92 protein-coding genes, 1 tRNA gene, 1 pseudogene and 2 riboswitches (1 of these 96 running past the window's edge) are annotated in these 115343 nt (G+C 68.1%); of the genes and pseudogenes, 41 read left to right on the top strand and 53 right to left on the bottom strand.

All coding sequences use genetic code 11. From position 1 onward, the window contains the following. Positions 1–112, top strand: the 3' portion of a protein-coding gene (locus AC1DNG_RS09220; protein ID WP_018774572.1) for an RNA-binding S4 domain-containing protein. It extends 125 nt beyond the left edge of the window; 112 of the gene's 237 nt are visible here — the last part of the coding sequence; its start codon lies off the left edge, out of view; its stop codon occupies positions 110–112. Positions 113–159: 47 nt separating this feature from the next. On the opposite strand, the gene AC1DNG_RS09215 is transcribed toward AC1DNG_RS09220, so the two are convergent. After that, entirely contained in the window at positions 160–816 is a 657-nt protein-coding gene (locus tag AC1DNG_RS09215) for an alpha/beta hydrolase (RefSeq protein WP_476871577.1), read from the bottom strand. Positions 817–910: 94 nt separating this feature from the next. Between AC1DNG_RS09215 and AC1DNG_RS09210 the strand changes: the two genes are divergently transcribed. Together AC1DNG_RS09210 and AC1DNG_RS09205 are read left to right on the top strand one after the other, a co-directional pair. Continuing rightward, on the top strand, positions 911–1783 hold the full coding sequence (locus tag AC1DNG_RS09210) for an SGNH/GDSL hydrolase family protein (protein WP_476887233.1): 873 nt from the start codon (positions 911–913) through the stop codon (positions 1781–1783). 113 nt (positions 1784–1896) lie between these two features. Then, positions 1897–2523, top strand: a complete 627-nt coding sequence (locus AC1DNG_RS09205) for a hypothetical protein (RefSeq protein WP_476859214.1) — start codon at positions 1897–1899, stop codon at positions 2521–2523. Here AC1DNG_RS09205 and AC1DNG_RS09200 read toward each other — a convergent pair. From AC1DNG_RS09200 to mmsB, 3 genes are all read right to left on the bottom strand, one after another. After that, positions 2520–3086 (bottom strand): isochorismatase family protein, encoded by a 567-nt coding sequence (locus AC1DNG_RS09200; protein WP_476887201.1) that lies wholly within the window; start codon positions 3084–3086, stop codon positions 2520–2522. The genes AC1DNG_RS09205 and AC1DNG_RS09200 overlap by 4 nt on opposite strands. Positions 3087–3221: 135 nt before the next feature. Next, entirely contained in the window at positions 3222–4706 is a 1485-nt protein-coding gene (locus tag AC1DNG_RS09195) for a CoA-acylating methylmalonate-semialdehyde dehydrogenase (RefSeq protein WP_476887200.1), read from the bottom strand. Positions 4707–4759: 53 nt separating this feature from the next. After that, positions 4760–5662 carry a 3-hydroxyisobutyrate dehydrogenase gene (gene mmsB / locus AC1DNG_RS09190; RefSeq protein WP_243179644.1) on the bottom strand — a complete coding sequence of 301 codons (903 nt, stop codon included), beginning with the start codon at positions 5660–5662 and terminating at the stop codon, positions 4760–4762. A 201-nt stretch (positions 5663–5863) separates the two neighbouring features. Between mmsB and AC1DNG_RS09185 the strand changes: the two genes are divergently transcribed. Continuing rightward, on the top strand, positions 5864–6763 hold the full coding sequence (locus AC1DNG_RS09185; protein ID WP_223914225.1) for a LysR family transcriptional regulator: 900 nt from the start codon (positions 5864–5866) through the stop codon (positions 6761–6763). Between the two features lie 140 nt (positions 6764–6903). Here AC1DNG_RS09185 and AC1DNG_RS09180 read toward each other — a convergent pair whose 3' ends face one another. The 3 genes from AC1DNG_RS09180 to AC1DNG_RS09170 all read right to left on the bottom strand — a co-directional run bounded on the left by AC1DNG_RS09180 (position 6904) and on the right by AC1DNG_RS09170 (position 11219). Further along, a complete protein-coding gene (locus tag AC1DNG_RS09180) occupies positions 6904–8286 on the bottom strand; it encodes an MFS transporter (RefSeq protein ID WP_476849373.1) in 1383 nt (460 codons plus the stop codon). A 166-nt stretch (positions 8287–8452) separates the two neighbouring features. Then, positions 8453–9592 (bottom strand): homoserine O-acetyltransferase MetX, encoded by a 1140-nt coding sequence (metX, locus tag AC1DNG_RS09175; protein WP_476872751.1) that lies wholly within the window; start codon positions 9590–9592, stop codon positions 8453–8455. 11 nt (positions 9593–9603) lie between these two features. Continuing rightward, a riboswitch (SAM riboswitch) is annotated at positions 9604–9719 on the bottom strand. A 183-nt stretch (positions 9720–9902) separates the two neighbouring features. Continuing rightward, a complete protein-coding gene (locus AC1DNG_RS09170) occupies positions 9903–11219 on the bottom strand; it encodes a bifunctional o-acetylhomoserine/o-acetylserine sulfhydrylase (RefSeq protein ID WP_476887199.1) in 1317 nt (438 codons plus the stop codon). Between the two features lie 61 nt (positions 11220–11280). Beyond that, positions 11281–11396, bottom strand: a riboswitch (SAM riboswitch). 169 nt (positions 11397–11565) lie between these two features. On the opposite strand from AC1DNG_RS09170, the gene AC1DNG_RS09165 reads away from it, so the two are divergent. Continuing rightward, positions 11566–12204: a VOC family protein gene (locus AC1DNG_RS09165; RefSeq protein ID WP_223914077.1), complete on the top strand. Its 639-nt coding sequence runs from the start codon at positions 11566–11568 to the stop codon at positions 12202–12204. A gap of 174 nt (positions 12205–12378) precedes the next feature. Here AC1DNG_RS09165 and AC1DNG_RS09160 read toward each other — a convergent pair whose 3' ends face one another. Continuing rightward, positions 12379–13146: a CPBP family intramembrane glutamic endopeptidase gene (locus AC1DNG_RS09160; RefSeq protein ID WP_476872749.1), complete on the bottom strand. Its 768-nt coding sequence runs from the start codon at positions 13144–13146 to the stop codon at positions 12379–12381. A 100-nt stretch (positions 13147–13246) separates the two neighbouring features. On the opposite strand from AC1DNG_RS09160, the gene AC1DNG_RS09155 reads away from it, so the two are divergent. After that, the gene (locus tag AC1DNG_RS09155) at positions 13247–13927 is read left to right on the top strand and encodes a histidine phosphatase family protein (RefSeq protein ID WP_028278302.1); all 681 of its coding nucleotides are present in this window, start codon (positions 13247–13249) and stop codon (positions 13925–13927) included. 47 nt (positions 13928–13974) lie between these two features. On the opposite strand, the gene AC1DNG_RS09150 is transcribed toward AC1DNG_RS09155, so the two are convergent. The 4 genes from AC1DNG_RS09150 to tdh form a co-directional block, all read right to left on the bottom strand. Continuing rightward, positions 13975–15207 carry an amidohydrolase family protein gene (locus AC1DNG_RS09150; protein WP_476871581.1) on the bottom strand — a complete coding sequence of 411 codons (1233 nt, stop codon included), beginning with the start codon at positions 15205–15207 and terminating at the stop codon, positions 13975–13977. 11 nt (positions 15208–15218) lie between these two features. After that, positions 15219–16355 (bottom strand): NAD(P)/FAD-dependent oxidoreductase, encoded by a 1137-nt coding sequence (locus AC1DNG_RS09145; RefSeq protein WP_230008567.1) that lies wholly within the window; start codon positions 16353–16355, stop codon positions 15219–15221. 763 nt (positions 16356–17118) lie between these two features. Further along, positions 17119–18330, bottom strand: a complete 1212-nt coding sequence (locus AC1DNG_RS09140; protein WP_476887198.1) for a glycine C-acetyltransferase — start codon at positions 18328–18330, stop codon at positions 17119–17121. Between the two features lie 97 nt (positions 18331–18427). Continuing rightward, positions 18428–19474 carry an L-threonine 3-dehydrogenase gene (tdh, locus tag AC1DNG_RS09135; RefSeq protein WP_223914081.1) on the bottom strand — a complete coding sequence of 349 codons (1047 nt, stop codon included), beginning with the start codon at positions 19472–19474 and terminating at the stop codon, positions 18428–18430. 180 nt (positions 19475–19654) lie between these two features. Here tdh and AC1DNG_RS09130 point away from each other — a divergent pair, with 180 nt between their 5' ends. Next, positions 19655–20563: a LysR family transcriptional regulator gene (locus AC1DNG_RS09130; protein ID WP_476887197.1), complete on the top strand. Its 909-nt coding sequence runs from the start codon at positions 19655–19657 to the stop codon at positions 20561–20563. A 3-nt stretch (positions 20564–20566) separates the two neighbouring features. Here the strand turns inward: AC1DNG_RS09130 and gatB are convergent, their stop codons facing one another. The 4 genes from gatB to AC1DNG_RS09110 all read right to left on the bottom strand — a co-directional run bounded on the left by gatB (position 20567) and on the right by AC1DNG_RS09110 (position 25596). Continuing rightward, a complete protein-coding gene (gatB, locus tag AC1DNG_RS09125) occupies positions 20567–22072 on the bottom strand; it encodes an Asp-tRNA(Asn)/Glu-tRNA(Gln) amidotransferase subunit GatB (RefSeq protein ID WP_476849365.1) in 1506 nt (501 codons plus the stop codon). Continuing rightward, positions 22072–23637: an Asp-tRNA(Asn)/Glu-tRNA(Gln) amidotransferase subunit GatA gene (gene gatA, locus AC1DNG_RS09120; RefSeq protein WP_476887196.1), complete on the bottom strand. Its 1566-nt coding sequence runs from the start codon at positions 23635–23637 to the stop codon at positions 22072–22074. The genes gatB and gatA overlap by 1 nt, the downstream gene beginning before the upstream one ends. 4 nt (positions 23638–23641) lie before the next feature. Next, the gene (gene gatC / locus AC1DNG_RS09115) at positions 23642–23938 is read right to left on the bottom strand and encodes an Asp-tRNA(Asn)/Glu-tRNA(Gln) amidotransferase subunit GatC (protein WP_026537696.1); all 297 of its coding nucleotides are present in this window, start codon (positions 23936–23938) and stop codon (positions 23642–23644) included. Positions 23939–24114: 176 nt separating this feature from the next. Beyond that, positions 24115–25596, bottom strand: a complete 1482-nt coding sequence (locus AC1DNG_RS09110) for a CitMHS family transporter (protein ID WP_476887195.1) — start codon at positions 25594–25596, stop codon at positions 24115–24117. A 169-nt stretch (positions 25597–25765) separates the two neighbouring features. On the opposite strand from AC1DNG_RS09110, the gene AC1DNG_RS09105 reads away from it, so the two are divergent. Beyond that, entirely contained in the window at positions 25766–27520 is a 1755-nt protein-coding gene (locus AC1DNG_RS09105; RefSeq protein ID WP_476887194.1) for a sensor histidine kinase, read from the top strand. Next, a complete protein-coding gene (locus AC1DNG_RS09100) occupies positions 27513–28184 on the top strand; it encodes a response regulator (protein WP_476849361.1) in 672 nt (223 codons plus the stop codon). Before AC1DNG_RS09105 ends, AC1DNG_RS09100 begins: the two co-directional genes overlap by 8 nt. 28 nt (positions 28185–28212) lie before the next feature. On the opposite strand, the gene AC1DNG_RS09095 is transcribed toward AC1DNG_RS09100, so the two are convergent. The 11 genes from AC1DNG_RS09095 to AC1DNG_RS09045 all read right to left on the bottom strand — a co-directional run bounded on the left by AC1DNG_RS09095 (position 28213) and on the right by AC1DNG_RS09045 (position 40397). Further along, a complete protein-coding gene (locus AC1DNG_RS09095; RefSeq protein WP_476849360.1) occupies positions 28213–29928 on the bottom strand; it encodes a SulP family inorganic anion transporter in 1716 nt (571 codons plus the stop codon). 82 nt (positions 29929–30010) lie between these two features. Then, positions 30011–30394, bottom strand: coding sequence for a RidA family protein (locus AC1DNG_RS09090; protein ID WP_476849359.1), 384 nt, complete (start codon positions 30392–30394; stop codon positions 30011–30013). A 114-nt stretch (positions 30395–30508) separates the two neighbouring features. Further along, a complete protein-coding gene (locus tag AC1DNG_RS09085) occupies positions 30509–31012 on the bottom strand; it encodes a GNAT family N-acetyltransferase (RefSeq protein WP_028278313.1) in 504 nt (167 codons plus the stop codon). Between the two features lie 112 nt (positions 31013–31124). Beyond that, positions 31125–31961 (bottom strand): inositol monophosphatase family protein, encoded by an 837-nt coding sequence (locus tag AC1DNG_RS09080; RefSeq protein WP_476887193.1) that lies wholly within the window; start codon positions 31959–31961, stop codon positions 31125–31127. Continuing rightward, on the bottom strand, positions 31958–34216 hold the full coding sequence (gene ligA, locus AC1DNG_RS09075; RefSeq protein WP_476887192.1) for an NAD-dependent DNA ligase LigA: 2259 nt from the start codon (positions 34214–34216) through the stop codon (positions 31958–31960). The genes AC1DNG_RS09080 and ligA overlap by 4 nt, the downstream gene beginning before the upstream one ends. Before the next feature lie 132 nt (positions 34217–34348). Then, a complete protein-coding gene (locus AC1DNG_RS09070; protein ID WP_476887191.1) occupies positions 34349–35530 on the bottom strand; it encodes an MFS transporter in 1182 nt (393 codons plus the stop codon). Positions 35531–35583: 53 nt separating this feature from the next. After that, entirely contained in the window at positions 35584–36372 is a 789-nt protein-coding gene (locus AC1DNG_RS09065) for a PP2C family protein-serine/threonine phosphatase (RefSeq protein WP_476887190.1), read from the bottom strand. A 154-nt stretch (positions 36373–36526) separates the two neighbouring features. Then, a complete protein-coding gene (locus AC1DNG_RS09060; RefSeq protein ID WP_476887189.1) occupies positions 36527–37801 on the bottom strand; it encodes an adenylate/guanylate cyclase domain-containing protein in 1275 nt (424 codons plus the stop codon). Further along, entirely contained in the window at positions 37791–38390 is a 600-nt protein-coding gene (locus AC1DNG_RS09055; RefSeq protein WP_476887188.1) for a PH domain-containing protein, read from the bottom strand. The genes AC1DNG_RS09060 and AC1DNG_RS09055 overlap by 11 nt, the downstream gene beginning before the upstream one ends. Beyond that, positions 38383–39321 carry a biotin--[acetyl-CoA-carboxylase] ligase gene (locus AC1DNG_RS09050; RefSeq protein ID WP_476887187.1) on the bottom strand — a complete coding sequence of 313 codons (939 nt, stop codon included), beginning with the start codon at positions 39319–39321 and terminating at the stop codon, positions 38383–38385. Before AC1DNG_RS09050 ends, AC1DNG_RS09055 begins: the two co-directional genes overlap by 8 nt. A 185-nt stretch (positions 39322–39506) precedes the next feature. Beyond that, on the bottom strand, positions 39507–40397 hold the full coding sequence (locus AC1DNG_RS09045; protein WP_476859097.1) for an SDR family oxidoreductase: 891 nt from the start codon (positions 40395–40397) through the stop codon (positions 39507–39509). 204 nt (positions 40398–40601) lie between these two features. Here AC1DNG_RS09045 and AC1DNG_RS09040 point away from each other — a divergent pair, with 204 nt between their 5' ends. The 5 genes from AC1DNG_RS09040 to AC1DNG_RS09020 all read left to right on the top strand — a co-directional run bounded on the left by AC1DNG_RS09040 (position 40602) and on the right by AC1DNG_RS09020 (position 48129). Next, on the top strand, positions 40602–42185 hold the full coding sequence (locus AC1DNG_RS09040; RefSeq protein ID WP_079551557.1) for an acyl-CoA carboxylase subunit beta: 1584 nt from the start codon (positions 40602–40604) through the stop codon (positions 42183–42185). A gap of 77 nt (positions 42186–42262) precedes the next feature. Then, positions 42263–42496 carry an acyl-CoA carboxylase subunit epsilon gene (locus tag AC1DNG_RS09035; RefSeq protein ID WP_459385969.1) on the top strand — a complete coding sequence of 78 codons (234 nt, stop codon included), beginning with the start codon at positions 42263–42265 and terminating at the stop codon, positions 42494–42496. 120 nt (positions 42497–42616) lie between these two features. Next, positions 42617–44317 (top strand): DUF885 domain-containing protein, encoded by a 1701-nt coding sequence (locus AC1DNG_RS09030; protein WP_476887186.1) that lies wholly within the window; start codon positions 42617–42619, stop codon positions 44315–44317. Between the two features lie 543 nt (positions 44318–44860). Beyond that, a complete protein-coding gene (locus AC1DNG_RS09025) occupies positions 44861–46417 on the top strand; it encodes a glycoside hydrolase family 71 protein (RefSeq protein WP_476887185.1) in 1557 nt (518 codons plus the stop codon). 257 nt (positions 46418–46674) lie between these two features. After that, positions 46675–48129, top strand: coding sequence for a dicarboxylate/amino acid:cation symporter (locus AC1DNG_RS09020; RefSeq protein ID WP_476887184.1), 1455 nt, complete (start codon positions 46675–46677; stop codon positions 48127–48129). A 120-nt stretch (positions 48130–48249) separates the two neighbouring features. On the opposite strand, the gene AC1DNG_RS09015 is transcribed toward AC1DNG_RS09020, so the two are convergent. Then, positions 48250–48804 (bottom strand): hypothetical protein, encoded by a 555-nt coding sequence (locus AC1DNG_RS09015; protein ID WP_476887183.1) that lies wholly within the window; start codon positions 48802–48804, stop codon positions 48250–48252. 205 nt (positions 48805–49009) lie between these two features. Here AC1DNG_RS09015 and AC1DNG_RS09010 point away from each other — a divergent pair, with 205 nt between their 5' ends. The 3 genes from AC1DNG_RS09010 to AC1DNG_RS09000 all read left to right on the top strand — a co-directional run bounded on the left by AC1DNG_RS09010 (position 49010) and on the right by AC1DNG_RS09000 (position 52730). Further along, a complete protein-coding gene (locus AC1DNG_RS09010; protein WP_476856510.1) occupies positions 49010–49408 on the top strand; it encodes a YbjQ family protein in 399 nt (132 codons plus the stop codon). A gap of 72 nt (positions 49409–49480) precedes the next feature. Continuing rightward, positions 49481–50182, top strand: coding sequence for a TetR/AcrR family transcriptional regulator (locus tag AC1DNG_RS09005; RefSeq protein ID WP_476887182.1), 702 nt, complete (start codon positions 49481–49483; stop codon positions 50180–50182). Position 50183: 1 nt separating this feature from the next. After that, entirely contained in the window at positions 50184–52730 is a 2547-nt protein-coding gene (locus AC1DNG_RS09000) for an MMPL family transporter (RefSeq protein WP_476887181.1), read from the top strand. A 145-nt stretch (positions 52731–52875) separates the two neighbouring features. On the opposite strand, the pseudogene AC1DNG_RS08995 reads toward AC1DNG_RS09000, so the two are convergent. From AC1DNG_RS08995 to AC1DNG_RS08980, 4 genes and pseudogenes are all read right to left on the bottom strand, one after another. Next, positions 52876–53609, bottom strand: a pseudogene (locus AC1DNG_RS08995) (hypothetical protein); the annotation flags it as partial. A gap of 82 nt (positions 53610–53691) precedes the next feature. After that, positions 53692–54531: a hypothetical protein gene (locus AC1DNG_RS08990; RefSeq protein ID WP_476887180.1), complete on the bottom strand. Its 840-nt coding sequence runs from the start codon at positions 54529–54531 to the stop codon at positions 53692–53694. A gap of 111 nt (positions 54532–54642) precedes the next feature. Further along, positions 54643–55383, bottom strand: a complete 741-nt coding sequence (locus AC1DNG_RS08985) for a cytochrome b N-terminal domain-containing protein (protein ID WP_476887179.1) — start codon at positions 55381–55383, stop codon at positions 54643–54645. After that, positions 55380–55547 (bottom strand): hypothetical protein, encoded by a 168-nt coding sequence (locus AC1DNG_RS08980; RefSeq protein ID WP_223914108.1) that lies wholly within the window; start codon positions 55545–55547, stop codon positions 55380–55382. The genes AC1DNG_RS08985 and AC1DNG_RS08980 overlap by 4 nt, the downstream gene beginning before the upstream one ends. 134 nt (positions 55548–55681) lie before the next feature. Between AC1DNG_RS08980 and AC1DNG_RS08975 the strand changes: the two genes are divergently transcribed. The 3 genes from AC1DNG_RS08975 (at position 55682) to AC1DNG_RS08965 (ending at position 59234) form a co-directional block, all read left to right on the top strand. After that, positions 55682–56398, top strand: a complete 717-nt coding sequence (locus AC1DNG_RS08975; RefSeq protein ID WP_476859104.1) for a Maf family protein — start codon at positions 55682–55684, stop codon at positions 56396–56398. Between the two features lie 147 nt (positions 56399–56545). Beyond that, positions 56546–58399: an ATP-binding protein gene (locus tag AC1DNG_RS08970; protein WP_028278340.1), complete on the top strand. Its 1854-nt coding sequence runs from the start codon at positions 56546–56548 to the stop codon at positions 58397–58399. A gap of 103 nt (positions 58400–58502) precedes the next feature. Then, positions 58503–59234 carry a glutamine amidotransferase gene (locus tag AC1DNG_RS08965; protein WP_476887178.1) on the top strand — a complete coding sequence of 244 codons (732 nt, stop codon included), beginning with the start codon at positions 58503–58505 and terminating at the stop codon, positions 59232–59234. Between the two features lie 74 nt (positions 59235–59308). Here the strand turns inward: AC1DNG_RS08965 and AC1DNG_RS08960 are convergent, their stop codons facing one another. Continuing rightward, a complete protein-coding gene (locus AC1DNG_RS08960) occupies positions 59309–60721 on the bottom strand; it encodes an MFS transporter (protein ID WP_476887177.1) in 1413 nt (470 codons plus the stop codon). 319 nt (positions 60722–61040) lie between these two features. Here AC1DNG_RS08960 and AC1DNG_RS08955 point away from each other — a divergent pair, with 319 nt between their 5' ends. From AC1DNG_RS08955 to AC1DNG_RS08940, 4 genes are all read left to right on the top strand, one after another. Further along, on the top strand, positions 61041–62432 hold the full coding sequence (locus tag AC1DNG_RS08955; RefSeq protein ID WP_476887232.1) for an MFS transporter: 1392 nt from the start codon (positions 61041–61043) through the stop codon (positions 62430–62432). A 1-nt stretch (position 62433) separates the two neighbouring features. Further along, complete coding sequence (locus AC1DNG_RS08950) at positions 62434–64725, top strand: molybdopterin oxidoreductase family protein (protein WP_476887176.1); 2292 nt, start codon at positions 62434–62436, stop codon at positions 64723–64725. Then, entirely contained in the window at positions 64722–66281 is a 1560-nt protein-coding gene (locus AC1DNG_RS08945) for an FAD-dependent oxidoreductase (protein WP_230007967.1), read from the top strand. Before AC1DNG_RS08950 ends, AC1DNG_RS08945 begins: the two co-directional genes overlap by 4 nt. 91 nt (positions 66282–66372) lie before the next feature. Then, a complete protein-coding gene (locus AC1DNG_RS08940; protein WP_476849024.1) occupies positions 66373–67086 on the top strand; it encodes a hypothetical protein in 714 nt (237 codons plus the stop codon). A gap of 305 nt (positions 67087–67391) precedes the next feature. Here the strand turns inward: AC1DNG_RS08940 and AC1DNG_RS08935 are convergent, their stop codons facing one another. Next, on the bottom strand, positions 67392–67745 hold the full coding sequence (locus AC1DNG_RS08935; RefSeq protein WP_476849025.1) for a hypothetical protein: 354 nt from the start codon (positions 67743–67745) through the stop codon (positions 67392–67394). Between the two features lie 606 nt (positions 67746–68351). Between AC1DNG_RS08935 and AC1DNG_RS08930 the strand changes: the two genes are divergently transcribed. The 3 genes from AC1DNG_RS08930 to AC1DNG_RS08920 all read left to right on the top strand — a co-directional run bounded on the left by AC1DNG_RS08930 (position 68352) and on the right by AC1DNG_RS08920 (position 70318). After that, positions 68352–68573: a hypothetical protein gene (locus AC1DNG_RS08930; RefSeq protein ID WP_230009052.1), complete on the top strand. Its 222-nt coding sequence runs from the start codon at positions 68352–68354 to the stop codon at positions 68571–68573. Positions 68574–68910: 337 nt separating this feature from the next. Further along, positions 68911–69549, top strand: coding sequence for a hypothetical protein (locus AC1DNG_RS08925; RefSeq protein WP_476887175.1), 639 nt, complete (start codon positions 68911–68913; stop codon positions 69547–69549). A 76-nt stretch (positions 69550–69625) separates the two neighbouring features. After that, entirely contained in the window at positions 69626–70318 is a 693-nt protein-coding gene (locus AC1DNG_RS08920; protein WP_476887174.1) for a hypothetical protein, read from the top strand. A 16-nt stretch (positions 70319–70334) separates the two neighbouring features. On the opposite strand, the gene AC1DNG_RS08915 is transcribed toward AC1DNG_RS08920, so the two are convergent. Beyond that, on the bottom strand, positions 70335–70880 hold the full coding sequence (locus tag AC1DNG_RS08915; RefSeq protein WP_476887173.1) for a flavodoxin domain-containing protein: 546 nt from the start codon (positions 70878–70880) through the stop codon (positions 70335–70337). A gap of 188 nt (positions 70881–71068) precedes the next feature. On the opposite strand from AC1DNG_RS08915, the gene AC1DNG_RS08910 reads away from it, so the two are divergent. Further along, the gene (locus AC1DNG_RS08910) at positions 71069–72526 is read left to right on the top strand and encodes a benzaldehyde dehydrogenase (protein ID WP_476887172.1); all 1458 of its coding nucleotides are present in this window, start codon (positions 71069–71071) and stop codon (positions 72524–72526) included. A 448-nt stretch (positions 72527–72974) separates the two neighbouring features. Here AC1DNG_RS08910 and AC1DNG_RS08905 read toward each other — a convergent pair whose 3' ends face one another. From AC1DNG_RS08905 to AC1DNG_RS08895, 3 genes are all read right to left on the bottom strand, one after another. Further along, positions 72975–73448, bottom strand: a complete 474-nt coding sequence (locus AC1DNG_RS08905) for a DUF805 domain-containing protein (protein ID WP_476856537.1) — start codon at positions 73446–73448, stop codon at positions 72975–72977. A 174-nt stretch (positions 73449–73622) separates the two neighbouring features. After that, positions 73623–74348 carry a hypothetical protein gene (locus AC1DNG_RS08900; RefSeq protein ID WP_476887171.1) on the bottom strand — a complete coding sequence of 242 codons (726 nt, stop codon included), beginning with the start codon at positions 74346–74348 and terminating at the stop codon, positions 73623–73625. A 53-nt stretch (positions 74349–74401) separates the two neighbouring features. Further along, positions 74402–75817, bottom strand: a complete 1416-nt coding sequence (locus tag AC1DNG_RS08895; RefSeq protein ID WP_028278354.1) for an NAD(P)H-quinone dehydrogenase — start codon at positions 75815–75817, stop codon at positions 74402–74404. Between the two features lie 108 nt (positions 75818–75925). Between AC1DNG_RS08895 and AC1DNG_RS08890 the strand changes: the two genes are divergently transcribed. Then, positions 75926–76744 carry a purine-nucleoside phosphorylase gene (locus tag AC1DNG_RS08890; protein ID WP_476872724.1) on the top strand — a complete coding sequence of 273 codons (819 nt, stop codon included), beginning with the start codon at positions 75926–75928 and terminating at the stop codon, positions 76742–76744. A gap of 50 nt (positions 76745–76794) precedes the next feature. Here AC1DNG_RS08890 and AC1DNG_RS08885 read toward each other — a convergent pair whose 3' ends face one another. Then, positions 76795–77274 (bottom strand): RrF2 family transcriptional regulator, encoded by a 480-nt coding sequence (locus tag AC1DNG_RS08885; RefSeq protein WP_028278356.1) that lies wholly within the window; start codon positions 77272–77274, stop codon positions 76795–76797. A 127-nt stretch (positions 77275–77401) separates the two neighbouring features. Between AC1DNG_RS08885 and AC1DNG_RS08880 the strand changes: the two genes are divergently transcribed. After that, positions 77402–79141, top strand: a complete 1740-nt coding sequence (locus tag AC1DNG_RS08880) for a phospho-sugar mutase (RefSeq protein ID WP_476887170.1) — start codon at positions 77402–77404, stop codon at positions 79139–79141. Here AC1DNG_RS08880 and nirD read toward each other — a convergent pair. Further along, positions 79138–79518 carry a nitrite reductase small subunit NirD gene (gene nirD / locus AC1DNG_RS08875; RefSeq protein WP_476887169.1) on the bottom strand — a complete coding sequence of 127 codons (381 nt, stop codon included), beginning with the start codon at positions 79516–79518 and terminating at the stop codon, positions 79138–79140. The genes AC1DNG_RS08880 and nirD overlap by 4 nt on opposite strands. Before the next feature lie 256 nt (positions 79519–79774). Between nirD and nirB the strand changes: the two genes are divergently transcribed. The 6 genes from nirB to AC1DNG_RS08845 all read left to right on the top strand — a co-directional run bounded on the left by nirB (position 79775) and on the right by AC1DNG_RS08845 (position 87045). Next, a complete protein-coding gene (nirB, locus tag AC1DNG_RS08870; protein ID WP_476887168.1) occupies positions 79775–82483 on the top strand; it encodes a nitrite reductase large subunit NirB in 2709 nt (902 codons plus the stop codon). A 2-nt stretch (positions 82484–82485) separates the two neighbouring features. Beyond that, positions 82486–83520, top strand: a complete 1035-nt coding sequence (cobA, locus tag AC1DNG_RS08865; protein WP_476887167.1) for a uroporphyrinogen-III C-methyltransferase — start codon at positions 82486–82488, stop codon at positions 83518–83520. An 8-nt stretch (positions 83521–83528) separates the two neighbouring features. Further along, positions 83529–84767, top strand: a complete 1239-nt coding sequence (locus tag AC1DNG_RS08860; RefSeq protein ID WP_476887166.1) for a uroporphyrinogen-III synthase — start codon at positions 83529–83531, stop codon at positions 84765–84767. 242 nt (positions 84768–85009) lie between these two features. After that, on the top strand, positions 85010–85909 hold the full coding sequence (locus tag AC1DNG_RS08855) for an FAD-dependent oxidoreductase (RefSeq protein ID WP_476887165.1): 900 nt from the start codon (positions 85010–85012) through the stop codon (positions 85907–85909). Between the two features lie 160 nt (positions 85910–86069). Next, the gene (gene deoC, locus AC1DNG_RS08850) at positions 86070–86768 is read left to right on the top strand and encodes a deoxyribose-phosphate aldolase (RefSeq protein ID WP_028278361.1); all 699 of its coding nucleotides are present in this window, start codon (positions 86070–86072) and stop codon (positions 86766–86768) included. Positions 86769–86820: 52 nt separating this feature from the next. Beyond that, the gene (locus AC1DNG_RS08845) at positions 86821–87045 is read left to right on the top strand and encodes a hypothetical protein (protein WP_230010712.1); all 225 of its coding nucleotides are present in this window, start codon (positions 86821–86823) and stop codon (positions 87043–87045) included. Positions 87046–87116: 71 nt separating this feature from the next. On the opposite strand, the gene AC1DNG_RS08840 is transcribed toward AC1DNG_RS08845, so the two are convergent. Then, positions 87117–87947, bottom strand: a complete 831-nt coding sequence (locus AC1DNG_RS08840; protein ID WP_018774647.1) for a metal-dependent hydrolase — start codon at positions 87945–87947, stop codon at positions 87117–87119. A 4-nt stretch (positions 87948–87951) separates the two neighbouring features. Then, positions 87952–91623 carry a transcription-repair coupling factor gene (gene mfd / locus AC1DNG_RS08835; protein ID WP_476887164.1) on the bottom strand — a complete coding sequence of 1224 codons (3672 nt, stop codon included), beginning with the start codon at positions 91621–91623 and terminating at the stop codon, positions 87952–87954. A gap of 247 nt (positions 91624–91870) precedes the next feature. Between mfd and AC1DNG_RS08830 the strand changes: the two genes are divergently transcribed. From AC1DNG_RS08830 to AC1DNG_RS08810, 5 genes are all read left to right on the top strand, one after another. Beyond that, complete coding sequence (locus AC1DNG_RS08830) at positions 91871–93436, top strand: SDR family oxidoreductase (RefSeq protein WP_476887163.1); 1566 nt, start codon at positions 91871–91873, stop codon at positions 93434–93436. Positions 93437–93484: 48 nt separating this feature from the next. Further along, positions 93485–93982: a DUF2505 domain-containing protein gene (locus AC1DNG_RS08825; protein ID WP_223914131.1), complete on the top strand. Its 498-nt coding sequence runs from the start codon at positions 93485–93487 to the stop codon at positions 93980–93982. A 4-nt stretch (positions 93983–93986) separates the two neighbouring features. Continuing rightward, on the top strand, positions 93987–94208 hold the full coding sequence (locus tag AC1DNG_RS08820) for an SCO4848 family membrane protein (protein ID WP_018774651.1): 222 nt from the start codon (positions 93987–93989) through the stop codon (positions 94206–94208). Between the two features lie 95 nt (positions 94209–94303). Next, the gene (locus tag AC1DNG_RS08815; RefSeq protein ID WP_230009621.1) at positions 94304–94747 is read left to right on the top strand and encodes a VanZ family protein; all 444 of its coding nucleotides are present in this window, start codon (positions 94304–94306) and stop codon (positions 94745–94747) included. A 29-nt stretch (positions 94748–94776) separates the two neighbouring features. Further along, complete coding sequence (locus AC1DNG_RS08810; RefSeq protein WP_476856545.1) at positions 94777–96090, top strand: UDP-glucose dehydrogenase family protein; 1314 nt, start codon at positions 94777–94779, stop codon at positions 96088–96090. A gap of 10 nt (positions 96091–96100) precedes the next feature. Here AC1DNG_RS08810 and sufU read toward each other — a convergent pair whose 3' ends face one another. The 11 genes from sufU to AC1DNG_RS08755 form a co-directional block, all read right to left on the bottom strand. Continuing rightward, positions 96101–96556, bottom strand: a complete 456-nt coding sequence (gene sufU / locus AC1DNG_RS08805; RefSeq protein WP_230009833.1) for a Fe-S cluster assembly sulfur transfer protein SufU — start codon at positions 96554–96556, stop codon at positions 96101–96103. A gap of 11 nt (positions 96557–96567) precedes the next feature. Then, positions 96568–97875, bottom strand: a complete 1308-nt coding sequence (locus AC1DNG_RS08800) for an aminotransferase class V-fold PLP-dependent enzyme (RefSeq protein WP_476859123.1) — start codon at positions 97873–97875, stop codon at positions 96568–96570. 1179 nt (positions 97876–99054) lie between these two features. Beyond that, on the bottom strand, positions 99055–101778 hold the full coding sequence (locus AC1DNG_RS08795; protein WP_476887162.1) for a helix-turn-helix transcriptional regulator: 2724 nt from the start codon (positions 101776–101778) through the stop codon (positions 99055–99057). A 71-nt stretch (positions 101779–101849) separates the two neighbouring features. After that, positions 101850–104591, bottom strand: a complete 2742-nt coding sequence (locus AC1DNG_RS08790; protein WP_476859125.1) for a LuxR C-terminal-related transcriptional regulator — start codon at positions 104589–104591, stop codon at positions 101850–101852. Between the two features lie 284 nt (positions 104592–104875). Then, a complete protein-coding gene (locus AC1DNG_RS08785; protein ID WP_476887161.1) occupies positions 104876–107614 on the bottom strand; it encodes a LuxR C-terminal-related transcriptional regulator in 2739 nt (912 codons plus the stop codon). Then, positions 107592–110336 (bottom strand): helix-turn-helix transcriptional regulator, encoded by a 2745-nt coding sequence (locus AC1DNG_RS08780; protein ID WP_476856549.1) that lies wholly within the window; start codon positions 110334–110336, stop codon positions 107592–107594. The genes AC1DNG_RS08785 and AC1DNG_RS08780 overlap by 23 nt, the downstream gene beginning before the upstream one ends. A 238-nt stretch (positions 110337–110574) precedes the next feature. Beyond that, entirely contained in the window at positions 110575–111162 is a 588-nt protein-coding gene (gene pth, locus AC1DNG_RS08775) for an aminoacyl-tRNA hydrolase (RefSeq protein WP_223914139.1), read from the bottom strand. 179 nt (positions 111163–111341) lie between these two features. Beyond that, entirely contained in the window at positions 111342–111941 is a 600-nt protein-coding gene (locus AC1DNG_RS08770) for a 50S ribosomal protein L25/general stress protein Ctc (protein ID WP_028276489.1), read from the bottom strand. Positions 111942–112218: 277 nt separating this feature from the next. Next, positions 112219–113199 (bottom strand): ribose-phosphate diphosphokinase, encoded by a 981-nt coding sequence (locus AC1DNG_RS08765; protein ID WP_018774662.1) that lies wholly within the window; start codon positions 113197–113199, stop codon positions 112219–112221. Between the two features lie 5 nt (positions 113200–113204). Beyond that, positions 113205–114731: a bifunctional UDP-N-acetylglucosamine diphosphorylase/glucosamine-1-phosphate N-acetyltransferase GlmU gene (glmU, locus tag AC1DNG_RS08760; protein WP_476887160.1), complete on the bottom strand. Its 1527-nt coding sequence runs from the start codon at positions 114729–114731 to the stop codon at positions 113205–113207. Between the two features lie 43 nt (positions 114732–114774). Then, a tRNA-Gln gene (locus tag AC1DNG_RS08755) sits at positions 114775–114846 on the bottom strand. Positions 114847–115343: the final 497 nt, after the last annotated feature.

The raw sequence follows: 115343 nt of genomic DNA, 5'->3' as shown, positions 1-115343 counted from the left end.
GGTGAAGGTCAACGGCGAAATCGACGAGCGCCGCGGCCGCCAACTGCACGACGGCGACACCGTCACCGTGAACGGCCGGACCGTGCGGATCAGCGCGCCCCCGGCCGCTTAGCCGCCCGCCCGGCGCCCGCTTCCCTGGCGCACACGTCCCCGGCGCGCCTACTTCTTGGCGTTGAGCACCACGTGCGTGAGGAACTCCGAGACGTGGCCGATCTCCTGCTGGTTGATGCCGTGCCACATGCCCGTGTAGAGGACCTTGGTGAGCAACACGTGCTTGCGCACCCAGCCGACCGTGTAGTCGATCTTGTCCTCGGTGATCACGGGGTCCTGCTGGTCCCGCCCCCAGAACAGCGGCACAGTGCCGTCCAGTTCGCCGTCGCGGAAGCTGGGGTCATCGCCGGCGTCGACGACAAAACCTGACAGCCCGACGACGGCGGCAAAGTCCGCCGGCCGCTGCCGCAGCAGCGTGGTGGCCATGGCCATGCCCATCGAGAACCCCAACAGCGTCACCGACGGGTGGTTGGCTTTGACGCCGTCGAGCCAGTCCTGAACGTAGCCTGCGGCGACCTTGACGGCGTCGAGCGAGTAGTCAATGGACCCTGTCAGCGGGAACCAGGTGAAGCCCGGTCCCATGGCGATCGGGGCGCGCAACGAGGCCACCGCGAATTCCTGCGGCAGCATCCCGGCCAGGCTGAGCAGATCCTGTTCGTTGGCGCCGTAGCCGTGCAACAGGACAAGAAGCGGCTTGCCGGCCCGTTCCTGCTCCGGCTGGGACCATTGGACGACAGGGGCGGGGAAGGCGTCAGCGTGAGTCATGGAACTATTCTTACAGTTACCCGGCGGTAACAAATTACGGTGGCGCAGCTAAACGGGAACAGTGCAGGATTAGGGGGTGAGCAAAACCGATCCCATGGAAAATTCACCGGACACCCCAGCCGAGACCACCGTTGACACCGTGACCCACCCGTGGACCCGGTATGTGGCGATGGGCGACTCATTCACGGAGGGCATCGGCGACCCGGAACCGGCCAGTCCGGGCGGCCATCGGGGCTGGGCGGACCGCGTGGCCGAGGAACTCAGCCGTGGGCACAACGACTTCGCCTACGCGAACCTGGCCGTCCGCGGCCGGCTCCTGCGGCAGATCGTGGACCAGCAAATGGCTCACTGCCTGTCCCTCAAACCGGACCTCATCACGCTCTCCGCAGGCGGAAACGACCTCATCCGCCCGGGCGGCGATCCGGACGTGCTCGCCGAAAAGCTGGATTCGGTGGTGCAGATCCTGAGCCTGGCCGGCGCCACCGTCGTCCTGTTCAACGGCCCGGATACCGGCTCCACAGTGCTGGGCCGGATCCGCAGCAAGGTGGCCATTTACAACGAGAACCTGCGCACGATCGCCGCGCGCCACGACGCCGTGATCGCGGACATGTGGTCGCTGCGCCAGCTCAATGACCCGCAGATGTGGAATGTCGACCGGCTGCATTTCTCACCGCTGGGCCACCACACGATCGCGGCCATGGTGCTGGACTCGCTGAACGTCGAGCACACGCTCCAGCCCCTCTCCCCCAAACCGCTGCCGCAGCGCAGTTGGCGCGAGGCGCGCAGCGGGGACCTGGTGTGGGCCAGGGAGTATTTTGTCCCCTGGGTGGTCCGCCGGCTGCGGCACCGCTCCTCCGGCGACGGCATGACGGCCAAGCGGCCGCTGGCAGGCCCGGTGTTCGGTCCCGGCGTTCCGCTTGGTTCTGGCGAAGGCCCGCCCGGCGCCGAGGACGCTGTCCGGTCCTGAGGCTTCGGGCCTGAGCCTGCGGGGCATAAGCTGGAGGGACACTTCTCCGGCCCTACAGATGAGCCCGCAGATGAGAAGGCCCAGCAGCTGAAAGGCCCAGTACCGTGAGCAGTATGTTCTTCTGGATCATCGTGTTGTCCTTCCTGGTTCCCGTGGCGATGCGCCTCTACCGCAGGTCTGCCCGCGGCCGGAACCAGGGCACTCCGGGACAATTCGGCCGGTTCCCGGGCAGCCAGAACAACCCCGGCCAGGGCAACCAGCCGCGTGATGGCTACACCCAGCAGGACTACTTCGGCGGCTTTGGCCAGCTGGGCGCCCCGAAGCAGTCGGGTCCGGCCAACGAGCCGTATCCCAACCCGCAATACCCCAGCCCGGAGTACCCCAGCGCGGAGTACCCGAACCCGCAGAACCCCAGTCCCCGGTTTCCGGACCAGCCGTTCCCGAACCAGCCGTACCCCGGCCAGCAGTACCCGAACCCGGTCGGCTACCAGTCCCCCGTCCCCTACGAGGACAGCCCCGAGTACCTGAACAACCCGCCGCAACCGCAACGGCCGCAGGCATCGCAAACTCCCCCGGCGCCGGGCGCGGGACAGGCGCAGGCGCCGCAGTCTCCGCCGCCGCCGTCGGCCGGGCAGGGCTACCGGGCCCGCAAGCTGGCCGAGCTCGACCAGCAGTACACCGACGGCAAGCTGTCCATGGAGGACTACATGGCCCAGCGCGCGGAAATCATGAAGGGCTAGGACCCTGCTGGGCCGGCGAACTCGACGTCGGCCGCGTTGACGGTTCCCGCCGTCCGCCCCGGCGCCTTGTGGTACTGCCAGTACAGATTGGTGTGCGCGACCACCAGAGCCGGCGGCGGGGCGCCGTACTCGGTCAGGTCCTCGGTGGTGTGGGCGTCGGCGACCAGCGTGACGTCGTAGCCGCGGGTGATCGCGCCGTGCAGGGTCGAGCGGATGCACTCGTCGGTCTGCGCACCGGCCAGGAAGAAGCGCCCGATGCCGCGCCCGGCCAGCACGGATTCGAGGTCGGTGGCCTCGAAGGCGTCGCTGTACTCCTTGGCCACGAGCGGCTCCGAACTGCGGCGCGCGAGCTCCGGCACGTACTGCCACCCGTCGCTGCCGCGCGGGAGTTCCTCACCGCTGTGCTGCACCCAGACGACGTCCACCCCGCCGTCGCGGGCCTTGTCCACGAGCGCGGCGATTGTTGCGACGACGTCGTCGCGGCGGTATGCCTCGGCGACGACGCCGATCTGCATATCGACGACGAGCAATGCCGTGTTGGGACGGTTGACGAGCGTGGTCACAATGCCTCCTGCATTCCCGGTGTCTGCCCACTCTAATCCCGAGGCAGCAAACAACGCGGGGTCACTTGCGGCCCATGATCCGGTGCCGGATGGGCGATAAGTGACCCCGCGTTGCCTTTGTTGGGGGTTGCGGCGTCAGTCGACCTGGGGGAAGCCGAGGTCGATCACCGAGGTGGACGGGTCCGGCCAGCGGGTGGTGACCACCTTGCCGCGGGTGTAGAAGCGGATGCTTTCCGGGCCGTACATGTGGGTGTCGCCGAACAGCGAATTCTTCCAGCCGCCGAAGGAGAAGGTGCCCACCGGCACCGGGATGGGCACGTTGACGCCCACCATGCCGGCCTCGACGTCGAACTCGAACTGGCGGGCGGCGCCGCCGTCGCGGGTGAAGATGGCCACGCCGTTGCCGAACTCGTTGTCGTTGACCAGCTTCACGGCGTCGGCGTAGGTCTCGACGCGGACCACGGAGAGTACGGGCCCGAAGATCTCGTCGTCGTAGACCTTCATTCCGGGCTTGACGTGGTCGATCAGGCTGACGCCGATGAAGAAGCCGTTGGAGTCGAATTCGTGTTCGCGGCCGTCCACCACCACGGTGGCGCCCTCGTTGGCCGCGCCGGCAACGTAGGAGGCCACTTTGTCGCGGTGCTCGGCCGTGATGAGCGGACCCATCTGGGAGGCCGGGTCCGTGCCCGGGCCGATCGTGAGGGCTGACATGCGGGTGGTGATCGCCTCCACGAGGTCGTCGGCGATGCTGCCGACCGCGACGAGGACGCTGACTGCCATGCAGCGCTCCCCGGCGGAGCCGTAGGCGGCCGAGACGGCGGCGTCCGCGGCCATGTTGAGGTCCGCGTCCGGCAGGACCACCATGTGGTTCTTCGCGCCGCCCAGGGCCTGGACGCGCTTGCCGTGATCAGCGGCGCGCTTGTAGATGGACTTCGCGATCGGCGTCGAGCCGACAAAGCTGATGGCCTTGACCGCCGGGTGTTCCAGCAGGACGTCCACGGCTTCCTTGTCGCCGTGGACGACGTTGAGCACCCCTGCCGGCAGCCCGGCCTCAGCGAAGACCTGGGCGATGAAGATGGCGGAGGACGGGTCCTTCTCGCTCGGCTTGAGCAGCACGGTGTTTCCGCAGGCCAGGGCGCTGCCGATCATCCACAGCGGCACCATGGCGGGGAAGTTGAACGGCGTGATGCAGGCGACGACGCCGACCGGCTGGCGGACCGAGTGGACATCGACGCCGCCGGAGACCTGCTCGGAGCGTTCGCCTTTGAGCATGTGGGAGAGCCCGGTGGCGAATTCGATGTTCTCCAGGCCGCGGGTGATTTCACCTTCCGCATCCGAGAGGACCTTGCCGTGCTCGCTGGTGAGCAGGGCCGCGAGTTCGGGCCGGCGCTGCATGAGCAGTTCACGGACCTTGAAGAAGATGGCGGTGCGCCTGGCCAGGCTCGTGGCGCGCCAGCCGGGCAGGGCGGCGCGGGCGGCCTCGATGGCCTCCTCGACGCGGGCGGCGGAGGCCAGGGCGACCTCTTTCTCCTGCTCGCCGGTGGCCGGGTTGAACACGGGGCCGAAGCGCTCGGCGTCGGAGATCAGGGCGCCGTTGATGAAGTGCGGGATGCGTTCCATGGGTGGGTCTCTTTCGTGAGGGGCAGGGCCGTGGGGGGCAGGGCTGTGGGGGGCTAGTTGGCGGACTCGAGGGTGCCGTCGACGAGCTTGACGATCATCGAGCAGTCCTGGCCGGACTGGCCGGAGTCGATGAGGCGCTGGAAAAGCTGCTGGACGTGCTCGCCGAGTTCCAGCGGGGTGCCGGTGTCCCGCGCGGCGCTGATGGCCAGGCCGATGTCCTTGTTGGCCAGTTCGGTGGTGAATGTCGGGGCGAAGTCGTTGTTGGACGCGGCGGTCGGCACGACGCCGGCCACGGGGTACCAGGTGCGCAGCGCCCAGCTGTCGCCGGAGGAGACCGACGCGATGTCCCAGAAGACCTGCTTGTCCAAGCCGAGCCGCTCGGCCAGGACCGCGCCCTCGGCGGTGGAGGCGAGGTTGATGAAGAGCATGAGGTTGTTGCAGATCTTCGCGGCCTGGCCGGTGGTGGCGCCGCCGGTGGGGATGATGTTCGCGGCCATGGGGCGGATGTATTCGGTGGCGTCGGCGACGGCGCCGGCCTCGCCGCCGATCATGAACGTCAGCGTGGCGGCCTTCGCGCCGCTCATGCCGCCGGAGACGGGTGCGTCGACGAAGCGGAAGCCGGCGGCGGCGGCGGCGTCGTGCAGGGCCTGCGCGGAGGCGATGTCAATGGTGGAGGAATCCACCAGGAGGGTCCGGGTGTCCGCGTGGGCAAGGACGCCGTCCTGGCCGAGGTACACGGCGCGGGCGTGCTCACCTTTGGGGAGCATGGTGAAGACGACGTCGGCGCCGGCGACGGCCTCGGCGATGCTGCCGGCGGCCTTGACTCCCCCGGCCTCGGCGGCGGCAACGGCTGCGCTGTTGAGGTCGAAGCCACGGACTTCGTGTCCGGCGTTTGAGAGGTTGACGGACATGGATCCGCCCATGTTTCCGAGTCCGATCCAGGCGATGACTGCCATGGCTTAAGCTCCTTTGCTTGATGTGCTGCCGGGCGCCTCGACGCGCTCCGGCGTGAAAGCCGAAACTCCGGCGCCCCGGTGTCCACCATCACACCCTGTTAGAGTGCAATCAAGGTAAAAAATCACAGATGCCATGTGCACAGATGCACAATCATGGCTCTGGCTCCGCCACACTCGCTGCAGAGGGGGACAATAGTGGACTTGCGCCGGCTACCGAGCCCCGACGACCTGCTGATCCTGCTGACCGTGGCACGCCTGGGCCGGTTCAACGCCGTGGCCGAGACGCTCGGCACCACCCACACCACCATTTCCCGCCGCGTCCTGGCCCTCGACAAACAGCTCGGCGGCCGGACGCTCGAACGCAGCCCGCACGGCTGGGAGCTGACCGAACTCGGCAGCCAGGCGGTCGCGGCGGCGGAAGCTATCGAGGGCACTCTCGGTGCCCTCTCCAGCAGCATTGCCCGCTCCGGCGACGTGGTCTCCGGCCTGGTCCGGATCAGCACCCCGGACGGCTTCGGCGCCGAATTCCTGGCCCCGGCCCTCGTCCGGCTGCAGCGGGCGAATCCGCTGCTCAACGTCGAACTGCTCAGCGCCACCCGCAAGGTGAGCCAAAACCGCTCCGGTGTGGACCTGGAAGTGGTGGTGGGCAACATGGACACCACCACCGCCCGCGCGATCTTCCTGAGCAACTATTTCCTCAGGCTGTACGCCAGTCCCGGCTATGCGCAGGAGCACGGGCTTCCGGCAACGCTCGACGACGTCCGGCAACACGGCTTTGTCTCCTACGTGGAATCGGCGCTCCAGGTCGCCGAGCTGGGCCACCGTTCAACGCAGCTGCCGGTGCCGCGGTCCAGCTTCCAGGCCACAAGCGTCTTCGCCCAGCTGGAGGCCGTCCGGCGGGGCGCCGGGATAGGCCTGCTCCCCAATTTCCTCGTGGCGGGCCGGCCGGAATTTCTGCCCGTCCTGCCGGACGACTTCCAGCGCCAGCTGCCCATCTGGGCTGTGGCCCGGCCCGAGGCGCTGCGTTCGGCCCCGGTCCGTGCCGTGCTGGAGGCGATTCGCGGCGAAATCCGGGAGCGGCAGGATGTGCTGTCCGCCTGAGGCGCCCAGCGCAGCCGGACCGGTGCCTGTGGCGTTAGCCTGCGGCGTTAGCCTGCCGCGTTAACGCAGACTGCCCGGGTCCGCGCGGTGCGCGGATCCGGGCAGTCTGCCCCCACCGGGTCTGGTGAGGCCGGTGAGGATTACCGCTTGCTGGCGGCGAGGAGGTCGGCGGTGCCACGGGCGTCGGCGGCGTCGACGTCGCGGAGCGAAATGCCGCGGGTTTCCTTCAGGAAGAACACCGCAACCAAAGTGACCACACAGGCGCCGAGGAGGTAGATGGCGACCGGGACCGAGGACTTGTACTGGCTCAGGAGCGCGACGGCGATGATCGGAGCCAGCGAACCGGCCACAATCGAGGTGACCTGGTAGCCCAGCGAGACACCGGAGTAGCGCATCCGGGTCGGGAACATTTCGGCCATGAGCGCCGGCTGGCCGGCGTACATCAGGGAGTGGAACAGCAGGCCGATGGTGATCGCGGCGAGGATGATGAAGTCGTTCTTGGTATCCATCATCGGGAAGGCGAAGAAGCCCCACGTGCCGCCGAGGATGGCGCCGGCCATGTAGACGGGCTTGCGGCCGACGTTGTCCGAGAGCCTGCCGACCATCGGAATCACGGCGAAGTGGACGAAGTGCGCCACGAGCAGCAGCAGCAGGATCCGCGAGGTGTCCGTCTGGACGACGACCTTCAGGTACGTGATCGAGAACGTGACCACGAGGTAGTAGAGGATGTTCTCGGCGAAGCGCAGGCCCATCGCGGTGAAGACGCCGCGCGGGTAGCGGCGGAAGACTTCGGCCACGCCGTAGCCCTTGTTTTCAACCTCGACTTCTTTTTGGGCCTCCAGGAAGATGGGGGCGTCCTGGACCTTGGTGCGGATGTAGTAGCCGACCAGCACGATCACGGCGGAGAGCCAGAAGGCGACGCGCCAGCCCCAGCTGAGGAAGTCGGCGGAGGACAGCACGGAGGACAGCGTGAACAGCACGGCGGTGGCGAGCAGGTTGCCGAGCGGAACGGCGGACTGGGGCCAGCTGGCCCAGAACCCGCGGGACTTGCTGGGGCTGTGCTCGGCGACGAGGAGGACGGCGCCGCCCCATTCGCCGCCGACGGCGAAGCCCTGGGCGAAGCGCAGGAAGACCAGCAGCGCCGGGGCCCAGTAGCCGATCTGCGCGAAGGTGGGCAGGCAGCCCATCAGGAAGGTGGAAACGCCCACCAGGAGGATGCTGACCTGGAGCAGCTGCTTGCGGCCGAACTTGTCGCCGAAGTGGCCGAAGACGATGCCGCCGATCGGGCGGGCGACGAATCCGACGGCGTAGGTCAGGAACGCGGCGATAATGCCGTCGAGTTCCGTGCCCGAATTGGGGAAGAACGTCTTGCCGAAGACCAGCGTGGCGGCGGAGGCGTAGAGGAAGAATTCATACCACTCCACCACCGTGCCGGCCATGGAGGCCGTTACTACCTTCTTCAGTCCGGACGTTTTGACGTCCGGCTCGTCTGCGCGCGTTGTCGCGGCGTTTTCCGTGCTCATGTGAACTCCTTCGGTGTCGCCTTCGACACCCTGCGGACCATTGGACTGAGGACGCCCGTGATGTAGGGCACATGGCGTCATTCCCCATGAGTATGGACGCTCCCGCCCTGAGCCTCAACGGCCATTAGTGCAGAGCGCATCTGCAAAAATGCACAAGCGGGCCGGCCTAGTGGCCGAAGAAGGTCCCCCGAAGCTGCCCGCTCAGCTGGCCGATTTCGGTCAGGAAGCCGTCGTGGCCGATCGGCGCTTCAATGATGTGCAGTTCCGGGCCGCCCGGCAGGGCCTCTGCCAGTTGACGGGACTGGGCCGGGAAATACAGGCGGTCCGAGTCCACGGCCGCCACCAGGAACTCGGCGGTGGCCGGAGCCAGTGCCTCCCCGAGGCTTCCGCGCCCCCGGCACACATCGTGGCTCATGAGGGCTTCGGTGATCGCGATGTAGCTGTTCGCGTCGAAACGCCGGGCCAGTTTGCTGCCCTGGTGGTCCAGGTAGCTTTCCACCTGGTAGCGCCCGCGTCCGGCCAGCGATCCGGCTTCCAGGGGCGTCTCGGACTCCTGGGCGTTGCGGCCAAACCGGCCGTCCAGTTCGGCCGCTGAGCGGTAGGTGATGTGCGCGATGCGCCGGGCGAGGGCGAGCCCTGCTTCGGGTTCCGGGCCGCCGTAGTAGTCCCCGCCCTTGAAGTGGGGGTCCTGGCGGATGGCCAGCGTCTGGGCCTGCGCGAAGGCAATCTGTTCGGCGGTGCTGCTGGCGCCGACGGAAATCACGGCGCAGCGCCGGACCCGGCCGGGAAACGTGACGGCCCATTCAAGGGCGCGCGCGCCGCCGAGCGAGCCGCCCAGCACCGCGTACCAGCTGCCGATGCCCAGGGCATCGGCCAGCCGCGCCTCGGCGGCGGCGGTGTCCCGCAGGGTGACCAGCGGGAACCGCGATCCCCAAGGGCGCCCGTCGGGGGCCGGGGTGGAAGGCCCGGTGGATCCGTAGCAGCCGCCCAGGATGTTGATCGAAACGACGAAATACTTGTCCGTGTCCACGGGAGCCCCGGGTCCGGCGAGCTGTTCCCACCAGCCGGGCTCCCCGCTCTCGCCGCGGGTCACGTGTGTGTCGCCGGTCAGGGCGTGTTCAATGAGCACGGCGTTGGAGGCGTCCGCGTTCAGGGTCCCCCACGTCTCGTAGGCGAGCACCACATCCGGCAACGGAGTCCCGGATTCGAGCTGCAGATCACCGATCCTGACGAACTGGACGGTCCCGTCAGGGGTCCGGGATGGTTTGGTTTCGGGAACACCCGTGCGGGTGACGGCAATCGTCATGTGAGGACCTATCTTCGCGCTTGCCCGCCGTCAGCTGACCGGCAGGCCAGGTCTTCACCCGGGGCACCCCGCCGCAAAAGGAGGGTTGCCGGCCAGCAAGCCGGGGCTGTCGCTGGCACTCATGACCTGGTACGAGTCTACGAAACGGGGTGCGGAAATGACGAAGATTATGACTTCCATGTGACAGCCGGACCCGTCAGCACCGCAGACTCCCCACCTTTGACAGCCGTGACCGGCGGGTCGCCCCGAAGTGCCGGCGATTCCCGGTGTCATGCCCGTAAAGGTGGGGAAATTCGGCGTGGGCTTCGGCCTAGGCGGACTTGGCCGCGCGGAATCCGGCGTCGAGGTCCGCCAGGATGTCGTCAATGTGCTCCAGTCCCACCGAAAGCCTCACCAGCCCGGGGTTCACCCCGGCGATCACCTGCTGTTCGGGCGAGAGCTGGCTGTGGGTGGTCGACGCCGGATGGATCACCAGCGACCGGACATCGCCGATGTTCGCGACGTGCGAGTGCAGTTCGAGGGCATCGACGAACCGCTTGCCGGCCTCCGCTCCCCCTGCAATGTTGAACGCCACGACGGCGCCGGTCCCCTTGGGCCCGTACTTGCGGCCGCGCTCGTACCAGGGGCTGGACGGCAGCCCGGCGTAGGCGACCGATTCGACGTCGTTCCGCCCCTCCAGCCAGTGCGCCACCTTCGTGGCGTTGGCCACGTGGCGCTCGACGCGCAGGCTCAGCGTTTCGATGCCCTGGGCGATGAGGAACGCGTTGAACGGGGACACCGCGGAGCCGAGGTCGCGCAGGAGCTGGACCCGGGCCTTGAGGATGTAGGAGAGATTCGCGCCCAGCGCGCCGCCCGCTCCGAGGTCGCGGGCATAGACCAGGCCGTTGTAGGTGGGGTCGGGGGTGTTGAAGCCGGGGAACCGCTCCGGGTCCTTCCCGAAGTCGAAGTTGCCGGAGTCCACGATCACGCCGGCGATCGCGGCGCCGTGCCCGCCGAGGTACTTGGTGGCGGAATGGACCACGATGTCCGCGCCCCACTCGATCGGCCGGATCAGGTAGGGGGTGGAGAGCGTGTTGTCGACAACCAGCGGCACGCCGGCCTCGTGCGCCACCCGGGAGACGCCCTCGATGTCCAGGACGTCCTGGCGGGGGTTGGAGACCACTTCGCCGAAGAACAGCTTGGTGTTGGGCTGGACGGCGTCCCGCCACTGGTCCAGGTTGTCCGGGTCCGCCACGAAGGTCACGGAGATGCCGAACTTCTTCAGCGTGTGCGCGAGCAGGTTGTAGGTTCCGCCATAGAGGCTGGGGCTGGCCACCACATGGTCCCCGGCCTCGGCGATATTGAGGATGGCGAACGTCTCGGCGGCCTGGCCGGAGCTGAGCAGCAGCGCCGCGAGACCGCCTTCCAGGCTGGCGACGCGCTGTTCGACGGCATCCTGGGTCGGGTTGCCGATCCGGGTGTAGATGGGCGCGAGCTCGGCGAGCGCAAAGCGGTTCGCGGCGCTTTCGGCGCTGGGGAACACGAACGACGTCGTCTGGTAGATAGGCAGGGAACGCGCGCCGGTGGCGCTGTCCGGCTCCTGGCCGGCGTGGATCTGGCGGGTTTCAAAGGACCAGGCGTTGGACATTGGTGCTCCTCGAGTCACTGGGCACAGCACCGGCCGGGGCTTTCGGCCCGAACCGGAAAAGGCGCCGCGCTTGCCCTCCGGCGGGCGCCGGACGGCCAGGTCATCACCCGGGGCACCCCACCGCGATACGAGGGTTGCCGGCCAGCAAGCCGGGGCTGTGCGCTGGCACTCATAACCTGACTCCAGTGTAGGAATGGCGGCGGAGCCCTGGATAGCTTTGTGACGAAGATGAAGACGGCCGCCGTGACGGAGCATCCGGGGCGCCGCGTTCCGCGCCCCAGGACGTCCCACGACGGTTAGGGGAGCCTAAGCTGAGAGGTCCATCACAAAGTGCCAAGATGATGGCATGCGCATGGATCACGTCTCTTACGCCTGTGAACACGATGGCTTGGCAGCCACCACTGAACGTATTGCGTCTGCCCTCGGCGTTGAAGCCGTGAAGGGTGGAGTGCACCCCCGTTTCGGGACACGCAACATGATTATCCCGCTCGCGGGACACAAGTACCTGGAAGTCGTGGAGGTCCTGAACCACCCGGCTTCCGACAAGGCCCCGTTCGGCCAGGCCGTCCGGGCACGCTCCGAGGCCGGCGGCGGCTGGATGGGCTGGTGCGTCGAGGTTGACGACCTGGCCCCGTTCGAGGAGCGGCTCGGCCGCGCCGCCGTCAACGGCAACCGGAAGTTTCCCGATGGCCGCGAACTGGTCTGGAAGCAGATCGGCATCCTGGGGCTCATCGCCGACCCCCAGGTGCCGTACATGCTCAAGTGGGAGGGCGACCCGGAGTTGCACCCGTCCAACGCCTACGCGAGCGATGTCAAGATGTCCGCACTGACCATTGCCGGTTCGGCCGAGCGCGTCACGGAGTGGCTGGGCGAACCGGTTGAAAAGCCGCTGGAAGACGTCGCCGTGAACTGGATCGCGCCGCACGGTACTCCCGGCATCCTCTCAGTCACCTTCGAGACCGCCTCCGGAGCGGTCACGATCTAACGCTCCACCCGCCCCACGCTTCGGCCGCCATCTCTTAGGTGCCAACGATGTCACCTAGGAGACGGCGGCCGAGATCATTTAAGGCCTGCTCCTAAAAGCAACGCGGGGCCACTTCGCGCCCGTCCGGGGGCTCCGGATGGGCCCGAAGGGACCCCGCCTTGCTTTGCGGGGAACTCAGCCCAGGCCCACGGCCTTGCCGAACAGGCTGAACCCCACGAACGCCACGGTGTCCAGGATGGCGTGGGCGATCACCAACGGCATCACCCGTTTGGTCCGGATGTAGAACAGCGCGAAGACGACGCCCATCACCGCGTTGCCGATGAACGGCCCGAACCCCTGGTACAGGTGATAGCTGCCGCGGAGCAGGGCGCTGGCGGCGATGGCCGCCGGCACGCTCCAGCCCAGTTTCCCGAGCCGGTCCAGCAGGTACGCCACCACAATCACTTCCTCGACCACCGCGTGCCGGATCGCGGACAGGACCAGCACCGGCACGGTCCACCAGTACGCGTCCAGGGCACTGGGGATGATCGCCGTCGTGATCCCCAGCGCCCGGCCGGCGGCGTAGAGCCCCAGGGACGGAATGCCGATGAGCGCGGCGAGTCCGAGACCCTGCAGGAGGTCCTTGCCGGGCCGGGCGAAGTCGAAGCCGATCCTTCGGAACGCCGAGGTTCCGCGCTCACCGGCCGGCCAGTGCTCGGTGAGGAAGTAGATCACGAGGGCCACCGGGACCAGGGCGAAGATGATGTCCAGCAACTGGTAGGTGAGGTCGAAGTATTCGCGTGCGCTCTGTGAGCGGTTCAGGGTGGATGTCCCCTGGGCCAGCGGCGCCGTGGTCATCTTGTCCAGCAACTGCACCAGGGAGTAGATCGCGGACTGCCCCAGCGACAACCCCAGGACAATCAACACTTCGAACCGCAGCCGACGGCGGGAGGGAACCAACATGGTTCTATCTTGCCTGCACTTGCCGATAGTTTGCTGGTGCCCGCGGGGTGCCGGCCGCGCCGGCACCCCCGGCTTTTTGGGAGCCCTATGCTAGGGGAGTATGAGTGCGCCCCGGAAAATCATCATGATCCGGCACGGCCAGTCTGCCGCCAATGCCGACACCTCGATCTACAACCGTGTTCCGGACTACCGGATCCCGTTGACCGCGCTGGGCCTGGAGCAGGCCACCGCGGCCGGGGAGGAGGTCCGGCGCCAGCTGGACGGCCGCCCCGTGTGCGTCTACGTCTCCCCTTACCTGCGCGCCTACCAGACCCTCGAGGCGCTGAATCTCGGCCCGCTCGTGGAGCGGGTGATCGAGGAACCGCGCCTGCGCGAACAGGACTGGGCCAACTTTCAGATCGCCGGCGACATCGAGGACCAGAAGGAGCTCCGCAACGCCTACGGGCACTTCTTCTACCGCTTCCGCGAGGGCGAGTCCGGTTCCGATGTGTATGACAGGATTTCTTCCTTCATGGAAACCCTGCACCGGCACTGGTCCCGGCCCGGCTATGCCCCGAACGCGCTGTTTGTGACGCACGGATTGACCATGCGGCTGTTCTGCATGCGCTGGTTCCACTGGTCGGTGGAATATTTCGAGTCCCTGAATAACCCCGAGAACGCCGAGGTCCGCACCCTGCTGCGCACTTCGCACGGCAAGTACGAGCTCGACAAGCCCTTCACGCAGTGGGAGAAGAGGCGCGTGGACGAGACCGTCCTCGACGCACCGCCCATGATGTTCTAGGGCGGCCCGGCCGGGGCCGGAGCCAGCCAGGTCAGCGGACCGGCCCGCTAACGGACCGGCTGCGCTACACCGGCGCGCCACACCGCGTGCGTCAGGGGGATGCCTGGCCGGTAGGCCAGATGCGTGGCGGAAGGCGCGTTGAGCAGGTGCAGGTCCGCGCGGTGTCCGACGGCGATCGAGCCCACCGCGCGTTCGCCGTCGGCGTCGTTCCCGGACTCCCGGCCCAGGGCCAGCGCGCCGCCGTAGGTCGCGGCGCGCACCGCCTCGTGGACGCTGAGCCGCATCTGCAGCACGGCGGTGGTGACGCAGAACGCCATGGAGCTGGTGTAGGACGTGCCGGGGTTGCAGTTGGAGGCCAGCGCCAGCTGCACGCCGGCGTCGAGCAGTTCACGGCCGGGGGCCAGCGGCTGCCGGGTGGAGAGATCGCAGGCCGGCAGGCACGTGGCGACCGTGCCGCGCTGCCCGGATCCAGGCGTGCCGCTGCCGCCGGCGGCGTCCCAGCCGGACCAGCTGCCGGCAAGGGCATCGACATCCGCGGCCGAAAGGTAGTTCACGTGGTCCACGCTCGCGGCGCCGACTTCCACGGCCAGCCTGACGCCGGGGCCCTCGCCGAGCTGGTTGCCGTGGACGCGCAGCCCCAGCCCGGCGGCCTTGCAGGCCAGCAGCACCCGGCGGGACTGGTCCTCGTTGAACGCGCCCTGCTCGCAAAAGACGTCGGCCCAGCGGACGTAGGGCAGGACTGCGGTGAGCATCGGCCCGCAGACCAGCTCCGTGTATTCTTCCGCGTCCATCCCGGCGGGCACAAGGTGCGCCCCCAGGTAAGTCACCTCGTCCGCCACGGTGGAGGCGATGCGGGCGCTGCGGGCCTCGTTCTCGAGGTCCAGGCCGTAGCCGGTTTTGGTCTCCAGGTAGGTGGTGCCCTGCGACACGGCCTCCGCGACGCGGCCCATCGCCAGCCGGGTCAGGTCGAAGTCGCTCGTGCTCCGGGTGGCGCCGGTGGTGACGGCGATCCCGCCGGCGCTGTAGCTTTCTCCCGCCATCCGGGCCTCGAACTCGGCAGTGCGGTCCCCCGCGAAGATCAGGTGCGTGTGCGAGTCGACCCAGCCCGGGAGGAGCGCCCGGCCACCGGCATCCACCCGTTCGTCCGCGGCCGGGGCGTCGGCCGCGGGCCCTAGCCAGGAAATCCGCTCCCCCTCGATCACCACCGCCGCGTCGCGGAGGACGCGGTGTTCCGCGTCCTGGGTCATCAGTTCGGCGATATTGGTGATGAGGGTACTCATGGATCCATTCTTCAGCGCCGGATGGACCAGCGGGTCGCGGCCAGCGCCTCCGCTGTCCGGGATGCCGGACTGGCCTCGGTGGACGGGGGCACAGCCGGGGTCAGGGCCGGGGCGGTGCCCTGGCCGGCGAGGATCAGCCCGGCGGCCAGTTCCGCGACGCCGGATGAGGTCTGGAATCCGTACCCGCCCTGGCCGGCGAGCCAGAAGAATCCGGTGGCCTCGGCGTCGAACCCCACCACCGGGACGCCGTCGGCCGCCTCCGTGCGCAGCCCCGTCCAGGCCGTGCGGACGTTCCGGATCCCGAGCGTCGTGATCTCGTTGAGCCGGGCGATGACCCGTTCGATGTCGCCGGGATAGGGCCGGGCGTCCTCGGGTCCGCTCGGCACGTGTTCGGCGGGCGAGATCAGGACCTGGCCGTTGTCCGGCCGGAAGTAGAAGCTGTCATCGGCCGCCGCCACCATCGGGCTGGCTTCCGGGAGGGGATTCTCGACGTCGACGATCGCCGCGGTGCGCCGGTACGGCTGCAGGCCGAGCTTCTCGACGCCGCTGAGGACGGCGAGCTCGTCGGCCCAGGCACCGGCGGCATTGACCACGACGGCGGACTGGAAGCCTTCCTGCCCGGCGCCCAGTTCCCAGCCGGTGCCCAGCCGCTGGGCGGAATGGACCCTGGCGCCGGTAATGATGTCCACGCCGCCGGCCACGGCGAGCCGCCGGTGGTCCTCGAGCAGCACGGGGGCGTTGCAGGCGAAGGACCCGGTGTCCAGCCCGGCGGCGCTGAACGAATCCGGGACCAGGGCCGGGCACAGATCCAGTGCCTCGGCGTGGGTGATCCGCTGCATGTGTCCGCTTGCCTCCGCCCGTACGGTGGCGTCGTCCCCGATCAGCATGAAGCTGCGCGGGGTGAGCACCGGTTCCGGACGTTCGGCGTCCTGGGCCGCGATGAGGTCGAGCGTCCGGACGGTGAGCTCCTGGACCACAGGCGGGCCGTAGCTGGGAATCAGTTGCCGGGCTGAGCGGGCCGAGGTGTGGTACGCCAGGGTCTGCTCGGCTTCGATCAGGGCCACGCTGCAGTGCCCGGCCAAGGCGGAAGCAAGGGACAGGCCGGCGATCCCGCCGCCGACAATTACGACATCGTAATGAGCTGACATGATCCCATCCTTGCAGATCGTCGGGTCAGGTGATCACGTCCCGGTATCCGGCGTTTGCCGCAACCTGCTCCCGGGCGAGCGGCGTCAATCGGTTCCACAGTCATCACCTGCGCCGTTGTTGGGTCCCAGGGCGTTGAAATCCAGTGGCTCACGGTGTTCTCGGCACATGCCGTCTCCACGATTCCGAGTTTGGCGGCAACCTTCTTGGAATCACGGTTGCTTGGATAAATTGTGCACGGCGCCCCGGGACATGCCCTTCCATGGTCCGCACGACTGGACATGTCCCTCGTTGCGGCGTGCAGGCGCGGGACATGCCCCTCGTGGTCATGGCCGTTGGACATGGTGGCATTATGTCCAGTCCTCGCTGCCCGAGCTGGACATGTCCCCCGTTGCGGCGTACCGGCACGGGACATGCCCTTCGTTGGTCGTGGCCGTTGGACAGAGTGGCATTATGTCCAGTCCTCGCTGCCGGAGCTGGACATGTCCCCCGTTGCCGCGTGCAGGCCCGGGACAGGCACTTCCCTGGTCCGCGCGCCTGGACATGTCCCCCGTTGCGGCGGGCAGGCCCGGGACATGCCCCTCGTTGGTCGTGGCCGTTGGACATAGTGGCATTATGTCCAGTCCTCGCTGCCGGGGCTGGGCATGTCCCGCGGACAAGCCAGAGGAGGAAGCCGGGATGAACGAGCAAGGCCGGGGCAAGGCCGGGCAGGGTGGGGCCGGACCCCGTACTGAAAGCGGGGGCCCGGCCCGGCGATCAGGCGGGCTAGGCTGCTGCCACCGCCGCGCGGCTGCGCACGAACGCCTGGACGCAGGCCTCGACGTCGTCGGCGCTGTGTGCGGCCGAAAGCTGGACGCGGATCCGGGCGGCGCCCTTGGGCACCACCGGGTAGCTGAACGCCGTGACGAAGACGCCGTTGTGGAGCATGGCATCGGCCACCTTGGCGGCCATGACGGCGTCGCCGAACATTACCGGGACAATGGCGTGCTCGCCGGGGAGCAGGTCGAAGCCTTCCTCGCTCATGCGGTTCCGGAAGAGCTCCGCGTTCGCGAAGAGCTTGCCGCGCAGTTCGCCGGAGTTTTCCACGAGGTCCAGGGCCTTGAGCGTGGCCGCGACGATCGCCGGGGCCAGCGAGTTGGAGAACAGGTAGGGGCGGGCCTTCTGGCGGAGCATCGCCACCACCTCACCGCGGCCCGAGACATAGCCGCCGGAGGCGCCGCCGAGGGCCTTGCCGAAGGTGCCGGTGTAGATGTCCACGCGGTCCGAGACGCCGGCGTGTTCCGGCGTGCCGGCACCGGTGGCGCCCATGAAGCCCACCGCGTGGGAATCGTCCACCATGACCAGGGCATCGTACTTTTCGGCGAGGTCGCAGATCGCTTCGAGCGGGGCCAGGAAGCCGTCCATCGAGAAGACGCCGTCCGTGACGATGATCTTGCGGCGGGCCGGGTTCTCCTGCGTGGTGGCCTCGATCAGCTTCGATTCGAGGTCCGCCATGTCCTGGTTGGCGTAGCGGAAGCGCTGGGCCTTGCAGAGCCGGATGCCGTCAATGATGGACGCGTGGTTCAGGGCGTCCGAGATGACGGCGTCGTCCGGGCCGAAGAGGGACTCGAACACGCCGCCGTTGGCGTCGAAGCAGCTGGAGAACAGGATGGTGTCCTCGGTGCCGAGGAACGCCGAGACACGTTTTTCCAGTGCCAGGTGCAGGTCCTGGGTGCCGCAGATGAAGCGCACGCTGGCCATGCCGAAGCCGCGCTCGTCCATGGCGGTCTTCGCCGCGGCGATGATGTCCGGGTGGTCGGCGAGGCCCAGGTAGTTGTTGGCGCAGAAGTTCAGCACGTCGGCGCCGGTCTCGCCGATCTGCCCGGCCTTGATGCGGTTGGCCTGCGGCGAGTCGATGTGCCGCTCGGTCTTGAACAGACCGGCGCTGCGGATCTCATCGAGTTCGTGCTGCAGCTGGTCCTTGATGGCTGAATACATGGGTTGGCTCCTCGGCTGGTTGGATGCGGGGGCGGAATGCTGTGCGTGGAATGCTGTGTCGGGCAGGGGCCCGGAAGCGTGCGGTCAGGAAAGGGGCCTAGAAAACGGTCCAGTCGAGGACCACCTTGCCGCCGACGCCGGCGCGGGCCACCTCGAAACCCTTTTCCCAGTCGGTGGCCGGCAGCGTGTCCGTGACCACGGCCGAGATGTTTGCGTGCAGGGCAGGGTTGGAGGAGAGCATGGCGCTCATCGCGTACCAGGTCTCGAACATTTCGCGGCCGTAGATGCCCTTCATGGTCAGCATGTGCGTGACCACCTTGCCCCAGTTGATGTCGATGGACTGGCTGGGCAGTCCCAGCATCGCGATCCGGCCGCCGTGGTTCATGTTGTCGATCATCTCAGGCAGCGCGGTGGGGTGTCCCGACATTTCCATGCCGATGTCGAAGCCTTCGCGCATGCCGAGTTCGCGCTGGGCGTCCTTGACCCGCATTTTCGAGACATCGATCGCGAGGTCGACGCCGAGCCTGCGGGCCAGTTCCAGCCGGGGCGCGGAGACGTCGGTGATCGCGATCTTGCGGGCGCCCGCGTGACGGGCGACGGCGATCGCCATCAGGCCGATGGGTCCGGCGCCGGTGATCAGCACGTCCTCGCCGACCAGCGGGAAGCTCAGAGCGGTGTGGACGGCGTTGCCGAAGGGGTCGAAGATGGCGCCGAGTTCCGGGGTGACCGAGGGGTCCTGGTGGACCCAGACGTTGGTCTCGGGGATCACCACGTACTCGGCGAAGGCGCCGTCGCGCTGGACGCCGACGCTGACGGTGTTGATGCACATCTGCCGGCGGCCGGCGCGGCAGTTGCGGCAGATTCCGCAGACGATGTGGCCTTCGCCGGAGACCCGGTCCCCCACCTTGACGTCCAGGACGTCCTCGCCGGTCTCCACGACCTCGCCGTAGAACTCGTGGCCGGCGATCAGGGGGGCGTTGATGATGCCCTGCGCCCAGGCGTCCCAGGCCTGGATGTGCAGGTCCGTGCCGCAGATGCCGGTGGTCATGACGCGGATCTTGACGTCCCCGGGGCCGGTCTCCGGCTCGGGACGGTCGACGAGCTCGAATCCTGCGTGGGCGCCGGCTTTGTAGAGAGCCTTCATGGGCCTTCCTAACTGTGCTTTTGGGGTCCTGCTCCGCGCGTTCTGTTCCGCGTGTTCTGTTCCGCATGCGGGGCCGGCGTGTGGGTCAACTCACCCCATTAGACCCACCAGAAAGCATTAGCACAACCGAATTCTTCTCAATCGACGAATTAGCAATTGCTGTTGCATAGAATGGCTGGCATGGAAATCCACCAGCTGGAGATGTTGCGCGAACTCGGAGCACTGGGCAGCGTCAAGGCCGTCGCCGAAACCCTCCTGGTGACGCCGTCGGCCGTGTCCCAGCAACTGGCCGCGCTGCAGAAGACCGTGGAGGTGCCGCTGACCCGCAAGGAGGGCCGGAACCTGGTGCTCACGGAGGCCGGGCAGGTGCTGGCGGACGCCGGGGCCGCGGTGGTCAGCGCGATGGCGGATGCGAAGATGGCGATCGGCGCCTACCACGGCTCACCGGTGGCGCCGGTGACGCTCAGCGGTTTCCACAGCGCCGGGCAGGCATTGTTCGCGCCGCTGGCCCGGCTGCTGGACGGCCCGGGCCAGCCGCGGATCCTGCTCTCCGACGAGGACGTCGCGCAACAGGATTTCCCGGCCCTTACGGCGCGCTACGACCTGGTCCTGGCGCACCGGATGGACCACAGCCCGCGCTGGCCCGAGGAACGCGTCGCGGTGATCCCGCTCGCGCATGAGCCGCTGGACGTGGCGCTGCCGGCCGGGCACCGGCTGGCCGGCCAGCGCGCGGTGACGGCGGACGACGTCGTGGGCGAACCGTGGGTGACGAGCCGCGCCGGCTACTCCCCCGCCGACGTGCTTTCCGCCGTCGCGGCGGTCTCCAGCCGTGAGCTGAACATCGTGCACCGCATCAACGACTACTCGACCGTGGCGGCGCTCGTGGCGGCCGGCGGCGTGATCGGCCTGCTGCCGCGGCACACCGCGCGGCCTGTGCTGAACCCGAACATTGTGCTGCGGCCGCTGGAGGGCATCAGCACCCGGCGCCGGATCGACGTCCTGGCCCGGCCGGAGAACCTTAAACGCACATCGGTCATGATGGTCTGCGAAGCACTGCAGACCATCATGACCGATCTAGTGGGCGGCTAGGGGCTAGCCCTCGACGCCGAGGCGCTGGAGGATCAGCTCGCGCACGCGGCCGGCGTCGGCCTGCCCGCGGGTGGCCTTCATGACCCCGCCGACGATCGCGCCGATCGCCTGGATCTTGCCGCCGCGGATCTTGTCCGCGACGCCGGGCTGCGCGGCGAGGGCCGCGTCGATCGCTTCGAGAAGCGGGCCGTCGTCGGAGACCACGGCGAGGCCGCGTTTCTCGACGATTTCCGCCGGGGTGCCTTCGCCGGCGAGCACGCCGTCCAGGACCTCGGAGGCCATCTTGTTGTTGATCTTGCCGTCCTCAACCATCTTGTTCAGTTCCACGATGGTGGCCGGGTTGACGCCCAGCTGGCCGGGATCGACGTCGGCGTTCTTGGCGCGGCCGACGATCTCGCCCATCCACCATTTGCGGGCCACGGTGGCGGTGGCGCCGGCTGCGATGGTTTCCTCGATCTCGTCCATGACGCCGGCGTTGACGACGTCGCGGAACTCCAGGTCCGAGTAGCCCCAGTCGGCCTGCAGCCGCTTGCGGCGCGCGGCCGGCGGCTCGGGCAGGGTGGCCCGGAGCTCCTCGACCCATTCGCGGGACGCGGTGATCGGGACCAGGTCAGGTTCCGGGAAGTAGCGGTAGTCGTCGGCGTCGGACTTGGCCCGGCCCGACGTCGTGGTCCGCGTGTCCTCGTGCCAGTGGCGGGTTTCCTGGATGACCGGCTCGCCGGAGTCCAGCACGGCGGCGTGCCGCTGGATCTCGTAGCGGACCGCGTGTTCGACGGCGCGCAGCGAGTTGACGTTCTTGGTCTCCGAACGGATGCCGAAACGTTCGCGGCCGTGCGGGCGCAGCGAGACGTTGGCGTCGCAGCGGACGTTGCCGCGCTCCATCTTCGCGTCCGAAACCCCGAGGTTCTTGACGATCTCGCGGACGGCGGCCACGTAGGCCTTGGCGAGTTCGGGGGCGCGGCTGCCGGCGCCCTCGATCGGCTTGGTGACGATCTCGACCAGCGGCACACCGGAACGGTTGTAGTCCACCAGGGAGTAGTCCGCGCCCTGGATGCGGCCGGTGGCGCCGCCCATGTGGGTCAGCTTGCCGGCGTCCTCCTCCATGTGCGCGCGTTCAATCTCGACGCGGAACACGGTGCCGTCGGACAGCTCGATGTCAAGGTAGCCGTCGTAAGCGATGGGCTCGTCGTACTGGGAGGTCTGGAAGTTCTTCGGGGTGTCCGGGTAGAAGTAGTTCTTCCGGGCGAAGCGGCAGGTCTCGGCGATCTTGCAGTTCAGCGCCAGGCCGATCTTGATCGAGGACTCGATCGCGGTCTTGTTCACCACCGGCAGCACGCCGGGCATGCCGAGGTCCACCTCGTTGACGTTGGTGTTCGGCTCATCGCCGAAGACGTTCGGCGCGGAGGAGAACATCTTGGTCTTGGTGTTGAGCTCCACGTGGACCTCGAACCCCAGGACGGGATCGTACTTGTCCATCGCCTCTTCGAAGCTGAGGGTTGCGTCAGTCATTAGTGTGAGCCTCCGTGGCTTGAGGCGGCGGCAGCCGCAGAAGTAGCAGTGAGCGAGGGGGCCTTTTCCAGCAGCGGGCCGCCCCACTGCGCCTCGAGCAGGGATTCCAGGACCGCGCCGACGCGGTACAGGCGGGCATCCTGGCGGGCCGGGGCCAGGAGCTGGATGCCCACGGGCAGTCCGTCCTCGTCGGCCAGGCCGCCGGGCAGGGACAGGCCGGGGACGCCTGCCATGTTCGCCGGGATGGTGGCGACGTCGTTGAGGTACATCGCCAGCGGGTCGTTGAGCTTCTCGCCGAGCTTGAACGCCGTGGTCGGCGCCGTCGGGGAAATCAGCACGTCGGCCTTTTCGAAGGCGGCGTCGAAGTCGCGCTGGATCAGGGTGCGCACCTTCTGGGCCGAGCCGTAGTAGGCGTCGTAGTAGCCGGCGCTCAGGGCGTAGGTGCCCAGGATGATGCGGCGCTTGACCTCGTCGCCGAAGCCGGCGGCGCGGGTGGCGCCCATGACCCGCTCGATGGTCATGGGACCGTCCTTGGGCAGGACCCGCAGGCCGTAGCGGACGCCGTCGAACTTGGCCAGGTTGGAGGACGCCTCCGACGGCATGATCAGGTAGTAGGCGCCCAGGGCGTACTTGAAGTTGGGGCAGGAGACCTCGACGATCTCGGCGCCCGCGCCCTTGAGCAGCTCGAGGGATTCGTTGAAGCGGTTCTCGACGCCGGCCTGGTAGCCCTCGCCGTGGAGCTCCTTGATGATACCGATCTTCATGCCCTCGACGTTGCCGGTCCGGGCCGCGGCCACGAGGTCCTCGAGCGGGTCCGGCAGGGAGGTGGAGTCGCGCGGATCGTGCCCGCCAATCACCTGGTGCAGCAGGGCCGAGTCGAGAACCGTGCGCGAGACCGGGCCGATCTGGTCCAGCGAGGAGGCCATGGCGATGGCGCCGTAGCGGGAGACGCCGCCGTAAGTGGGCTTGACACCGACAGTGCCGGTGACGGCGCCGGGCTGGCGGATGGACCCGCCGGTGTCGGTGCCGAGGGCCAGCGGGGCTTCGAAGGCCGCGACGGCGGCAGCGGAGCCGCCGCCGGAGCCGCCGGGGATGCGGTCCAGGTCCCACGGGTTGTGCGTGGGCCCGTAGGCGGAGTGCTCGGTGGAGGAGCCCATCGCGAATTCGTCGAGGTTCGTCTTGCCCAGGATCGGCATCTTGGCGGCGCGCAGGCGCTCGACGACGGTGGCGTCGTAGGGGCTGTGCCAGCCTTCGAGGATCTTCGAGCCGGCCGTGGTGGGCTGCCCGATCGTGACGATGAGGTCCTTGACGGCGATCGGGACGCCCGCGAGGACGTGGAGCTCTTCGGCGGCGGCACCGCCGGCGGCGCGGATCGCATCCACTTCGGCGGCGACGGCGAGCGCCTCGTCGGCGTTGACGTGGAGGAAGGCGTGGACCTTGCCGTCGACGGCGGCGATGCGGTCCAGGTAGGCCTGGGTGACCTCGACGGCGGTGATCTCGCGGGCGGCCAGCTTCTCGGCGAGCGCGGCGGCGGAGAGGCGGATCAGTTCGTTGTTCTCAGTCATGGTCTTAGTCCTCATCCAGGATTGCCGGGACCTTGAAACGGCCTTCGTACGCGTCGGGGGCACCGGAGAGGGATTGCTCGGCCGTAAACGTGTGGCCCACGACGTCCTCGCGGAACACATTGGTCAGCGGAATTGGGTGGGACGTGGCCGGGACGTCATCACCGGCGGCTTCACTGACGGACTTCACTGAATCCACGATGACGGCGAGTTCGCCGGCCATCCTGTCCAGCTCTTCAGCACTCATCTCGATGTGCGCGAGTTGCGCGAGATGCGCGACGTCGTCGCGGTTGATCGCAGCCATGGATCTCCCCTGCAAGGTATGGATAATTTTCCGTCCCAGTCTACGTGGGTTGGACGGTGGTTACTGTCCGCCGCCTGGAACGACGACCACAAACAACGCGGGGTCACTTACGGTCCATCCGGAGGTCCCGAATGGGCCGTAAGTGACCCCGCGTTGGTTGGTGTTGTTGGGAGTGGTTAGCCGATGCCGATGGCTCCGGTGAGCACTCCGACGCCGAGCATCACCAGGGAGATCACGGCCGTGCGCCACAGGACCTTCTTGTGGTGGTCGCCCAGGTCCACCTTCGCGAGGGAGACCAGGAGCAGGATGGCCGGCACCAGGGGGCTCTGGAGGTGGAAGGGCTGGCCGGTGATGGAAGCGCGGGCCATGTCGGCGGCGCTGACGCCGTAGTGGGCCGCCGTTTCGCTCAGGACCGGCAGGACGCCGAAGTAGAAGGCGTCGTTGCTCATGAAGAACGTCATCGGGATGCTCAGGACGCCGGTGATCACGGCCATCAGCGGACCCATGTCCGACGGGATGATCTGGACCAGCCATTCCGACATGGCCTTGACCATGCCCGTGCCGTTGAGGACGCCGGTCAGGACCGAGGCGGCCATGACCATGCTGACGACGGCGACGATCGAGGGAGCGTGCGCGATCAGCTGGGCGCTCTGGTCCTTGACCTTGGGGAAGTTGACCAGCAGGGCGATGGCGGAGCCGACCATGAAGACGAACGGGAGCGGAATGACGTTGGCGACGAGCGTCACCATGACCGCGACCGTGAGGCCGAGGTTGAACCAGAACAGCTTGGGACGGAGGGTCTTGCGGTTGGGGTCCAGGGCGGTGTCGGCCATGGCGGAGTCGCGGTCGTCAACGAGGGAATCGGCGCGCTCCAGCACTGCAACGGACGATCCTTCCGGGGAGAGCCCGGCGGGCGAGGCTCCGGGGCCCTTGCGGCCGCGGGGGATGCCGGTACCGCCGGCCGCGGTGCCGCCTGCTGCGCCGTCTGCGTCGCCGTCGAAGGCTGCGGCTGTATACGGGACGCCCCAGATCTCGGGGGCGACGGCGCGGAGGCGGTTGCGTTCCTGCAGGCCGAGCAGCCAGGAGAAGACCAGCACGACGATGAGCCCGGCGATGAGGGACGGGACCATGGGCACGAAGACATCATTGACGTCGAGCTTCAGCGCGGAGGCGGCGCGGGCGGTGGGGCCGCCCCAGGGCAGGATGTTCATGGTGCCGTTGGCCAGGCCGGCCACGCAGGTCAGGACCACGGGGCTCATCTTCAGCCGCAGGTAGACCGGCAGCATCGCCGCGGTGGTGAGGATGAAGGTGGTGGAGCCGTCACCGTCGAGGGAGACCGCTGCCGCGAGGATGGCCGTGCCCAGGACCACCTTGGCGGGGTCGTTGCCGAGCTTGCGCAGGATGAACCGGACCAGGGGGTCAAAGAGCCCGACGTCGATCATCAGCCCGAAGTAGATGATCGCGAACATCAGCAGCGCGGCGGTGGAGGTCATGGATTTCATGGAGTCCATGACCATCGGGCCGATCCCGAGGCCCGCGCCGGCGAAAAGCCCGAAGACTGTGGGAACAATGATGAGCGCCAGCACCGGCGTCAACTTCTTCGTCATGATCAGCACCATGAATACCGCGATCATGGCGAATCCTAGTAATACCAGCACGGCCGGCTCCTTCTTCGTTGAATGACACCACTCCGGTGTGATGCGCACTACAGACGTTAGAGTGGCGCCCGTCACGACTGGGCCTTTGGCTCAATTGATTGGCATACTGCTTATTGGATGCATTTTGCGCATTTTGCTCACGTCCGTACCAACCCCAGGCAGGAGCCCGATGAAGCGCCGCACAGCTCTGCCGACCCTGCGCTTTTCGACCCAGACACTGCTACTGCAGCTCGGCGTCGTGGCGCTGGTTGTGCTGCTGAGCAGCGCCGTCCACGCCTGGCTGAGCTACGACAGGCTGGGCCGCGAGGCGGAGAACCAGGCGCTGACCCTGGCCCGGACGGTGGCCTCTGACCCCTCAGTGCGGGCAGAGGTCCAGTCCATCAGCGCTCTTCCCGCCGCTCCCCCGGCCGCCGAGTTGTTGGCCGGTCCGTTGATGGCTGCCGCGGAGGGTGCCCGCACCCGCACCGGGGCCCTGTTCGTGGTCATTACGGACGAGACCGGCATCCGGCTGGCGCACCCCGACGCGGAGCGGCTGGGCGAAAAGGTCAGTACCGACCCCTCGGACGCCCTCGCGGGCCGGGAGGTCACCACGCGGAACACGGGCACGCTGGGCCCGTCCGCCGGCGCCAAGGTCCCGGTGTACGCCCCGGAATCGACGGCGGTGGTTGGCGAGGTGAGCGTGGGCTACTCCACCGAGACGATCAGCCAAAGCCTGGCCCGGGACATCATCCCCATCGCCGTCACGGCCACCGGCGCGTTGCTGGCCGGCGTGCTCGCCTCTTTCCTGCTGCGGCGTCGGCTCCAGCGGCTGACCCTCGGGCTCGAACCCGAGGAGATCAGCACCCTGGTGCACGACCAGGTGGCCGTGTTGCAGGGCGTCGACGACGGCGTGATCGGCGTTTCGGCCGACGGCAGGGTCAGCGTTTTCAACGCCGCCGCCCAGCGGCTGCTCGGTGTCCCGGACCTCGCGGGCACGGCCTGGGCCGCCGCACCGGTCCCGGAGCAGCTCAAGGCCCTGACCCGGGCCGATGCGGCCGAGGGCGAGGCGGTGGAACTCGTGGCCGGCGGCCAGGTGCTGGTGGTGAGCGCCCGCAAGGCCCTGCACGGCCGCGAGGACCTGGGCTGGGTGGTGATGCTGCGGGACCGGACCGAGCTGCAGCAGCTGACCCGCCAGCTCGACGCCGTCGGCACCATGTCCGCGGCTTTGCGGGCGCAACGCCACGAGTTTGCCAACCAGCTGCACACGATCGCCGGGTTCATGAGCATCGGCCAGCCCCAGCAGGCCCAGGACTATCTCGCCAAACTGGCCGGCACCGGGCCGCTGGCATTCCCGGTGGACCAGGCCGAGCTGCTCCAGGACCCCTACCTGCAGGCCTTCCTCGGTGCCAAGGGCGTCGAGGCGGACGAGCGCGGCGTGAGCCTCCGCCTCGGGCCGGAATCCGTGGTCCGCGGCCACGTCACCGAACCCCAGGACGTCACCACAGTCATGGGGAACCTGATCGACAACGCCGTGAACGCCGCCGTCGCCGGTTCCGCGGCCGAGCGCTGGGTGGAAGTCGAAGTGCTGGACGAACCGGGCATCAACGGAGGCGCCGGCACACTCCACATTGTGGTGGCCGATTCCGGCGACGGCCTGGGCGGCGGAATGACAGCCGCCGAGACCGAGGGGGTCTTCGCGGAGGGCTACACGACCTCGGTCCGGCCCGCGCGCCCTGGCGGAGGGCAGGGCCTGGGGCTGGCGCTGTCCCGGCAGCTCGCGCGCCGCCGCGGCGGAGACGTGCGGGTGCTCGAAGCCGGCTCCCCCGGCGGCCCGGGCGCCGTTTTCGTGGCCACGCTGCCGGGAACCACCGAACCGGGGCCAACGCTGCCGGGAAATACCGAATCTGGAATCACTGAAGCAAACCGGGAGGACAACGATGTCTGAAGATTTCAGGGTGCTGATTGTCGACGATGATTTCCACGTCGCCAAGCTGCATGCCGCCTATGTGGATTCGGTGGCCGGCTTCCTGGCGCTGCCGCCGGCCGGCTCGGCGTCCCAGGCGCTGCAGGCCATCCACAGCCTCCGCCCGGACCTGGTGCTGCTGGACGTCTACCTGCCGGACGCTTCGGGCCTGGACCTGCTGCACCAGCTGGACGTCGACACCGTGATCCTCAGCGCCGCCTCGGACACGGCCTCGCTGCGCCTCGCGTTCCGCCGCGGGGCACTGGGCTACCTGCTCAAGCCCTTCACGGCCGAATCCCTTTCGCAGCAGCTGCGCTCCTATGCACGCTACCGCCGGATCCTGGCCCAGCCGGGCTCCGTCAGCCAGGAGACGGTGGAGCGCGCCAAGCGCGCCCTGATCCCGGGCGACGTCGTCGCCTCGGCACGTCCCCGCTCCGCCACCGAGGCCGCGGTGCTGGAATCCCTGGTGCCCGGCGAGCAGTATTCAGCCGCCGACGTCGCCGCCCGGGTCGGCGTGTCCCGGGCCACCGCCCAGCGGTATCTGTCCGCGCTGGCGGACGACGGCGCCGTCGACATCCAGCTGCGCTACGGCACCACCGGGCGGCCCGAGCACCGTTACGGAATCCCCGCCCCGGCCGCCCGCTAGGCGCCGCGACACAAGCAGCGAAGCCAACCTAGGCGCCGTCGGGCTCCTTCTGTGCCGCCGCCTGCTCCGCCTGCACGGCCCTGTGGATGTTGCCGTGGATCATGTCCACCCCGATGCGCTCGATCACGCCGTCGCGCTCCAGGACCGCCCGGACCGCGGGCTTCAGCCGGGTCAGGCGCAGGTTGACCCCGGCCTCCCGGGCGAGGATGACGATGTCCGCCACCTTTGCCGCCCCCTGCGAGTCGACGAAGTTGATCCCGCCGCAGTCGAGCACGATCCCGGTGAGCCCCGGCGTCGACTGGATGACGTCGCGCAGGCGGTCCTCCAGTGCATCGGCCGTGGCGAAAAACAGGCCGCCGTCGAACCGGATCACGGCAATGCCGGGAACTTTCTCGTCGCCGGGATGCTCACCGGCATCGCGGAAGACCTGGGTACCGGGCTCGCGGCCCAGGTCGGGCATCTCCGGATGGGTCGCCACCCGGACGAGCCAGATGAGCGAGAGCCCGATCCCAATGACGACGCCCGCCAGCACGCCGAAGATGAGGGTCCCGATGATCGCCGCGACCGCAATCCAGAAGTCGAACTTCTGCACACGGGCCAGCCGCCGCAGCTCGGGCACGTTCATCATGCCCATGACGACGGCCTCGATGATCAGCGCCGCCAGCACGGGCTTGGGCAGGATCGAGAACAGCGGCGCCAGGAAGAGCAGCGTGAGCAGGACGGTGATCCCGGAGGTGAGGGAGGCCAGTCCGGTCTTCGCCCCCGAGTGGTCGTTCAGCGAGCTCGCGGACAGGCTCGTCGAGACGGGCATCCCCTTGAAGAGACCCGAGGCGATGTTGGCCATTGACTGGGCAATGGATTCCTGGTTGATGTCGATCTGGTAGCGGTGTTTGGCAGCGAACGCCCTCGCATCCCCGGCGGTCTGGGAGAAACCGATCAGGACCAGCGCCACCGCCGCGAGCGCCACGGTGCCGACGTGGTCCCACATGAGCTGACCGTCCGGGACCTGCAGCGAGGGCAGCCCGCTGGGTACGTCGCCTACCAGGGCCACGCCTTTGGCCCCGAGACCGAAGAGCGCCTCCGCCGCCAGTCCGCCCACCACCAGGACCAGGGCGCCGGGGACTTGGGGAGCGATGGCTTTCAGCCCGAAGACGACAGCCAGCGCGATGACCCCCACCACCACGGTGGTCGGCTGCGCCTCGCCCAGGGTGCCCAGCCAGGACCACAGCTCCTGGAGCGGGTTGGAGCCGGTGACCTCGGTCCCGGTGAGTTTGGGGAGCTCGCCGATCACGACGTCGATCGCCGCGCCGAAAAGGAAGCCGGTGACCACGGCCTTCGAGAGGAACTGCGCGATCCAGCCCATCTTGAAGACGGCAAGAATCAGGAACAGGATCCCGGAGGCGAGGGTGATTCCGGCAACGAACGAGGCGATATCCTGCTCGCCGGTGATGCCTGCCGCGAGCACGGCGCTCGCGGCCACCGCCGCCAGGCCCGAGCTCGGGCCCATCGAGATCTGCCGGCACGTGCCGAAGATCGCGTACACGATGGCGCCGGCGGCCGCGGCATACAGCCCGTTCTGCAGCGGAATCCCGGCGATGCCTGCGTACCCGAGGTTCTTCGGAACGATCAGGGCCGCGACGGTGACCCCGGCAATCAGATCGCCGCGCAGCCACGAGCGGTCATAGGAGCGGAACTGGCCGATGAGGGGGATCCTGGCGGGCCCCTGCCCGGGTGCCTTGGTCATGCGCTCTTCTTACTCCAAGTCCGGCGGTTCCGCCAGAGTCCCCCCGGCCCCCGCAACGCCCCGGGCAAGCGTCGCTTTGGCCCTAGGCGGCGCTCTTTTGGGCGACGAGTTCGATCTCGACGAGCATCTTGGGATCCAGGAACGGCAGCACGTGAACGAGGGAGAGCGTGGGGCGGATGTCGCCGAAGACCTCGCCGTGGGCCCGGCCGGCCTCTTCCCACTGGCTGATGTCCGTCAGGTACAGCTTGGACTGCACCACGTCCTCGAAGCCGAAGCCGGCGTCGGCCAGCACGGCGCCGAGCTTCTGCAGGATGTAGCTGGTCTGGGTATAGAAGTCTTCGCCCACGATTCCGTCCTCGCCGCTGGCGGCGGTCGCGGAGATGTAGAGGGTGTTGTCCACCTGGACAGCCCGGGAATAGCCGAGGGTCTGTTCCCAGGTGGAGCCGGTACCGAAGGTCTTGCGCATGGTGGGCCTTTCGCAGTTGCCGCAGGGATCGGCACAACTGTAGGGCGCCGGACGGCCGGGCCGCCAAACCGGGTTGATTTGTGTCGGCGGACCTGCGCGGGGCCACCGCCCCGGCTAGAGTTCCTGGCGGTAAACGAGCAGTTTGATGTCCGTGCCCGGCACGAGCCAGTCGCGCTCCGGCGCCCGAACGAAGCCGGTCTTCAGGTAAAGGCCGTGGGCGCTTTCCCAGCTCTCGCCCGTGGTGAGGGCCACGGCGTGGATACCGGGAAGGGCCCTGGCGTGCTCGATGATGGCCTGGACCATGGCCTTGCCGGCACCGCTGCGCTGCACGGAGGGGTCCACCACGAGCATCCTGAACTCGAGCTCGTCGCTGAAGGCGATGTCCGCGTAGGGCTCGCCGGCGACCGCCAGCGTCACGGAGCCGAGGATCCGGCCCTCACGCTCGGCGACCCAAACCGTCGCGGCCGCCGCGCGCTGCCCGACGTTCTGGATCTGCTGCATGTAGGGGTGGTCGGCGCTCTCAAAGTAGCCTGCAGCCAGGTAGGCGTCCCGGGTGATGCGCGCTATGGCGTCGAAGTCGGCCGGAACGGCGGGGCGAATGAGGATCTGCGAAGGCACCTGTCAATGGTACGGGCGCCCGGCCCGGGCCGTGCCCGGAAAGGCCGTTTCCGTGACTGAACTATCACTCAGGCGCATCTGACAGGCGTAGAGCCGGCCCAGCGGGACGACGTTAGAGCGGGAATTTGCCGGAGAGTTCCAGCGGACCGGCGCACGTCCATGCGGCCAGGCGTTCGTCGTCGGAGGGGCCGCCGGCCAGGGGGCTGGTGAGCCGCGGCCGGCGCACCCAGCAGCCTGCCTCCTCGGCGATCAGGGCTCCGGCGGCGAAGTCGTGTTCGTTGAGCCCGCGCTCACCGTAGGCGTCGTGCGTGCCGTCCGCCACGAGGCACAGGTCCAGAGCCGCGGACCCGAGCCGTCGCATGTCGGCGAAGCCGTCCATCAGGCTGCCGAGGCCTGCGGCCTGTTCCGCCCGCACGCCGGGATCGTAGCTGAAGCCCGTGGCCAGGATCTGGCCGGCCCGTCCGGGGACCGGGCCGAACAGGGCGGTCACCTGGCCCTGTTCCTGGAGCCAGGCGCCCTCGCCGCGGGACGCGTAGTAGGTGCGTCCCAGCGCCGGTGCGCTGACGACGCCGGCCAGCCAGACGCCGTCGGCGTCGGCCACCGCCACGGAGGTGGCGTAGTAGACGATGTTGCGGATGAAATTGGTGGTGCCATCGAGCGGGTCGATGGACCAGCGGTAGCCGCTGGGCTCCGTCGGCAGGACGGTGCCGCCCTCCTCCCCCGTGATGATGTCCCACGGCCGGGCGGCGGTGATGACGTCCCGGACGGCGGCTTCGGCGGCGAGGTCGAAGGCGGTCACCCAGTCTCCTGAGTCGCCCTTGTTGCTGGCGTCCAGGGCCGCAGTCTTCCGGGTGGCCAGGACGGCGGCCCCCGCCGCGGCGGCCGATTTGGCCAGTTCGAGCAGCCCCGGAACGCCAGGTGCGGGAGGACCCGCGGAGTGGGAACTCATTCGGCGGCCGGCCCGTTCGCCAGCAGGGCACGGAAGCCGTCCTCATCCAGGACCGGGACGCCGAGCTGTTCGGCCTTGTCCAGTTTGGTGCCGGCGTTCTCGCCCGCCACCACGTAACTGGTGTTCTTCGACACCGATCCGGCCGCCTTGCCGCCGCGAATCAGGATGGCTTCCTTGGCCTCATCGCGGCTGAAGCCCTCGAGGCTCCCGGTCACCACCACGGTCAGCCCCTCCAGCGTCCTGGGCGTCGACTCGTCGCGTTCGTCCGCCATCCGGACGCCGGCGTCCGCCCAGCGGTCCACGATGTCGCGGTGCCAGTCCTCGGCGAACCATTCAGTCAGCGCCTGGGCGATGACCGGGCCCACGCCGTCCACGTGGGCGAGCTCCTCCTCGGAGGCCTGCCGGATGGCGTCCATGCTGCCGAACGCGGTGGCGAGGGCGCGCGAGGCCCGCGGGCCGACGTGCCGGATGGACAAGGCCACCAGGATCCGCCACAGCGGCTGGGATTTCGCTTTTTCCAGCTCCCGGAAGAGCTTGTCCGTCGTGGCCGTGGGCTTGGACGGGGTCTTGGTGGTGGCCTTGGTGAAGAAGTAGGGCACCAGCTCGAATTCCCCGGTGCCGGCGCCCTTGGAGCGCTTCTCCCGGCGGACACGGACGTCCGCGAGCTGCTCCGGAGTGAGGTCGAACAATGTCGCCTCGGTGGTCAGCGGCGGCTCCGCGGGCTCGGCCGGCTGGGTCAGTGCGATGGCGGCTTCCCAACCGAGGGCCTCGATGTCGAAGGCGCCGCGGCCGGCAAGGTGGAAGACGCGTTCGCGCAGCTGGGCCGGGCAGGACCGGGAGTTGGGGCAGCGGATGTCCACGTCCCCTTCCTTCCCGGGGGCCAACGGCGTGCCGCACGCGGGGCATTCGGTGGGCATGATGAAGTCGCGGACGGGAGGGTGCTGCTGGTCCCGCAGCGCCAGCACCGGGCCCACAATTTCCGGTATCACGTCTCCGGCCTTGCGCAGCACCACAATGTCGCCGATCTTCACGCCCTTGGCCTTGACCACTTCCTGGTTGTGCAGGGTGGCCATTTCCACGGTGGAGCCGGCAACCTTGACCGGTTCCATCACGCCGTACGGGGTGACCCGGCCGGTGCGGCCGACGTTGACGGCGATGTCGAGCAGCTTGGTATGGACCTCTTCGGGCGGGTACTTGTAGGCCACTGCCCAGCGCGGCACCCGGGTGGTGTAGCCCAGGGCCCGCTGGGTGGCGAAGTCGTCCACCTTGATCACAATGCCGTCGATCTCGTGGGTGAGGCTGTGCCGCTTGTCGCCGTAGCGCTTGATGAATTCGAGCACGTCGGAAAGCCCGGCCAGGACCTCGAAATACGGGCTCGTCGGCAGTCCCCACTCGGCCAGCTTGCGGTAGGTCTCGGACTGGCTGGCGGTGTCGAGACCCTCGCGGGCGCCGATGCCGTGGACGTACATCCGCAGCGGCCGCTTGGCGGTTTCCGCGGGGTCCTTCTGCCGCAGCGAACCCGCGGCGGCGTTGCGCGGGTTGGCCAGCGGCGCCTTGCCGGCCTCGATCAGGGCTTCGTTGAATTCCGCGAAGGCCTGCGACGGGATGAAGACTTCGCCGCGGACTTCCACCTCCGCCGGGAAGCCGGTGCCGCTGAGCTGCTGCGGGATTTCCTTGATGGTCAGGACGTTGTGCGTGATGTCCTCGCCGGTGGTGCCGTCCCCGCGGGTTGCGGCCCGGACCAGGGCGCCGTCGCGGTAGAGCAGGTTGACGGCCAGGCCGTCGATCTTCAGTTCGGTGAGCCACGACGGCGGGTTCCCGCCGTTGCCGAGCTTGGCGACGCCCGCCTCGGCCTTGACCATCCAGGCCTCCAGCTCCTCGAGCGAGAAGACATCCTCCAGGCTGTACATGCGCTGCAAATGCTGCACGGCGGCAAACGCCGCTGACACCTCGCCGCCGACTTCCTGCGTGGGCGAATCGTTGGCCACCAGTTCCGGATGCATGGCTTCGAGCGTTTCCAGCCGACGGTAGAGCTCGTCGAACTCGGCGTCGGAGATGATCGGCGCGTCCTGCTGGTAGTACGCAAAGCGGTGCTTGCGGACCTGCTCCACGAGGTCCTCGTACTCCGCACGGATGTCCCCGGACGGGACCTGCTCCCCCGCGGGGCCTTGAGGGTCCGTGACGTGCCCGGGGGCTGCTTCGGCTGCTTCTTCAGTCCCTGCTGCGGTCTCTGCTGCGGTCTTCCCTGTGCTCACAGACCTATCCTGCCCTAGATCCCCGACATTGTCCGGTCCAGGGTCCGGTCTGGGGTTCGGTCCGGCCACAGATCGAACAGGTGATCACCTCGCCCGGCCCGGGGACGAATTCTGCGCCGGTGGAGAGCCGTGCTAGCCGCTGTTGACGACGGCCAGATCGGCGGCCGGGCGGTCGCGCACGCCCAGTTTCGTGAGCGCGAGTGGGCCAAGGACGGTTCCGCTGAGGATGATGCCCGCGAAGATCAGGCATGAGAGCTGCCACGATCCACCGTCGTACAGCAGACCCGCCAGCAGCGACCCGGCTGCTGCCCCGAGCATCTCGGAGTTGGTCAGCAGGCTCATGCCGCGGCCCACGCGGTGCCGGTTGACCTCAGCTACGACTGCCCGCTGGATCGGCAGCAAGATCGCCCATGAGGCACTCGTGAGTACCCAGAGCGCGGCGATCACGAGCGGGCTGGGCGTGAACGCGAGGCCGGCCGCAGTCAGTGCCGACGCGACGGACGCGAGGACGTATCCCGTACGCCGGCCCCGCCGTTCAACGAACCGGTGCAGCGCTCGTGGCATAACCGTAAGCACGATGCCGCCCGGCAGGTAGATGAGTGCAATCTGGTAGACCTCCAGCTCAAGCGCCTTCTGCAGGTGAAGCAGCAGGAGCAGCGACACACCGGCTTCGGCGACTGCGGTCATCAGCGCGATCAGCAGCAGCGGGGCGAGGCGCCTGCCTTCGCCCCGGAACCCGTCCAACGGCTCCTCCTGCGGTGGCGCCAGGAACTTTGGCACGCGGAGCAGCAGGACCGCGGCGATAATACAGGCAACGGCGAGGGTCCCGAAGACCCCGCTGAAGCCGGTCAGAGGCAGCAGGACCATCGCTGGAATCCAGAAGAACCACGATCCGAGTGCTTCGGAGGACAGCAGCCCGGCCAGCGAGCCGGAGTCGCGATCGAGGAACTCGGCCGCGATTGCCCGGACCGCAATCCAAAAGAACGCGCCGCCGATACCGCCAACAATTGCAGCGGCGAAGGCGAGCGGCAGCGACGTCGCGACGGCGTAGCCGACGCAACTCACCGCGTAGAGCACGGCTCCGGCCGCAGCCGCTGTCGTTCGCACCCGGGTGTCCACCAGCCAGCCGGAAATCGGACGTGCGATCACCGAGACGACGAGCTCGACGGCGACGAGGGCTCCGATCGCGCTTGGCCCGATGCCGAGTTCAATGCCGCCCCAGAGCGGGATCAGGAAGTCCATTATTTCCGCGGACCCTCCAATCAGGGTTGCGGCAGTGCCCGCTGCTTTCCTTCGATCCGGCTTAGTCCCCATGCCCGCGATCCTAAGGGACGAACCGCGAATTCGGTCTGACGCTGACCGCGAGGTCAGGCTGGCTCGTCCACGTTTGCAGTCCGGGCGTCGACCACGATCGCCGTGATGTTGTCCCGGCCGCCGCTGCGCAAGGCCGCCTGGATCAGTTCGTCCACGGCCGCCTGGGGGTCGGCCTCGGCCGCGAGGATGCCGGCGATCTTCTCATCGCTGAGTTCGCCGTTGAGGCCGTCGGAGCAGACCAGCATCCGGTCGCCGTCTTCAAGGGGAACCAGCCAGAAGTCGGCCTCGGAGTCATCCCCGGTTCCCAGCGCCCGTGTCACCACGTGCCTGCGGGGGTACACGGCGGCCTCGGCCTCGGTGATCTGGCCGGTGTCGAGGAGTTCCTGGACTTCGGAATGGTCCACGCTGATCTGTGCGAGCTGGCCGTGGCTGTACCGGTACGTGCGGGAGTCTCCGATGTTGAGGACAAGCCAGTACGGAACGTCCTGTTGTTCCACCACCACGACGCCGGACAGGGTGGTTCCGGCACGCGATCCGGTGGCGTGACGGATGCCCGCATCGGCCATGAGCAGGTACTCCTGCAGGATGTCCGCCGTCGCATCCCGGCTGCCGGTCTTGGACTGTGGCAGCTCGGCCAGGGTGCGCACGCAGATGCCGCTGGCAACTTCGCCGGCCTCGTGCCCGCCCATGCCATCCGCCACGGCGAAGACGGGGTCAGCGGCAATGAAGGAGTCCTCGTTCGCCTCGCGGCGCAGTCCCCGGTCCGTGCCGTACCCGCAGCGCAGTAGCGGTCCCTGTTTTCCGTCCGAGGGCGGGATGGGGGCGTCTGGCGATGGGTTCATGGCGGTCCTCAATACAGTGGTGCGCGGCTTCACTGGTGCGCGGGGGTTGACGGCGTTCACAACCCGGCCGGATCGCAACTGCCGGTCCGACTATTGCATACGCGCCGCTCAGCTGAGAAGCCCGCCACGGCCTGCCGCCGGGCTGATCCGGCGTTCAGTCCAGGATCAGGCCCCGGCCGCTGCCGGGCTGCAGCTGCACCGGGTGGATTTCACCGAACCCGCGGACGTCCTCGGCCGGCCGGGGCACCAGGACGAAGCGTTCGTCCTGCTCCAGCGCGGCCGCGGTCATCGAATCCACCAGCACGGTTCCAGGGTCCGCGAGAGCCGTCAGGCGGGCGGCGAGGTTGACGGTGGGTCCGTAGATGTCGCCGAGGCGGGAGAGGATGCGGCCCCAGACCATGGCCACGCGGGCCTGGGGCAGGATCTCGTCGTCGGTGAAGGCGCGGGACAGGGCCAGGGAAATCTCGGCGCCGGCCGCCGGAGTCTCGGCAATGTACAGGACCTCGTCGCCGACGGTCTTGACCAGCCGGCCGCCGCCGACCGAGATGATTTCGGCGCACTTGTTCTCGAAGCGCTGCACCAGCTGGGCGAGCGTCTTCTCGTTCATCCGGCGGGACAGGCTGGTGTAGGAGACAAGGTCGGCGAAGCCGACCGCCCGGGCCAACGGCAGGGGCGCATCGTCTTCGTCGCCTTCACGGCCCTCTTCGCTGGACTGCAGCCCGGCTTCGGCCCGGACGGCCAGGCGCTGCACACCGGCGTTGAGCTGGCGGCGCCAGGAGTAGGCGAGCATCTCCTCGAGGGGGTCGATCAGGTTCGGCAACTCGCTGACGAGCCGCTTGCGGGCGACGGCGTCAGTGACGCCATGTTCCTGGACCATGTCCTCCACGAGGGCCTCGATCTGCCACACCACCATCCGGTCGGTCATCTGGCCGATGGCCCGGGTGATGGAGATTGCGGCTTCCTCGGTGAGCTTGCCGTCGCGCACCAGGTCCACGATGGTGGACAGGGCGGCCTGGTCACGCTCGGTGAAGGCGACATCTTCATCCCCGAGGTTGGGAAAACCCAGGGCGCGCCAAAGTTTCCGGGCAGAGAGCAGCGAGAGCCCCGCACCGGCGGCGACTTCACGACGCCGAAGCTTGCGTTCTCCGCCCAGCAGCCGCGCTTCCAGGGCCTTGGCGGCGAGCCGTTCAGCGGACATCGTGCCGGTGGGCGGGGCCACGGGTTCAGGTTCGGCGGGTTCGTCGGGCTCGACTTCGTCGGGCTCGACTTCGTCGGGTTCGGCGGCGGGTTCGATGAGCGCGCCGGCTTCGGCGCCGAAGGCGGTCCCGGCGTCGCTGTCGGCGGCAGCCGAACCGGCGGCGTCCTCGGGCTCCCGGGGCAAATCCGGGGCAGCGAGATCGATGTCCTGGTGGACGTTCTCAGCGTTCATCTCTTCCACCTTCTCTCGTCTCCCACGGCCAGGCCTCGCCCGGGTTGTAGGTCATGCCATCGGCGCCGGACACCTCGCCCTGCGGGAGGTCGTCGATGGCGTCCAGCAGGAAATTACGGAATGTCGCGACCTCCGGGACATCGGGGACCACCGTTCCAAGGGGGTACCCGGTCTCCAAGGATATATTCCCGGAGTGCAATAGGCGCTGCAACAAGGATTGCTCAATGGCCACATGCCGGACGGCGGCGAGGGGTATCTGTTCATCGCGCCGCCGTAACATGCCGTATCGGGCAACTATGCGCTGGCTGGTGAGGATGTAGCGGGTGGCGTGCCACGCAATGACCCGCGGGAGGCAATAGCCCAGCAGCACCCACGCCGCCAACGCCAGGCACACGGCGAGGAGCCAGGGCGTCCACTCTTTCGGGACGAGGGGGACGAGCCGCGCCGGACCACCCTTGACAACCCAGGCGCAGGCGTACGCGGCCAAGGCCGGAACAACAATGAACATCAGCGCCGGGACAATGAGCATCCTGGGCTGGGGCCGGGTCACCACAATCACTTGCTCTCCCGGCAGGAGCACTCTACGCATAGCCGCTTTCTGCTCCGCCGCTGCCGGTGCCCTGGCCGCCGGTCCCGGCCGGGTTCCACGGCCTCAGGTGCACGACGTCGCCGGCGGTCACCACATGTTCATGGCCCGCGGCATCGACCACCAGGAGTGAGCCGTATTCGTCCAGGCGCGTGGCGTGGCCAATGATCTCGTGGTCGCCCGGGAGTTGGGCCCGGACCTGCTTGCCGAGGGTTGAGAGGAGGTGCTCCACGCGTTTGTGCAGCGACGGGCCACCGGCCATGCCGGCGGTGGGGTCGCCGTCGGCGTTGCAGAAACTCCGGTACAGGGTGGCGAAGCGGGACAGGTAGCTCTTCAGGAGCTCCGTCCGGTCCACTGTGTCGGGATTCTCCAGCAGCACGGAGGTGGCGGTGGGAACCGGGAGTTCGGGCTCCGTCAGCGTGACGTTCAGGCCGGCGCCGAGGATGACCGGCGGCGCGCCGCCGGCGCCGAGCGGGCCGAGCTGGGCCAGGATGCCGGCGATTTTCCGGCCCCGGACCAGGACGTCGTTGGGCCATTTGAGTTCCGCCGGAAGGCCTGCCGTTTCCGTCAGGGCCTCACGCAGGGCGAGGGCGGCCAGGAGGGAGAGCCAGGAGTACCTGTGGGTCGGCAGCGGCCGGCCGGCCGCGTTGACTGGCAGGAGCACCAGGGAGACGGAGACCGAACTGCGGGCCGGCGCCTCCCACCGGCGGTCGAGCCGGCCGCGCGCGTCGCTCTGGTACTCGGCGGTCAGCACTGACAGGTCCGGCCACGCGCCGGGTTCCTCGGTCACCCCGCGGAGGAGATCGGCGTTGGTGGAGCCGGTGGACTCAAGCACCGTCAGGCGCGGAATTCCGTTCGCGGACAGGAACGCCTCATCGCTGAGGGCACTCAGGTCCAGGGGCGGACGGTCCGGGGTTTCCTGCGCGGTTTCCATCCTTGAATCCTACCGAGGAAAGCGCACCGGGGCCCCGGCCGTCTGCCTCACATGCCTCCGCCGAAACTCCCCACCTTTGGCCGGGGTGTCCGGCGTGTCGGCCGGACACACCGCTGATTCCGGCGCCCGGACGCCAAATGAGGGGAAATTCCGCAGGGCAGACGGCCGCAAAACACCCAGCAAGTTCAGAGGAAGATGTCCGGGACGAGCTGGTTCTCGGGCGCGCCGAGGCTGTACGGGCTGAAGTCCGTCACCCCTGCCGCCGCGAGAACCTGTTCATCGGTGTAGAAGTTACCGCTCCGGCTGCCGTGGGCGGGGACCGCGTTGCCGCCGGTCAGCACGGCGTGGGCGGCGTCGGCCATGATTTCGGGGCTGCGGGCGCCCTTGACGATCATGTCGCCGCCGGGCATGTTGCGGATCGCCGCGGTGTCGATCAAGGTGCACGGCCAGAGCGAGTTCACACTGACGCCGTCGGCCTTGAGCTCCTCGGCCAGCCCCAGCGTGGTCAGGCTCATGCCGTACTTGGCCATGGTGTAGGCCAGGTGCAGGCCGGCCCACTTCGGATCCAGGTTCAGGGGCGGGGAGAGCGTGAGGATGTGCCCTGCATCGGATGCCCGCAGCGCCGGCAGTGCCATCTTCGAGAGCAGGAAGGTGCCACGGACGTTGATGTCCTGCATGAGGTCGTAGCGCTTCATGTCCACGTCGTCGGTCGAGGAGAGGTCGATCGCCGAAGCATTGTTGATGACGACGTCGATCCCGCCAAAGCGGTCCACAGCGGCGCCGACAGCCCCGGCGACGTCGGCGTCGTTGCGCACGTCGCCGACCAGCGGCAACGCTTGGCCGCCGGCGGCCTCGATCTGTTCTGCCGCGGTATACACGGTGCCCTCGAGCCTGGCGTGCGGCTGGCCGGTCTTGGCCATCAGGACGATGTTGGCGCCGTCCCGGGCTGCGCGGAGCGCGATGGCCAGGCCGATGCCGCGGCTGCCCCCCGAGATGAGGACAGTGCGGCCCTGGAGGGAACCGGCGGCCTGGTACGGCCCTGTGGCGGTGCCCGAAGCGTCGTTGCTTGAAGTCATGCCCACACTCTAGCCGACCAATGTTACTGGCGGGTAACAAAGTGGTGAGGGAGCTTCGCGGCGGGAAAATTGTAGGTTCCCTACAGCGGCACCGGCCAATACCGTCACTAGACTTGCCAGCAGAGCCCTGCTTTTGTGGATTCCAGCCAAAGGACCCCACGCGACGGGCGCCGTACAACCTTGCGACAGAGCCGGAGAAACTTGATGAGCCACGATCTGACCACGACTGCGGGAAAGATTGCAGATTTCCGCGACCGCCAGGCCCGTGCCGAACAGCCCTCCGGCCCGGAAGCGATCGCCAAGCAGCACGCGCGCGGCAAGAACACCGCCCGCGAGCGCATCGACCTGTTGCTGGACGCCGGCTCCTTCGTCGAATTCGATGCGCTGGCCGTGCACCGCTCCACCGCGTTCGGCATGGAGAAGAAGAAGCCCCTCGGCGACGGCCTCGTCTCCGGCTACGGCACGGTGGACGGCCGCCCGGTTGCGGTCTACAGCCAGGATTTCTCCGTCTACGGCGGCTCGCTGAGCCAGGTCAACGGCGAAAAGATCGTCAAGGTCCAGGAGTTCGCGCTGCGCAACGGCTGCCCCGTGGTGGGCATCCTCGACGGCGGCGGTGCCCGCATCCAGGAGGGTGTCGCCTCCCTGGCGATGTTCGCGGACATCTTCCGCAACAACGTCCACGCCTCCGGCGTCGTCCCGCAGATCTCGCTGATCATGGGCCCCTCCGCCGGCGGCGCGGCCTACTCCCCCGCCCTGACCGACTATGTGGTCATGGTGGACAAGACCTCGCACATGTTCATCACCGGCCCGGACGTCATCAAGACCGTCACCGGCGAAGACGTGGACATGGAAACCCTCGGCGGCGCCCGGCAGCACAACGCCAACACCGGCACCTCGACTTACCTGGCCTCCGACGAGGCCGACGCCGTCGAGTTCGTCCGCGAACTGCTCGACTTCCTGCCCTCCAACAACCTCGCCGAGGCCCCGGTGCTGGAGCACCAGCAGGAACTGGAGGTCGACGACGACGACCTCGCCCTGGACGCGCTGATCCCGGACTCGGCCAACCAGCCGTACGACATGCGCAAGGTCATCGAGCAAATTGTCGACGACGCCCACTTCCTCGAGATGCAGTCCCTCTATGCCCCGAACGTGATCATCGGCTACGGCCGGGTCGAGGGCCACACGGTGGGCATCGTGGCCAACCAGCCCATGCAGTTCGCCGGCACCCTGGACATTGCGGCCTCGGAAAAGGCCGCCCGCTTCGTCCGGCACTGCGATGCCTTCAACATCCCCATCATCACGCTCGTGGACGTGCCGGGCTTCCTGCCGGGCAAGGACCAGGAGTTCCAGGGCATCATCCGCCGCGGCGCCAAGCTGCTCTACGCGTATGCCGAGGCCACCGTGCCCAAGCTGACCGTGATCACCCGCAAGGCCTACGGCGGGGCCTACATCGTGATGGGCTCCAAGAAGCTCGGCGCGGACCTCAACCTGGCCTGGCCCACCGCCCAGATCGGCGTCATGGGCGCCCAGGGTGCCGTGAACATCCTGTACCGCCGCGAACTCGCCGCGGTGGCCGAGGACGGCGGCGACGTCGAGGCCAAGCGCGCCGAGGTGATCCGCCAGTACGAGGAAGAGCTGCTCAACCCCTACCAGGCCGCCCAGCTCGGCTACGTGGACGCCGTCATCGCACCGTCCGAGACCCGGCTGCAGATCATCAAGGGCCTGCGCGCCCTCCGGGACAAGCGGGCAGCCCTGCCCGCCAAGAAGCACGGGAACATCCCGCTGTGATCCCCACCCGCCCCCTAACCTCGCAAGTCCCCACCGGCTCCCAGCCTTCGCAAGCTCAGGCCGGGTCCCTCGCCGGCGTGGGCCCACGGCCAGAAGGACCCGCCGACAGCCTCGACTCGCCGCTTCTCTCAGTCGTGAAGGGCGAACCGACGCCGGAAGAGCTGGCGGCGCTGACCGCCGTCGTGCTGTCCCTGGGGCAGACCCAGCAGGCGGCACCGGAAAGCCCCGGCGTCCGGCACTGGGTCCGCCGGCAGCAGCTTCGGCTGGCGCCGAGGCCCGGTCCGCAGGCCTGGCGCCGCAGCCTGGGCTGAGCCGACGCGGTTCAGCGTCCTGGCAAGGCCTGCCCGCAGCCGAAATCTGCACGGGAGAGTTGCGCGCGAAAAAGTTCAGTGACTCTTTCATAACCGCGGCGGCCGGGCTAGTCTCGTCGGGTGACTACCGAAATCATCGCCTCAGACAACACTGCCCCCGCGCGCCAGCAGACGGCCATTGACGCCGTCGCCGACGCCTACACGGACACCCTGATCCGGCTTAACCCGAGCTTCGCCACCGAACTCGGCCTGCCCGGGCACGAGACGGAGTACCAGGATTTCTCCCCCGCCGGCCACGAGGAATTCGCGGCCGCCGCCCGCGAGGCACTTGCGGCGCTGGACGGGCTGGAGCCGGTTGACGACGTCGACGCCGTCACCCTCGACGCCATGCGCGAGAGGCTGGGCCTGCAGCTGGAAATCCACGAATCGGGCTGGGCCACGGCCGATCTGAACAACATCGCCTCCCCGTCCCAGGACATCCGCGCGATCTTTGACCTCATGCCGACGGATACCGCCGGGCAGTGGGAGCACATCGCGGGCCGGGCCCACAATGTCACCGCCGCCATCGACGGCTACATCGAGTCGCTGCGTTCGGCGATGCAGGACGGCAAAGTGGCCGCGGCCCGCCAGGTTTCGATCGTGATCGAGCAGGCCACCAAGCACGCCGCGGACGACGGCTTCTTCGCCAAGCTCGCCGCCGGCGCCAAGACCGCGGACGGCCCGCTCCCGGCGGAACTGCAGTCCCGGCTCGACGCCGGCGCGGCAGCTGCCCGGGTGGCGTACTCCCGGCTCGCAGGTTTCCTCGAGTCCGAGCTCCTGCCCGTCGCCCCGGCCAAGGACGCTGTGGGCCGCGCCCGCTACGCCCTGGCTTCGCGGGACTTCCTCGGCGCCACCGTGGACCTGGAGGAGACCTACGCTTGGGGTGTCCAGGAACTCGACCGCCTCATCGCCGAACAGGAACGGGTGGCAGGCGAAATCCGGTCCGGCGCCACGGTGGAGGAAGCCAAAGAGATCCTCAACAACGATCCCGCCCGCCAGCTCAAGGGCACCGACGCCCTCCAGGCCTGGATGCAGGAACTGTCCGACAAAGCCGTCGCGGAGCTCGCCGGCGTCCACTTCGAGATCCCGGACGTCATGAAAACGCTGGAGTGCCGGATCGCGCCCACCGATGAAGGCGGCATCTACTACACGGGTCCCTCGGAGGACTTCAGCCGCCCGGGCCGCATGTGGTGGTCCGTGCCGGCCGGTGAAGACACCTTCACCACGTGGGCCGAAACCACCACCGTGTACCACGAGGGCGTGCCCGGCCACCACCTCCAGGTCGCCACCGCCACCTACCGCCGGGAGCTGCTGAACAAGTGGCGCCGCAGCGTGTGCTGGACCTCGGGCCATGGCGAAGGCTGGGCACTCTACGCGGAGAAGCTCATGCAGGAGCTCGGCTACCTCAATGATCCCGGCGACCACATGGGCATGCTGGACATGCAGCGCATGCGTGCGGCCCGCGTGGTGTTCGACATCGGCGTGCACCTGGAACTCGAAGTCCCCGAGCGCTGGGGCAGCGGCATCTGGACCTCCGAGAAGGGCTTTGACTTCCTTCGCGCCAACCTGCCGATCAGCGAGGGGCAGCTGAAGTTCGAGTTCACCCGCTACCTGGGCTGGCCGGGACAGGCCCCGTCCTACAAGGTGGGCCAGCGGCTCTGGGAGCAGATCCGGGAAGAGCTGGAATCCCGCCCCGGCTTCGACCTCAAGGCCTTCCACACGAAGGCCCTGAACATCGGCTCGGTGGGCCTGGACACCCTCAAGCGCGCGCTCCTGGGGTAAGCCGGGTTCCGGGGGCTGACCTGCACGGACAGTGGGCAGACGGCCGGTTGGGGCGACTATTCGCGGGGCGAAGTCGCCGCAGCCGGCCGTTCGTCTGTCCCGGGCAAATGGACCTTGGCCCAATAGTCGACTAGTCTCTGGGGGACACATTTTCTGGGCTTTTGAACGCCCGGGTCGGCGGCTGGGGCTGCGACTCAAGTGTCCGGTGTACCTTTGCCCTCCGGCAGGGCGCCGGTCATGCAAGTACCTCCGCAACTGCGGCATGGTCTTGCTGACTGTCAGTATGCGCGCGTCGTCCCCGCAGCAATTACGCGGGACAACGCCTATGAACCAGGCGCATGCATAGAGGTACCAGCACCTTGGTCTCCGGTGCGAGCTATTGACAATAGAATCCCGCGTGAACGAATAGCGCCAGCATCCCGGCGCTCCGCGAAGGAGCGCAGAGGAAAAGCCAGGCGCTGAGCTTCTGCCGGAACCTCGCTGAGGCATCCTGCAGCGGCTGACGATTGCCGGGCATACACAAGACCCCATATTGGAGCCCTTATGAGGAATATCGCCTCATTCCTAAGTCCACCGACCAATGACGCCGCGAAAGCGCGGACGCGGATCCGGAAGCGCACAGCGGCATCCGTGGTTGCGACGGCCGTCGTCGTGGCTGCGGCCACGCTTAGCGCCCCGGCACCCCTGAACGCCGCGACGCCGACTGCCACGCCCACCGCTACGACAACGGCGTGCAATCCGCTGCCCTTCAACCTCCCGGCGCCCGCGAACCGGCACACCTCGGTGAAGAAGGCGTGGGCCTACTACTTCCCGCCGTTCCCGCTCGCAGTCGACAGCCCCGACGCCACCCGCGACGTCTACCCGCGCTGGATGGACACCCACAACTCCGCCAACGGCGCGTACGACCTCCGGGACCGTCCGGCTGCTCCCCAGCGTGCAACCCAGACCACCTGGCGGCAGGCCGATTTCGAGAAGGAGGTCCGGCAGGCAGTCGGGGCGGGCCTGGACGGATTCATCTGGGAATACAACAGCTCCACCGATATCCGCTGGCAGCAGCTGCCGGCCATGCTCGCCGCCGCCAAGGCGGTTGACCCAGGCTTCAAGATCATGCTCAGCCCGGACTTCAACACGGCCGCCGGCTCCACCTCTGACAGCGTTTACAACAACGTCATGAAGGTGAAGGACGACCCGTCCATCTACCGGAACAATGCCGGCATCGTGCTCGCGCCGTTCTTCCCGGAACGCAAGACTCCCTCGTGGTGGGACGGGCTCCGGAGCCGACTCGCCACCTCCGGCGTCAAATCCAACCTCGTACCCATCTTCATTTCGTGGGGCGGAGGAACCCAAAAGACGGACTGGAACAATTCGGTGTCCGGGTATTCGCAATGGGGCACCCGCACCGCCAGCGGCGTTCCGACCCTCGCCAAGGAAAGCGCTGAAGCCCACCGCCGCGGCAAGACCTACATGCAGCCGGTGGCGTTCGAGGATTCACGGTCCTACGACGGGCGGTACTGGGAATCATCCAACAGCTCCACCCTGCGCGATTCCCTGGCCTCGGCGGTCACCAGCAACGCCGACTCCATTGCGCTCATCGCCTGGAACGACTACACCGAGTCCTGGGTGGCACCTTCCAAGGACCGCGGCTATGCCGTGCTGGACATGGCTGCCTACTACATTTCCTGGTTCAAGAACGGGGTCAAGCCCGCGATCACCCAGGATGCCTTGTACTGGAGCCACCGCTCGCACCCCACGAACGCTCCGTATTCGATGACCCCCATCGGTCGCAACGGCAAACCCACGCCGATGTACATCCCGAACGGTGACGCGGCGAAGAACGAAGTCGAACTCGTGGCCGTGCTGAAGACCCCGGGGCGTCTGACCATCACCCAGGGCAGCAACGTCAAGACCATGGACGCCCCGGCCGGACTGACCTCCTTCAAGGTTCCGCTCGTGGCCGGGACCACGCCGTCCTTCAAGCTCGCACGTAGCGGGGCGACGGTCCAGACAGTCACCAGCAACACCCCGGTGCGCTCCTCCGTGGCGTACCAGGACATGATTTACCACGCAGGCGGCGGCGTCGCAGGCACCTGCGCACGCTAGGCCCTCCCTGCCCGGGATGGCAGTTCGCGGCAGTGTGTCTCCAGAGCACCGCCGCGAACCGCCATCCCGCGCCTCACCGGGCGGCCCGGGCCGCCCGGCGACGAGACAATCACCACACCGCTTGCCGGAATAACTTCACAAAAGCCCCTGCCGGCGCGGCAAGCCCGGGCATTCCGCGGCGCGGGGCCACCCGTGGCGCCGTAACATTTCTCAACATCCGTTCGTCATGCTATTGGCAACGGTCCTAGCGTGTTCCGGTGACCACTCAGACAAGCACCCCCGCACCCGCTGGAAAGACCGGGTTCCAGCTGCCCAAATGGGCCGGCTCGTTCGGCTTCCAGATCATTGCCGCCCTGATCGTCGGCCTGGGCCTTGGCCTGCTGGCCAAGTACACCGGCAGCACCAAGGCCAACCCCAACGCCCTCGGCACCACGCTGCAGACCATCGGCTCGAGCTACGTCTCGCTGCTGCAGACCGCCGTGGTCCCCCTGATCTTCACCGCCGTCGTCAGCTCAATTTCCAACCTGCGCGCCGTTTCCAACGCGGCCCGGCTGGCCTGGAACACGCTGCTCTGGTTCGCGATCACCTCGCTGATCGCCGTGCTGATCGGCATCGGCCTGGGCGTGCTGCTGCAGCCCGGCGCCGGAACCGGCATCAGCCAGGAAGCGAAGTACGCCGGCAAGTCCGGTGACTGGTGGGCCTTCCTGACCGGGCTGTTCCCGAAGAATTTCCTGGGCCTCGGCGCGACCACCACCGTCACTGACGGCGTCGCCACCACCGCCGTGAGCTTCAACGTCCTCCAGATCCTGGTAATCGCGATCGCCGTCGGCATCGCCGCGCTGAAAGTGGGCAAGGCGGCCGAACCGTTCCTGGCCCTGAACGCCTCCGCCCTCGCCGTCATCCAGAAGGTCCTCTGGTGGATCATCCGGATCGCGCCGCTGGGCACGATCGGCCTGATCGGCAACGCCGTGGCCGTCTACGGCTGGGACACCATCGGCTCGCTCGGCAAGTTCACGGTGGCGATCTACATCGGCCTGGCGCTCGTGCTGTTCGTGGTCTACCCCGTGCTGATCCGCAGCCACGGACTGTCCATCAGGCAGTACTACTCCGGCGTGTGGCCGGCTGTGCAGCTGGCCTTCGTCTCCCGCTCCTCGATCGGCACCCTGCCGCTGACCCAGCGCGTGACCGAACGAAGCCTGGGTGTCCCCCGCGCCTACGCCTCCTTCGCCGTGCCGCTCGGCGCGACCACCAAGATGGACGGCTGCGCGGCGATCTACCCGGCCGTGGCGGCGATTTTCGTGGCCCAGTTCTTCGGCATCCAGCTCGACTTCACCCAGTACCTGCTGATCGCACTGGTGTCCGTGCTCGGCTCGGCCGCGACCGCCGGCACTACGGGCGCCGTCGTGATGCTGACGCTGACGCTCTCCACGCTGGGACTGCCGCTGGCCGGCGTCGGCCTGCTGCTGGCCATCGACCCGATCCTGGACATGGGACGCACCGCCGTCAACGTGGCCGGGCAGGCATTGATCCCGGCGATCGTGGCCAAGCGCCAGGGCATCCTGGACGAAACGCTGTACAACGCGCCGCGGAACGGCGATCCGTTTAGCGACGACGTCGACGACGTCGATGGCACCGCTGCCGTCGACCCCTCCGCCGCCGCCACTCCCGCGGCAGGACGGGACGAGCGGGAACTGGCTGACGCCAGGGCGTAATAACAGAACGAGTGTTCACCAGAGAAGTCCCCGGGAATCCCCGGGGACTTCTCTGGTTCACCGGCTTCGGCTTTAGCCGGCCTCGGCTTTTAGCCGGCATCGGCCCGAGTCCGCACGTGCCTAGTGTCCGCCGATCACACCCTTTTCGGCGGCCTTGGTGACTGCGTCCGCTTCTGCCTGGGTCAGGGTGCCGTCCTTGACGGCCTGGTCCAGCCGGGGCTTCAGTGCCGCGGCGTGATTGGCCTGTTCCGCGGTACGCAATTCCTCCAGGGCAGCGGTGACCTTGGCTTCATCGATGCCGAGCGACTTCGCCAGGGACGCGGCCAGGGCCTTCTCCATCGCGGCGCGGTCCGGCTTCTGCCCTGGGGCCGGCGGGGTGGCCGGCCTGTTGGCGTCGCGGAAAGTCTTCAGGGCGTCGGTGACCTTCGCCTCGTCGACGCCGAGCTTGGCGGCGAGTTCTTTGGCGCGGGCGCCGAACTCCGCACCGCCGTGGCCGCGGTGTCCGCCGCGCATGCCGTAGCCGTCGGCGAAGTTGTTCCCGGGAGCACTCGAGCTGGGTGTCGGGGTGGGCGTCGGCGTCGTGGTGGCGGAGGCCATCCCGGCGACCCCGAGCCCTGCGCCCAGTGCAACGGCCGCCGCCCCGAGGCCGAGTGCGATTTTCGTTGTGCGTGACATCTGCTGTCTCCTGGATCTGCCGCGCGGTGACGGCGCTTGAAGCTGACGGTTCGTCCGGGGAAGGCTGCTCCACGAGCATCTCCAGTCTGCACCTGCCCCAGCAGAGATAGCTGTTTCCCAGCTTTCACTTTCCTGTGAATCCGGCAGGGACGCCCAGAGGGCAAAAAGAGGGCACAATGGCGGCAAAGGTGGATAGGCTCTGGGCATGCTGATCGTCACTTCGAATGACATCCCGGGCCACCGGATCGACGCCGTCTTCGGCGAAGTCATGGGCCTGACCGTCCGCTCCCGGGACATCACAGCCCAGCTCATGGCGGGCTTCCGTTCCCTGGGCGGCGGCGAGGTGCTGGAAATGACGCGGGCCCTCTACGACAGCCGGCAGGATGTCATGGCCCGGATGGTGGCCGAGGCCGAGCAGCGCGGCGCCAACGCCATCGTTACCATGCGCTTCGATACATCGGCGATCGGGCAGAACTGGACGGAGATCTGCGCCTACGGCACAGCCGTTTTTGCCATTCCGCTCTCGCAGAATGAGCCCGGGGCAACGGGCCAGTCGATCTACCTGACCAATTCCGGCGACGCGGCAGCCCAGCTCAAGCCTTGAGCGCCAATCCTGCCAGCCCCCACCCCTGGAAAATACTTGCCCAGAGTGCAAACATGCACGTAGTGTAAGCGCGTGTCCCCATCGCCCTCCCCCTCCCCCGCCCACGCCGCCGCATCCGGCGACCCCGGTGTCCCCTCGCGCCGCGAACTGAACAAGGCCGCTACCCGGCAGGCCATCACGGACGCCGCCATGGACCTGCTCCGCACGCGGGGACCCGGAAACTTCACGGTGGAGGACATCGCCGACGCCGCCGGGATCTCCCGGCGCACGTTCTTCAACTACTTCGGCAGCACCGAGGCGGCGCTCGCCTCGGTGACGTTCGGCTTCTTGGACACGGCACTTCAGCAGTTCCGGCTCCGCCCGGCAGGCGAGCCCATCCTGGAATCGGCCCGCGCAGCCCTCGTTGAACTGGCCGATCCCATGACCGTCGCACCGGTGGCCGAGCTCTACAGCCTGGGCCAGACCAACCCCCAGCTCAGCCGCTCCGAGCTGGAAGCCTGGGACCACTGCACCGAACAGATCATCGAAGCCGCCCGCGAACGCTTTGCGCTGACGGCGGCCGACGACGTCGACGAGCTCTACCTCCGCGCCCTCGCCGGCTCCGTCATCTCGTGCGGAAAAGCCGCCATGGATGTCTGGTTTGCCCGCTGCGGCGGCGACCTGACCCCCGAGTCCCTGTCCGTCCTGCGCCAGCTCCTGATCGATTCCATGGGCCTCCTCGGCTCCGGATTCGCGTCCCACTCCCCCGCCCCCCCTTCCCCAGATCGGCACTGACATGGCCCTGTTGCTCTACCGTCTCGGCAAGTTCTCCTACCGCCACCGCTGGCTCGTCATCTCCCTCTGGCTCGCCGCCCTGGTGGCCGTCGGCGGCGCGGCTGCGGCCTTCCACGGCACCATGTCCAACAACTTCCAGATCCCCGGCACTGAAACCCAGCAGATGGCGGACAAGCTGAAGCAGGAGCTGCCCAAGTCCTCCGGCGGCTCGGCCGGCATCGTCTTCGAGTCGCAGAACGGCCAGTTCACGCAGGCCGGCAAGGACGCGGTCTCGGCTGCGCTGACCAAGCTGAAAGCCCTCCCCGATGTTCAGGGCACCGTGGACCCGTTCGCCACCCAGGCCCAGCTGGACAAGGCCGTCACGGACCTTGCCGCCGGCGAGCAGCAGGCATCCGCAGGACAGGCGCAGCTGGACGCGTCGGCCGCCCGACTGGCCGCCGGCAAGGCCCAGATGGCCGCCGCCGAGCAGCAGATGACCGCGGCCGGCATGTCCGCCGGGGCCATCGACGCCCAGCTTGGCCAGCAGAAGGCTGCCCTCGCCGCGGGCCAGGAGAAGCTCGACGCCGGGACCAAGGAACTCGAGGCCGGCGCGGCCAAGCTCGCCCTGGCCAAACGCCAGTTGGAGGCCTCGCAGGGCATGCGGTTCGTATCCGAGGACGGCACTGCGGCAATCGCCCAGGTCCAGTTCAAGACCTCGATCAACGGGCTGGCCCCCGCCGTGCGCCAGCAGGTCCAGGACGTCGCCCACGAAGTCTCCTCCGCCGGCGTGACCGCCCTGGCCAGCAAGGAAATCACGGAGGACGTTTCGGAGCTGTTCGGCATCTCGGAGATCCTCGGCATCGCCATCGCGGCGCTGGTGCTCATCGTCATGCTGGGAACCCTGATCGCCGCCGGGCTCCCCCTGCTGATGGCCCTGGTCGGTGTGGCGGTGGGCGTCGGCGGCACCTTTGCCCTCAGCGGCGCCGTCAACATGAGTTCCATCTCCCCGATGCTGGCGCTCATGCTGGGCCTCGCCGTCGGCATCGACTACTCCCTGTTCATCGTCAACCGGCACCGCGGCCAGCTCCTGGCCGGCATGGACGGCGAGGAATCCGTCGCCCTCGCCACCGGCACCTCCGGCAACGCGGTGCTGTTCGCGGGCCTGACCGTCATCATCGCCCTCGCGGCCCTCGTCATCCCGGGCCTTCCCTTCCTGGCCGTGATGGGCCTGTCCGCCGCCGCAACGGTGGCCGTCGCCGTCGTCGTCGCCCTGACCCTCACCCCTGCCATGCTGTCCCTGATCGGGCCCAGACTCATCTCCCGCCGCGTCTGGGCCAAGGCGGAGAAGCACAACGCCGCCCCCGGCCACGAGAGCGCGGACCGTGCCCGCGACGAACGCCGCAGCAAACAGGGCTGGGGCGGACTCGTCACCCGGCACCCGGTCCTGGCACTGCTGGCCGGCGTCCTGCTGCTGGGCATCGTGGCGCTGCCGGCCAGCCAGTTGCGGCTCGCGCTGCCCGACGGCGGGTCCGAGCCTGTTGAGTCGCAGGCGTTCAAGGCCTATGACGTCACCGGCCGCAGCTTCGGCGAAGGCATGACAGGCCCGATCGTGGTGGTGGGCGACTTCCCGGCCGGCCTGAGCGCGGAGGAAGCCACAGCCAAGCAGCTCGACGTCGCCGACATCCTCCGTGGCACTGGCAACGTCACCGCCGCCATTCCTGTGGCGCTGAGCGAGGACCGCCGCACCGCGGTGTTCCAGGTCATCCCGCGGGAAGGCCCGGCCAGCGCGAGCACTGTCCAGGTGGTCTCCGAGCTGCGCGCCGAAAAGGACCGCATCAAGGATTCCACCGGGGTCAGCATCGGCCTCACGGGCCAGACCGCCGGCAACGTCGACGTCTCCGCGAAACTCGGCGATGCCCTGCCCCCGTACCTGGCCATCGTCGTCGGGCTGTCCCTGATCCTGCTGTTGCTCGTGTTCCGCTCCATCGTGGTTCCGCTGCTGGCCACGGGCGGTTTCCTGCTCTCGCTCGCGGCCGCCTTCGGAGCCGTCGTCGCGGTCTACCAGTGGGGCTGGCTGGGAACGGTGTTCGGCGTCGAAAACCCGGGCGCCGTGCTGAGCTTCCTGCCAATCATCCTGATCGGCGTGCTGTTCGGGCTGGCCATGGACTACCAGGTGTTCATCACCTCGGGCATGCGTGAGTCCTTCATGCACGGGGAATCGGCCCGGCATGCGGTCCGCACCGGCTTCAGCCATGCCGCGTCCGTAGTCACCGCCGCCGCCATCATCATGGTCAGCGTGTTCGCCGGCTTCATCTTCTCGCACCTGAACATGGTCCGGCCGCTTGGCTTCGCGATGGCCTTCGGTGTCCTGGTGGACGCGTTTGTGGTCCGCATGACGATCGTTCCGGCCGTGATGTACCTTCTCGGCGACAAGGCGTGGTGGCTGCCCAGCTGGCTGGACCGGATCCTGCCGGACGTCGATGTCGAGGGCGCCAAGCTCCGGCCCGCGGCTTCAGCCTCAGCTTCGGCCGACAGCGAGCCCGAGCCGGAGGAGATCGGCGCGCGCTAAAGCCCGACGAGTTGCCCTAAAGCCGCCCGCTGATCATTCTGATCGGCGGGCGGCTTTTTTGTGCGTGCAAGCCTGGACAGCTTGAGATCCGTTCGACGCTCAAGCCGCCAGTGAGCCTGAGGGCCGCATACGCTTGAGCGTCTTCGCGCGATGGCGCTCGTCGCGGCGCTGGCGGCGGGAATCCGCGCTCGCTTCGCCGGTAGGCGATCCGGGCAGGGGCGGCGCGGTGGAACGGTCACCGGCCCCGGCGAACGTCCCGGCGTCGGCGGCGAGTTCGGCGTCGACGGCGGCCCGGTCCGCGGCGCTCAGGCAGGCGGTTTCACGGACCAGCAGGGTGGCGCGCCAATCGTTGAGCTGCCCGGTCTGCAGGGCGGTGAGGGTGTGCGGCATCTCGGTGACGAGGGCTTTGGCCAGGCCGAGGAGCCGGCCGCCCCTGGCCGGGGATTCGCGCCGGGCCAGGGCAATCTGCGCACCGACCCCGGCGCCGAGCTTCTCGGGCGGGACCCCGGCGCCGAGCTTCTCGGGCGGGACCCCGGCGCCGAGCTTCTCGGGCGGGACCCCGGCGCCGAGCTTCTCGGGCGGGACCCCGGCGGCGGCCTGGTCGCGGCGCTGGAGCAGGTCGAAGGCCACGGCGAGCCGGGCTTGTTCCGCGGACGCGGCGGATTTCCAGTCCTCCAGTTCCCGGATCCGGTCAATGATCCCGGCACTGTCCGTGGGCGGACAGCCTAAGCCCACCGGCCCGGCGTCCAGCCGGCCCGCCACCTCCGCGGAGGCCACCTCCGCGGTGCCCGGAATGCCGGCGGCGTCGCTCGCGGCGCGGCCGAAGCCGGCGTCGCCGTGTCCTGCCGGAACCACTTCGGGCCCCTGATTGCCGTCCATGAATCCAGTGTTTCAGGGACCCCCGACAATAACGCGCCTGTACTCCTCAGCCGAAGCTAGGCGTCACGGATTGCCGGCGGACTCAGCGGTTGCGGTAGTAGTCCTTCCAGACCAGGCGATGGAGGGGGATCACCCGCGGCAGCGACCGTAGTCCGGGGATGAACGGCAGCAGGGCCAGCAACGCCGTCAGCACGAACATCGTGACGACGACGAGGGCATCGGCATTAGGCGAGCTCTTGAACGGTTCCACTTGGTAAAGGAGCGAGAAGAGCCACAACCAGGACTGCCCAGGCGTATCGCCGGTTTCGTTCATCACGCCCCACTGATCCCCGGAGAGGTGTTGGCTGGCCGCAAGATCCGGGAAGTAGCCGCCGTCGCCCAAAAAGAGGAGGCCGCGTGTGTCGTCCATGTTGTAGAAGTTTCCGCCGCTTTGCAGCACGCCGTCCAGACTGCCTTGGCGCGCCATCTCCAGCAGCGCTCCGGTCAGTGCAGGGACCGGGCCATAGTCGCCGTCGCCCACCTGGGCCGGGTCGTTATCCGGCGCAGCGGCAAGGGCGTCCGAATAGGCAGCTGCCCAGGCTGAGCGCTGCTGATCCGTGGCGGCCGTCCAGCTCGCCAGCTCTGCCGGCGGCGACGGCAGCGTCGCCAGCGGGGCGATCACGAAGTCATTGGCGGTATCAACCGGGAGGCGAACGCCGGAGAGGCTTTGAAGGTCCACGGGGCCGATCTTCTGCGTCGCGTCCGGGGTCGAGTTGTAGGGCGGCCCGTATCCGGCAGTATCGCTGGTGCCGGCCAGTTCCTTTGCAGCGGTGCCAACGAAATCCGCCGGGGCGGCCGTGGCCCACGCCTTGAGGCTCACGCTGGGCTCATCAGGGGACCCGAAGATGGCGGACACACCGAGCACGAGCAGGCCGACCACCACAACGCCGATGATCAGTTCCTTGATGAGGTCATACTCGCGGACGCTGCCCGTCCAGGGCCGGCTGGCAACGTCGTCTGCCTTCCGCCAGGAGGTACTGCTGTTTTTTTCTGGTCATTGCACTGCGCCCCCGGATTCTGTGCCCCTGGGTTCGGTGGCCTCCGGAGGTTCGGTGGCCTCCGGGCGGTTGTGAAGCAGCTGGGCGTCGGACTCCGCGGCATCCAGTGGAGGTGCAACGCCGTGGACCCGGACCAGCAGGACGTGCAGGACCACCACAGCGCCCACGGCCAAGGGCAGCAGCGTGACGTGCCAGGTGAAGAGCTGACCGACGTTGGCCACATTGAACCAAGCGCCTACTCCGACCGCGTTCAGCGCATCCTTCGCTTCAAAGGCAATCCACTGCGAATCGAAGTTCGTCTGGAGCAGATACCCGGTGAAGGCCGCCACGATGGAAACGACAAAGGAGATCACGCCGGTGATCCAGGTCAGCACCCGGCCCCCGCGCCAGGCCGCCATCCAGAATTTCAACCACAGGTGCACCACCATGAAGATGAAGAAGAACTCCACGCTCCACAAATGCGTGCTGTTGACGAAACTCCCCAGCGAGGACACGTGATACCACTGGGGTCCGTTCAGTCCCAGCACGATCCCGGAAACGATGATCCACAGCAGGGACGCGATGGCCCCCATGCCGAATACGTACGCCCAGGATGCCACGAAGCTTGGCTGGTCCTCGGGCAAGAGTTTGTCCGGCGGAAGCTTCCTCAGGAGCCACCGGCGGGCCCTGCCGGTCAAGGTGCGGGCGTCTGTTTCATCGACCTGCGCGCCGTGTCCCGGTGTTGCGGGGGCAGTCATTTCCGCCGCTTCCCTCCGGGAAAAGGCAGGACCAAGGCCAGGATGAACAAGATGATCATCACGACGATCACGATCAGGTTTCCGGATTGGATGGTGAAGCCGTCCCAGCCAAAATATGTTCCATCACCAACCATGCCAACGCTTGCCACGAGCCATCCAGACATGAGCTGCTCGATTCTTTTTAGGATGCCGGTTCAACTCCACCACTGTCACGTATCCGCAGACAGGGTCTTCTGCCCCGTTTAGGCGCCCTTCCGGGACCCCGTGTTGCTGTGCTGCCGTGGATTAGGCTGGAGCCGTGACCCGCCTCATTCTTGCCTCCCAGTCCCCCGCCCGCACCAAGCTGCTCCACAACGCCGGCATCGCCCACGAGGTACTCGTCTCGGACGTGGATGAGGACGCCGTGCAGGCCCGCTACGGCGTGACGGATCCGCATGACACGGCCCTGTTGCTTGCCCGGGCCAAGGCAGAGGCCGTCGCGTCCCTGCCCGAGGCGGACGGCGCAATCGTGATCGGCTGCGACTCGGTCTTCGAGTTCGACGGCGAGGCCCACGGAAAGCCCTACACGGCCGACGTCGCCCGGGAGCGTATGCTCCGCATGAGCGGCAGCATGGGCGTCCTGCACACCGGCCACTGGCTCGTGGACTGCCGCGACACGGCCGTCGCAGACGCTGACACAGACGCAGACACCTACGACGACACAGACGGCGACGACGGCGCCCGCGGCACCGGCGCCACCCTGGGCTCCGTGTCCTCGGCCGAGGTGCACTTCATGGAGATGAGCGCCGGGGAAATCGAGACCTACATCGCCACCGGCGAGCCGCTCCAGTGCGCCGGCTCCTTCACGATCGACGGCTACGGCGGGGCATTCATCCGCAAGGTCGACGGCGATCCGCACACCGTCGTCGGGCTCTCCATCTCCACCCTGCGTGCCCTGCTCGGCCAGGCGAATGTGGGCATCACCGAGCTCTGGACCGGCGGGGCTGTGGACCCGGCGGACGTCCGCGCCGAGTAACGACGGAATGCGTGGCGGAGTGAGCCAATTCGCCGCCCTTTGTGGCAACCCTACAAAGGAAGGGCCGTATACGCGCGGAATCCGCAAGTAATATCGGCGGAACCCTCAAAACCGCGCTAGGCTCCCTGAAGGAAAGAAGGAGACGCCTTGTCAGCAAATTCGGAGCAGTCCGCACCCACCGTGCCGGGATCAACGCAGTCATCTACAGCCGCGGGCATCCGCCGGCTGACCAAGGTGCTGATCGCCAACCGCGGAGAAATTGCGGTGCGCATCATCCGCGCCGCCCGCGATGAAGGCATCGCCTCGGTGGCTGTCTACGCGGACCCCGATCGCGACGCGCTGCACGCCCGGCTCGCGGACGAGGCCTACGCGCTCGGTGGCAACACCGCCGCGGAGTCCTACTTGGTGATGGACAAGATCATCGACGTCGCCCGCCAGTCCGGCGCGGACGCCATCCACCCCGGGTACGGGTTCCTGGCCGAGAACGCCGAGTTCGCCGCCAAGGTGATCGATGCCGGCATTACGTGGATCGGCCCCTCCCCCGAAGCGATCTCTGCCCTGGGCGACAAGGTCCAGGCCCGCCACATTGCCGAGAAGGTTGGCGCCCCGCAGGTCCCCGGCACCGCCGACCCGGTCGAATCCGCCGAGGAAATCCTCGACTTCGTGGACAAGTTCGGCCTGCCCGTCGCCATCAAGGCGGCCTTCGGCGGCGGCGGACGCGGCATCAAGGTGGCCCGCACCCGCGAAGAAATCCCCGAACTCTTCGAATCCGCCGTGCGCGAGGCCACCGCCGCCTTCGGCCGCGGCGAGTGCTTCATTGAGCGCTTCCTGGACGCCCCGCGCCACGTCGAGACCCAGTGCCTGGCCGACGCCCACGGCAACGTCGTGGTGGTCTCCACCCGCGACTGCTCGCTCCAGCGCAGGAACCAGAAACTCGTCGAGGAAGCCCCGGCCCCGTTCCTCACCGAGGAACAGAACCGCCGGCTCTACGAATCCTCCAAGGCCATCCTCAAGGAGGCGGGCTACCTCGGCGCAGGCACCTGCGAATTCCTCGTCGGCCAGGACGGCACCATCTCCTTCCTCGAGGTCAACACCCGCCTTCAGGTGGAGCACTGCGTCTCCGAGGAAGTCACCGGGATCGACCTCGTCCGCGAACAGTTCCGGCTGGCCCGCGGCGAGGAGCTCGGCTACGGCGACCCGGAAGTCCGCGGCCACTCGATCGAATTCCGCATCACCGGCGAGGACCCGGGCCGCAACTTCATGCCCGCCCCCGGCACCATCACGGTACTGAAAAACCCCACCGGTCCCGGTATCCGCGTCGATTCCGGCGTCGAGCAGGGCGATGTCATCAGCGGCAACTTCGACTCCATGCTCTCGAAGCTGATCGTCACCGGCGCCACCCGCGCCCAGGCCCTGCAGCGCTCCCGGCGGGCACTGGAGGAAATGGTGGTGGAGGGCATCCCCACCGTCATCCCGTTCGACCTCGCGGTGGTTTCCAATCCCGATTTCGCACCGGCCGAAGGCCCCTTCAAGGTCCACACCCGCTGGATCGAGACGGCCTTCGTCAATGACATTCCGGCCTGGACCCCGACCGGCACCGAGGCTGAAGCGGCCGACGCCGGTGACCGCCAGCGCGTCGTCGTCGAGGTCGGCGGAAAGCGCCTGGAAGTCGTGCTGCCGGCGTCGCTGGGCTCAGTCAGCAACGCAGCAGGCGCCAAGCCGGCCAAGGCCAAGAAGCGCTCCCGGGGTGGCGGCGCACCCGCGGCCGCGAGCGGGAACGCCCTGACCTCCCCCATGCAGGGGACCATCGTGAAGGTGGCCGTCGCCGAGGGTGACACGGTCGCCGAGGGCGATCTCGTCGTCGTGCTCGAGGCGATGAAGATGGAACAGCCGCTCACCGCCCACCGCGCCGGGATCGTCATCGGCCTCGCCGCAGCGGCCGGCGAGACCGTGTCCGCCGGCGCCATCATCGCCATGATCGAGGACGGCGCCGCGGAGTAAGCGGCTCACGGTACGGCGACGGCGGACGGCGGACGGCCGGCGCCGCTGCCGGTTGCGGGCGCGCCTCTGGCGCGTCCGCAACCGGCCAGTAGAGACTTGGAGTGTGAAGCCATTCCTGCTCCTCGCCTCGCGCGCGGAGGACACCGCCGCCGAGGACGAATACCGCGCCTACCTCCGCTACTGCGGCCTCCGGCCCGAGCAGCTCCACCGCATCCGGATGGAAGCCGCCCCGCTGCCAACGCTTGAGTTGTCCGACTATTCGGGCGTCATTGTGGGCGGCAGTCCCTTTACGTCCAGCGACCCGGCCGAGCACAAGAGCGCCACCCAGCACCGGGTGGAGCGCGAACTCGCCGGGCTGCTGGACAGGATCGTGGCCGAGGACTTCCCGTTCCTCGGCGCCTGCTACGGCGTCGGCACCCTCGGACTGCACCAGGGCGCCGTGATCGACCGGACGTACGGTGAAGGGCTCGGCGGCGTCACCATCAAACAGACGGCGGAGGGGCTGCAGGATCCCCTCCTGCGCGGGCTGCCGGAGAGCTTTACGGCGTTCACCGGCCACAAGGAAGCCTGCACCGTCCTGCCCTCCCATGCGGTGCTGCTGGCCAGCTCGGCCGCCTGCCCGGTGCACATGTTCCGGATCAAGACCAACCTGTACGCGACGCAGTTCCACCCCGAGCTCGATGCTGAAGGGCTCGTCACCAGGATCGATATCTACCGCCATGCCGGCTACTTCCCGCCGGAATCGGCCGAAATGCTCATGGATGACGCCCGGCAGTTCACTGCGACAGAACCGATGAAGATCCTGCGGAACTTTGTGGAGCGCTACGCGAGCTGAGCCCCGCCAACGCAGAAGCCCGGCGTGTTCAATGAACACACCGGGCTTCCTCTGTCAGGAAAGTGGGCAGGATGTCAGGCTACGTTGTTGGTGTAGTCGAGGTCCCGGGTTTCCTTGCTCACGAACAGGGCGATCAGCGTCAGCACCGCCATGGCGGCGAGGTAGACACCCACCAGCACGGTGCTGCCACCGGCCAGTTCCCAGAGCCAGACGGCGATGAACGGAGCCACGGCAGCGCCCAGGATGCTGGAGACGTTGTAGCTGATGGCGGAGCCGGTGTAGCGGACATTGCCCGGGAACAACTCCGGCAGGAGCGCACCCATGGGACCGAACGTCAGGCCCATGAGCGAGAAGCCGATGATCAGCAACGCCATGGCGCCCACGAATCCGGCGCTGAACAGCGGAACGAACAGCAGGCCGAAGGCGAGGATGCCGAAAGTTACAACAATCAGCATCTTGCGGCGGCCGAATTTTTCGGCCAGCGGGCCGGAGACCAGCGTGAAGATACCGAAGAATACGACGCCGGCGATCAGCATCCAGAGGAAATCGTTCCGGCTGTAGCCCAGGCCCGGGACGAACGCAGCGGCAGCGGCCTCGGTCATCGGCTTGCCGGCCTTTTCGGCGGCGGCCTTCGCCGTGTCCAGACTGGACGCCCGGGTGCCGTAGGTCAGCGTGAACGTGGTCATCAGGTAGAAGAGCACGTAGGTGGCGAGCATGATGAACGTGCCCAGGATCAGCGGGCGCCAGCTGGTCTTGAAGACCCGTGCCAGCGGAAGCTTGGCAACCTCGTTGGATTCGATGACCCTGGTGAAGGCCGGGGTTTCGATCAGCTTGAGGCGCACGTAGAGGCCGATGATCACCATGACGGCACTGAGCAGGAACGGCACCCGCCAGCCCCATTCCATGAAGGCCTCCGGCGTCAGGGTGTAGCTGAAGACCAGGAAGATCACGTTGGCGATGATGAAGCCGATCGGGGCCCCCAGCTGCGGGAACGTGCCGTAGATGGCGCGCTTGTTCGACGGGGCGTTTTCGGTCGCCAGCAGCGCCGCGCCGCTCCATTCGCCGCCGAGGGCCAGGCCCTGGCAGAAGCGCAGGACCACGAGGAGTGCCGGGGCCAGGAAGGTCCAGCCCGGGACGGTTGCCGTCGGCAGGCAGCCGATCAGGAAGGTGGCAACGCCCATGGTCAGCAGCGAGGCCACCAGCGTGCCCTTGCGGCCGAACTTGTCACCGAAATGGCCGAAGATGACCGAGCCGAGCGGGCGGGCGATGAACGCGACGCCGAACACGGCGAAGGATGCCAGCAGCTGGGTCGTCTCGTTCTGCCCGGGGAAGAAGAGCTTCGGGAAAACGAGCACGGCCGCAGTGGCGTAAACGTAGAAGTCATAGAACTCGACGGTGGTACCGATCAGGCTGGCGACAATCACGCGGCCGCGCGAATTCACCTGCTTGGTGGACCCATGCTCCGCGGAGGTGGCAGTGGATGACATGTAGTAACGCTTTCATGAAGACCGGTCGGATATTTCCCCAAGAGCCCGATGCCCGGGACCGCCGGCTAGGGATTCGTATACGTCTGATAATAGTTCCCACCGTCCAGTCAATGGACAAATAGTCCGCTATCTGGACTCCGTGTCGTTGTCTCACGTGGTGGTCGTCACACCTATTCTCACACCGTCATAAAAGCCCCGATAGGCAAAAGTCACAGCGCGTTAATAAACCGCGTCCGTCCCGGAAACGCGGCGTCCCTACCTTTGAAGGACATCACCCCCCAAGGAGGTCTCCCAAGTGACTGCTGAACGCACCGCCGAAATCGGCACCGCAGAGGTCGGCGCCGCCAGTACCGGCGGCACCCTTACCCTCGACCACCGGCCCGGCCGCTGGATCGCCAACTGGGATGCGGAAAACAAGGAGCAGTGGGAGTCGGCCGGCCGCTCGATCGCCCGGCGCAACCTGAACTGGTCCATCTTCGCCGAGTTCCTGGGCTTCGTGGTCTGGCAGCTGTGGTCGATCGTGGTGGTCCAGCTTCCCTCCGCCGGCTTCAAGTTCTCCACCAACGAGATCTTCTGGCTGATCTCCATGCCTAGCCTCGTCGGCGCCACGCTCCGGATCCCCTACACGTTCATGGTTCCCCGCTTCGGCGGCCGCAACTGGACCATCGTGTCCGCCTTGTTGCTGCTGATCCCCACGATCGGCCTGGGCCTGTGCGTCGCCAACCCGGCCACCCCGTTCGGCGTCATGCTGTTCGTGGCCGCGCTGGCCGGCTTCGGCGGCGGCAACTTCGCCAGCTCGATGGCGAACATCACGTTCTTCTACCCCGCACGGGAAAAGGGCTGGGCCCTGGGCCTGAACGCCGCCGGCGGAAACCTCGGTGCCGCCGTCGCACAGCTGGCTGTGCCGATCGCCATCACCCTGCTGGCAGCCGGCACCGTGAACCTGCCCGTCGCAGGGTTCATGTGGGTTCCGCTGATCCTGCTGGCGGCCTTCGGTGCCTGGAAGTACATGAACAACCTCACCAGCGCCAAGGGCGACGTCGCAGGTTCGCTCGCCGCGGTCAAAGAGCCGCACCTGTGGATCATGGCGCTGCTGTACATCGGCACCTTCGGCTCCTTCATCGGCTTCGCCGGCGTCTTCCCCAAGCTCATCAAGGACTACTTCCCGGCATTCTCCTCCATCTCCGTCGGCACCGTGGCCCTGTCCCTGGCCTTCCTCGGCCCGCTGGTCGGGTCCCTGGCCCGCCCGTACGGCGGACGCATGGCAGACCGGATGGGCGGGGCCCGCATGACCGTCGCAGCCTTCGCCGCCATGGCCGTCGTTACCCTCACCATGCTCTGGACCCTGCCGCTGAAGAACTTCTGGCTCTTCCTCTTCCTGTTCCTGCTCCTCTTCACCGCCAGCGGCTTCGGAAACGGCGCCACCTACCGCATGATCCCGATCATCTTCGCCACCTCCAGCCGGGCCGCCCGCTCCGGGGCCAGCACGCACACCACCCAGAGGCTCGCGTCCTCGGCCCTCGGCCTGATCTCGGCCATCGGCGCCTACGGCGGATTCATCATCCCCCAGGTCCTCAACGCCTCCAACACCGCCAGCGGTTCCTACACCTCGGCGTTCTACGGATTCGTGGGGGCCTACGTCCTGATGCTGGTGGTCTGCTGGTTCTGCTACATCCGCAACGCCAACCGAAATGCGATGGGACACGTCTAACATGACCAAAAGCGCCGACACGCACTGCCCTTACTGCGCTCTGCAGTGCGCCATGACGCTCACATCTCCAGCGGCTCTGACCCCGGCTGTCCAGCCGGGGTCAGACCCCGTAGACGCTGCACCGGGCCCCGCCACTACCCCAACGACCGGGCCGCTCCTGACAGTCGCCGGACGGGACTTCCCCACCAACCGCGGCGGCTTGTGCCGCAAGGGCTGGACCTCCGCCTCGTTGCTGGACCACCCGGGCCGCGTCACGGAGCCCCTGCTGAAGGGCGCCGACGGCGTCCACCACCCGGTCAGCTGGGACGAGGCCCTCATGCGGATCGTCTCCGCCGTAAAGCAGGCCCGCCTGGAGCACGGGGCTGACGCCGTCGGCGTGTTTGGCGGCGGCGGCCTCACCAATGAGAAGGCCTACCAGCTGGGCAAGTTCGCCAGGCTGGCTTTGGGCACCTCACGGATCGACTACAACGGGCGGTTCTGCATGTCCTCGGCCGCCGCGGCCGGCATGCGCGCCTTCGGCCTGGACCGCGGGCTCCCGTTCCCGCTCGCGGACCTCGACACCGCCAGCACCATCCTGATGCTCGGCTCCAACGTTGCCGAGACCATGCCGCCCTTCGTCCAGCACCTCCAGGGGGCGCGCGACGCCGGCGGCCTGATCGTCGTCGACCCCCGGCGCTCCGCCACCGCCGCCTTCACCTCCGACGGCGGCGGGCTGCACCTGCAGCCGCTGCCCGGCACCGACCTCGCCCTGCTCCTGGGCATCTCCCACGCGGTGATCCACGAGGGCCTCGCCGACGCGGGATACATCGCGGACCGGACCACGGGTTATGACGCCGCGGTCCGCAGCGTCGGAAGCTTCTGGCCCGAGCGGGTCCAGTCGATCACCGGCGTCCCCGCCGGGCTGATCCGTGAAACCGCCCGGCGGCTGGCCGACGGCGCCTGCAAGGGCGGCAGCTACATCCTCACCGGCCGCGGCGTCGAACAGCACGTGGACGGCACTGACACCGCCACGGCCGCCATTAACCTCTCCCTCCTGCTAGGCCTGCCGGGCTCCGCGCGCAGCGGCTACGGCACGCTCACCGGCCAGGGCAACGGCCAGGGCGGCCGCGAACACGGCCAGAAGGCGGACCAGCTCCCCGGCTACCGGAAGATCACCGATCCCGCCGCCCGCGCCCACATGGCCAGGGTCTGGGGCGTGCCCGAACCCCTGATTCCCGGCCCCGGCCTTCCCGCCGTCGAACTGCTCAAGTCGCTGGGACAGCCCGACGGCGTCCGGTGCCTCTTCGTGCACGGCGCCAACGTGGCGGTGTCCGCCCCGGATGCGAATGCCGTGATCGCGGGCCTGCGCAGCCTGGACTTCCTGGTGGTGTGCGACTTCTTCCTCTCCGAGACCGCCGCCGAGGCGGACCTGGTCCTGCCGGTGACCCAGTGGGCCGAGGAAGAAGGAACCCTCACCAACCTCGAGGGCCGCGTGCTCCGCCGCCGCCGGGCCCTCACTCCCCCGCCCGGTGTCCGCAGCGAGCTGTGGATCATGACCCGGCTGGCCGAAATGCTGCACGCGCCCTCCACCTTCAGCGAGGATCCGGAAACAGTGTTCGAGGAGCTCCGGCTCGCTTCCTCCGGCGGCCTGGCCGACTACTCCGGGATCGACTACGCCATGCTGGACCGCGGCGAGGTCGCCTACTGGCCCTACCCCGCCGGGAGCGCGGGCACGCCGCGGCTCTTCCTGGACGCCTTCGCCCATGCGGGCGGCCGGGCAGCGTTCACGCCGGTGACGCCCCGGCGTCGTTCTTCTTCTGCGGGCGTCCCGTCCGCGGCGGACCGCCGGGCGGACCAGCGGGACGACCGAGCCGGCGACGATCGTCCCGGCACGCCGATGACCCTCATTACCGGCCGCCTGATGGAGCACTACCAGTCCGGCGCGCAGACCCGCCGGGTGGCCGCCCTGGCCGAGGCACAGCCGGAGGCGCGGCTCCAGCTCCACCCCGCCGCGGCTGCCGCCCAGGGCATCGCCGACGGCGACTACGTCTCGATTTCCAACGAACGCGGCGTGGTCAGCTGCCGCGCCGAACTGAGCACGGACATCCGGCCGGAGACGGTGTTCCTGCCGTTCCACTTCCCGGAGCTCGAGAGCGCCAACCGGCTCACGGAGGCGGCCACGGACCCCATTTCCGGGATGCCCGAGTTCAAGACCAGCAAAGTGTGGATCCGCCCGGCAGCTTCCCTGGATGCCCTGGCCGGCAAGCACAGCGGCGTTCCAGCCCGCGTTCTTCAAGCAGAGGAGACCTCATGACTGAGCGGATTGTGGTGGTGGGCTTCGGGCCCGTCGCCGCGAGGCTGATCGACGAGCTGCTGCCGGCCGTGCGCAGCGGCATCGCACACCTGACCGTGGTCGGCGAAGAGTCCGAGGCGGCGTACAACCGAGTGCTGGTGGCGGATCTTGGCGTCGGCCGGACGACGCCGGCCGCGCTCGCCCTCGCGGACGCGGCGGCACTGGTGGCCGACGGCGTCGATGTCCGGCTGGGCGTCCGCGTCCGCCGCGTGGACCGTGCCCGGCAGCAGGTCTTGTTGAGCGACGGCACCTCCCCCGGCTACGAGCGGCTCGTCTTCGCCACCGGTTCACGGCCGGTCATCCCCAACCTGACCGGGCTCAATCCGGACCCGGCCGCGCCGGTGCTGCCGCCGGGCGTGACCGCCCTGCGCGATCTCCGCGACGCGTCCGTGTTGCACTCTGCCGTGGCCGGCGGCAAGCGCGTGGTGGTCCTGGGCGGCGGTGTGCTGGGCCTGGAGACGGCCCTCGCCGCGGCCGAGGAAGGCGCCACGGTGACCGTGGTGCACAACGGCCCGCATCCCTTGGGCCGGAACATCGACCGCGGCGGCGGCGCCGTGCTCGCGGCGTCCCTGCGGAACTGCGGCGTGCGGGTGGCCGGCAACGCCCGCTCGGTCGGCGTCGAACACAACGCGCCCGACGGCGGTTTCTCCGCCTTGTTGCTGGATGACGGCTCCGCGATCGACGGCGACCTCCTGGTCCTCTCCTGCGGTGTCCGGCCGCGGACCGAACTGGCGGAGGGCTGCGGGCTCTCCACCGGTGCCGGGATCCTGGTGGACCACAAGCTCCGCGCCCACCACGAGCCCCACATCTTCGCGATCGGCGACTGCGCCGAGGTCCGCTGCCCGGACCCCGAATGCGTTCAGTGCCGGACTGCGAGGGGACCCTCCGGGCTGGTCGGCCCGGGCTGGCGGCAGGCCGAATGGCTCGCCGACTATCTGACCCTGCTGGCGTCCGGGCCCGAGGCGGAGGCCGAAGCTTTGCCGTCCCTGCCGGCGGAACTGCCGGGCGTGATCGTGCTCAAGGCCCGCGGCATGAACATGGCCGTGGCCGGGGACGTGTCCGCAGATCCCTGGGACGAGGAAGCCTTGAACTCAGGGGCCGTGAACGGCCGGCCCCGGCTGCAGATCGCCCAGTGGGCCGATCCCGAGCACGGCCGCTACGTCAAGATGACCACCCGCGCCGGCGTGCTGGAAGGGCTCGTGGCCGTGGGCATGCCGCGAACCTCGGCCGAGCTGGTGCAGCTCTTCGAACGCGGCGCGGAACTGCCCGCCGACAGGTCACTGCTGCTGCGCCTGGACGGGCCGGACCAGATCGCTTCCGCGGGTGCCGCCGACCCCGCCCGGACCGTCTGCCGGTGCGCCGGCGTCAGCGGCACGGCGATTGCTACGGCCGTGTCCGAGGGCTGCGGAACGGTGCCCGAGGTATCGGCGTCCACCCGCGCCGGCACGGGCTGCGGCGGCTGCCACGAGGACATCAAGGGCATCATCGAGGCCCACTTTCAGGGGGCGGCTGCCTGATCATCCGGCCACTGTTGCGCCCCAACACCGACGAAGGCCGTCAGCATCTTGTGTCTGGCGTCCGCCCGACAATGCGACACATGTCGCAACGATGGCCGCGGTAGTCGATCTCGGCGATGATGGTCCGGTGAACAGCGCTGAGGAATCAATTTTAAAGATCGTGACGGTACCGGACTCCGCAGATGCTCGGTTGTTCGTCGAGTTGTCGAGCTACGGGGCGGATCTTGCTGAAGCTCGCCATGCCCTCGATCTCGCGATCAAGTCCCGTGGGGAGGGCTCTCAGCTCGAGGACGCGGGCGCCTATCTGATCGCCTTCGCCGTCGTCGCATACTGCCGCACCTACTTCCACTCGAACGTGCGCAAGCCACTGACCGACCACATCGCCATCCCCGATGAGCTCTTAGACATTCACCAGCTGGTGGGGGCATTCAGGAACACCACGATTGCGCACTCGCAATCAAACGTGGCGACAACTTTTCCGGTGGGTGTCCTCGATGCCTCAACCCTTCGAGTGCGGGATGTGTCGGCAATGACCGCGTCGCAGACGCTGCCGCCTCCGCTCGTGGAGCTTTTCCGCGAACTCGTCGAAACAGTGGACGATCGCCTCTTCGAGGTGACCGAGGCAGTCCGGCAGAGGCTGGCCGAGCAGTTGAGCAGGGCCGACCTTGCGAGGATGGTTGACGAGGGCGGCCAGCTAAAGATAGTCGACGCCACGGACGAGGACTTCACCCCACGAACGAGGCGGCGTCCTTATCCCGCCTCACACACGTGGTACTGGTCGGCAACGTCGCAGACGGGCGACTGACTCCGCGTGCGCAACAACAATGTTGCCGGTACCAGGTGTGGGTCGTACGTTTACCACCTACAGCTAATCGGGCGTGTGGTCGGCAAGGTCGAACAAGCCTGAGGCCCAGTTCAGAAACGTTGCCCGCGTATCGGTGAACGGGCAGCCGTGTTGGGCGTGGCGGCGAACTATATCCGCGGGGTTTCCGCCATCGGTGCCCGCGAGGCACAGCTGGACCGGGCCATGGTTCCGGCGCCCCGGAATACGCTCTCCGCCGGACACCGGTGCGGCCCCGCTACCCCTTTTAGACCCCGGGCCGGCGGGGTTTACTGCGCTGCGTTGTCGAAATTCTTCTGCCACTGGGCATGCTCGCGGGCGGCATCCAGCCGGCGGCTGGCAGTCCACCTGGGCAGATAGTCGGGCCGTGGCAACTCGAGGGCAGGCCTGGGCTTGGCCGCTGGCCGGGTCTGGATGGACTTGGCAACAGGGCGAGCCTGGACGGGCCTGGCCACAGGCCGGGTCTGAACGTGCTCCCGGCGGTAGTTCGGCTTGGGGTCGGCGATGGTCCAATTGATCAAGGTGCGCATGATCAGCACGAGCACCCACAGGCCGATCCCAGCCACGATGTATTGCCAAAACAAGACCAGCAGCAAAATGGCTACTAGCACGAAAAGGAACATGACGCCATTATGCATTTTCGACGCACCAGGAGGTAGAGGTCTTTTTTCCTGATCGCCCCGCAGGTGAGTTGTCGTCCTCATGGTCATCACAATGTCGGGCCGGATGATGAGAAGGAACTGAGGAGAGGCCCGACCACCGTGAGTGCTCTGGCGTGGACCCTCCGCTTGGGGTACGCCGCCTACCAAACCACACCGGAACGAACACATACAGGGCAGCCCGGACATAGTCAGCGTGGGAATATCGATCGCTACTTCTAAGCGGTCATGCTCTACCAATGCAATCCCCGTCCTGGTCTTGACGTCGTGCGTGAATTGGGGAGCCCGGACCTTGTTGAAACGCAGTGCACCAACCTCCCGCCAGCTGTAACCGCACGTCGGGCAAGTCCGAGTCCGAGTCCGGCCATTGTCAGTCAGACGCACGCTTGCGACACTTGGGGGCTTAGAAGGACGAAGGTCTCACCTGTTTTCCCTACCGGCGAACAGAACTCCTGTTCGTGCGACAACGGTACGGGCAGTGGCACTGCCGGTGGGAAGCGGCATGCTTCGTTATCCGGCGCTACTTGGATTAAACTGGGGGCATTAAACCCCTTCGAGGACTGGTTGCCCGTGGAGACAGTATTCTTCCTGGTCGTAATTCTCATCGCAGTGTGGATCCTGCTCGGCCTCTTGCTGAGACTCAAGAAGAGAACCCACCGCAAGGGCTCCAATTACTACGTGCCCACCTTCAAGGCCAACTTCGACACATGGGAGAGTAAATGGACCATGGACCGAAAGCTGCAGGAGAGGTGGGATAAGGCACGGTGGCAGCAGGAGTTTAACCGTCCGTAACTTCGGAGCAGGCGGTCACCATTCCCCCGAAGAGGAACATTAAAGCCGCGGATGCTGTGAAGCGCATTCATGACCGCACGGGTCACCCTGCGGACGAGGTGCATCCCATTCCCCTCTCGGTATAGTGCGTCCGGCCACCCCGGCCTGCGGGGCAGGCCAAGTTGCCACATACGGTTCGGCTGTCCCACGCCATCTGGGTTGAACAATAATCGGGAAGCCCGGAGTTCAGGGCACTCAGCAACTCCACTAGCTCCGAAGCGGGCCTTTCTCCCCTTGGCACGGCCGAGGGGCGGGGCTGCAATGAACGTAGGTTCCGTTCAGCCGCAGGAGGCATCCCATGAACGTCCCGGTCATTTTGGCGCTCGGCGCGATCATTGTGTTCGCCGTCGTGATGGGCGTTGTCATGTCGCGCGACAAGGATCCGCAACGGCGGGCGGCCGCGCTGACGCGCACCGGAGCGGCCGTCATGGCGGCGTTCACCATCATCGGGGGAATCTTCATCGGCGGCTTCGCGATGCAGGACCCGGGCGGAACAACCGGAACGCTGATCACGCTCGCCTGGGTGGTTCCGATGCTCATCCTCGCGGTCTCGGCCTGGTTCTGGCCGGCGGCAACCGCTCCCCTGCTGCTCGCCCTCGCCTCGGCCTTCATTGCCGCGTGCGTGTGGCTCGCCTTTGACCCCGCTGCCCTGAGCGCCTTCCTCAACGACAACGGCCCCCTTATCGCCGTCAGCGTTCTCGCGCTGGCGTTCCCGGCCGCAATCCTCGGCCTGAAAGTTACCGCACTGGCCGGCTGGCTGTTGGTGGGCTTGGGGGTGTTGCCGCTGTTGATCACGATCATCGGAAGGTCGGGTGCGGTCGGATCGCTGATCGCGGCCAGCCTGGTTCCCCTGGCCTGCGGGATCGCCTATCTGCTGTCCGTCCGGATGGCCAGGGCGGGTTCGACGTCGGGAACCATCCACCCGGCGGCCGCCTAAGGCTGCCGCACCGCCGCCAAACCCGGCCGCGTAACGCAAATCGGGCCGCGGGCCAACGGCGGGTAGCATCGGGGCCATGAGCGCCGACGACGACGACATCACCGAAGAACTGCTGGCCGACGCCGGGAAACTCACCGGGCTGAGCCTGGAACTGCTTGGGCTCGACCCCCACCCGGACGACATGACAGCCGAGCAGCGGCTCCAGTTTGATCCCGAGGACCTGGCCGAGATGGCCTCCGTCTCCTCCGAAGACCGGCGCAAAGCCGTGGGCCAGACCCGCTTGCTGGCCGGACTCCTGTGGAACTCGTCGAGCATCCTCATCGACCAGCTGTTCCGCGATCTCGGAACGCTCAGCACGCTGGATGTAGTCACGCCCACCGACATTGCCGGGACCTCGGTCCTGTCCTCGCTGCCGCCACAGTTCGCCGCCAGTTACGACGCGAAGTTCACCCAGAAGTTCATCGTGGTCGCGGCCGACGTCACCGCGTCGCTGGTCCGGGGCTGGACCGCCCCCGGCTGCCTTGCAGCGGAACTAGCCGTCCGCTGCCTGCTCGATCAGGCGGAAATCACCGAGGACATCTACGAACTGGACCTTTCGGAGGACTGGCGGGCCGACGTCGAGGAAGTCCTGTTGGAGGATGCCGACAGTGACGCGCTCTACTCCGACAACCTTGACGTTCTCGAGGACGACGCCGCAAGTCTGGACTTCGAGCAGTGGTTCGAACCCTTCACCCCCGGCGACACTGTTCCGCCGTACGCCTACTCCTGAGCTCTACGACTGAGCCCTACGACTGGGTGGGCGGCTCAGCGAACCGGGCCAGGAAGTCCTCCGTGAAGCGCCGGACGCCGTCCCACTCGGTGTACACGTAATCACGGGACGTGTCCGTGTCCGGGGATCCTTTGTCGCTGGCGATCTTCTTCATGACGTGCTTCTTGATGAACCCGTAGTGGGTATAGAGCACGGCGCCGGCGAACAACCCGACGTGGGCGGGCCGCCAGCCCGTGTCCTGCTCAAACTTCTCCACGTAGCCCTCCGCGGTCTGCTCGTCTCCGTGTGCGGCCATGCTCACCGAAACCAGGGCCGACGGCAAGCGTTCGAGCTCAGCGCGGTTCTTCTTAACGAAGTCTGCGACGTACCCCTCGTGTTTTCCCACGTGCACCGAGGCCGCCACGATCACGCCGTCATAGCCGCCCGGAAGGGGGTCCGGGGAATGCTTGAGGTCCGCCGTCTCCGCCTGGTGCCCGTTCGCCCGGACCACCTCGGCGATGTACTCCACGATCTGGGCGGTTTGTCCTTCGACGGTCCCGTAGGGGATATAGATTTTGGCCATGCGCCAAGTTGACCTCGCCCGGCTGTGACGCACTACGGCCGAAGGTCCCGCGGGCGGCGACGCACGGCCCTCTTGACGCCCGCACTCTTGACGGCGGCGGCCTACCGACATGAGATGGACGAAGGCCCGGTGCGGTTCTGATTCGACCGGCCGGTACACAAGCAGAACCCTCGATGAAAGGACGCAACATGTCCCTGCTCGACTCCGCCCTCTGGGACGGCAAGATCTACCTCAGCGGCTGGCGGCCCGGGCGCGGCGGGACCGGTGACGCCGTCGAACCAGCCACCGGAGAAACGCTGGGCCGCTATGGCGTGGCCTCCGTGGAGGATGTCCGCGAAGCCGCCGCGGTAGCCGCGAAAGCGCAAAAGGACTGGGCCGCCCGCAACCCGGAAGACCGCGCCGCCGTGCTCCGCCGCGCGGGACAACTCTGGGAGGAACACTCGGCGGAAATCCAGGCCTGGATCGTCCGCGAATCCGGCGGCATCCCGCCCAAAGCCGGGCTGGAAACCCACATCGCGGCCAACGAATGCTACGACGCCTCCGCCCTGCCCTCACTCCCGGCTGGCGACGTACTGACCTCAAACGAGAGCCGCTGGTCCTTCGCCCGGCGCCGGCCCGTCGGCGTCGTTTCGGTGATTGCACCCTTCAACTTCCCGCTGATCCTCTCCATCCGCGCAGTCGCCCCGGCGCTGGCCCTTGGCAACGCCGTCCTGCTCAAACCGGACCCGCGCACTGCGGTCTGTGGTGGCGTCACCTTGGTCCGGGTGTTCGAGGAGGCGGGTCTTCCGCCCGGCCTGCTCTCCCTGCTGCCCGGCGGCGCCGAGATCGGCTCGGCCGTCGTAGAGGCACCCGAGGTCCGCGTCATCGCCTTCACGGGGTCGACGGCGGCAGGGCGCAAAGTGGGCGAGGCGGCCGGCCGGCTGCTCAAGCGCGCCCACCTGGAACTCGGTGGAAACAACGCAATGATCGTGCTGCCCGGCGTCGACCTCCCCAAAGCTGTCTCCGCCGCCGCGTTTGGCTCCTTCATGCACCAGGGTCAGATCTGCATGGCGTCCGGCCGGCATATCGTGCACGAGGACATCTACGAGGACTACGTCAGCGCCCTGGCGGAAAAGGCCCGCCATCTACCGGTAGGCGACCCGAAGAGCGGAACAGTGGCGCTGGGCCCGGTAATCGACGAGAAGCAGCTCCACCGGGTGGACACGATCGTTCAGGACGCGGTGCAGGGCGGCGCGCGCCTGGCCGCCGGCGGCAGCCACGACGGCCGCTTCTACAAGCCCACAGTGCTCGCGGACCTCGACCTCGCCAGCCCGGCGTGGAAGGACGAAATCTTCGGCCCCGTGGCGCCGGTGATGAAGTTCTCCACCGTGGACGAGGCCGTGGCCCTGGCCAACGACAACGAATACGGGCTCTCCATCGGGATTCTCGGCGACGTCGGCATGGCCATGACGATCGCCGACCGGCTCGACTCCGGCAAGGTCCACATCAACGAACAGACCGTATCCGACGAGGCCAACTCGCCCTTCGGCGGGGTCAAGAACTCGGGCAACGGCTCTCGGATCGGCGGCCATCACGCCAACATGGAATCCTTCACGGAAATCCAGTGGCTGACCGTGCGGCCGGACATCGCGCCGTACCCGTTTTAGGCCGGGTAAATGCGGGAGTTCCACGCCGCAGATGGCGCGGAGCCGGACTCCGCGGCAGATCGGGGCGAATGTCCGGCGGACATTCGCCCCGATCTGCCGCACGATGGCCGGCCCCGGTCCGCCCGTCAGCCCGAAGTGCCCCGCCCCCAGCGCCGGGCCGGCTACGGCTCCCTGTGTTCCGGCTGGTCCCGAGGATCCTGCATGCCGCTAAGTTCGAATGCCCGCCTTTCATGAGCTGAACATATCCGGGCCGCTTATCAAGCAGGCCCGGTGGTCCCATTTTCCGCAAACGACGCGCCGAACGTCCCATAAAACAGCACCCTTCCCAGTCAGGTGTTGCGACGTTGATGCGAAACCGCGGCCCCGCACGGCGGTGCGCCCGACTGCCGAAAACGAAGAATCCCTGCCCGGATTCCCGGCCAGGGATTCTTCGCTCAGCGGAAGCGCACTAGTAGCCGGATGGCTGGTCGAACCGCTGGCCGGCAGGGTTGGAGGGCAGAATTGTCATCACCAACAGCGCCAGGCCGCCGAGGAACGGCACCAGGACCAGCAGGATCAGCCAGGCGCTCAGGTTCACGTCGTGGAGGCGCCGCGCCAGCAGGGCCACGGACGGAACGATTGTCCCGAGCCCCCAAATGACAGCAAGGATCAAGCCGACAATGGCACCCGGTCCCGTCACGGCGGTTCCGGACGCATTAGTCGTCGTGCCGGTGCTGGTGATGATGTTGATGACTATCCCGACGATGAGGGACACCAGTGCCCACCACCAGTACTCACTGCGGCTTGCCCGGCCGGAGAAGATGGCGTATTTCTTGAAGAATCGCTGGACGGCCTGCTTGAGGGTAGCCCCATAGAGCGGCGCCCAAAGCGGAGTCTCTCCGGTCTGGGGCGGAAATGCATTCGGTTGCTGCGGATAACTCATGTAATCCCCTTGAATGAGTGCGAATGACGAGATTCATCCTAGGGCCGCCGTCGGACATGAATGCCTGTTGGGCGGCGAGAATTTACACTGCGTTCACCCGCGCATGTGTGCGGCGCAGGAGGCTAGACCCGGATCAGTGGACGCGGAACCTCAGGCGCCGGTCAACCGTCGTGCTTAATCTCCCGGCTCGAACACCGCGGTTCCCATCATCAGGATGCCGCGCCGGGGTATCCAGAAGTCCCCCAACCTGTCCTGGACTGGCAAGGCAGCGGGTTCTCCCAAGTCGCGTCCCTTGAGCACGGCCCGGCTGTCTGCGACGAACCACATGCGCCGAGGGTGGACGGCAAATCGTTGGCCGTTGGGGGCGAGGCCAGTCAGGCCCAGGTGGCCCGCCCCGAGGAGCGGTCCGGCAACGGCACCCATGCCGCGCAGGAACGCCCGGCTGCGCCACAGCCGGTCCGGAACGGCACCGGACACCACCGTCATGAATCTGGTGATCGTCGTGGAGCGCAGCGTGAGCTGCCAGTGCAGCGCAGCGCCGCCGTCGACGTCGACCGTGAAAGCGTGGCTGCCGCTCCACGTGAGGGAAATGCGGGAGGTTGACGCCGAATCGAGGGCGGCGCCGAAGTACCGGGGGCACGAGAGTCCTGGGGCCACGGTGCCATGCATTGACCATGCTCCGGCGGGGTCGCGGATCCAGACCGAGGTGTACCCCGGCCCGATCGATGACCCGGCGAAGCGCCGCAACGCCAGTACGTAGCCTGAACTGAACGGAACCCCGGTGACGCCGAACCCGGTGAAGGATTCTTCTTCCCCCGCGACGTCCCCCGCGGCGCCGTGCGCAGTAGAGCGCGCGGCGGCCCGCTCGGCGGCTTCAACCAGCGCCTGGGGACTCTGCATGGCATCAGCCTCCGGATTGCGGCGGGCCCGCTCTGTAACTCTACGTGCGCAATCTACATGTGGACGTGGAGCCGCCGGGCTGCTTCGGAGATGGAGCCGCTCAGGGACGGGTACACGGTGAAAGTGCTGGCGATGTCGTCGACGTGCAGCTTCTGGGTCACGGCGATCGAGATCGCGAAGATGAGCTCGGAGGCGTTCGGGCCCACCACCACCCCGCCGATCACGGTGCCGGAGCCCTTGCGGGCGAAGATTTTGATGAAACCGTCGCGGTGGTTGCGCATCTTGGCGCGGGCGTTGCTGCGCAGGGACAGCTTGATGACGTCGGCCTGGTACTTGCCCGAATCAATCTCGGCCTCGGAGACGCCCACGTTCGCAATCTCGGGCGAGGTGAAGATGTTGGATGCCACCTGGTGCAGCTTAAGGGGCATGACACTGTCGCCCAGGAAGTGCGCGATCGCGATCCGGCCCTGCATCGCGGCGACGGAGGCGAGCGCCAGCACGCCGGTGCAGTCGCCCGCGGCGTAGATGTTCGGCGCAGTGGTGCGCGAGACGCCGTCGACCTTGATGTGGCCGCTCTCGGTCAGCGCGACGCCGGCTTCCTCCAGGCCGATGCCGGCCGTGTTGGGGATGGAGCCGACGCAGACCAGGCAGTGGCTGCCGGTCACCTTCGAACCGTCGCCGAGGGTGACCACGACGCCGTCGTCCGTGCGCTCGACGGTCTCGGCGCGGGCGCGGGAGAGGACCTTAAGCCCGCGGCGTTCGAAGACGCCCTCGAGGACCTCGGCGGCGTCGGTGTCCGAGCCCGGCAGCACGCGGTCGCGGCTGGAAATCAGGGTGACCTTGGAACCCAGGCCGTTGTAGGCCGAGGCGAATTCCGCGCCCGTGACGCCGGAACCCACCACGATCAGCTCTTCGGGGAGCACGTCCATGTTGTAGATCTGGGCCCAGTTGAGGATGCGCTCACCGTCCGGGCGGGCCGTGGGCAGCTCGCGCGGGTGGGCGCCGACCGCCAGCAGGATGGTGTCTGCTTCCACCGTCTCGGTGCCGTTGGCGGTGAGGACCTCGATGGTGTGGTTGTCCAGCAGCCTGCCGGAACCGATCAGGATGCGGACGTTCTGGTGTTCCAGCCCGACTTGGATGTCCTCCGACTGCTTCCGCGCCAGCCGCAGCAGGCGGTCGTTGATGTGCTTGAGGTCCGCGCGCATCGTGGGGGTGCAGTCGCCGCCGTCGAGGTCGAATTTAACCCCGAGCTCGCCGGCCTCGCCGACGCGGGTCATCAGATCTGCCGTCGCGATCAGGGTTTTGGACGGAACGACGTCGGTCAGCACCGCCGAGCCGCCGAGGCCCGCACGCTCGATGATGGTGACCTGCGCCCCCAGCGAGGCGGCGACCATGGCGGCCTCGTAGCCGCCAGGCCCTCCGCCGAGAATTGCGATGCGGGGTGAGCTGAAGTCAGGATGCGTAGTCACAATCAACCATTGTCCACCATCTGAACCGGAGCCACCAAGAATCCGGGCCGCGCGCGGGTCCGGCCGTGCATGCTGGGCAGCGGGCCCCGGCCGCGATAACTTGTACCGGTGAGTACAACAGAATTCCTGAACACGGACCCTTTCGACGCCGCCCGCGCCGCCGCCGACTACATCGCTGCAGAGACGGGCGTCGAATCCCATGACGTCGCGCTGGTCCTCGGCTCGGGCTGGGGCGACGCCGCCGAGCTCATCGGCGAGACGACCGCCACCTTGTCCGCCGCCGAAATCCCCGGCTTCTCCGCACCGTCCGTGGTGGGGCACGTGGGCACCATCCGCTCGGTCCTGACCAAAGAGGGCAAGCGCGCCCTGGTACTGGGCGCACGCACGCACTACTACGAGGGCAAGGGCGTCCGAGCCGTGGTGCACGGGGTGCGCACCGCCGCCGCGGCCGGCTGCAAGACCCTCGTGCTGACCAACGGCTGCGGCGGGCTCAACGAGAACTGGACGCCCGGCACGCCGGTGCTCATCAGCGACCACATCAACCTCACCGCCACCTCTCCGTTGGAAGGGGCAACGTTCGTGGACCTGACGGACCTGTACTCCTCCCGGATCCGCGGGCTGGCCCGCGAGGTGGACCCGTCGCTGGACGAGGGCGTCTACGCCCAGTTCACCGGCCCGCACTATGAGACGCCCGCCGAGGTGCAGTACGCCAAGCGGATCGGCGCCGACCTGGTGGGCATGTCCACGGCGCTTGAGGCGATCGCCGGCCGTCACGCCGGCATGGAGGTCTTCGGCATCTCGCTGGTGACCAACCTCGCCGCCGGGATCAGCCCCGTGCCGCTCAGCCACGGGGAAGTCCTCGAGGCCGGCGAGGCCGCCGGCCCGCGGATTTCCAAGCTGCTGGCAGACATCATCGCCAAGCTCTGATCCTGGTTCTGGCTAGGCCCCGCGACAGGTCCTGGGCCACCCGGCTGCGGCTATTCCGCGGCCAGGTAGTCCAGGACCTTTGCTTTATCCGCCGGGAACCGCCGCTCCATCGAGTCCGCGATCCCGGCGATGCTCTGGCGGGCCAGCGCCTGCCGCCAGGCGAGTTCGGCCTGGCGCATAGTCTGGGAAATCAGGCACGTCCGCGCGAAGTTCTCCTGCCGGTCCGGTTCCGGAACATTTCCGAGGATCGCCTCGCACCGGAACGCCGGGTCCTGGCCCTCCAGCGCCAGCACGATATCCAGCACGGTGATATTTTCGGGCCGGCGCGCCAAGAGAAAGCCGCCGCGGGGACCCGACACCGAGTCCAGGACGCCGGCGCGGACCAGCGACTGAAACTGCTTGTTGAGATAGGCCGCCGGGAGTTTGTAGAACTCTGCCAGCCGGGCACTGTTCACCGGCTCACCGGGCGGTGTCCATGCCATGTTGACGCAACTGTGCACGGCCCATTCGACACCACGGCCCATCTTCATATTCCAGACGTTACGTGTCCGGAAATTTGAGTGTCAAGGTCCGGCGAAAGGCCTCGAGATGGAACTGAAACCCGAACTCCCGATTGTCTGGGCAGGAATCGCCCACGATTGGCGATAGTTTGGTTCCATGACGTCTTCTGATGCCGAACTCGCCCGCCTCCTGAGCGATGCCCGCGATTGGGCAAGCCAGGACCCGGACCCCGCCACCGCCGCCGCACTCTCCGAACTCGTCCGCCGCGCCGACGGGGGCGTCGCCGCGGCCCGCCAGGAACTGGCCGACAGCTTCAGCGGCACCCTGCAGTTCGGCACCGCTGGACTGCGGGCAGCCCTCGGCCCGGGTCCGAACCGGATGAACCGCGTGGTGGTCCGCCGCGCCGCCGCCGGCTTCACCGCCTTCCTCACCAACGCGGTCGGGCAGGCCTCCCCCGGCACCCGGCCGCGCGCCGTCGTCGGCTATGACGCCCGTTACAACTCCGACATTTTCGCCGAGGAAACAGCGGCGATCCTCACCGCGGCGGGGGTTGAGACCTTCCTGATGCCGGCCGCGCTGCCCACCCCGCTGCTCGCCTACGCGGTGCGGGCGCTGGACTGCGACGGCGGCGTCATGGTTACCGCCAGCCACAACCCGCCGCAGGACAACGGCTACAAGGTGTACCTCGGCCGTCACGCGGTGGAGGAAAGCGGCCGCGGCGCCCAGATCGTGGCACCCTACGATGCCCTGATAGCGGCGAAGATCGACGCCGTCGGCGCCCTGGACTCGATCGTCCTGGCCGCGGACGGGTGGACTGTGCTGGAGCCCTCGATCGCGACCGACTACCAGCGCGCCGTCGCGGCCCTGGCGGTTCCTGAGCACTTCCCGGCCCGCGGGCTGAAGATCGTCCTGACCCCCATGCACGGGGTGGGCGGAGAAACGGCCGTGGCGGTGCTGAACGCCGCCGGATTCGACGACGTCACCCTCGTCACCGAACAGGCGCAGCCGGATCCGGACTTCCCCACGGTGAACTTCCCCAACCCGGAGGAGCCCGGGGCGCTGGATCTTGCCCTCGAGGCGGCGACGCGCGAGGACGCCGACATCGTGATCGCCAACGATCCCGACGCCGACCGGGCAGCGGTGGCGGCGAAGGATCCTGATACCGGCGCGTGGCGCATGCTGCGCGGCGACGAGGTAGGCGCATTGCTCGGTGCCCACGTCGTGGCGCGGCAGGTCGCCAGTGGCGAAGCACCGGCCGGCGTGTTCGCCAACTCGATCGTGTCCTCCCGGCTGCTGGCGCGGATCGCGGCCGCGGCAGGCTACGCGCACGAGGAAACCCTGACCGGCTTCAAGTGGATTGCCCGGGTGCCGGGGCTGGTCTACGGCTACGAGGAGGCGCTGGGCTACTGCGTTGCTCCGTCGCTGGTGCGCGACAAGGACGGCATTTCGGCTGCGGTACTCATTGCCGAACTCGCGGCGGCCGCAAAGGCCGAGGGCAAGACGATCTTTGACACCCTGGACGAGCTGTACCTGGTGCACGGGCTGCACGCGAGCGACCAGCTCAGCATCCGGGTGGCGGACCTCGGCCTGCTGGACGCGATGATGAACCGGCTGCGCGTGAGCCCGCCGGAATCGTTTGGCGGCTCCGGCGTCGAGGCCGTCACGGACCTTGCCGAGGGCAGCGAACTCCTCCCGCCCACCGAGGGCCTGCTGTACCTGACCCGGGACCTCAGCCGTGTGATCATCCGCCCCAGCGGTACGGAACCGAAGCTCAAGTGCTACCTGGAAGTCATCCGCAGTGTCGGCTCGGCCGCCGAGCTTCCGGCAGCCCGGGACGAGGCCCGCACGGCCCTGGACGGCGTCCTTGCGGACGTCCGCGAGGCACTGGGCCTCTAGAGCTGCACCTCAATGTACCCGCCCACAATCCGGGTACCGAAGGTGGCGAGGCGGAGTTCCGGGCTGCCGAGGCATTCTCCGGTGCCGAGGTCGTAGACCTCCTTGTGCAACGGAGATGCCACCGTGGGCCGGTCCCCGCGGGATCCGGTGATGCCGCGTGCCATGACGTTCGCCCCGGTGGCCGGGTCCTCCTGCGCGACGGCGAAAACCTCACCGGACAGGGTGCGGAACACGGCCACCTGGCGGCCCGCAATCAGTGCCGCCTCGCCCCAGGCGGGTTCCAGGTCCGCCACGGCGCACACCCGGTGCCAGCCGGCTGCGGCTTCAGTAATTTGGTCCTCAACGTTGTGTACGGCGGTTTCAAGTACGGCGGTCATCCCGGCCCCTCTCTGATACATCCCTTACGGGCTCAACCGCTGCTGCGGCCACATATTCAAGCTAGGCGCGCGGTGTTTCATCCGGACGCGCCGGATGTGTCCGGCGCGTAAAAGAGAGCTCACACGGCGGGAAATGCATTCGTGATGCAGAAGTTAAGATCACGAAACATAAGGGAAACTGAAGCGAAATTCCGGTTGCCTAGTCTGGGACGACAAGCTGCAGAGCACCGTCTGCGGCCCATGCGAAAGGCCCACCGTGACCGGACACCCCTCAAGCCACCCGATCCAGGGCGCAACCAGCGCCGCCCCGCGCCGTATTGTGGTGGCCGGCGGCGGCCCCGCAGCGCACCGGTTCGCCGATGCCATGCACGCCCGCGGACTCGATGGCTGGCACGTTACCGTCCTCACCGAGGAAGCCCACCTCCCCTATGACCGCGTCGCGCTGAGCAAGGCACTCACCGACAGCGACGTCGACCTCACCCTGGGCAGCGCTTCCATGTGGGACCACACGGCCCTGAACCTCAAGACCGGCGAGCGCGTCACCAGCATCGACGCCGCCGGCAAGACCGTCCGGACCGCGGCGGGAACCATTTATCCCTATGACGAGCTGGTGGTAGCGACGGGCTCGGACGCTGCCCGCCTGCCCATCCCGGGCGCCGAACTCACCCATGTGTACCGCACCCTTGAGGACGTCTGGTCCATCAACAAGGCCATCGCGGACCTCACCGCGAAGCTGGGCCGGAAGGTCAACGCGGTCACGATCGGCGGCGGTCTGCTGGGCCTGGAATCAGCCGCCGGCACCGAACAGCTCGGCGCCACCCCGATCGTCATCAACGGCTCGCCGTGGCTCATGAACACCCAGCTGGACGAGGGTGCCGGCCAGGCGCTCGGCCGGCTGATCGAGGCCAAGGGCTTCACCGTCCACGGCGGGGTGTTCCCCTCCGAGGTCATCTCTGACGACGACGGCCAGGTCACCGGCGTCCTCATGGCCGACGGCCGGATCATCGACGCCGACATCGTGATCGTCGCGATCGGCGTGCGGCCCCGCGACGAACTGTTCCGGGCGGCGGATGGCCCGGATGGGCAAAAGGGACCGCAGCAGTTCCAGCTCGGCCAGCGCGGCGGCGTCGTCATCTCCGACGACTGTTCCACGGAGGTTCCCGGCATCTGGGCGATCGGCGAGGTCGCCAACTTCGGCGGCATGTGCCTGGGACTCGTGGCCCCGGCCAACACGATGGCCGAAATCGTCGCGGACCGGCTGCACGGCGGCGACGCGACCTTCCCCGGCTTCGACACCGCCACCAAGCTCAAGCTCTCCGGCGTCGACGTCGCCAGCTTCGGTGACGCCTTCGCCCGCACGGAACACGCGCTCGAGATCGTCTACGCCGACCCCGCCCGCGGCGTCTACCAGAAGATCGTCACCACCGACGATGCCAAGACCCTGCTCGGCGGCATCTTCGTCGGCGACGCCTCGCCCTACACCTCCCTGCGCCCCATGCTGGGCCGCGAACTGGCCGCCGAACCCGGCGCCTACCTCACCGCGGCCGGCGGCGGCGACGCCGGGGACGAAGTCTTGGAGATCCAACTGCCAGATGACGCGATCCTGTGTTCCTGCAACAACGTCTCGGCCGGAACCATCCGTGACACCGTCAACGGCTGCGGGAGCTGCGACGGCAACGCGCCGGTCCGGGAACTCGGCGAGCTCAAGGGCTGCACCCGCGCCGGCACCAGCTGCGGTTCCTGCGTGCCGATGCTCAAGAAGCTGCTCGAAACCGAACTGACCAAGTCCGGCGTCGAAGTCTCCAAGGCCCTGTGCGAACACATCGAGCTCTCCCGCCAGGAACTCTTCGACGCCATCCGGGTCCTGGAGCTGACCTCCTTCGAGGAGATCATGGCCAAGTACGGCACCGGCGCCGGCTGCGATATCTGCAAGCCGACCATCGCCAACATCCTCGCCAGCCAGAACAGCGCCTACGTCCTGGACGCCGGCCGCGGCACCCTGCAGGACACCAACGACCGCGCCCTGGCCAACATGCAAAAGGACGGCACCTACTCGGTGGTCCCGCGGATCGCCGGCGGCGAGATCACCCCGAAGAAACTCGGCGTGATCGCCACGGTCGCCGAGCAGTACGGCCTCTACACCAAGATCACCGGCGGGCAGCGGATCGACATGTTCGGCGCCCGGCTGGAGCAGCTGCCCGAAATCTGGAAGGTCCTGGTCGATGCCGGCTTCGAATCCGGCCAGGCCTACGGCAAGAGCCTGCGCACGGTGAAGTCCTGCGTCGGCTCCACCTGGTGCCGCTTCGGGGTCCAGGATTCGGTGGCCATGGCCATCGCGCTCGAGCTGCGCTACCGCGGCCTCCGCAGCCCGCACAAGCTGAAGATGGGCGTCTCCGGCTGCGCCCGCGAATGTGCGGAGGCCCGGGGCAAGGACGTCGGCGTCATCGCCACCGCCGACGGCTGGAACCTGTACGTCGGCGGCAACGGCGGCGCCACTCCGGCGCACGCCCAGCTGCTGGCCAAGGACCTCGACGACGAAACCCTGATCAAGTACATCGACCGCTACTTCATGTACTACATCCGCACGGCCGACCGGCTGCAGCGCACCGCGCGCTGGCAGGAAGAGCTCGACGGCGGCATCAAGCACGTCGAGGACGTGGTGGTCCACGACACCCTGGGCATCGCCGAGGACCTCGAAGCCGCCATGGCCAAGCACGTTGACACCTACGTCGACGAATGGGCCGACACCCTGAAGGATCCCGAACGCCTCCGCCGCTTCCGCTCCTTCGTCAACGCCCCGGACCAGAAAGACGATTCGATCACCTTCGTCTCCGACGAGCGCGGCCAGATGCGCCCCGCGACAGCGGAGGAGAAGGCGCGGGCCGGGCAGCAACCGGTCCTGATCGGGGCTTCCATTCCGGTCCGAGCCACCACCCCGGGACTGCCTGACGAGAACGAGGTATAGCCATGCAGCTCACCATTGACCTCACCGGACGCGAAGTCCTGGTCACGGGCGCGGACCACGCCGCCCGTCAGGCCGCGCGGCGCTATGAGGCGGCCGGCGCCGTCGTGTTCCGCCTCAGCACCCCGCAGGGCGCCGGCATGGACGGCCCGCTGCCCGAGCGCCCGTTCCTGGTCGCGGCGGTCGACGACGGCCAGCCGGGCTGGGAGGCCCTCCTCGGCCGGTGCCGTGCCACCGGCATTCCGGTGGCGGCCGAGCCCCCGGCCGGCCCGGCGGGCCACGTCACGCTGGTCGGCGGCGGACCCGGGACCACCGAGCTGCTCACCGTCGCCGCCGTCGCCGCGCTGCGCGACGCCGACGTCGTCTTCTACGACCGGCTCGCCCCGTACCAGGACCTGCCGTCCCTGACCTCGGCAGAGCTAGTGGACGTGGGCAAGAAGCCCGGCCACCACAAGGTCAGCCAGGCAGACATCGAAAAGCTCATGGTGGAAAGCGCGCTGGCCGGCAACAATGTGGTCCGCCTCAAGGGCGGGGACCCCTATGTGTTCGGCCGCGGCGGCGAGGAAGTCGCGTCCTGCGTCGCGGCCGGGGTTCCGGTCCGCGTCATCTCCGGAGTCACCAGCGCCATCTCGGTTCCGGCCGCCGCCGGCATCCCGGTCACGCACCGCGAAGTCAGCCACATGTTCACCGTGGTCTCCGGCCATGCCCCGCTGACCGAGAACGAACTGACGCACCTCGCCGGGCTCGGCGGAACCATTGTGGTCCTGATGGGCATCGGCACCCTGCACCACCTCGCGGCCGGACTCCGCCGGGCCGGAATGCGGGCCGACATGCCGATGGCGGTCGTCGAACGCGGCTACCGCCCCGGCCAGCGCACCACGATCGCCGAGCTGGGCACCATCACCTCCGCAGCCGCGGACTGCAGCAACCCCGCCGTCCTGGTGATCGGGGACGTTGTCCGGGTGGCCGAAGCCAACCGGGGCTGTGCCGATGCCACGGCAGAGCTCGACCGTCTGGCCGCATCACTGATGGAGGCGTAAGGATTCCCATGAGCGCATTGAACGCCGTCGCCGCAACCTTCCCGGAGCCCGGCGCACCACTGTCCTCCTTGAACCCCGCCCTCGCCTCCGCACTGACCGCCGGCGCGACCGCCGTCGCCCCCGCGCCCGAACCCGCCGAGGAGGCGACCGACCGGGACCTTCCCCTGGACGGCTTCCGGATCGGCGTCACCTCGCACCGCCGTTCGCAGGACCTCATCGAGGCCCTGGAACGCCGCGGTGCCGAGGTGCTTCACGCCCCGGCACTGAAGATCGCCCCGGTCCGGGAGGACCAGAGCCTGATCGAGGACACCCGGGCGATCATCGCCGCCCGGCCCGATCTTTGCATCGCGACCACCGCCTACGGCATGCGCCGCTGGTGCGAGGCCGCGGACACGTTTGGCATTGGCGACCAGCTGCTGGAGACCCTCTCCGCCACCCGGATGTTCGTCCGCGGGCCCAAAGCCCGCGGCGCCGTGCGCGCCGCCGGGCTCGCCGACGTCGGAATCAGCAGCGACGAAACCACGTCCACGCTCGTGGACATGCTCCTGGCCGAGGGTGTGCGCGGCAAGACAGTCGCGGTGCAGCTGCACGGCTACACCGATGTCCGCCAGCTCGAGCGCCTGCGCATGTCCGGCGCCACCGTCCTGACGGTCACCCCGTACCGCTGGGTCAAGCCCGACGGCGCCGACCGGCTGCCCAAGCTGATCGAAGCCGCGTGCAGCGGCAACCTGGATGTCCTGACGTTCACCAGCGCGCCCGCCGTGGACGCGATGTGGAGCACGGCGCACGAGATGGGCGTCTACAAACAGCTCGTAGAGAGCCTGAAGACCACTGTGGCGACCGCCGTCGTCGGGCCCATCACCGCGCAGCCGCTGCTCGATGCCGGGCTGCATCCGCTGATCCCGGAACGGTTCCGGATGGGCGCCCTGATCCGGCTGGTCTGCGAGCACCTGGCGCTGAACCACGTCCGCCGGATCGACACCGTTTCCGGCAGGGTGGAGCTGCGTGGCCGGTCGCTGCGCATCAACGGCGAGCCGGTTGAGATGGCGCCCGCACCGCTGTTGCTGCTGCGCGCGCTCATCGGCGCCGGCGGGGCAGTGCTGTCCCGCGAGGCGCTCTCGGACCTGCTGGAGCTGCGCGGTTCCGTGCATGCCCTGGACATGACCGTCAGCCGGCTGCGGTCCGCGCTGCCGGACACCCGGCTGGTGGAAACCGTGGTGAAACGCGGCTACCGGATCCGGGTCTAACCCAACGCGGGGTCACATAGCGCCCATCCCACCGCTATCTATAGGCGCTAAGTGACCCCGCGTTGCTTTGCTGCCGGCCTTCGCGGGGTGTGACCCACGGCATTACCGGCCGGTAAATACTGGCGAACGGGCAGGGCAGAAGCGGCAACACCCGGGAAACACCCCGGAAAAATCGGACGCCTACGCTGGGGTTCATCAAGCACACCGGCCACACGATGGCCACCCAGCGAAAGGGCCAGCACATGTCCGCTCCGGCAATGTCTCCCATCTCCACTTCCTCCCTGACAGGCGCTCCGGCTGCCGCCGCCACCACGGCCGCCCGGCCCAGGATCGTCATCGCCGGCGCCGGCCGGGCCGCCCAGGCGCTCGTCCGGCAGCTCACCCGGACCCCGTTCGCCGGCGCCATCACGGTCCTCAGCAACCGGGACGACGCCCCCGAGGAATTGCTGGAGCTCGCCGTCCTGCCCCAGGTATCCGTCCGCTTCGGCCAGCCGGCCAGCTACATCGACGCGGAAAACCGCTGCGTGACCACCGCCGACGGCATGGAGTTCGACTACGACGAGCTCGTCATCGCCACCGGTTCCGCCCCCGCCGAGGCTCCGGTGGAAGGTGCCGCCCGCTGCCTGAGCTATTCCACGATCGACGACGCCGCCGGGCTGGGCGAGGCCGTCAAGGACGTCACCCGGGTCCTGGGCCGCCGCCCCCTCGGCATCCTGGTCGGCACGGGTTCGGCCGCCGGCCAGGCCGAGGCCGTGCTCCGGTCCCGCGGCGTCCGCCCGGTCCGCACCACCGTCCGTCCCGCCGCCGTCGTTCCCACCGCCGCCGGGTCCGCCCTGCCGGCGTCGGGCATCGTCTTCGAGGACGGCTCCAGCATGAACGGTGACCTCGTGATCCTCGCCGAGGAGCGCATCGCCCGCGACGAGCTGGCCGCCACGGCCGGGCTCGCGACCGCTGCCGGCGGCGGGATCGTCATCGGCCAGGACTTCCGCACCTCCGTGCCGGGCATCTGGGCGATCGGTGACGCGGCAGCCTACGACGGCGTCCGGCTGGGGCTGCTCGTGGCCTCCGGTTCCGCGGCGTCGGTGTGCGCTTCCCAGTTGCTTCAGGCCACCATGGGCCGGGCCCTGGCGGCCGCCGCCTGACGTGCCGGGGAGGCCCGGCCGGGGGCATCCGCCGGGCACATTCCTATGGCAAGATGGTTCCCTGATAAGCCGCGCACCACGCGGCGCCGCCAGGGCCCGCAGGCCCACAAGGCCCGGGAAGGGACCGCCGCGTCCCAGGCCCGCCACGAAAGGGACCACCATGAGCCAAGAAGCCGCCACCGGGGGGACGCCCAACATCGCCTCCTACATCGACCACACCCTGCTCAAGCCGGAGGCCAGCGAGGCGGAGATCCTCAAGGTCTGCGCCGAGGCGGCGGAGTACCACTTCAAGTCGGTCTGCGTGAACCCGGTCTGGGTCAAGACCGTCAAGAAAGCGCTCAAGGGATCCGGCGTCCTGACGTGCTCCGTGGTGGGATTCCCGCTGGGCGCCACGCCGAGCGACGTCAAGGCCTTCGAGGCCCGCGGCGCGGTCCTGGACGGTGCCGAAGAAGTGGACATGGTCATCAACATCGCCGCGGCCCGTGCCAATGACAAGGGCGCGCTGGTGGACGACATCGCCGCCGTCGCGGCCGCCGTGCACGAGGGCGGAGCCATCCTGAAGGTCATCATCGAAACGGCGCTGCTGGGCGATGACCAGAAGGTGCTCGCCTGCGAGGCCGCAGTGGAAGCCGGGGCGGACTTCGTGAAGACCTCCACGGGCTTCAACGGCGGCGGGGCCACTGCCGAGGACGTCGCTCTCATGCGCCGCACCGTCGGCCCGGACCTGGGTGTCAAGGCCTCCGGCGGCGTGCGTTCCCTGGCCGATGCTCAGGCTATGATTGCTGCAGGTGCAACACGTATTGGCGCCAGCTCCGGTATCGCGATCGTCAAGGGTGAACAGGGTTCGTCCGCGTACTGACCGTGCCGGCACCGCCCACAGTTTTGAGCCCCCCGGGGCCGAGGAGGAACGAATGTCCAGCAACACCACCCCGTCCCGGCGCGTCGAGAACAGCCTCGGATCCAGCATCGCCCTGTTCGTGCCGATGATGGTCCTGTTCCTCGGTGCGATCTACTCGCTGTCCTTCCTGACGCTGGAAAACACCTGGCCGATGGCCGTCTGCCTGATTCTCTTCGCCGCCGCGTTCTGGATCCCGCAGACCCTGCTGGGACGCTCGGACTCGGCCGGCGAAAACTAGGCCACTCCTGACCCTTAAATGACTGAAGCTCCGGTTCATCCGGAGCTTCAGTCATTTAACCGGTGGCAGTCCTAGCCGGGCACCAGCGCGAACAGGCCCTTGACCAGCCCCGTGCCGAGGGCCAGGGCCGCGGGGAAGTGCGCTTTGGCCACCGCCAGGCCGGCGCCAAACATCCCCACCATGGCGTAGCCGCTTACCGGGATCAGGACGAACCATTCCCGCCGCGAACCCGCCCGGCCCAGCAGCGGGATGGAGAACGCCCCGTTGGCCCTCCAGATGTTCTTCAGCAGCGGCAGTTTCCGCAGGACCTTGGGCGGCTTGATCACAAGTGGCCAGAGCAGCGGCACTCCCCCGGTGGTGATCATGTCCCCCACAATGTGCACCAGCACCCCGGTAAGCATCGAAACCGGCAGCCAGGTCCACTGGTGCGGCGCGAACCACGTCACGAGTCCGGCCATGAGCAGCCCGACGATCCAGTTGCTGATCCAGCCGAATTTCGGGAAGAGTTTCAGTGCCTTCGCGGCGATGTTGATCATGAACATGCACAGCAGGCCGGCTCCGACGGACAGCAGCCCCCACTGGGTCTGCACCTGCCACTGCCCGGCGATCGTGGCCAGCAGCACGAAGAACGCCGCGCCCAGCACCGAATGAGTGCCCTGCCGGTGGCCCCCGCTGGCGTTCTCAATGCCGCGCGCCACCAGGTTGGACAGCGGCGGCAGCGCGTGCGCCACCGTGCTGGCACGGTGGTCCCAGTCGCAGACCAGCGCGGTCCCCGCCGTCGCCATCGCGCCGATCACGATTCCGGTGGGATCCAGCGGGTACCAGCCGAGCGCATACGGGCCGGTCGAGGCAATGGCTACCCACGCCGCGGCTCCCGACGCGGCGTGATGTCCTCCCATCATTCTTTTATTTCACCGCCGGTGTGGCAGAGACAGGGGCGTCGGAGAAGATGTTGCGGATCACGCCGTTGGCCCACTCCAGGATCTCGGCGTCCTGCAGGTCCCGGCCGCCGATCCTGGCCGTCTTGGGCTTCGGAACGAGCACGGCGTCCAGAGCCGGCTTCGCCTGCGCGCCGGGGTACATCCGGGTCAGGCGCATGAGCTTGGACTCGGGCAGTTGCGCCGGGGAGAACTTGATGAAGTTGCCCTGCAGCGCGACGTCGGACAATCCGGCCTCGCGGGCGCCCACCCGGAACCGGGCGACGTCGATCAGGTTGGTGGCCGGCAGCGGCAGCTCGCCGTAACGGTCCACGAGCTCCGCGAGGACCTCCTCGATCGCCTCGTAGGTGATGGCGCTGGCGAGTTTGCGGTAAGCCTCCAGGCGCAGCCGTTCGCCCGGCACGTAGTCGTGCGGCAGGTGCGCGTTGACCGGCAGTTCGATCTTCATTTCGGCGGCCTTCTCCTCCGCCTCGCCCCGGTATTCGGCTACGGCCTCGCCGACCAGCCGGATGTAGAGGTCGAAGCCGACGCCTTGGATGTGGCCGGACTGCTCGCCGCCGAGCAGGTTGCCGGCGCCGCGGATCTCCAGGTCCTTCATGGCCAGCTGCATGCCGGCGCCGAGCTCATTGTGCGTTGCGACGGCCTTGAGCCGTTCCAGCGCCACCTCGCCCAGCGGCTTTTCCGAAGGGTAGAGGAAGTAGGCGTAGGCGCGTTCACGGCCGCGTCCCACACGTCCGCGCAGCTGGTGCAGCTGGGAGAGGCCGTACTTGTCCGCGCCGTCCACGATCAGGGTGTTGGCGTTGGAGATGTCCAGGCCGGTCTCGATGATGGTGGTGCAGACCAGGACGTCGAAGCGCTTTTCCCAGAAGTCCACGATGATCTGCTCCAGCCGGCTCTCGGACATCTGCCCGTGCGCCACCTCCACCCGGGCCTCAGGGACCAGTTCGCGGATCTTCGCCGCGGTGCGGTCGATCGTGGACACCCGGTTGTGGACGAAGAACACCTGGCCTTCGCGCATCAGCTCACGGCGGATCGCGGCGGAAGTCTGCTTGTCCGTGTACGGGCCCACATACGTCAGCACGGGGTGCCGTTCCTCCGGCGGGGTGGCCAGGGTGGAGGTTTCGCGGATGCCGGTCAGGGACATTTCCAGTGTGCGCGGAATCGGGGTGGCGCTCATGGCCAGGACGTCGACGTTGGTGCGCATCTTCTTCAGCGCTTCCTTGTGTTCGACGCCGAAGCGCTGCTCCTCGTCCACGATCACCAGGCCGAGGTCCTTGAAGCCGAAGTCCTTGGACAGCAGCCGGTGCGTGCCGATCACGACGTCCACGGAACCGGCCTTGACGCCGTCGGCGGTTTCCTTGGCCTCCTTGCCGGTCTGGAAGCGGGACAGCGGCTTGACGACGAGGGGAAAGCCGGAAAACCGTTCGGTGAACGTCTCGTAGTGCTGCTGGGCGAGCAGCGTGGTGGGCACCAGCACGGCGACCTGCTTGCCGTCCTGGACCGCTTTGAACGCGGCCCGGACAGCGATCTCTGTCTTGCCGTAGCCGACGTCGCCCGAGATCAGCCGGTCCATCGGGATCTCCCGCTCCATGTCGGCCTTGACCTCGTTGATGGTGGTCAGCTGGTCCGGGGTCTCCACGTACGGGAAGGCCTCCTCCAGTTCCCGCTGCCACGGGGTGTCCGGGCCGAAGGCGTAGCCGCGGGAGGCCATCCGGGCCGAGTACAGCCGGATCAGCTCGCCGGCGATCTCCTTGACCGCCTTGCGGGCCTTGGACTTGGTGCTCGCCCAGTCCGCGCCACCCATCTTGCTCAGCGCCGGAGTGTCGCCGCCCACGTACCGGGTGACCTGGTCCAGCTGGTCGGTGGGCACGAAGAGCCGGTCGCCCGGGGCTCCGCGCTTGGACGGGGCGTACTCCAAGACCAGGTATTCGCGCACGCCCTCGCCGCCACCGGCAACCTTGCGCTGGATCAGCTCCACGAACCGGCCGATGCCGTGCTGTTCGTGCACCACGGAGTCCCCGGCCACGAGCTGCAGCGGATCCACGGCATTCCGCCGCTTGGACGGCATCCTGCGCATGTCCTTCGTGGAACCGGCCGAGGTCCGGCCCAGCAGGTCAGCCTCGGTCAGCAGCGCCAGCTTGAGCGGATCCAGGACAAAACCGCGGCCGACGGCGGCGGTGGTCACCTCGATCAGCCCGGCCTGCGGATCGGCCTCGAGCGTGTCAACCCGCGCGCACGGGATGTCGTTGTCGTGGAAGAGTTCGGCGAGGCGCTGCGCCGGGCCCGGGCCCTCGGTGACCACGACGATCCGCCACTGGTCCCGGACGCGGGAGCCGATGAAGTCCATCATTTCCGCCACGTCGCCCTGGTAGCCGCGGGGTTCCCGGGCGTGCAGGTTCAGCACGTCGACGTCGGGCAGCAGCTCCTCGTCGCTGGCCAGCGAGGTGATGGACCACCAGGAGACGCCGTGCTCGAGGGCCGCGGTGCGGGTTTCGGTCAGCGAGCGGAAGCTGGCCGAGTGCAGCGCTTCGGACGCCGCAGAGGTCAGATCAAGAGGTGCGGTGCCGCCGTCGGACGCCGTGGACCAGGCGGCCTCGAGGAATTCCTCGTTCGTGGCGGCGAGGTCGTGGGCCCGGGTCCGGACCTTCTCCGGCTCGATCACCACCGCGATGGAACCCGCCGGGAGCTGGTCCAGGAACGGCACCATGGCGTCCACCAGCACGGGGGCCAGCGATTCCATGCCCTCGACGGCGATGCCGCCGGCGATTTTCTCCAGCATGTCCGCGGCGGCCGGGAGCTGGGACTTCAGGGTCGCGGCGCGGGACATGACGGAGGGTGTGATCAGGATTTCGCGGCACGGCGGGGCATGGAGTTCGGTGGGATGGTGCAGGCCGGGCGCGGTCAGCGAGCGCTGGTCGGCGACGGCGAACCAGCGCATCTGGTCCACCTCGTCACCAAAGAACTCGACCCGGATGGGGTGGTCCTCGGTGGGCGGGAAGACGTCCAGCATGCCGCCGCGGACGGCGAATTCGCCGCGGCGGGTCACCATGTCCACCCGGGCGTAGGCGGCGTCGGCCAGGCTCTTGACGACACCGCTGAAGGGGGCCTCCTGGCCGACTTTCAGGGTGACCGGCACCAGTTCGCCGAGTCCGGCGACGATCGGCTGCACGACGGCGCGGACGGGGGCTACCACCACGCGCAGCGCACCGGCGGTGGACGATTCGGGGTGCGCGAGCCGCCGCAGCACAGACAGCCGCCGGCCCACGGTGTCCGAGCGCGGGGAGAGCCGCTCATGCGGCAGCGTCTCCCAGCTGGGGAACTCCGCGATCGTCTCGGCCGGCAGGAAGGCGCGCAGGGCCTCGGTCAGGTCCTCAGCCTCGCGGCCGGTCGCGGTGACGGCCAGGACCACGGGCACTCCCCGGCCAGCCCCTGCAGAGCCGGTTTCGTTTCCCGCCAGGGTCGCGAGTCCGTCCGCCATTTCCGCGAGCAGCGTGGACCGCATTCCGGCCGGGGCGCTGATCTGGTAATCCTCGCTGCGGGCGGCGAACCCGCGGGCGGCCTCGGCCTGGATCCGGGCGTAGTTCCGGTCTTCGGCGAGGACACGGCGCAAACCGGTGAGAGAGGGGCCGTTGAGGCTCATAGCTGTTGCTCCTGATGGGATCACGGGGTGCAGGCAACACGAATAGCCGAAATTCGCGAGAATCCCGGGCCCTCCAAGCCTACCGCGGAGCCTCGGGGCCCGCCGACGGGCCCGGCCGGTGAGGCCTGCCCGGGGCGCCGCCGACGGGGCTAGGCTGGCTTCAGGAGCGGGCGGCCCATCCAACGCGGGCCGCGCACCGAATCGCTTGGTAGGCCACCCGCCAACTGCTGGCTGACAAGGAGTCACCATGAACGCCACAACCGCAACCCCCGAACCCGCTGGAACCCCTGCTCCAGCCCCGCAGGCAGCCACCGCGAAGGCCGCATCCCCTAAGACCGTGCTCGTCACCGGGGCCACCGGCTACATCGGCGGCCGGCTTGTCCCCCGGCTCCTGGAAGCCGGGCACCGGGTCAAAGTCGTGGTCCGCACCCCGGCCAAGATCGCCGGCGTGCCCTGGCTGGACGACGTCGAGGTGATCCACAGCAGCCTCGACGACGGGGACGCCCTGCAGACGGCGCTCGACGGCGTCGACGTCCTGTACTACCTGGTCCATTCCATGGCGGCCGGGGCCGGCTTCGAGGCCAAGGAAAAGACGATGGCCGGGACGGCCGCCCGGGCCGCGGCGGCCGCCGGTGTGGACAGGATCGTTTACCTCGGCGGCCTGCACCCGGCCGGGGCCGAACTGTCCACCCACATGCGCTCCCGCGAGGCGGTGGGGAAGGTGTTCCTGGACAGCCCGGTGGACGCGGTGGTGTTCCAGGCCGGCGTCGTGATCGGCTCGGGTTCGGCGTCGTTCGAAATGATCCGGCATTTGTCCGAGACGCTGCCGCTGATGCCCGCCCCGAGCTGGGTGCGCAACAAGATCGAGGCGATCGCGGTCCGTGACGTCCTGTACTACCTCGTGGCGGCAGCGTCGCTGGAAGGACCCATCAACCGGACCTTCGACATCGGCTGCCGCCAGGTGCTCAGTTACGCCGGAATGATGCAGGAATACGCCGCCGAGGCCCGCCTGCCGCACCGGGTGGTGCTGGCGCTGCCGGTGCCGGCCCCCAAACTGGCCGGTCTGTGGGTGGCACTGACCACCCCCATCCCGCTCTCCATGTCCCTGCCGCTCGTCGAATCACTCCAGCACGACGCCGTCGCCGCCGAGCACGACATCGACGCGTACATCCCTGCGCCGGAGGGCGGCCTGACCCCCTACCGGCGGGCCGTGGCCCTCGCCCTGGGCAAGGAACGCGACGGCCAGGTGGAGACCACGTGGGCCAGCGCCGGCGTCGACGCCGATCCCCTGCCGAGCGACCCGGACTGGTCCGGACACGCCGTGTACGTGGACGAGCGAAGCTTCCAAAGCGACGTGGACCCCAAATATGTGTGGACCGTCATCGAAGGAATCGGCGGCCGGAACGGCTGGTACTCCCTGCCACTGGCCTGGCAGGTGCGCGGCTGGCTGGACAAGCTCACCGGCGGGGCGGGGCTGCTGCGCGGCCGCCGGCACCCGCACCTGCTGGCCGAGGGCGAGGTGGTGGACTGGTGGCGGGTCGAGCGGATCGACCGTGGCCGGCTGCTGCGGCTGCGGGCCGAAATGCGGGCCCCGGGCCGGGCCTGGCTCGAACTTTCCGTGGAGCCGGAGGGGACGGGCAGCCGCTACCGCCAGCGCGCCATCTTCTTCCCCAAGGGCCTCAGCGGCCGCCTCTACTGGCTCGCAGTGCTGCCGTTCCACAGCGTCATTTTTCCCGCCATGTCGCGGAATATCACCGCCGCCGCCCGGGATCTGGAAAACCTCGAATCGGAGCCAGCCCGGCACACCACGTAGGATGTTGGAGCCCGAAACGTCCACTTCCACATCACGGAGGACCCCCCTATGGCCCTGAGTGCATCCACCACCGTTCCGCACAGCGTCGACCGCGTTACCGCGGTTTTCGTCAATGAAGACTTCCTGCGCCACACGAGCGAACTCGTCGGCGGCACCCTGGAATCCTTCGCCATCGACGGTGACACCGCCGGCGCTTTCAACACCACCACCGTGCGGACCATCCCCACCACCCGGATGCCCGACATTGCCCGGAAATTTGTTGGCGAAAGCCTGAAGGTGACGCAGCTGGAGGCCTGGGAGGCCCCCGCCGCCGACGGCTCCCGACAGAGCAAGATCTCCCTGAAGGTCTCCGGCGCCCCGCTGGACGTGAAGGCTGTCCAGCGTCTCGTGTCCGACGGCGGCAGCACCCGGATCGAGCTCGAGGGCGACGTGACCTCCTCGGTGCCGTTCCTTGGCGGCAAGATCGCCGACGCCGCAGAACCGATGGTCGGCAAGGCCCTGAACCTGCAGTCCCAGCAGGCCCAGGCCTGGCTCGAAAGCCACTGACCCCGTGGAACTGCCCGCGGTCCTCGCCGTCGTCCTGATCGTCGCCGGCGTCTGGTCCCTTGTTGTCTGGCCGCAGTTCCTGCGCCGGGTCATGAAGGATCCGCGTGCCCGCGACGCCAACGGCAAGGCCACGCGCTTCCTGACCGTCCATGTGGTCCTGGTCAGCATCTCCATGCTGCTGGGGGCCGCGACGGCGGCGATTGGCGTGGCCGGGCTGCTCAGCTAGCATCCGGCACACCGGCGGCGGCACGCGCACCCTGCGCCTGCCGCCGCCGGCCGCTAGAATCAGCAAAAAGGTGGACCGCTGAAAGGGGACGCCAGTTGCTACCCCGCCGCGTCGCCATCTGGGGCCTGTGCGCCTGCGTTCCGGTCCTCGGCCTGATTGCCTTCTGGCCGGTGCCCGTTGACCGGGGCGCGGCCACCTACCTCATGCGGTGGCTCCGGCAACTGCACAGCTGGGGCGTCCCTCCCTGGTTCGACTACGGGGTGGTGGAATTTTCCTCAAACGTGATCCTGTTTATTCCGCTGGGCGCCCTGGTCGCCATCATCCTGGGCCTGCGGCTCTGGTGGGGCGGGGCCGTTGCCGGGTTCATCCTCTCCGTCGTGATCGAACTCGGCCAGATGGCGTTCCTGCCGGCGCGCTTTCCGTCCGTCGCCGACGTCGCCGCAAACACGATCGGCGCCATGGCCGGCGCGCTCGTGGCCAGGCTGTTCATGGCACGCCGTGAGGCTGTGCGATCCCGACGTCCACCACGTACCCTGTGAACAGGGCCCGACGGGAGGAAATCGGAACTATGCGGATCTCGGTTATTGGTTGCGGTTACCTGGGCGCGGTCCATGCCGCATGCATGGCAAAGCTGGGTCACGACGTCGTCGGAATCGACGTCGACGAACACAAGGTGGCACAGCTTTCAGCAGGCCACGCCCCCTTTTACGAACCCGTGCTCGACGAACTCTTGTCCCAACTTGAGGAATCGGGCCGGCTGCGGTTCACCACCGACATGGCGGCCGCCCGCGGCGCCGAGGTCCATTTCATCTGCGTCGGAACGCCGCAGAAACGCGGCGAAAACGGCGCCGACCTGCGCTATGTCGACGCCGCCGTCGCCTCGCTCGCTGAATACGTCTCCCCCGGCGACGTCGTCGCCGGCAAATCCACGGTGCCTGTGGGAACCGCCGCGGGCCTGGCCGAGGTGCTGGCGGAGGCAGAGCCCGGCGCCTCGCTGGTCTGGAATCCCGAGTTCCTGCGCGAAGGCCATGCCGTGACAGACACCCTGAACCCGGACCGGTTTGTCTACGGCACGCCGGACGGCAGCGAAGACCATCCCGCGGTGGCCGTCCTCGACAGGGTCTACGAGACTCCCCTGGCAGGCGGGACACCCCGGCTGGTGACGGACTACGCCACGGCGGAACTGGTGAAGACGGCAGCCAACTCGTTCCTCGCGACCAAGATCTCCTTCATCAACGCCATGGCCGAGGTCTGCGAAGCCACCGGCGCCGACGTCACCCGGCTGGCCGATGCGATCGGGCTCGACGAGCGGATCGGGCGGAAGTTCCTGAACGCAGGCATCGGATTCGGCGGCGGGTGCCTGCCCAAGGACATCCGTGCCTTCATGGCCCGCGCCGGCGAGCTGGGGGCGGACCAGGCTCTGACCTTCCTGCGGGAAGTGGATGCGATTAACATGCGGCGCCGGACCCGGGTGGTGGAGCTGACACGCGAACTGTGCGGCGGGTCCCTGTTGGGCCAGCGGGTCGCCGTCCTGGGCGCGGCGTTCAAGCCCGAAAGCGACGACGTCCGGGACTCCCCCGCGTTAAGCGCCGCCGCGCAGCTGCAGCTGCAGGGCGCCGTGGTGACGGTCACCGATCCCCAGGCCCTGCCCAATGCCGCCAAGCGCTTCCCCGAACTCCAGCTGGAACCGGACCTGGAGACGACGCTGCACCGGGCCGATGCCGTGCTGCTGCTGACCGAGTGGCAGGCGTACCGGGAGCTGGATCCGCACGCCGCCAAAGCGCTCGTGTCCGCGCCGCGCATCCTGGACGGCCGCAACGTCCTGGACCCTGCCAAGTGGCGGGCGGCCGGCTGGACCTACAAGGGCCTGGGCCGGCCCTGATGTGTTGCCGTCAGGCCGTCAGCGCCTGGCCGAGGGCGTCCTCCGCGGCCACCCAGGAGAGCATGGCGCATTTGACCCGGGCAGCATAACGGGACACACCCTCAAACGCCGCGGCGTCGCCCAGCACCTCCGGGTCGGCCGGCACCTTCCCGCGCGAGCGCAGCACCTCGCGGAAGCTGTCAATGACGGCGCTGAGTTCCTCGACTGTCATGCCCTCGGCGAGGTCTGTCAGCACGGACGCCGAGGCCATCGAGATCGAGCAGCCGTCACCGTCCCAGCGCAGCTCACTGACCTTCCCGCCGGCAACGGACACCCGGACCGTGATTTCGTCGCCGCAGGTCGGATTCAGCTGGTGGGATTGGCCGCAGCTGGCCTCCTTGGGCGCGTCCGCGGCGGCGAGGCCGCTGCCGTGCCGGGCCTTGGCATGTTCGAGGATGATCTGCTGGTAAAGCTGGTCAAGACTCATGGATGTCCGTCCTAGGCTTGGAAGTAGGCACGGACATCGGCGACCGCGTTCAGGAACGCGTCCACATCGTCCGTGGTGTTGTAAAGGTACGTACTGGCGCGCGTCGTCGCCGTCAGCCCGAGCCGGCGGTGCAGGGGCTGGGCACAGTGGTGGCCGACCCGCACGGCGATGCCGCGGCTGTCCAGGAACTGGCCGACGTCGTGCGCGTGGACGCCCGCGACGTCGAATGCAGCCAGGCCAATCCGCTCCTGCCCGGCCGCCGGACCCAGCACCCGGATCCCGGGGATGGACTCCAGGCCGCGCACGAGGCGCTGGCCGAGTTCGGCTTCCCAGGCGTGGATGCGGTCCATCCCGGTTTCGCTGAGGTAATTTACCGCCGCGGAGAGTGCCACGGCCTGCGAAATGCGCTGGGTGCCGGCTTCGAAGCGTTGCGGGCTGGGCAGGAAACCCGCCCGTTCCATCGTGACGGTGGTGATCATGGAGCCGCCGGTCAGGAACGGCGGCATCGCGTTGAGCAGCTCCGAGCGGCCATAGAGGGCGCCGATGCCGGTGGGGGCAAGCATCTTGTGGCCGGAGAACACCGCGAAGTCGACGTCGAGCGCCTTCACGTCCAGGGGCAGGTGCGGTGCGGACTGGCAGGCGTCGAGCACCACGAGGGCTCCCGCGGACCGGGCCAGGGCCACCAGGGCGGCCACCGGGTTGATGGTGCCGAGGACGTTTGACGCGTGCGTGAACGCCAGGACGCGGGTGCGCGGGCCGATGATGCCGGCAGCGGCCTCCAGGTCAAGGGCGCCGGCGTCGTCGATCGGGATGAACTTCACGACGGCGCCGGTCCGGGCCGCCAGCTCCTGCCAGGGGATCAGGTTGGCGTGGTGCTCCATCTCCGTGACCACGAGCTCGTCGCCCGGGGCCAGGGCGAACCGGGCCGCTTCGGGTCCGGCGCCCGGCAGGGAAGCGTTGAGGAAGGAGTAGGTGAGCAGGTTCAGGCCCTCCGTGGCGTTGGAGGTCCAGATCAGCTCATCCCACTCCGCCCCGACGAAGTCCGCCACCGTTTCCCGGGCGTTTTCGAACGCCTCGGTGGCCTCGACGGCGAGGTGGTGTGCCCCACGGTGGACCGCGGAGTTCCGCTGCTCATAGAATTCCTGCTCGGCCTCGAGCACGCTGAGCGGGTTCTGCGAGGTGGCACCGGAGTCCAGGTAGACGAGCGGCCTGCCGTTGACGTGCTGCTGCAGGATTGGGAAGTCGTTGCGGATCCTCAGGACCTCCTCGTTTCCGAGCGCGGCGGCAGAGCGGCGGAGATGGGCTGGGGTGGCAACCATGGCGGAGACTCCTGGATCGGCGTTCGCTGCGGCGTACACCGCGCCGGCCGGGCGGCCAGCGTGCAAAATACGTCACACAGATTAAACCTAATTATCCCACGTTCCTGCAGCCCTCCTGCGCGCCCACCGCGCGGCCACCGCGCGGACCCGCACACCGCGGAACGCTCTCACCGCGGAACCCGAGCGGAGGTCCGCGCCCCGTTAGCCGGCTCCGGCGGCCATCGGCTCCCGCGGCGGTGCCCTTCGGCGGCCAAGACCCGGACCGCGACAGGAGCATTGCCCAAGGGCAGCCCCAATCAACCCCCAGCCAGGCGGGTTGGGCTGGTGCTGCCCAAGAATGGCGAACGACGACCGATAGGGGCCGCGGCGATGATCGCAGGGGCCGCGGGTGTGCGTCGCCTGGACCCATTGGCGGGAGCCGTGGGCCGACGGGATCCAGCAGCGGCATCCAACAGGGGCGCCGGAAGATCCGGCCGGCTCTCACTGCTACGGCGCTAGGCCTGCGCGGCGCAAGGCTCGCCCGACATGCCGGCGCGTGACGCCAGGGCCGGCGAGGGCTCGCACACCGGACGTCGTCACGCGCCGCTACCCCCTGCGGCGATGCCCGACGGCGCCGGTGTCAGGGCCGCGCTTCTCGATGGCGCGGACCCGCGTGTAGACCGATTAAGGGAGCCGGCGGCGGCTGGGGGGAGAGCCTCGGTCTCAGAAGGCTCTGACGCCGCCGGCTCCGACCTTGGCGCGCGGCTGCCCGTTGAGGCACCGCACGATTCCAATGAAGGAGTTAGTGGGAAAGATTACGGCCCGATCACCTCTAATGGTGGCAGTGGCCGCATCCGCAAGCAAGGAATTTGAGACCACACTTTCCTCGGGCCATGCTTGCGGTTGCTGACCGCCCTCAAGTTCCTCATTTTGAGACCTTTGTGAGCTGTTCGGGGTGGAGTTGTTCGGGATGGGGCTGTTCGGGGTGGAGCTGTTCGGGTTGAAGCTGTTCGGGATGGGGCTGTTCGTGGGACTGGCTTAAGTCAATCGCCCGAACGGACTCTGCACACGAGTAGCGTTTACCCGATTTCTGACGCCCTACTCGCCATGGCACTACTTGGAGCTACTCCCGCTGGTCCCGCAGGCCACCCGTGCTGTACGCACGCCACAGCCAGGTCACGCCATGCCGGGCCGGGCCGGTCAGGAGGGCAGCGGGCCGAGGTCCAGGAGGTCCGCCCGCCGGCCCACGCCGAGCTTGGCGAAGATCCGGGACAGGTGCCCCTCCACTGTCCGAAGTGACACACAGAGCGCGGTGGCGATCTCGGCGTTCGTGGCCCCGCCCGACACCAGTTCCAGGACTTCGGTCTCGCGGGCAGTCAACGGGGCGCCGTGATCGCTGCGGACGACCTCCAATTGCGACAACATTCCGGCCTCCACCAGGCGGTGATGGACCCGGCGCTGGACCGCGGTAAGCCGCCACCGCTCCGGGTCGTCTGCCAGGATCCGCTCGGCCTGCTGGGCGGCCTCAAGGGCAAGGAGCCCGTGCCCTGCATTGAGCGCGTCGTCGCTGATGCCAATGAGGTCGGACGCATCGGACGCCGACACCGCTCGCGCGTAGGACTCCACCAGCCTGGCTTCCGGGCCGTCGACTGCGCCGCTGCTGAGGGCGAGGGCTTCGGCGCCCGAGGTGTCACCGCCGCGGAGCGCGAGCCGCCTGATATCGGTTTCAACGCCCCGCAGGCTCTCGTGCAGGGCCTCGTCCGCCAGCCGCGCCAAAGCTCCGGCACCGCTCCCTCCGGGCCCTTCTCCGGGTTCAGCCGCCCGGCAGTACGCCTCTGCCAGCAGGTGAAGGGTTTTCGGCTCCCGGTACTCCGAGAGCCGGTAGGCCAGCACATGCTGGCTGGCCTCATGGTGGCGTCCGACGGCGCCTGCGGCGTAGGCCGCAACGGCGCGCGCAAACGGCAACAGACCTAACGGGTCGGCGATAGTAAGCTCTTCGACACTCAGCCGAAGTTCGGCCAAGCTTTCACGCATCCTGCCCTGGCGCAACCGCGAATAGCCCCGCATGAGGTGCAGCATGCCGCCGCTGTACAGCAGACGCCCAGGCTCACGGGCCGCGTAATCGTCCAGGACATTTCCGAGCCGGTCCCAGTCGCCGGCCCAGATCAGATTCAGGCAGTGGCGCACCACGAGGTCCTCGTAGACCAAGGGAAGTTCCAGGCTTGCGGTTCGGGCGCCGCCCCATGCCTCTCCGTCCAATCGCAGCCCTGCGCGGAGTTGACCTTGGGCGGTCAAGAGTTCGGCGAGGAGGGAAACTGCCGGGACCCGGATTTCGGGATAGGCGCCGGCCGCGGCGATGAGTTCGCGCAGCACGGTTCCAACTGCCATGAACTTCCCGTCCCAGGAGTGACTCAGAAGCTCTGTGGCCAGTCCCCCGGCAGCTGTCACGTCCGACGGCCGTCCCGCCGGAGCGCGCCCGGAAAGGTCGGTGCACGTTGCGAAATCCGCAGACAGTGAATCCCGGGCCCGCGATTCCAGGAGCCCTGGTTCCATGGACAGTCCAAAGGCCGGGCGGTGCGTCCCGGCGTCGGCTTCCTGTTGCCGGGCCGGCGTTGCGGACCCGAGCCGGGCTGCCAGGAGGGCTGCCAGGTAGGACGGCCGTCCGGAGGGCACCGGCTGTGCGGCCTCCAGACACGCCACAGCGGCCTCGGTGTGCCCCGCGATAAAGTGCGAATAGGCCAACTGGATCCGGGCCTCGGGGAGGAACCGGGCGTCCCGGATGGCGCCAGCCACCCGGGACGCGGTCGCAGGGTCCAGGTCCGTGTTCGCGGCGACAGCGGCCTGCAGGAGCTGGATCGGAGGGATCTCTACGCCGCAGTCCATGGACCAGCGCAGCCGGTTGAGTGCCGCTCCCGGCGCGGCGGCCCGTGCCGACGGAAGCGACAACACGCTCGAACGCAGGGCCGAACTGCGGCCGGCCGGGACCCGCTGGCGGATAATTTCGCCAAGGATCGGGCTGGCGGGCCGTACCAGCCGGTCATGTCCCGTGGAGACGGCAATGATGCCCGCGGTGTCCAGGGCATCGACGGCCTTAGGACCACTGATCCGCAGAATCTGGGACAGGGATAGCGGTCCGGCCATGGCAACGATCGTGGCGGCGGTCTTTTCCTCCGGTGTCATGGAGCGCAACTGCCGGTCCACAACGTCGGCGGCCGGAACTTGGGCCATGTCGGGGTTGGCCAGCAGGAACCATACTCCGTGCCGGAGGCCCAAGGCGCCGCTGGCACGGGCATGCTGGATCAGGGACATCAGCATGAGCGGATTGCCGTCGGCCGCCTTATGGAACAACGCACTAACCCACGGAGAGACGTCGGCCCGCAGGACCTGCTCGCACAGTTGGTGGGTTCCGATCCGGCTCAGCGGGTAAAGGTCGAACTTGGCAATTATCCCGTCGTCCCACAGCGCGAGGAACTCTTCCGGAATCATCGGCCCGGGACGGCAGGCCACGAGGATTCCCGCGGCGCCGGTCGCCGCCGCCTGAGCCAACTGCCGGACGGTCCCATGATCGAGGCAATGCGCGTCGTCGACCACAAACAGAGGGCGGTCCGCCTCGGATTTCAGGCTGCGCGCCATCGCTTCCACGACGGCTGCGTAGGAGTCGAGTTCCCGGTCAGGAAGCCGGGACAAGTACGGCGCCAAGGCACCGAAAGGAACGCTGGCCAGGGCCGGAGTGGCGGTCAGCCGAATCAGGCGGCGGTGGGGCTCGAGTTCGCGGATGGCGGCCTTGAGGACGGCGGTCTTGCCCGCGCCCGCGCCGCCGACGATGAGCGCACCTGATCGGGTGTCGTCACGCAGGCAACGCACCAGGTCCTTGACCAGCGCCGAGCGCTCGATCAGTGCCGAGGTCTCAGCCAGGCTTTCCATCGCCGGTTCTTCCTGCCAGTTTCTGCCCGTCTTGAATAGCCGTCCGGGTTGCCGCCTGCAGTCCGCCGGGCTCAGCCGAGCCTGGCGCTGTCTGCCGGAGTCGAGATGACATCTTTGAGTTCCGATCGGCTGGCGACGTGCAGCTTCGAATACACCTGATAGAGGTGTCCCTCCACAGTGCGGACGGATACGTGCATCTGTTCCGCGATCTTGCGGTTGGACGTACCGGCAGCGGCCCGGACCGCCACTTCACATTCCCTCGCCGTCAGGGTTGAGGTTGTAAGCGACCGCAGCCCGTTCTTCGGACTGCCGAACTTGTCATCGAGAGACTGCTGCGCCCGCTGGGCGATCCGCAGCGCGATGCGGTTGCCGGCGTCGTTCGCGCAGCCGACGGCTTTCCGCACCGCGTCCCGGGCGAACACGGTGTTGCCGCATGCCTCAGCTTCCTTGGATGCTGCCAGTAACTGCTCGCTGTCAGCCTCGCGCATGCCTTCGGCCAGCCGCGAGCACAGGGCCGCGAATTGTCCGGTCACCCTCCCGCTCAGGCTGCCGAGCTTCTGGCCCGTCTGGCGGTCTCCCAGCCGGGCCGCGGCGGACTGGAACAGGAGCGCGGGGGCCAGTGCTGACGTTTCGGCGTCGTTGCCCGCTTCGGCCGAGAGCGCACGGATGGACATTGCCCTCTGGCCGAGCTCGGCCTGGGCCGACAGTTCGAAATAGCGTGTGAGCCGTTCCACCAGCCAGGCCGCGGGCGGCCGGGCCTGGGCAAGATCGTCCAGTAGCAGGCCAGCCATTTCCTCTTCGCCCTGGAGCGCGGCGGCATAGGCACACACGGCCGCGGCCAGGCCGCCCAAAGCGTCGGGGTCCTGCGCCCGGAGCTGCCACCGGCCCGCCTGGAGCCGGGACAAGGCGTCGTCGAGGTGTCCGGCATGCAGGTCCATGACGCCGTGCCCGATCTCAAACATCCCGCCCAGCCTGGTCTGGGGCTCTGCGCCGCTGTACGTCTCCTCAAGATAGACGGACGTTTCCCTGAACTTGCCGGAGAGCAAAAGGAGGAGGAGGAACCTGCCCCTGATCTCACGAACCGCATGGTCCGGGAGCTGCACGCCGGCTGTGGCCGCCAGGATCTGCTTTCCGAGGGCGAGCGCCCGCACCACGTTGCCGGTGACGGCCAGGGCCTCGCTGCGCACGCTGGCGGTCAGGATCCTTGGTTCGCTGCCCAGGTCCCCCGCGTCCACGCCGTCGGTTATGGCCAGGACTTCGTCGTAGCGTCCACGGAAAGCGGCGAGCCCAGCCTCCGCCAGGCGCAGCCGCTCCCGGGCTGCAACGGCAACTGAACTCTGTGCGGCGGGCTCGGCAGCCAGCCGCTCGGCGAACTCCTGTATCCGGGCTTCGGGGTCGGCGCCCGGGGCGGTGCTGCGTTTGTCCAGTTCCACGCGCAGCAGCTGCAAAGCGGTCCACTCGGTCAGGGGAAGCTTGGCGCACGCGCCGTCATCCAGTGCCTCCAGAACCCGGCGTGCGGAGTCCTCGTTGTTCACCGAGATGTGGGCATTGACTGTTTCGATGGCCATCAGGGCAGCGGGTTCGCTTCCTTCGACCTCCTGGACAAATCGCAAGGCGGCCGCGTGGTCGGATGCACCGTTCGCGGCGCGTGCGGCGGCCAGGGCGACCTGGGAGCTCACCTCTTCCCCGCAATCCAGCGCCCAGGCGACGCCGGCCGAGCCGCCGGTGTCCAGCGCGTCCGATTCCTGGAGAACGGCCGTGAGCCGGCGGCGGAGTTCGGCGCTGCGCCCGGGCGGGACCACGTTGGCGACAATTCCGGCGGTCACCGGATTGGCGATGCTGACCATCGGCGGATGGTCATGGGTGACCCGGATCAGGGCCCGCTCCTGGAGCGCGTCCATATCCTGCGGGTTGGCGATGAGCATGAGGGTCTGCAGCGGGACTGCCCCGGCGAGTGCCAGCAGTTCAAAGACGTCGCGCTGGCCGTTGCCGAGCCGGTTGAGGCGTGCCTTCACGACGTCCCGGATCTCTCCGGTCAAGGCGATGGGGCCGTTGCCCAGGAACCATACACCGTCCTGGCGGATCACTGTGCCCAGCTTGATCTGCTCCCGGGCCAGGGAATGGAGGAACAAGGCATTGCCCCCGCTCGCACTCCAAAGCGCCCGGGCAGCGGTCAGGGAGAACCGGCCGCCGTATTCGTGGTGCAACGTTGTTGCCGTCTCTGCGAAGTCGAACGGTCCGAGGTCCACCCGTCGGAGCAGGTCATCCTTCCACAGGCCCATGATGTCCCCGCCAATGTGCGGCATGTCAACGCACGCCGCCAGCAACGTGACATGGGACCCGGCGCTCAACTGGGCCACCATCATGCTGGAGAGCTCGTCGAGGTCATGGGCGTTGTCCACGAAGAGGACGATTCGCCGGCCTTCGGATTTGTTGTGGAGCAGCTGGGTCAGTCCGCGCAACACCATCAGCGGGTGCTCGAGGTGGGAGGCGTCGAGGTCGTTGAGCAGGACGCTCAAGGCCCCGTAGGGAAGCTTGGAGGATATGGAGCTGCCCCTGACCTGGACTACCAGGTACTCGTCGCCGAGCTGCTCCAGGGCGCGCTGGGCGATAAAGGACTTGCCGGCCCCGTGGTCGCCCACGAGCACGATGCCGCAGCCGGAACCCGACGTCAGGGTCTCAACGATGTCGGCAACGACCTCCTGGCGGGTGAAGGGTCTGTCCTTACTGCGGCCATGACCGTTTCTTTGCGCCGGAAACACTATTTCTGTCTGGCCGCTGCCCGTTGGCAAGCCGGCGTCTTGCTGGAACATATGAGAGACCTTCGCAATCAAAGTGTGAGCGGTGATACCTCAACGGTAGGGACTAGGCGTATTTTCGGTATGCGTAAGTAGTACTCGATTACCTAGCGAGTATTCCGCCCGCTCTACGTAGCTGTACTCAGTTGGACCGGCGCTGCCGCAAGGCCCAAACCAAGTAGTCGCCATCCCGCCGCACGTGTCCGGCGCCGGTAGCGGCCCGGACACCGGGGAAGCGGCCCCGCCACGGCGGGCCGGCCGGCGGACACGGGCCCACGCGGCCTCTCCCTTGCTTGCCGCTAGTGCCCGCCGATACCGGGAAGCTGCTCACGGCCCTTGACGTTGAGCTTCGCGTAGCTGCGGTAGAGATGGCCTTCAACCGTGCGCACGGACACCTGGAGCTCTGCGGCAATCTGCCGGTCAGTGAGGCCGCGTACCGCCAGCGCCACAATGTCGCGCTCGCGGCGGGTCAGTATGCCGAGCGAGTCATCGTTCTTGGCCGCTTCGTCGCCGGGAAGGTCATCGGCTCGGTCCAGGCACCGCTTCCGCTGGGAATTGGCCATGCGCTCCCTGAGGGTGTCGCCCGCGGCCCGGTAGGCGTGCGCCGCGGCGTCGTAGGCGAGGGCGGCAAAGGCCCACAATTCCGCCGCTTCACAGGCTTTCGCGGCCTCAAGGAGGTCTGCGGCGTTGTCCGCGCTGATGGCTGCGGCGTAGGCGCAGATCGCGGCGGGCCTTGGCCCCTCGAGCCCGGCCCGGAGTTCGAGCAGCCTCGGCGCCGAGTCCGTGTCCCCCAGGGCCAGGCAGAAGGCCAGCGCGTCGAGTTCGAGCCCGGCGGTGTCCACTTCCGGGTAAGGTCGGCCGAGCCGCTTCAGTTCCGCGATGGCACCCGGGTAGTTCCCGAGCCGGGCCTTTCCATAGACCACGGCCATCGCGGCCAGCGAGCGCATGTACCGCGGCAGGGCCGCGGGTGCTGCCTCGAAGTCGGCGAGGAGTAGCTCCGCCTTCGTCTGGGCACCGACTTCGGCGGCTGCCGCGAAGGCCATGGCCGCCGTGAGCGCGAACAGCTGCTGGGGGTCGGTCAACCGCAGCGCTTCGAGCGCGGCACTTAGCGTGTTCAGGGCCTGGGCGGCCTTGCCCTGGTAGAGCAGAATGATGCCGTGCGCCGCGTGCACTCCCCCGCCGAAGGAAATCAGGTTGGGCCCGGATCCGGCGACGAAGCCGGTCAGGAGGCTTTCCGCCCCCTGCCAGTCGCCGGAGTGGATTGCGGCGGCCGCCGATCGGACGACGAGGAAGTCGGTGAGGAAGTAGAGCTCATCCTGATCGGCCCCGGCGGCCTCGATGGCCCGGGTCATCGCGGCGAGGGCGCTCAGTCCCTTGCCGCCGGCAAGGAGCCGCTCCGCGTCGAGGCAGAGCCGAAACGCCTGTACGAGGCTGTTCGACGGCGGGGTGTTCGACGGTGGGGTGCCGGCAGCCGCGTCCTCGCCGGACGCCGCCGCGGCCGGGGCTGCCGCGTACTCGCCCGCCAGCGCCAGGACCATGGCTTCCAGAATCTCCAGCCGCTCTTCCGTGGCACGGTGAATGGCTTCGGCGTCGTCGGGCCGGGCCGCGGCGAGGCGTTCGGCGGCGCGTCGGAGCACCTGTGCCCGCTTGATGATCTCTGCCGGTGTGTGGCCCAGCGCTGACATCGTTGCGGCCCACAGGAGGGATCCGGCCAGGAGCCCGGGGATGCTGTTTCCCTGCCCGAAATCGGCGTCGAGGATGTCCCGGGCCGCCATGTAGTCGGAGGCGTTGTAGCGGGTCCGTGCTATCACGGCGCGGGCCGCCATCTGCAGTTCCGGATCCTTGACGAGGACGGCAGCCTTGCGGGCGAGCTCGTCCTCGTAAAGCCGGCTCGCCAGCACGGCCGCCCTCAGGAGCTGCCGGTCCTCGACCTCCGCGCCGCATTCGATCGACCAGCTCACTTGCCGCAGCAGTCCCTCGGCAGACGTCGGCTCGCTGTCCATCTTGCGCAGCAGGCTTTGCCGAAGTTGCAGGCTCCTGGCCGGTGAAATCAGGTTCCGCAAGGTGTCGCCGTACACGGTATGCCACAGCCGCAGCTCACCCGTCCCGGTGTCCGTGACCCGGATCAGTTCGCTGTCGATCAGTGATCCCACGGCCTCTTCGCCGGCCACCGACTCGATCAGTTCCCGGGACACGGGTTCGGCCAGCGCCACGAGGTTCAGGGCCTGCCGTTCTTCCGGCGAGCGCAGCAGCAACTGGCGGCGCACGACGTCGGTCAGCCGGTCACCGTGGCTGTTCAGGTGCCGGGTGAACAACCAGACACCGTTGCGCCGCAGCAGCGTCCCGTCGTTCCTGGCGTCGTCCAGGAGCCCGTTGAGGAGCATCGGGTTGCCGCCGGAGGCCTCCCAGAGGATCTCGGCGACGTTTGGCAGCACTTGCGAGCCGAGCTCGCCCTCCAGCATCTCTGTGGTCTGCGCGAGGGTGAGCGGGCGCAGGTCGTGCCGCTCGGCGATGCCTTCAAACCAGAGCTGCAGGAGCGGTTCCGGCAGTCCGGGCCGGGCCGCCGCGCCCACAAGCAGTTTCGCCCAGCCGGCCGCCGCCAGCTCCGCGAGGATTCCGGCCGTCGCCTCGTCGAGATCGTGTGCGTCGTCAACGACCAGCAGGAGGGGCTTCTGGGTGGCCCGCTTCTGCTCTTCCAGATGCGCCCACAGCGTCCTCAGCACGGCCAGCTGCGATGTTGCTTCCTGGACCGGTAGTCCGACGATGAAGGGACCCAGGACACCGTAGGGCACCTTGGTCAGCGACGCGCTGCCGTGGATCGGCACCGGCGTCACCTCGGGGCCCAGTTCCCCGACGACGGCATCGATGAGCCTTGATTTGCCCATCCCGCTGTCGCCGAGGACGAACACGGCCACATGGCTGCCGCCCTGGAGGGCTTCCACTGCCGACATCAAATCTTCCGACCTCCCGGTCAAGGCGCGGGCCGGCGCCGTGCCGGGGTTTCCCGCCGGCCCCCTAGATGAGTCCAAGCAGATCACTTCGCGAAGAAACGCCGAGCTTCGTGAACACCTGGTACAAGTGGCCCTCCACGGTCCTGACGGAAATGCCCACTTCCAGGGCGATGTCCTTGTTGGAGACCCCGTTCCCGGCCAGGGTGGCGATTTGCCGCTCCCGGTCTGTCAGCAGCGGGCCCTTGTTGCGCGGCATGACGGGCAGCGCCGGTACGGACTCCGAGAGGCTCTCCAGCATGCTGTAGGCGGCGTTGGCGCTGGCGGTCAGTCCGGCGCCCTTCGCGAAGTCGAATGCGAGCGCGGCGCACCGGGCCTGGACGGCGTCCAGTTCGAGGCCCGCGGCCTGCCCGGCGGCTTCGAGCATGATCGCGGCGTCCTTCTTCCGGCTGCCGACGGCGACCGTCCGGGACAGCTCGGCCAGCGGCCCCTGCCGCAGCCCGGCGATTTCCTCCATGAAAAGAAAATCCTTGACGGTGCCGTTGACGGTGGCCCCGAGCATGCAGATGCCGGCCAGGGTGTAGCGGCCCTTCCGGAAATGCTCCTCCGCGGTCCGTATCAGCCGGTCCTTGGCTTCGGGGTCACCGAGCCACCGCGACGCCATATCCATGCAGAACTCGGTGGAACTGCCGACCGTGAAGCGGGCCGGGCCGTCAGCCGAGCGGGCCCGGTCCAGGTAGATCGTGGCCTGGACCGAGTTGCCGGTCTGGGCGTAGGCAAAAGCAGTGGCGGCGTAGGCCTGGCGCAGGGACTGCAGGCTCGCCCGCACCTCCAGCTGGGCGATCGCGGCCAGCAACGGATCCAGAGCCATGTACCCGCGGCCGGCATAGACATAGGCGAGTCCGACGGCGAGGTCCGTTGCGGCGCTGCCGGAATGCAGCCCGTGCCCGGCCCGGCCGCTCGCGTCCTTGAGCATGTCGATGGCTTGGCGCCAAAGGCCCGAGAGGAGCAGCACGTTGAAAGAGCGCCAGGCGAAGTTTTCCCGGATGCGCGGCACGTTGGACCACTCGCCCAGCTGTCCGCCGATTTCCCGCATGAGTTTGCGGGCGTCGAGTTCGTGGCCGGTCATGGACCAGGCCTCCATCAGGATGATGGCCGACCTGAGCCGGTGCACGGGATCGGCGCCGGGCACGTCCGTGGTGGCCGCGGTGGTAAGCCGCTGCATCATGGGCTGGAAATCCCCGATGAAAGAGAAATAGTTGAACTCGCACAGATCCAGGCAGAGCCCCGCCCGGGCAAGCGCCGCAGGGGCGGGGGACGGCTCGTCCAGGCTCAGGTCCTGGAGCCGTACCCTGGCCTGCCCGAGCAGTTCGGGGACCTGGCCGGAGCGGTCGTCCAGCCACGCCATGCAGTCAGCCTTCGCCGCGATGAATTCGGCGAAGTTCTCGGCCGCAAGGCCGTTGACCTGCCGTTCGGAGACGTCGTCCAGCGCGGACATGGCCTGCAGCGGCAGGCCGAGCTGGAGGTAGGCAGCCGATTTCTGGAGCTGCCCTTCGGCCCATTCAGGGTCCGAGGGAGAGAGGCTGCCGGCGCATTTGAGGGCAAATTTCGGGTCGAAGAGCTTGACGGCGGCACTGGCAGCCGCGACGGCGTGGGCGGGGGCCAGCTGGGCGTGGCAGTCGTGGGTCCACGCCGCGTAGGCCAGCAGGTCTTCGACTGTCAGTTCGTCCAGTTCATGTTCCTGGTGTCCGGGGACCTTGTCCCGGAGCTCCAGCCGGCGCTCCACGCTGAGCCAGTTGCGGACAATGTCGCCGAGGTAGCGGTCGCCCAGCGTGACGAGGTGCCGGTCCGCGCGGTCGACCACGATCTGGCCGGCCTCTTCCATGTCGGCGATGACACCGGGGCTGTACATCCTGGCGAGCCGGGACAGGGGCAGGGTCCGGGCGCAGGAGAGGACGTCGATGACCTCCCGGGCCTCGGGTGTTTCCCTGGCATACCTGGCCCGGACAATATCTTCCAGCGCCGTGCGGCCATCCAGCACAACCTCATCGAGCAGTGTCCACACGGATCCGGACAGGACAAGGTTTCCGCGTTCGATTTGTTCGGAGACGACGGCCTGCAGGAGCGTGGGGCTGCCGCCGACCAGCTGGTGCAGCTGGCTTGCCAGGGCGGTCGAGACCCGATGGCCCAAAGCTGACTGCAGGACCTCCAGCGTCTCGAGTTCGGTCAGGTTGGCGAGCCGGACCTCGGCGAGCTGGCCGGAAGTGATGAGCCAGTAGAAATCGGGCGGAAGGTCAGTGGTGCGCTGGGCCGTTGCGATCAACCGGGCGGTCCGGGTCTGGAGCAGGTTGAGCAGGACCCCGGTGCTGAGTTCATCGAGGGCACCGGCGTTGTCGAGCAGGATCACGCACTGGCGCCCGGCGGCGTCGTCGCGGATCAGCGAGGTAATGCCGTGCAGGATGGCGGTCGGCGAGCCCAGGGAACTCTGCGGGAGCCGCGCAAGGGTGAAGGCTAGGCAGCCGTACGGCGTTGCCGAACCCGGCCCTGAACTGCGGAGCTGGATGGTGTACACCTCGGGGCCGAAGCCCGCGAGGGCGGTCCGGCCGACAAGCGTTTTGCCCACGCCGCGGTCGCCGGTGATGACGACGCCCATCCGGTCCTGGGCAAGCAGTTCCTGGCGGACACGCTCGGCATCAGCGTTCCGCGCCAAACCGGACCAGCCGTGTCTCGCGACCTGGCCGGCAGCATGTTCTTCTTCGGCGGGTGCCAATGTAGTGGAAACATTCCCCCAGCCCAGCGAATCCCTCGACATGTAGTTTCCTTCGTACCGCTTTGCAGACAGCAACCCCGGACTGCCCACTTAGAAGTAGCGTATCCCTATCCCCCGACGTGAGAGTAGACAGATCATAGCTGGAATGCGGAAAGCTTGGAAAGGAAACACGCAATCGGCATGCAACTTAGTCCTCGCCCGCCTGCCGCGGGCCCGGGCCGGCCCGCGGTCGGGGCGTTTCGGCTGCGTGCTGTTTTGCCTGCGTTTACGTCCGGGAGGGCTACGTCGCCTTGGCGGGGTGGAACTTTTGTTGGGCGGCGGTGAGGCCGTCCCGGACCAGGAGTTCGACGGCGTCGGCAGCTGAGTCGATGAGGAAGGGCAGTTCTTTTTTCTCCGGCGCGGAAAAGTCACGCAGGACAAAGTCCGCGGTCTCCATCCGTCCGGGCGGACGCCCGACGCCGACCCGCACGCGCAGGTAGTCCTTGGTGGCCAGGGCCTTGGAGATGTCGCGCAGTCCGTTGTGGCCGCCTTCGCCGCCGCCGATCTTGAGCCGCACGGTGTCGAAGGGGATGTCGATCTCGTCATGGACGGCAATGACGTGGGCCGGATCGATGCCGTAGAACTGGGCCAGGGCAGACACTGGGCCGCCGGAGACGTTCATGTATGACAGCGGCTTGGCCAGCACGATCCGGGGTCCGCCGATGCCCAGGCGCCCTTCGAGGACCTGGGCACGCGATTTGTGCGATTTGAAGCCACCGCCGACGCGCGAGGCGAGTTCGTCCAGGACCATCTGGCCGACGTTGTGCCGGTTGTGGCTGTACTCGGATCCGGGGTTTCCAAGGCCTACGATCAGCCAGGTGTCGGTCATGGGTCAGTCCTTCGGTGGGACGCAGCCGGGGGCGCGGCCAGTGGGGCGGGTCAGGTGGGACGGGTCAAGTGGGTCGGGGCAGGCAGCCGGCTACGGGGCGCGTACGGCGCGGGATACGGCATCAGAGACGACGGCGGCCGGGCCCCTGAGGGACCCGGCCGCCGTAAAATTCAACGGAATTACTCGGCTGCTGCTTCGGCCGACGGTGCGGCTGCTTCGCCCTCTTCGCCCTCTTCGACGTTTTCGGTGGCCTCGGAGATGTTGACGACGAGCGCTTCGGGGTCGGCCAGCAGGGTGGAACCCTTCGGCAGGACGAGGTCGGAAGCGTGGATGTGCTCGCCGGCGCTACGGCCTTCGATGCTGACCTCGATGGCGGTCGGCAGGTGGGTTGCCTCGGCCTCGACGGAAACGACCGTCATTTCCAGGTTGTGGACGTTGCCCGGGGCCAGCTCTCCGCTGAGGTGAACGGGCACGTCAACGGTGACCTTCTCGCCGGTGCGGACGGTCAGCAGGTCGAGGTGCTCGATGATCTGCTTGATCGGGTTGCGCTGGATGTCCTTGACGAGGGCCAGGTGCTGCTCGCCGTCGATGTCCAGGGTCAGCAGGGCGTTGGCGGTGCGGACGGCCAGGGTGGTGGCCTTCGCCGGCAGGGTGATGTGGATCGGCTCGGCACCGTGGCCGTAGATGACGGCCGGGATCAGGTTGGCCATGCGGGCGCGGCGGGCGAAGCCCTTGCCGAATTCGGTGCGGACTTCTGCTGCGAGCTTCTGCTCAGACATGGATATCTCCTCGTGGGATTTCAAGCTGTGGGACTAAACGGTGTTCAGCAAGGGCGGAGGTCTGTTTACGACCTTCGACGCCGGGCTGCCGTGCGGCTGCCCTTCAGAAGGAGATTCAGACCCAGTCGATTACGGAGACCAGCAGTCCGGGTTCCGATTAATTTCCCGTCAATAAGGAATTCAATACGGAAGGCCGGCGCTCTCCCTCGCCAAGGTTTCGGTACAAGGCTACCAGCGGAGGGACCGGTTTCTGAAACCGGGCCCTCCGCCGGCCGGCTTAGGCCTGGCCGTCGAACAGGCTGGTGACGGAGCCGTCGTCGAACACTTCACGGATGGCGCGGGCGATCAGCGGCGCGATGGAGAGCACGGTCAGCTGCGGGAACCGCTTGTCCGCGGTGATCGGCAGCGTGTTGGTGACCACCACTTCGCGGGCGCCGGACTCGGACAGCCGGCGGGCCGCCGGATCGGAGAACACGGCGTGGGTCGCGGCGATGATGACATCCTTGGCGCCGGCGTTCTTGAGCACCTGGACGGCGCCGGAGATGGTTCCGCCGGTATCGATCATGTCGTCGATCAGGACGCAGGTGCGGCCTTCAATCTGGCCCACGACCGTCTTGGAGACGGCCTGGTTGGGCACGGTGAGGTCCCGGCTCTTGTGCACGAACGCCAGCGGCGCGCCGCCGAGGCGCTCGGCCCACTGCTCGGCCACGCGGACGCGGCCGGTGTCCGGCGAGACGACCGTGACCTTGTCCGAGCCGACCCGGGTGCGGATGTAGTCGGCCAGGAGCGGAATGGCCATCAGGTGGTCCACGGGGCCGTCGAAGAAGCCCTGGATCTGGGAAGTGTGCAGGTCCACGCTCATAATGCGGTCGGCGCCGGCGGTCTTGTACAGATCGGCGACGAGGCGTGCCGAGATCGGCTCGCGGCCACGGCCCTTCTTGTCCTGCCGGGCGTAGGGGTAGAACGGGGACACCACAGTGATGCGCTTGGCGGAGGCCCGCTTGAGCGAATCGATCATGATCAGCTGTTCCATGAGCCAGTTGTTCAAAGGGGCCGGGTGGGCCTGGATTACGAAGGCGTCGGTGCCTCGGACGCTCTCGCCGGCCCGCACGTAGATCTCGCCGTTGGCGAAGTCGTAGGCGTCCAGGGGCAGCAGCTCGGTGCCGAGCTCCTTCGCGATCTCCTTCGCCAGCTCAGGGTGCGCGCGCCCCGCGGCCAGCACCAGCTTCTTCTCGCCGTGTGCCGTAATTTCGCTCATGATTGCTAGCCCTCTTCTGTCGGTGCCGGAGTAGTGGAGGATGTTGGGGCGGCGCCCGCGGCGGAATCCACCGTGGCAGCGGATTCGGCCAGGGCGGACTCGGCCAGGCCGGCGGAAACGGAACCGGGGCGGTTGGCCGCAACCCAGCCGTCCGAGTTCCGCTGCTTGGCCAGGGTGACGGCGAGGGCGCCGGCCGGGACGTCTTTGCGGATGATCGCCCCGGCGCCGCTGTAGGCGCCGTCGCCCACGCGCACGGGGGCCACGAACACGGTGTTCGAACCGGTGCGCACACCCGAGCCGATCACCGTACGGTGCTTCTTCTCGCCGTCGTAGTTGGCCGTGATGTTGCCGCAGCCGATGTTGGTGTCCTCGCCGATCTCCGCGTCCCCGGCGTAGCCGAGGTGGGACAGCTTCGAGCCGCGGCCGATCGTGACGTTCTTGGTTTCGTAGAACGCGCCGATCTTGCCGGTCTCGCCCAGGACAGTGCCCGGGCGCAGGTAGGTGAAGGGGCCGACGCTGGCGCGCGCCCCGATCCTGGAGCCGGAGCCATGGGTGCGGATCACCGTGGCGCCCTCCCCCACCGTGACGTCGGTCAACGTGGTGTCCGGGCCGACCACGGCGTCGCGCGCCACCGTGGTGCTGCCGTGCAGCTGGGTGTTGGGCAGGAGCCGGACGTCCTCGTCGAGCGTCACCGTGGCGTCGATCCACGTCGTGGCGGGATCCACGACGGTCACGCCGGCGCGCATCCAGGCTTCGAGGGTGCGGCGGTTGAGTTCAGCGCCGAGCGCCGAGAGCTGGACGCGGTCGTTGGCGCCCTCCACCTGCCAGCGGTCGTCGGTGACGACGGCGGCGACGCGGCCGCCCGCGGCGCGGGCCAGGGCCAGGACATCGGTGAGGTACTTTTCGCCCTGGGCGTTGTCCGTGGTGACGTGGACCAGCGCGTCGCGCAGGACTGCGGCGTCGAAGGCGTAGATGCCGGAGTTAACCTCACGGATTTCGCGTTCGGCGCTGGTGGCGTCCTTGTGTTCGCGGATTCCCGTGACGGTTCCGTCTTCTGCGCGGAGGATGCGACCGTAGCCGGTGGCGTCCTCGAGCACGGCGGTGAGGACGGTGACGGCGTTGCCCTCGGCCTCGTGGGCGGCGACGAGCTCGCCGAGCAGGCCACCGGTGAGCAGCGGGACGTCGCCGTACGTGACCACGACCGTTCCGCCCAGCGGGCCTTGGGGGTCGAGGGTGTCGAGCGCTTCCAGTGCCGCCTCGACCGCGCGGCCGGTGCCGGGCACATCGTCCTGGTCCACAATCAGGGCTTTCGGATCGAGGCCGGAGACGTGGGCGGCCACAAGGTCGCGTTCATGCCGGACCACCAGGGCCAGCTCGCGGGGGCTGATACTGCGGGCCGCCTGGAGCGCGTGGCCGACCAGCGAGCGGCCGCCGATCTCATGGAGAATTTTGGGGGTACGGGATTTCATCCGGGTACCGGCCCCTGCAGCTAGGACGATCACGGCGGCCGGGCCAGTATTCTCGGGGCTCACGTATTGGCTCTCCTTGCTTGGTTGCGCGGTGTGTCTCGCCAAGTTCCGCCCATAGGACTCGAACCTATACTCCACGGCTCCAAAGGCCGGGGTGCTGCCATTACACCAGAGCGGACCGTGCCCAGGCTTGACCTGTGGCACGAGAATCAATTCTGCCACGAAGGTTGATGCTCGTGCGACTCAGCGCCGCGGAAGGAGCGGGCAGGCGCGGGTGGGCGGTGCGGCCGGCGCCACGGGACATGCCCATTCCTGGTCCGCGCGGCGGGACATGTGCCGCGGGATTCACGCACTCCGCGGAACGTGCCTTTTTGGGCGCGCAGAGACCTCGGCCCCTACGCGGGATGAGCCCAGTGTTGGAGCCGAGCAATGGACATAACGCCAATATGCCCATCCCTGGCCCGCGCCGTGGGACATGCCCTGCGGGATTTGAGCCCTCCAAGGGACATGTCCAATGCTGGCCCGGGCCAAGTGACATGTGCCGCAGGATTCACGCACTCCGCGGGACGTGCCTTCCCGGGCGTGCGCAGAGACCTCGGTCCCTATGCGGGATATGCCCAGTGTTGGTCCCGGACAATGGGCATAACGCCAATATGCCCATCCCTGGCCCGCGGC

It is taken from the genome of Arthrobacter sp. 01T425 (assembly GCF_056398725.1).
This window is presented reverse-complemented; position numbering and strand designations above follow the sequence as displayed.

Bases quoted from the DNA above. Each gene is read 5' to 3' on its own strand.
- AC1DNG_RS09215 (WP_476871577.1), bottom strand. From the start codon at position 816: ATGACTCACGCTGACGCCTTCCCCGCCCCTGTCGTCCAATGGTCCCAG.
- AC1DNG_RS09210 (WP_476887233.1), top strand. From the start codon at position 911: ATGGAAAATTCACCGGACACCCCAGCCGAGACCACCGTTGACACCGTG.
- AC1DNG_RS09205 (WP_476859214.1), top strand. From the start codon at position 1,897: ATGTTCTTCTGGATCATCGTGTTGTCCTTCCTGGTTCCCGTGGCGATG.
- AC1DNG_RS09195 (WP_476887200.1), bottom strand. From the start codon at position 4,706: ATGGAACGCATCCCGCACTTCATCAACGGCGCCCTGATCTCCGACGCC.
- mmsB (WP_243179644.1), bottom strand. From the start codon at position 5,662: ATGGCAGTCATCGCCTGGATCGGACTCGGAAACATGGGCGGATCCATG.
- AC1DNG_RS09180 (WP_476849373.1), bottom strand. From the start codon at position 8,286: ATGAGCACGGAAAACGCCGCGACAACGCGCGCAGACGAGCCGGACGTC.
- metX (WP_476872751.1), bottom strand. From the start codon at position 9,592: ATGACGATTGCCGTCACCCGCACGGGTGTTCCCGAAACCAAACCATCC.
- AC1DNG_RS09170 (WP_476887199.1), bottom strand. From the start codon at position 11,219: ATGTCCAACGCCTGGTCCTTTGAAACCCGCCAGATCCACGCCGGCCAG.
- AC1DNG_RS09165 (WP_223914077.1), top strand. From the start codon at position 11,566: ATGCGCATGGATCACGTCTCTTACGCCTGTGAACACGATGGCTTGGCA.
- AC1DNG_RS09160 (WP_476872749.1), bottom strand. From the start codon at position 13,146: ATGTTGGTTCCCTCCCGCCGTCGGCTGCGGTTCGAAGTGTTGATTGTC.
- AC1DNG_RS09155 (WP_028278302.1), top strand. From the start codon at position 13,247: ATGAGTGCGCCCCGGAAAATCATCATGATCCGGCACGGCCAGTCTGCC.
- AC1DNG_RS09150 (WP_476871581.1), bottom strand. From the start codon at position 15,207: ATGAGTACCCTCATCACCAATATCGCCGAACTGATGACCCAGGACGCG.
- AC1DNG_RS09145 (WP_230008567.1), bottom strand. From the start codon at position 16,355: ATGTCAGCTCATTACGATGTCGTAATTGTCGGCGGCGGGATCGCCGGC.
- AC1DNG_RS09140 (WP_476887198.1), bottom strand. From the start codon at position 18,330: ATGTATTCAGCCATCAAGGACCAGCTGCAGCACGAACTCGATGAGATC.
- tdh (WP_223914081.1), bottom strand. From the start codon at position 19,474: ATGAAGGCTCTCTACAAAGCCGGCGCCCACGCAGGATTCGAGCTCGTC.
- AC1DNG_RS09130 (WP_476887197.1), top strand. From the start codon at position 19,655: ATGGAAATCCACCAGCTGGAGATGTTGCGCGAACTCGGAGCACTGGGC.
- gatB (WP_476849365.1), bottom strand. From the start codon at position 22,072: ATGACTGACGCAACCCTCAGCTTCGAAGAGGCGATGGACAAGTACGAT.
- gatA (WP_476887196.1), bottom strand. From the start codon at position 23,637: ATGACTGAGAACAACGAACTGATCCGCCTCTCCGCCGCCGCGCTCGCC.
- gatC (WP_026537696.1), bottom strand. From the start codon at position 23,938: ATGGCTGCGATCAACCGCGACGACGTCGCGCATCTCGCGCAACTCGCG.
- AC1DNG_RS09105 (WP_476887194.1), top strand. From the start codon at position 25,766: ATGAAGCGCCGCACAGCTCTGCCGACCCTGCGCTTTTCGACCCAGACA.
- AC1DNG_RS09100 (WP_476849361.1), top strand. From the start codon at position 27,513: ATGTCTGAAGATTTCAGGGTGCTGATTGTCGACGATGATTTCCACGTC.
- AC1DNG_RS09095 (WP_476849360.1), bottom strand. From the start codon at position 29,928: ATGACCAAGGCACCCGGGCAGGGGCCCGCCAGGATCCCCCTCATCGGC.
- AC1DNG_RS09090 (WP_476849359.1), bottom strand. From the start codon at position 30,394: ATGCGCAAGACCTTCGGTACCGGCTCCACCTGGGAACAGACCCTCGGC.
- AC1DNG_RS09080 (WP_476887193.1), bottom strand. From the start codon at position 31,961: ATGAGTTCCCACTCCGCGGGTCCTCCCGCACCTGGCGTTCCGGGGCTG.
- AC1DNG_RS09070 (WP_476887191.1), bottom strand. From the start codon at position 35,530: ATGGGGACTAAGCCGGATCGAAGGAAAGCAGCGGGCACTGCCGCAACC.
- AC1DNG_RS09065 (WP_476887190.1), bottom strand. From the start codon at position 36,372: ATGAACCCATCGCCAGACGCCCCCATCCCGCCCTCGGACGGAAAACAG.
- AC1DNG_RS09060 (WP_476887189.1), bottom strand. From the start codon at position 37,801: ATGAACGCTGAGAACGTCCACCAGGACATCGATCTCGCTGCCCCGGAT.
- AC1DNG_RS09055 (WP_476887188.1), bottom strand. From the start codon at position 38,390: ATGCGTAGAGTGCTCCTGCCGGGAGAGCAAGTGATTGTGGTGACCCGG.
- AC1DNG_RS09050 (WP_476887187.1), bottom strand. From the start codon at position 39,321: ATGGAAACCGCGCAGGAAACCCCGGACCGTCCGCCCCTGGACCTGAGT.
- AC1DNG_RS09045 (WP_476859097.1), bottom strand. From the start codon at position 40,397: ATGACTTCAAGCAACGACGCTTCGGGCACCGCCACAGGGCCGTACCAG.
- AC1DNG_RS09040 (WP_079551557.1), top strand. From the start codon at position 40,602: ATGAGCCACGATCTGACCACGACTGCGGGAAAGATTGCAGATTTCCGC.
- AC1DNG_RS09025 (WP_476887185.1), top strand. From the start codon at position 44,861: ATGAGGAATATCGCCTCATTCCTAAGTCCACCGACCAATGACGCCGCG.
- AC1DNG_RS09015 (WP_476887183.1), bottom strand. From the start codon at position 48,804: ATGTCACGCACAACGAAAATCGCACTCGGCCTCGGGGCGGCGGCCGTT.
- AC1DNG_RS09010 (WP_476856510.1), top strand. From the start codon at position 49,010: ATGCTGATCGTCACTTCGAATGACATCCCGGGCCACCGGATCGACGCC.
- AC1DNG_RS09000 (WP_476887181.1), top strand. From the start codon at position 50,184: ATGGCCCTGTTGCTCTACCGTCTCGGCAAGTTCTCCTACCGCCACCGC.
- AC1DNG_RS08985 (WP_476887179.1), bottom strand. From the start codon at position 55,383: ATGACTGCCCCCGCAACACCGGGACACGGCGCGCAGGTCGATGAAACA.
- AC1DNG_RS08980 (WP_223914108.1), bottom strand. From the start codon at position 55,547: ATGTCTGGATGGCTCGTGGCAAGCGTTGGCATGGTTGGTGATGGAACA.
- AC1DNG_RS08960 (WP_476887177.1), bottom strand. From the start codon at position 60,721: ATGTCATCCACTGCCACCTCCGCGGAGCATGGGTCCACCAAGCAGGTG.
- AC1DNG_RS08950 (WP_476887176.1), top strand. From the start codon at position 62,434: ATGACCAAAAGCGCCGACACGCACTGCCCTTACTGCGCTCTGCAGTGC.
- AC1DNG_RS08945 (WP_230007967.1), top strand. From the start codon at position 64,722: ATGACTGAGCGGATTGTGGTGGTGGGCTTCGGGCCCGTCGCCGCGAGG.
- AC1DNG_RS08940 (WP_476849024.1), top strand. From the start codon at position 66,373: ATGGCCGCGGTAGTCGATCTCGGCGATGATGGTCCGGTGAACAGCGCT.
- AC1DNG_RS08935 (WP_476849025.1), bottom strand. From the start codon at position 67,745: ATGTTCCTTTTCGTGCTAGTAGCCATTTTGCTGCTGGTCTTGTTTTGG.
- AC1DNG_RS08925 (WP_476887175.1), top strand. From the start codon at position 68,911: ATGAACGTCCCGGTCATTTTGGCGCTCGGCGCGATCATTGTGTTCGCC.
- AC1DNG_RS08920 (WP_476887174.1), top strand. From the start codon at position 69,626: ATGAGCGCCGACGACGACGACATCACCGAAGAACTGCTGGCCGACGCC.
- AC1DNG_RS08915 (WP_476887173.1), bottom strand. From the start codon at position 70,880: ATGGCCAAAATCTATATCCCCTACGGGACCGTCGAAGGACAAACCGCC.
- AC1DNG_RS08910 (WP_476887172.1), top strand. From the start codon at position 71,069: ATGTCCCTGCTCGACTCCGCCCTCTGGGACGGCAAGATCTACCTCAGC.
- AC1DNG_RS08905 (WP_476856537.1), bottom strand. From the start codon at position 73,448: ATGAGTTATCCGCAGCAACCGAATGCATTTCCGCCCCAGACCGGAGAG.
- AC1DNG_RS08900 (WP_476887171.1), bottom strand. From the start codon at position 74,348: ATGCAGAGTCCCCAGGCGCTGGTTGAAGCCGCCGAGCGGGCCGCCGCG.
- AC1DNG_RS08885 (WP_028278356.1), bottom strand. From the start codon at position 77,274: ATGAAGATGGGCCGTGGTGTCGAATGGGCCGTGCACAGTTGCGTCAAC.
- AC1DNG_RS08880 (WP_476887170.1), top strand. From the start codon at position 77,402: ATGACGTCTTCTGATGCCGAACTCGCCCGCCTCCTGAGCGATGCCCGC.
- nirD (WP_476887169.1), bottom strand. From the start codon at position 79,518: ATGACCGCCGTACTTGAAACCGCCGTACACAACGTTGAGGACCAAATT.
- cobA (WP_476887167.1), top strand. From the start codon at position 82,486: ATGCAGCTCACCATTGACCTCACCGGACGCGAAGTCCTGGTCACGGGC.
- AC1DNG_RS08860 (WP_476887166.1), top strand. From the start codon at position 83,529: ATGAGCGCATTGAACGCCGTCGCCGCAACCTTCCCGGAGCCCGGCGCA.
- AC1DNG_RS08855 (WP_476887165.1), top strand. From the start codon at position 85,010: ATGTCCGCTCCGGCAATGTCTCCCATCTCCACTTCCTCCCTGACAGGC.
- deoC (WP_028278361.1), top strand. From the start codon at position 86,070: ATGAGCCAAGAAGCCGCCACCGGGGGGACGCCCAACATCGCCTCCTAC.
- AC1DNG_RS08845 (WP_230010712.1), top strand. From the start codon at position 86,821: ATGTCCAGCAACACCACCCCGTCCCGGCGCGTCGAGAACAGCCTCGGA.
- AC1DNG_RS08840 (WP_018774647.1), bottom strand. From the start codon at position 87,947: ATGATGGGAGGACATCACGCCGCGTCGGGAGCCGCGGCGTGGGTAGCC.
- mfd (WP_476887164.1), bottom strand. From the start codon at position 91,623: ATGAGCCTCAACGGCCCCTCTCTCACCGGTTTGCGCCGTGTCCTCGCC.
- AC1DNG_RS08830 (WP_476887163.1), top strand. From the start codon at position 91,871: ATGAACGCCACAACCGCAACCCCCGAACCCGCTGGAACCCCTGCTCCA.
- AC1DNG_RS08825 (WP_223914131.1), top strand. From the start codon at position 93,485: ATGGCCCTGAGTGCATCCACCACCGTTCCGCACAGCGTCGACCGCGTT.
- AC1DNG_RS08810 (WP_476856545.1), top strand. From the start codon at position 94,777: ATGCGGATCTCGGTTATTGGTTGCGGTTACCTGGGCGCGGTCCATGCC.
- sufU (WP_230009833.1), bottom strand. From the start codon at position 96,556: ATGAGTCTTGACCAGCTTTACCAGCAGATCATCCTCGAACATGCCAAG.
- AC1DNG_RS08800 (WP_476859123.1), bottom strand. From the start codon at position 97,875: ATGGTTGCCACCCCAGCCCATCTCCGCCGCTCTGCCGCCGCGCTCGGA.
- AC1DNG_RS08795 (WP_476887162.1), bottom strand. From the start codon at position 101,778: ATGGAAAGCCTGGCTGAGACCTCGGCACTGATCGAGCGCTCGGCGCTG.
- AC1DNG_RS08790 (WP_476859125.1), bottom strand. From the start codon at position 104,591: ATGTTCCAGCAAGACGCCGGCTTGCCAACGGGCAGCGGCCAGACAGAA.
- AC1DNG_RS08780 (WP_476856549.1), bottom strand. From the start codon at position 110,336: ATGTCGAGGGATTCGCTGGGCTGGGGGAATGTTTCCACTACATTGGCA.
- pth (WP_223914139.1), bottom strand. From the start codon at position 111,162: ATGACCGACACCTGGCTGATCGTAGGCCTTGGAAACCCCGGATCCGAG.
- AC1DNG_RS08770 (WP_028276489.1), bottom strand. From the start codon at position 111,941: ATGTCTGAGCAGAAGCTCGCAGCAGAAGTCCGCACCGAATTCGGCAAG.
- AC1DNG_RS08765 (WP_018774662.1), bottom strand. From the start codon at position 113,199: ATGAGCGAAATTACGGCACACGGCGAGAAGAAGCTGGTGCTGGCCGCG.